At 67.8% G+C, this 115,343-nt stretch carries 95 protein-coding genes and 2 tRNA genes (1 of these 97 running past the window's edge); 29 read left to right on the forward strand and 68 right to left on the reverse strand.

Annotated features, from left to right (window positions below; genetic code table 11):
• The 6 genes from ABIC21_RS13630 to ABIC21_RS13655 form a co-directional block, all read right to left on the reverse strand.
• Positions 1–3,456: LamG-like jellyroll fold domain-containing protein (locus tag ABIC21_RS13630; RefSeq protein WP_354350933.1), on the reverse strand; the 3,456-nt coding region annotated here is incomplete at its 3' end.
• Entirely contained in the window at positions 3,453–3,899 is a 447-nt protein-coding gene (locus ABIC21_RS13635; protein ID WP_354350934.1) for a hypothetical protein, read from the reverse strand. The genes ABIC21_RS13630 and ABIC21_RS13635, both read right to left, overlap by 4 nt.
• Positions 3,900–4,203: 304 nt before the next feature.
• The gene (locus ABIC21_RS13640) at positions 4,204–4,977 is read right to left on the reverse strand and encodes a CDP-alcohol phosphatidyltransferase family protein (protein WP_354350935.1); all 774 of its coding nucleotides are present in this window, start codon (positions 4,975–4,977) and stop codon (positions 4,204–4,206) included.
• Positions 4,974–6,185: a DUF1972 domain-containing protein gene (locus tag ABIC21_RS13645; protein ID WP_354350936.1), complete on the reverse strand. Its 1,212-nt coding sequence runs from the start codon at positions 6,183–6,185 to the stop codon at positions 4,974–4,976. Before ABIC21_RS13645 ends, ABIC21_RS13640 begins: the two co-directional genes overlap by 4 nt.
• Positions 6,186–6,259: 74 nt before the next feature.
• Positions 6,260–6,706, reverse strand: coding sequence for an FAD synthase family protein (locus tag ABIC21_RS13650; protein WP_354350937.1), 447 nt, complete (start codon positions 6,704–6,706; stop codon positions 6,260–6,262).
• Between the two features lie 71 nt (positions 6,707–6,777).
• Positions 6,778–8,316 carry a sugar transferase gene (locus ABIC21_RS13655; RefSeq protein ID WP_354350938.1) on the reverse strand — a complete coding sequence of 513 codons (1,539 nt, stop codon included), beginning with the start codon at positions 8,314–8,316 and terminating at the stop codon, positions 6,778–6,780.
• Positions 8,317–8,745: 429 nt separating this feature from the next.
• Between ABIC21_RS13655 and ABIC21_RS13660 the strand changes: the two genes are divergently transcribed.
• Positions 8,746–10,119: an IS1380 family transposase gene (locus ABIC21_RS13660; RefSeq protein WP_354350939.1), complete on the forward strand. Its 1,374-nt coding sequence runs from the start codon at positions 8,746–8,748 to the stop codon at positions 10,117–10,119.
• A gap of 427 nt (positions 10,120–10,546) precedes the next feature.
• On the opposite strand, the gene ABIC21_RS13665 is transcribed toward ABIC21_RS13660, so the two are convergent.
• The 7 genes from ABIC21_RS13665 to ABIC21_RS13695 all read right to left on the reverse strand — a co-directional run bounded on the left by ABIC21_RS13665 (position 10,547) and on the right by ABIC21_RS13695 (position 20,512).
• Entirely contained in the window at positions 10,547–13,255 is a 2,709-nt protein-coding gene (locus tag ABIC21_RS13665) for a helix-turn-helix transcriptional regulator (protein ID WP_354350940.1), read from the reverse strand.
• Positions 13,242–15,932: a helix-turn-helix transcriptional regulator gene (locus ABIC21_RS13670; RefSeq protein WP_354350941.1), complete on the reverse strand. Its 2,691-nt coding sequence runs from the start codon at positions 15,930–15,932 to the stop codon at positions 13,242–13,244. The genes ABIC21_RS13665 and ABIC21_RS13670 overlap by 14 nt, the downstream gene beginning before the upstream one ends.
• 240 nt (positions 15,933–16,172) lie before the next feature.
• Entirely contained in the window at positions 16,173–16,760 is a 588-nt protein-coding gene (gene pth / locus ABIC21_RS13675) for an aminoacyl-tRNA hydrolase (RefSeq protein WP_354350942.1), read from the reverse strand.
• Between the two features lie 108 nt (positions 16,761–16,868).
• Positions 16,869–17,471, reverse strand: a complete 603-nt coding sequence (locus tag ABIC21_RS13680) for a 50S ribosomal protein L25/general stress protein Ctc (protein ID WP_354350943.1) — start codon at positions 17,469–17,471, stop codon at positions 16,869–16,871.
• A 282-nt stretch (positions 17,472–17,753) separates the two neighbouring features.
• Positions 17,754–18,734 (reverse strand): ribose-phosphate diphosphokinase, encoded by a 981-nt coding sequence (locus ABIC21_RS13685; protein ID WP_354350944.1) that lies wholly within the window; start codon positions 18,732–18,734, stop codon positions 17,754–17,756.
• Between the two features lie 4 nt (positions 18,735–18,738).
• Positions 18,739–20,229 (reverse strand): bifunctional UDP-N-acetylglucosamine diphosphorylase/glucosamine-1-phosphate N-acetyltransferase GlmU, encoded by a 1,491-nt coding sequence (gene glmU / locus ABIC21_RS13690; protein ID WP_354350945.1) that lies wholly within the window; start codon positions 20,227–20,229, stop codon positions 18,739–18,741.
• Between the two features lie 211 nt (positions 20,230–20,440).
• Positions 20,441–20,512 (reverse strand) — tRNA-Gln (locus ABIC21_RS13695).
• 215 nt (positions 20,513–20,727) lie between these two features.
• On the opposite strand from ABIC21_RS13695, the gene ABIC21_RS13700 reads away from it, so the two are divergent.
• A complete protein-coding gene (locus ABIC21_RS13700) occupies positions 20,728–21,327 on the forward strand; it encodes a TetR/AcrR family transcriptional regulator (RefSeq protein WP_354351057.1) in 600 nt (199 codons plus the stop codon).
• A gap of 218 nt (positions 21,328–21,545) precedes the next feature.
• Here ABIC21_RS13700 and ABIC21_RS13705 read toward each other — a convergent pair whose 3' ends face one another.
• The 5 genes from ABIC21_RS13705 to ABIC21_RS13725 all read right to left on the reverse strand — a co-directional run bounded on the left by ABIC21_RS13705 (position 21,546) and on the right by ABIC21_RS13725 (position 27,926).
• Positions 21,546–23,372: an ABC-F family ATP-binding cassette domain-containing protein gene (locus ABIC21_RS13705; RefSeq protein WP_354350946.1), complete on the reverse strand. Its 1,827-nt coding sequence runs from the start codon at positions 23,370–23,372 to the stop codon at positions 21,546–21,548.
• Positions 23,373–23,468: 96 nt separating this feature from the next.
• Positions 23,469–24,431: a 4-(cytidine 5'-diphospho)-2-C-methyl-D-erythritol kinase gene (locus ABIC21_RS13710; protein ID WP_354350947.1), complete on the reverse strand. Its 963-nt coding sequence runs from the start codon at positions 24,429–24,431 to the stop codon at positions 23,469–23,471.
• Positions 24,432–24,512: 81 nt separating this feature from the next.
• Entirely contained in the window at positions 24,513–25,424 is a 912-nt protein-coding gene (gene rsmA, locus ABIC21_RS13715) for a 16S rRNA (adenine(1518)-N(6)/adenine(1519)-N(6))-dimethyltransferase RsmA (RefSeq protein ID WP_502936001.1), read from the reverse strand.
• Positions 25,425–25,588: 164 nt separating this feature from the next.
• On the reverse strand, positions 25,589–26,758 hold the full coding sequence (locus ABIC21_RS13720) for a resuscitation-promoting factor (protein ID WP_354350948.1): 1,170 nt from the start codon (positions 26,756–26,758) through the stop codon (positions 25,589–25,591).
• Between the two features lie 280 nt (positions 26,759–27,038).
• Entirely contained in the window at positions 27,039–27,926 is an 888-nt protein-coding gene (locus ABIC21_RS13725; RefSeq protein WP_354350949.1) for a TatD family hydrolase, read from the reverse strand.
• Positions 27,927–28,357: 431 nt separating this feature from the next.
• Here ABIC21_RS13725 and ABIC21_RS13730 point away from each other — a divergent pair, with 431 nt between their 5' ends.
• The 3 genes from ABIC21_RS13730 to ABIC21_RS13740 are packed head-to-tail and all read left to right on the forward strand — an operon-like array spanning position 28,358 to position 33,368.
• Positions 28,358–29,341, forward strand: coding sequence for an AAA family ATPase (locus tag ABIC21_RS13730; protein WP_354351059.1), 984 nt, complete (start codon positions 28,358–28,360; stop codon positions 29,339–29,341).
• Between the two features lie 14 nt (positions 29,342–29,355).
• On the forward strand, positions 29,356–30,807 hold the full coding sequence (locus ABIC21_RS13735) for a DUF58 domain-containing protein (protein ID WP_354350950.1): 1,452 nt from the start codon (positions 29,356–29,358) through the stop codon (positions 30,805–30,807).
• A gap of 2 nt (positions 30,808–30,809) precedes the next feature.
• Positions 30,810–33,368, forward strand: coding sequence for a transglutaminase TgpA family protein (locus ABIC21_RS13740; RefSeq protein ID WP_354350951.1), 2,559 nt, complete (start codon positions 30,810–30,812; stop codon positions 33,366–33,368).
• 40 nt (positions 33,369–33,408) lie between these two features.
• Here the strand turns inward: ABIC21_RS13740 and ABIC21_RS13745 are convergent, their stop codons facing one another.
• Complete coding sequence (locus tag ABIC21_RS13745; protein WP_354350952.1) at positions 33,409–34,908, reverse strand: NAD-dependent succinate-semialdehyde dehydrogenase; 1,500 nt, start codon at positions 34,906–34,908, stop codon at positions 33,409–33,411.
• A gap of 206 nt (positions 34,909–35,114) precedes the next feature.
• Positions 35,115–35,963 carry a 16S rRNA (cytidine(1402)-2'-O)-methyltransferase gene (rsmI, locus tag ABIC21_RS13750; protein WP_354351060.1) on the reverse strand — a complete coding sequence of 283 codons (849 nt, stop codon included), beginning with the start codon at positions 35,961–35,963 and terminating at the stop codon, positions 35,115–35,117.
• Positions 35,964–36,213: 250 nt separating this feature from the next.
• Between rsmI and ABIC21_RS13755 the strand changes: the two genes are divergently transcribed.
• Together ABIC21_RS13755 and ABIC21_RS13760 are read left to right on the forward strand one after the other, a co-directional pair.
• Positions 36,214–37,926 (forward strand): dolichyl-phosphate-mannose--protein mannosyltransferase, encoded by a 1,713-nt coding sequence (locus ABIC21_RS13755; RefSeq protein WP_354350953.1) that lies wholly within the window; start codon positions 36,214–36,216, stop codon positions 37,924–37,926.
• A 58-nt stretch (positions 37,927–37,984) separates the two neighbouring features.
• On the forward strand, positions 37,985–39,814 hold the full coding sequence (locus tag ABIC21_RS13760; RefSeq protein ID WP_354350954.1) for an AMP-dependent synthetase/ligase: 1,830 nt from the start codon (positions 37,985–37,987) through the stop codon (positions 39,812–39,814).
• Positions 39,815–39,905: 91 nt separating this feature from the next.
• Here ABIC21_RS13760 and ABIC21_RS13765 read toward each other — a convergent pair whose 3' ends face one another.
• The 5 genes from ABIC21_RS13765 to ABIC21_RS13785 form a co-directional block, all read right to left on the reverse strand.
• Positions 39,906–41,165: a TIGR01906 family membrane protein gene (locus tag ABIC21_RS13765; RefSeq protein WP_354350955.1), complete on the reverse strand. Its 1,260-nt coding sequence runs from the start codon at positions 41,163–41,165 to the stop codon at positions 39,906–39,908.
• Between the two features lie 189 nt (positions 41,166–41,354).
• Positions 41,355–42,617, reverse strand: a complete 1,263-nt coding sequence (locus ABIC21_RS13770) for a L,D-transpeptidase (RefSeq protein WP_354350956.1) — start codon at positions 42,615–42,617, stop codon at positions 41,355–41,357.
• 214 nt (positions 42,618–42,831) lie between these two features.
• On the reverse strand, positions 42,832–44,319 hold the full coding sequence (gene ahcY / locus ABIC21_RS13775) for an adenosylhomocysteinase (RefSeq protein ID WP_354350957.1): 1,488 nt from the start codon (positions 44,317–44,319) through the stop codon (positions 42,832–42,834).
• 131 nt (positions 44,320–44,450) lie between these two features.
• The gene (locus ABIC21_RS13780; RefSeq protein WP_354350958.1) at positions 44,451–44,714 is read right to left on the reverse strand and encodes a Trm112 family protein; all 264 of its coding nucleotides are present in this window, start codon (positions 44,712–44,714) and stop codon (positions 44,451–44,453) included.
• A gap of 82 nt (positions 44,715–44,796) precedes the next feature.
• The gene (locus ABIC21_RS13785) at positions 44,797–45,186 is read right to left on the reverse strand and encodes a DUF3499 domain-containing protein (RefSeq protein WP_354351061.1); all 390 of its coding nucleotides are present in this window, start codon (positions 45,184–45,186) and stop codon (positions 44,797–44,799) included.
• A gap of 106 nt (positions 45,187–45,292) precedes the next feature.
• Between ABIC21_RS13785 and ABIC21_RS13790 the strand changes: the two genes are divergently transcribed.
• The gene (locus ABIC21_RS13790; RefSeq protein WP_354350959.1) at positions 45,293–45,829 is read left to right on the forward strand and encodes a metallopeptidase family protein; all 537 of its coding nucleotides are present in this window, start codon (positions 45,293–45,295) and stop codon (positions 45,827–45,829) included.
• A gap of 22 nt (positions 45,830–45,851) precedes the next feature.
• Here the strand turns inward: ABIC21_RS13790 and ABIC21_RS13795 are convergent, their stop codons facing one another.
• From ABIC21_RS13795 to ABIC21_RS13805, 3 genes are read right to left on the reverse strand one after another with little or no spacing between them, the layout of a single operon-like run.
• Positions 45,852–47,606: a DUF5719 family protein gene (locus ABIC21_RS13795; protein ID WP_354350960.1), complete on the reverse strand. Its 1,755-nt coding sequence runs from the start codon at positions 47,604–47,606 to the stop codon at positions 45,852–45,854.
• Positions 47,599–50,979 carry a glycosyltransferase gene (locus ABIC21_RS13800; RefSeq protein WP_354351062.1) on the reverse strand — a complete coding sequence of 1,127 codons (3,381 nt, stop codon included), beginning with the start codon at positions 50,977–50,979 and terminating at the stop codon, positions 47,599–47,601. Before ABIC21_RS13800 ends, ABIC21_RS13795 begins: the two co-directional genes overlap by 8 nt.
• Positions 50,979–51,521, reverse strand: coding sequence for a WhiB family transcriptional regulator (locus ABIC21_RS13805; protein ID WP_354350961.1), 543 nt, complete (start codon positions 51,519–51,521; stop codon positions 50,979–50,981). Before ABIC21_RS13805 ends, ABIC21_RS13800 begins: the two co-directional genes overlap by 1 nt.
• 351 nt (positions 51,522–51,872) lie before the next feature.
• Between ABIC21_RS13805 and ABIC21_RS13810 the strand changes: the two genes are divergently transcribed.
• Positions 51,873–52,577, forward strand: coding sequence for a TIGR03089 family protein (locus ABIC21_RS13810; protein ID WP_354350962.1), 705 nt, complete (start codon positions 51,873–51,875; stop codon positions 52,575–52,577).
• Between the two features lie 27 nt (positions 52,578–52,604).
• Here the strand turns inward: ABIC21_RS13810 and ABIC21_RS13815 are convergent, their stop codons facing one another.
• Positions 52,605–53,189: a GtrA family protein gene (locus tag ABIC21_RS13815; RefSeq protein ID WP_354350963.1), complete on the reverse strand. Its 585-nt coding sequence runs from the start codon at positions 53,187–53,189 to the stop codon at positions 52,605–52,607.
• A gap of 298 nt (positions 53,190–53,487) precedes the next feature.
• On the opposite strand from ABIC21_RS13815, the gene ABIC21_RS13820 reads away from it, so the two are divergent.
• The 5 genes from ABIC21_RS13820 to ABIC21_RS13840 all read left to right on the forward strand — a co-directional run bounded on the left by ABIC21_RS13820 (position 53,488) and on the right by ABIC21_RS13840 (position 59,234).
• Positions 53,488–54,636, forward strand: coding sequence for a 5-(carboxyamino)imidazole ribonucleotide synthase (locus ABIC21_RS13820; RefSeq protein ID WP_354351063.1), 1,149 nt, complete (start codon positions 53,488–53,490; stop codon positions 54,634–54,636).
• An 86-nt stretch (positions 54,637–54,722) separates the two neighbouring features.
• On the forward strand, positions 54,723–55,247 hold the full coding sequence (purE, locus tag ABIC21_RS13825; RefSeq protein WP_354351064.1) for a 5-(carboxyamino)imidazole ribonucleotide mutase: 525 nt from the start codon (positions 54,723–54,725) through the stop codon (positions 55,245–55,247).
• Positions 55,248–55,257: 10 nt separating this feature from the next.
• Positions 55,258–56,889 carry an LCP family protein gene (locus ABIC21_RS13830; RefSeq protein ID WP_354350964.1) on the forward strand — a complete coding sequence of 544 codons (1,632 nt, stop codon included), beginning with the start codon at positions 55,258–55,260 and terminating at the stop codon, positions 56,887–56,889.
• A 55-nt stretch (positions 56,890–56,944) separates the two neighbouring features.
• Positions 56,945–58,237, forward strand: coding sequence for a mannose-6-phosphate isomerase, class I (gene manA, locus ABIC21_RS13835; protein ID WP_354350965.1), 1,293 nt, complete (start codon positions 56,945–56,947; stop codon positions 58,235–58,237).
• Between the two features lie 4 nt (positions 58,238–58,241).
• Positions 58,242–59,234 carry a lipid II:glycine glycyltransferase FemX gene (locus ABIC21_RS13840; RefSeq protein ID WP_354350966.1) on the forward strand — a complete coding sequence of 331 codons (993 nt, stop codon included), beginning with the start codon at positions 58,242–58,244 and terminating at the stop codon, positions 59,232–59,234.
• Between the two features lie 300 nt (positions 59,235–59,534).
• Here the strand turns inward: ABIC21_RS13840 and galE are convergent, their stop codons facing one another.
• Together galE and glpX are read right to left on the reverse strand one after the other, a co-directional pair.
• On the reverse strand, positions 59,535–60,509 hold the full coding sequence (gene galE, locus ABIC21_RS13845; protein WP_354350967.1) for a UDP-glucose 4-epimerase GalE: 975 nt from the start codon (positions 60,507–60,509) through the stop codon (positions 59,535–59,537).
• Between the two features lie 103 nt (positions 60,510–60,612).
• Positions 60,613–61,635 (reverse strand): class II fructose-bisphosphatase, encoded by a 1,023-nt coding sequence (gene glpX, locus ABIC21_RS13850; protein ID WP_354351065.1) that lies wholly within the window; start codon positions 61,633–61,635, stop codon positions 60,613–60,615.
• 224 nt (positions 61,636–61,859) lie between these two features.
• On the opposite strand from glpX, the gene ABIC21_RS13855 reads away from it, so the two are divergent.
• The 3 genes from ABIC21_RS13855 to ABIC21_RS13865 all read left to right on the forward strand — a co-directional run bounded on the left by ABIC21_RS13855 (position 61,860) and on the right by ABIC21_RS13865 (position 64,722).
• Entirely contained in the window at positions 61,860–62,588 is a 729-nt protein-coding gene (locus ABIC21_RS13855; protein WP_502936002.1) for a DUF4245 domain-containing protein, read from the forward strand.
• Between the two features lie 9 nt (positions 62,589–62,597).
• Entirely contained in the window at positions 62,598–63,212 is a 615-nt protein-coding gene (locus tag ABIC21_RS13860) for a carbonic anhydrase (RefSeq protein WP_354350969.1), read from the forward strand.
• 73 nt (positions 63,213–63,285) lie between these two features.
• Positions 63,286–64,722 carry a class II fumarate hydratase gene (locus tag ABIC21_RS13865; RefSeq protein WP_307459110.1) on the forward strand — a complete coding sequence of 479 codons (1,437 nt, stop codon included), beginning with the start codon at positions 63,286–63,288 and terminating at the stop codon, positions 64,720–64,722.
• Between the two features lie 107 nt (positions 64,723–64,829).
• Here the strand turns inward: ABIC21_RS13865 and ABIC21_RS13870 are convergent, their stop codons facing one another.
• The 3 genes from ABIC21_RS13870 to ABIC21_RS13880 form a co-directional block, all read right to left on the reverse strand.
• The gene (locus tag ABIC21_RS13870; RefSeq protein ID WP_354350970.1) at positions 64,830–65,180 is read right to left on the reverse strand and encodes a hypothetical protein; all 351 of its coding nucleotides are present in this window, start codon (positions 65,178–65,180) and stop codon (positions 64,830–64,832) included.
• 12 nt (positions 65,181–65,192) lie between these two features.
• Complete coding sequence (locus ABIC21_RS13875) at positions 65,193–65,498, reverse strand: hypothetical protein (RefSeq protein WP_354350971.1); 306 nt, start codon at positions 65,496–65,498, stop codon at positions 65,193–65,195.
• 150 nt (positions 65,499–65,648) lie between these two features.
• The gene (locus ABIC21_RS13880; RefSeq protein ID WP_354350972.1) at positions 65,649–66,209 is read right to left on the reverse strand and encodes a prepilin peptidase; all 561 of its coding nucleotides are present in this window, start codon (positions 66,207–66,209) and stop codon (positions 65,649–65,651) included.
• A 59-nt stretch (positions 66,210–66,268) separates the two neighbouring features.
• Here ABIC21_RS13880 and ABIC21_RS13885 point away from each other — a divergent pair, with 59 nt between their 5' ends.
• Together ABIC21_RS13885 and ABIC21_RS13890 are read left to right on the forward strand one after the other, a co-directional pair.
• The gene (locus ABIC21_RS13885; protein WP_354350973.1) at positions 66,269–67,096 is read left to right on the forward strand and encodes a hypothetical protein; all 828 of its coding nucleotides are present in this window, start codon (positions 66,269–66,271) and stop codon (positions 67,094–67,096) included.
• Positions 67,097–67,144: 48 nt separating this feature from the next.
• Positions 67,145–67,789 (forward strand): GNAT family N-acetyltransferase, encoded by a 645-nt coding sequence (locus ABIC21_RS13890; RefSeq protein ID WP_354350974.1) that lies wholly within the window; start codon positions 67,145–67,147, stop codon positions 67,787–67,789.
• A 357-nt stretch (positions 67,790–68,146) separates the two neighbouring features.
• Here ABIC21_RS13890 and phoH2 read toward each other — a convergent pair whose 3' ends face one another.
• Complete coding sequence (phoH2, locus tag ABIC21_RS13895) at positions 68,147–69,586, reverse strand: RNA 5'-3' helicase PhoH2 (RefSeq protein WP_354350975.1); 1,440 nt, start codon at positions 69,584–69,586, stop codon at positions 68,147–68,149.
• Between the two features lie 233 nt (positions 69,587–69,819).
• Entirely contained in the window at positions 69,820–70,581 is a 762-nt protein-coding gene (locus ABIC21_RS13900; protein ID WP_354351066.1) for an isoprenyl transferase, read from the reverse strand.
• Positions 70,582–70,792: 211 nt separating this feature from the next.
• Here ABIC21_RS13900 and trhA point away from each other — a divergent pair, with 211 nt between their 5' ends.
• Positions 70,793–71,455, forward strand: coding sequence for a PAQR family membrane homeostasis protein TrhA (gene trhA, locus ABIC21_RS13905; RefSeq protein ID WP_354351067.1), 663 nt, complete (start codon positions 70,793–70,795; stop codon positions 71,453–71,455).
• Between the two features lie 166 nt (positions 71,456–71,621).
• Positions 71,622–72,275 carry a M15 family metallopeptidase gene (locus ABIC21_RS13910; RefSeq protein WP_354350976.1) on the forward strand — a complete coding sequence of 218 codons (654 nt, stop codon included), beginning with the start codon at positions 71,622–71,624 and terminating at the stop codon, positions 72,273–72,275.
• Positions 72,276–72,317: 42 nt separating this feature from the next.
• Here ABIC21_RS13910 and ABIC21_RS13915 read toward each other — a convergent pair whose 3' ends face one another.
• The 3 genes from ABIC21_RS13915 to mca form a co-directional block, all read right to left on the reverse strand.
• Positions 72,318–74,630, reverse strand: a complete 2,313-nt coding sequence (locus ABIC21_RS13915; RefSeq protein WP_354350977.1) for a thioredoxin domain-containing protein — start codon at positions 74,628–74,630, stop codon at positions 72,318–72,320.
• On the reverse strand, positions 74,608–74,961 hold the full coding sequence (locus tag ABIC21_RS13920; RefSeq protein ID WP_354350978.1) for a hypothetical protein: 354 nt from the start codon (positions 74,959–74,961) through the stop codon (positions 74,608–74,610). Before ABIC21_RS13920 ends, ABIC21_RS13915 begins: the two co-directional genes overlap by 23 nt.
• Positions 74,962–75,072: 111 nt before the next feature.
• A complete protein-coding gene (mca, locus tag ABIC21_RS13925) occupies positions 75,073–75,978 on the reverse strand; it encodes a mycothiol conjugate amidase Mca (protein ID WP_354350979.1) in 906 nt (301 codons plus the stop codon).
• Positions 75,979–76,099: 121 nt separating this feature from the next.
• Between mca and ABIC21_RS13930 the strand changes: the two genes are divergently transcribed.
• Together ABIC21_RS13930 and greA are read left to right on the forward strand one after the other, a co-directional pair.
• The gene (locus ABIC21_RS13930; RefSeq protein WP_354350980.1) at positions 76,100–76,558 is read left to right on the forward strand and encodes a DUF4307 domain-containing protein; all 459 of its coding nucleotides are present in this window, start codon (positions 76,100–76,102) and stop codon (positions 76,556–76,558) included.
• 183 nt (positions 76,559–76,741) lie between these two features.
• Positions 76,742–77,236 (forward strand): transcription elongation factor GreA, encoded by a 495-nt coding sequence (greA, locus tag ABIC21_RS13935; protein WP_354350981.1) that lies wholly within the window; start codon positions 76,742–76,744, stop codon positions 77,234–77,236.
• Positions 77,237–77,356: 120 nt separating this feature from the next.
• Here the strand turns inward: greA and ABIC21_RS13940 are convergent, their stop codons facing one another.
• Genes ABIC21_RS13940 through ABIC21_RS13955 form a run of 4 tightly spaced genes read right to left on the reverse strand, consistent with a single transcriptional unit; the run spans position 77,357 to position 81,533 of the window.
• On the reverse strand, positions 77,357–77,980 hold the full coding sequence (locus ABIC21_RS13940; protein WP_354350982.1) for a rhomboid family intramembrane serine protease: 624 nt from the start codon (positions 77,978–77,980) through the stop codon (positions 77,357–77,359).
• A gap of 9 nt (positions 77,981–77,989) precedes the next feature.
• Positions 77,990–79,228, reverse strand: coding sequence for a threonine ammonia-lyase (ilvA, locus tag ABIC21_RS13945; RefSeq protein ID WP_354350983.1), 1,239 nt, complete (start codon positions 79,226–79,228; stop codon positions 77,990–77,992).
• The gene (locus ABIC21_RS13950; protein ID WP_354350984.1) at positions 79,225–80,499 is read right to left on the reverse strand and encodes an AI-2E family transporter; all 1,275 of its coding nucleotides are present in this window, start codon (positions 80,497–80,499) and stop codon (positions 79,225–79,227) included. Before ABIC21_RS13950 ends, ilvA begins: the two co-directional genes overlap by 4 nt.
• A 44-nt stretch (positions 80,500–80,543) precedes the next feature.
• Entirely contained in the window at positions 80,544–81,533 is a 990-nt protein-coding gene (locus ABIC21_RS13955) for an aldose 1-epimerase family protein (protein ID WP_354350985.1), read from the reverse strand.
• An 88-nt stretch (positions 81,534–81,621) separates the two neighbouring features.
• Between ABIC21_RS13955 and galK the strand changes: the two genes are divergently transcribed.
• Positions 81,622–82,782, forward strand: a complete 1,161-nt coding sequence (galK, locus tag ABIC21_RS13960; RefSeq protein WP_354350986.1) for a galactokinase — start codon at positions 81,622–81,624, stop codon at positions 82,780–82,782.
• A 20-nt stretch (positions 82,783–82,802) separates the two neighbouring features.
• Positions 82,803–84,041 (forward strand): acetyl-CoA C-acetyltransferase, encoded by a 1,239-nt coding sequence (locus ABIC21_RS13965; RefSeq protein WP_354350987.1) that lies wholly within the window; start codon positions 82,803–82,805, stop codon positions 84,039–84,041.
• Between the two features lie 115 nt (positions 84,042–84,156).
• Here the strand turns inward: ABIC21_RS13965 and ABIC21_RS13970 are convergent, their stop codons facing one another.
• Entirely contained in the window at positions 84,157–85,080 is a 924-nt protein-coding gene (locus ABIC21_RS13970) for a Bax inhibitor-1/YccA family protein (RefSeq protein ID WP_354350988.1), read from the reverse strand.
• A 517-nt stretch (positions 85,081–85,597) separates the two neighbouring features.
• Between ABIC21_RS13970 and ABIC21_RS13975 the strand changes: the two genes are divergently transcribed.
• Genes ABIC21_RS13975 through ABIC21_RS13990 form a run of 4 tightly spaced genes read left to right on the forward strand, consistent with a single transcriptional unit; the run spans position 85,598 to position 89,699 of the window.
• Entirely contained in the window at positions 85,598–86,881 is a 1,284-nt protein-coding gene (locus ABIC21_RS13975) for a branched-chain amino acid ABC transporter permease (RefSeq protein ID WP_354350989.1), read from the forward strand.
• A gap of 9 nt (positions 86,882–86,890) precedes the next feature.
• Positions 86,891–87,859, forward strand: coding sequence for a branched-chain amino acid ABC transporter permease (locus tag ABIC21_RS13980; RefSeq protein WP_354350990.1), 969 nt, complete (start codon positions 86,891–86,893; stop codon positions 87,857–87,859).
• A complete protein-coding gene (locus tag ABIC21_RS13985; RefSeq protein ID WP_354350991.1) occupies positions 87,856–88,929 on the forward strand; it encodes an ABC transporter ATP-binding protein in 1,074 nt (357 codons plus the stop codon). Before ABIC21_RS13980 ends, ABIC21_RS13985 begins: the two co-directional genes overlap by 4 nt.
• The gene (locus ABIC21_RS13990; RefSeq protein WP_307459174.1) at positions 88,926–89,699 is read left to right on the forward strand and encodes an ABC transporter ATP-binding protein; all 774 of its coding nucleotides are present in this window, start codon (positions 88,926–88,928) and stop codon (positions 89,697–89,699) included. The genes ABIC21_RS13985 and ABIC21_RS13990 overlap by 4 nt, the downstream gene beginning before the upstream one ends.
• A 329-nt stretch (positions 89,700–90,028) precedes the next feature.
• Here ABIC21_RS13990 and ABIC21_RS13995 read toward each other — a convergent pair whose 3' ends face one another.
• From ABIC21_RS13995 to ABIC21_RS14110, 24 genes are all read right to left on the reverse strand, one after another.
• Complete coding sequence (locus ABIC21_RS13995) at positions 90,029–91,387, reverse strand: ABC transporter substrate-binding protein (RefSeq protein WP_354350992.1); 1,359 nt, start codon at positions 91,385–91,387, stop codon at positions 90,029–90,031.
• 177 nt (positions 91,388–91,564) lie between these two features.
• A tRNA-Leu gene (locus tag ABIC21_RS14000) sits at positions 91,565–91,638 on the reverse strand.
• A 32-nt stretch (positions 91,639–91,670) separates the two neighbouring features.
• Positions 91,671–92,618: an N-acetyltransferase gene (locus tag ABIC21_RS14005; protein WP_354350993.1), complete on the reverse strand. Its 948-nt coding sequence runs from the start codon at positions 92,616–92,618 to the stop codon at positions 91,671–91,673.
• 123 nt (positions 92,619–92,741) lie between these two features.
• Positions 92,742–94,211: an NAD(P)/FAD-dependent oxidoreductase gene (locus ABIC21_RS14010; protein WP_354350994.1), complete on the reverse strand. Its 1,470-nt coding sequence runs from the start codon at positions 94,209–94,211 to the stop codon at positions 92,742–92,744.
• 38 nt (positions 94,212–94,249) lie between these two features.
• The gene (locus ABIC21_RS14015) at positions 94,250–95,638 is read right to left on the reverse strand and encodes a S8 family serine peptidase (protein WP_354350995.1); all 1,389 of its coding nucleotides are present in this window, start codon (positions 95,636–95,638) and stop codon (positions 94,250–94,252) included.
• 163 nt (positions 95,639–95,801) lie between these two features.
• Complete coding sequence (locus ABIC21_RS14020; protein ID WP_354350996.1) at positions 95,802–96,749, reverse strand: Ppx/GppA phosphatase family protein; 948 nt, start codon at positions 96,747–96,749, stop codon at positions 95,802–95,804.
• Positions 96,746–97,444, reverse strand: coding sequence for a DUF501 domain-containing protein (locus tag ABIC21_RS14025; protein ID WP_502936004.1), 699 nt, complete (start codon positions 97,442–97,444; stop codon positions 96,746–96,748). Before ABIC21_RS14025 ends, ABIC21_RS14020 begins: the two co-directional genes overlap by 4 nt.
• 99 nt (positions 97,445–97,543) lie before the next feature.
• Entirely contained in the window at positions 97,544–98,326 is a 783-nt protein-coding gene (locus tag ABIC21_RS14030; protein ID WP_354350997.1) for an FtsB family cell division protein, read from the reverse strand.
• Positions 98,327–98,522: 196 nt separating this feature from the next.
• A complete protein-coding gene (gene eno, locus ABIC21_RS14035) occupies positions 98,523–99,803 on the reverse strand; it encodes a phosphopyruvate hydratase (RefSeq protein WP_354350998.1) in 1,281 nt (426 codons plus the stop codon).
• Between the two features lie 158 nt (positions 99,804–99,961).
• The gene (locus ABIC21_RS14040; RefSeq protein WP_354351069.1) at positions 99,962–100,597 is read right to left on the reverse strand and encodes a MazG nucleotide pyrophosphohydrolase domain-containing protein; all 636 of its coding nucleotides are present in this window, start codon (positions 100,595–100,597) and stop codon (positions 99,962–99,964) included.
• 115 nt (positions 100,598–100,712) lie between these two features.
• Positions 100,713–101,870 carry an adenosine deaminase gene (locus ABIC21_RS14045; RefSeq protein WP_354350999.1) on the reverse strand — a complete coding sequence of 386 codons (1,158 nt, stop codon included), beginning with the start codon at positions 101,868–101,870 and terminating at the stop codon, positions 100,713–100,715.
• 70 nt (positions 101,871–101,940) lie between these two features.
• A complete protein-coding gene (locus tag ABIC21_RS14050) occupies positions 101,941–102,708 on the reverse strand; it encodes a DedA family protein (RefSeq protein WP_354351000.1) in 768 nt (255 codons plus the stop codon).
• Between the two features lie 110 nt (positions 102,709–102,818).
• On the reverse strand, positions 102,819–103,457 hold the full coding sequence (locus tag ABIC21_RS14055) for a DedA family protein (protein WP_354351001.1): 639 nt from the start codon (positions 103,455–103,457) through the stop codon (positions 102,819–102,821).
• 127 nt (positions 103,458–103,584) lie between these two features.
• Entirely contained in the window at positions 103,585–104,916 is a 1,332-nt protein-coding gene (locus ABIC21_RS14060; protein ID WP_354351002.1) for a thymidine phosphorylase, read from the reverse strand.
• Positions 104,913–105,317: a cytidine deaminase gene (locus ABIC21_RS14065; protein ID WP_354351003.1), complete on the reverse strand. Its 405-nt coding sequence runs from the start codon at positions 105,315–105,317 to the stop codon at positions 104,913–104,915. Before ABIC21_RS14065 ends, ABIC21_RS14060 begins: the two co-directional genes overlap by 4 nt.
• A gap of 2 nt (positions 105,318–105,319) precedes the next feature.
• A complete protein-coding gene (locus ABIC21_RS14070) occupies positions 105,320–106,657 on the reverse strand; it encodes an ABC transporter permease (RefSeq protein ID WP_354351004.1) in 1,338 nt (445 codons plus the stop codon).
• Positions 106,654–108,072 (reverse strand): ABC transporter permease, encoded by a 1,419-nt coding sequence (locus ABIC21_RS14075; protein ID WP_354351005.1) that lies wholly within the window; start codon positions 108,070–108,072, stop codon positions 106,654–106,656. The genes ABIC21_RS14070 and ABIC21_RS14075 overlap by 4 nt, the downstream gene beginning before the upstream one ends.
• The gene (locus ABIC21_RS14080) at positions 108,065–109,732 is read right to left on the reverse strand and encodes an ABC transporter ATP-binding protein (protein WP_354351006.1); all 1,668 of its coding nucleotides are present in this window, start codon (positions 109,730–109,732) and stop codon (positions 108,065–108,067) included. Before ABIC21_RS14080 ends, ABIC21_RS14075 begins: the two co-directional genes overlap by 8 nt.
• A gap of 167 nt (positions 109,733–109,899) precedes the next feature.
• The gene (locus ABIC21_RS14085; protein ID WP_502936003.1) at positions 109,900–111,009 is read right to left on the reverse strand and encodes a BMP family lipoprotein; all 1,110 of its coding nucleotides are present in this window, start codon (positions 111,007–111,009) and stop codon (positions 109,900–109,902) included.
• A 284-nt stretch (positions 111,010–111,293) separates the two neighbouring features.
• The gene (locus tag ABIC21_RS14090) at positions 111,294–112,319 is read right to left on the reverse strand and encodes an NADP-dependent oxidoreductase (RefSeq protein ID WP_354351007.1); all 1,026 of its coding nucleotides are present in this window, start codon (positions 112,317–112,319) and stop codon (positions 111,294–111,296) included.
• Positions 112,316–112,747, reverse strand: coding sequence for an organic hydroperoxide resistance protein (locus tag ABIC21_RS14095; protein ID WP_354351008.1), 432 nt, complete (start codon positions 112,745–112,747; stop codon positions 112,316–112,318). Before ABIC21_RS14095 ends, ABIC21_RS14090 begins: the two co-directional genes overlap by 4 nt.
• 123 nt (positions 112,748–112,870) lie before the next feature.
• On the reverse strand, positions 112,871–113,320 hold the full coding sequence (locus tag ABIC21_RS14100) for a MarR family winged helix-turn-helix transcriptional regulator (RefSeq protein WP_354351009.1): 450 nt from the start codon (positions 113,318–113,320) through the stop codon (positions 112,871–112,873).
• A gap of 197 nt (positions 113,321–113,517) precedes the next feature.
• Entirely contained in the window at positions 113,518–114,717 is a 1,200-nt protein-coding gene (locus tag ABIC21_RS14105) for an amidohydrolase (protein WP_354351010.1), read from the reverse strand.
• A 116-nt stretch (positions 114,718–114,833) separates the two neighbouring features.
• Positions 114,834–115,343: the end of a mannose-1-phosphate guanylyltransferase gene (locus tag ABIC21_RS14110; RefSeq protein WP_354351011.1), read on the reverse strand. 636 nt of this gene lie beyond the right edge of the window; the window shows 510 of its 1,146 coding nt (coding positions 637–1,146); its start codon lies off the right edge, out of view; the stop codon is at positions 114,834–114,836.

The following is a 115,343-nucleotide window of genomic DNA, read 5'->3' on the forward strand; positions in this document are numbered from 1 at the left end:
GCTCCCGTCAGCATCCGAAGAACCGGACCCGTCAAAGGCAACGACCAGATCAGACGCCGCCGCATCAAACGACGACACCGGAGCAACATTGGCCGGCGGCGCAGCCGCTACCGTGATGCTTTGCGTGCTCTCGCCCGTGGCACCGTTATTATCAGTAACCGTCAAACGCACCGTGTACGTGCCCGCCTGCCCGAAGGTATGCGACACGGTCTGCCCGGTTCCGGCAGCCGTCCCATCACCGAAGTCCCAGGCATAGGAAGCCACGCTCCCGTCAGCATCCGAAGAACCGGACCCGTCAAAGGCAACGACCAGATCAGACGCCGCCGCATCAAACGACGACACCGGAGCAACATTGGCCGCTGCCCCCGCCCCCAGTGAATAGTGCGTGGCGACGGCGTCGGCCGAGAGCGCCGTGGTGTAGACGGCCACTTCATCGATAACGCCGGCGAAGTAGGGCTGCGGACCCCAGGTCCGGTCACCGCCGACCTTCCAGTAACCGTCGTAGGCCTGCTGCGTGGACTCCGGGTTCGTACCCACCGACTGACCATCAACATAGAGGACCATCCCCGACGACGACTGGGTGGCCACCAGATGATGCCACTTGCCGTCATTGTAGGACCCGGGCGATGTAACCATGACCGGGCTGCCGGTGTAGACGCCAAAAGTCAGTTGCCCGGAGGTCTCCATGTAGACGTGCCGGTCATAGGCGGAGGACAGGCCCGACTTCTCATTGCCGAATCCGATCAGCTTCCCGCCGTTGGAAGTAGTGGTGTTGAACCACAGTTCCTCGGAGTACACCGTCGGGTTACTGATGAGGGTGTTGGTTGAAACCAGCCCGCTGGCACCATCAAAACCGGCCGCCGAGTCGGCAAGGCCCTGGATAGCGCCGGAGGCCCCGAGGGTGGTGCCGGGATAGAACGTGCCGGGATTTTCCAACTGCCCCGAGTCTGCTGCCTGCGTGCCGCTGGATTCTCCCAACCGCCAGAACAGCTGGGGCTCCGCGTCAAAAACTGCCTTGCCGTAGGCGTCAGCCGGGGCCTGCGGTAAATTTAGTGACCGGCCAGATTTCTGGTAATGGTTTTGCACCTGGGTCCGAGTGAGGGCAGTCGGATAGATGGCGACCTCATCGATGTCGCCGGCGAAGTACTTGCTCGACGGTTGCGCCGGCCAGCTGTTCAGGTTGTCTCCTCCGATGCGCCAGTACCCGCTGTAACCCTGGGCTGACGTCACGTCCAACCTCTGCGCCGCCAGCTTGCCGTCGACGTAGAGCTGCATTCCGGTCGAACCCAGGTTCGCTACGATGTGGTGCCATTGTCCGTCATTTAGACTCTGGACAGTGTTCACAGTCCTGACCCCACCGGGGTATACCCCGAACCAGATCTTCCCTGAGTTGTCCATGTACACGTGGCGGTCATAACTGCTCGAGTCACCGGTGGCAGCACTTCCATAGCCCAGGATCTTTCCCCCTCTTGTGGACGTCGTCCGAATCCATGTTTCTGCGCTGAAGATGGAGGGTCCGGAAGCTGCAGTTCGCGAAACAACAGTTCCGTTGACCGAGCCGTCAAACCTGGCCGCCGTGTTGATGTCCCCGTTAACAGCGCCGGCGATACCTCGCGTCACGCCTGTGCCTACCGTCGCATCCGTCCCGCCGGCCCAATCACTGGCGGTAGTTCCCGAGGGTTCACCCAGACGCCAGAAGTTTGACGCGCCATCCCCGATAATCGAGTCGGCGTAAGGGCTGGCTGTGTCCGCGGTTGCCACAGACACGTTTGCTGTGAGCGACTGGATCACGTTACCAAAGGGGTCCTTGACGTAAACCCGGTAACTGTGACTGGAACCGGGCTCTAAGCCGGAGTCCACGTATTTCATCACGGGCCGGTTCCAGAAGGTTGACTCAAGCGAGGCCTTGTAGATAGGCGTCGCGGTTCGGTTGTCCCGGACCAGTTCATAGGACAGATTCGTATTGTCCTGATCCCAGTTGGCGGGCCAGGAGACGCGCACCGTGCCGGGCTGGAAGGAGGAAGCCGATACCTGGAAAGCCGTGCCACCCGCCCTGGGGCCCCGCTTGTTGGGTGCGACGTCCTTTGTGGCGAACCGCACGAGCCCCTGCTGGGGTTGCCCGTTCACGGCGGTAAATTCCCCACCCATCACCACGTACTTCCCGCTGCCGGTTACACTCCAAGGGCCTTGGCCCTGGCCTGTGAAACTGCCGATGGTGAAGTCCGGGAACCAGTTCAACAGCGAGGGTCCCGGCGTTCCGCGGAAGTTGTAGTATCCGCCGTGGGGCGTGGCCGACAAAGTCTGTGTTGCCGCCTTGCTAAACGCCATCCCGTGATGCATGGTCCACGGGTTGGTTTGCGGGAATGCGTTCACCCCCTCGCAAGCGTGCGCGTGTGTGGCTACGTAAACCGCGGAGGACGAGGGATAGACGTCGTAGCTGTCGCCGTGGCAGTCCTCGACCCACTTGATGGCGCCATCGTTCCAGTTCGCAGAGAAGGCGCCTTCAAGGTTTCCACCGGACCCAAAGACGTAGCCCGTGCCGTAGACGTTAGTACCATCGCTCTTGAGCGACAGGATGGCGGCCTGCGTGCCGCCATTACGGATAAGACCGTTTGAGCTCCAAGGAAGCGTGGCACCGGCGCCTGTGTCGACCGCACCGAGACCATAGCCCGGGTTCGAAGAGCCATTGAGGCTGGTGAAGGCGCCGCCAACCAAAATCTTCGTTCCGTCTGGTGACAGCACCATCGCATTGACCCCTCCACCGACCGCAGTGGGGTTCCAGGGCAAGAGGGCACCGTTACTGGCCCGGAGAGCCGCCAACCGCGTGCGCGGCACCGAACCGACCGTAGTAAACCATCCGCCGGCGTAAACCGTCTCGTTCGTGGCGACAATGGAGTTGACCCGCGCGCCCATCAGCGGCCTGAAGCTAGTGATAAGCGCACCCGTGGTCGGGTTCAGGGCAGCGATGTTGTTGACAGCAGTGCCGTTGACGGAGTTGAAACTGCCGCCCACGTAGATCCTTGATCCGTCCGGGGACGCCGTGATCGTCCGTGCTTCGGCGTTCAAGGTAGGAGCAAAACCGGTGACCAGGGCGCCGGTGTCCAGATTGTAGGCAAGAATGTTGCTTCTGGCCACGGTGTTCGTGCCAGCAGGCGAACCAGCTGGCCTCGCTGTCTTAAAATTGCCCGCCGCATAAACAGTGTTTCCGACGATGACCTGCTGCCAGACCACACCATCGATCTGCACTGTGGGCAGTGCGTCCGCGGAAACGGTTTCGGGCGTCGCCGGATCCTGAGGGTTGAGGGGCATCGTGTCCGCGCCGGCGGGGGGCAAAATCGTCAGTGCGACGGCGCAGCTGATGACCGCGACGACTCCCAACAGGGCAGTAAACCGGGAACGCCGGGGCCGGTGGTCGCCGGGACCTTGTTCGGACGCGGATTCGTGGGATTTAATCATGGGTTCTTCACTCCTGGTGCGGTTCCTGCGAAGGCAGCAATAGGTGAACTGGCTTGGTAATTTACGAAAATTCGAATCTGGTTCCTGAGCTCCGGAGGAACGAGGAACACGTAGGTCCCTGACGCCTCCTGACCGGCCGGAATCATTGGAGGGAAGTTGCTGGCTCCGGGGCCACTGAGTTGAAGAGCGGGTGTCTCTTCCGGACCGGCGTTCGCGGTCACTACCGTGTTGCTCGTCGGTAGGTCGTGACCGCTCCTGTTGGCCAACGTCACGGTAAAGCGAACGGCCGGCCCCGCGACCTCCCCGATTCCGGCTGCCTCTCCGTCCACGGCTTCCAGCTGACTCAGATGCGCTTCAACGCCCGAATCGGCGGCGACCGGCGTATCCAGGCCTGCGGCGACCGTGACTGCCTGCTTTACTTCCGCGAGTGCCTCGTCGCTCATTCCTGCCGACGCTTGCGCGGTCTGGGCGGGGCCGGCAGCTGCAGATTGGGGTGTGCCTGCTGCACTATCCGCCGTGCTCCCGCCGGGTTCTGCCGGAGCCGGCGTTGAGGCCGACCCCGGGCTCTGGGCAGCTGCGGGGGCGCTCGGGACTGCCCCGGGTGTGGCCGAGGCCAGCGGTTGGTCAGTGGTGAATTTGCCATCCATATTGACCTGAAGGGCAACCGTCGTCATGCCGGCAGCTACCAGCACGGCTGTGGCCGAAAAGATGAGGGTTTGCCTCTTCCCTCGTTGTTTTGTTGCCATGTCAACGTTCCTGCTTTCCGGCATAGGTGAGATCGCGATACCACTTTGGTAGCGCTGCGATGAGGAAGACTGTCGTTCCAGCGAAGATCAGGGTGTAAACGGTTGTGAATACGGCCGTGGAGCCCAACAGCAGGAACGAAAGGCATAAAACGCCGTAATCCATGGGTAAGAACAGCAGCGATCGCCGCCAGGAGCCCGGGCTCTTTGCGGCAACAGCGGGCTTGACCCCGAGTTGTCGGCGCAACTGCTCCGTGAGGATCATGCCGAAGAAAAGAACGGCCGATACCACTGCAGATCCCAGCGGAACCAGCAGCCACGCAGTGTCGACGGCTTGAAAACGGTAGAGGCCGACGGCCAAGCTAAGCGGCAGCAACGACAGTTTGGTGGCGTCAACCACATGGTCCAGCCATTCACCGCTGAGGCTGCCTCCACCTCGCAGGCGGGCCACTTGGCCGTCAGCCGAGTCAAAGGCATAGCCGATGACCAGCAGCAATGCCACCGCGACGCCCAGCCAGCCGGATGGCGGAAAGAGCATCAGCAAGGCGATACCGCTAAATGTAAAAGCCGCACTGACAGCCGTGACCGCGTTTGGTGTCAGACCGGCGCGGTACGCCCACGCGGCGAGCAGCCGGCCAAGTTTGCGGTTGACGAAGACCGAGTAGGCCGGCGCGCTGCCGGCCGCGGTCTTCTGCTTCGCGGCCAACTGCGCGACGATCTCCCAATAGGCGGTGGTCCGGGCAGTGGCTGGCGTGGCTGGGATGCGAGTGTCAGTCATAACCGCGCTCCCGTCATCGCCACGGAAGGCTTCAGGGGATAAGCGCCGGTGCGGCGTCCACTGTTGGAGCCATCCAGCCCCGAACCGCCTTCCACCAGATTCCGGCACAACTCCTCATAGCCGTCCGCTACCCAGTCCCAGTTGTATCGAAGTGCTTCCGCCTGCGCCTTTTTCCCGCGCAGCATTGTGTCGCAGGTCGGGTCCTCGGCGCTCTTGATCAGGTCCGGGATGGCGGCAACGTCAGCGAAGTACTCGCCCGACTCGCCGAGCACTTCACGGTTGAACGCCACGTCGTAGGCGTTGGTAGCAACGCCCGCACCCATGGCCCGAAGCAGGGAGGGATTCGTGCCTCCGACAGAGTGCCCATGCCAGTAGATGAGGGCATTGGAGTAGAGCTGGTCCAGAAGCTCCTGGTCCCAAACGCCTCCAACAAAGCGCACCCGCTCATCCCCCAGTGATTTGATATGCCGGGTGTACACGTCCGAGTAAGGGGCAGAACCGACGACAATCAGCGGGTGGGTTGCCGAACTGCGAACATAACCCTCCACGATGAGGTGCACATGGTTCTCGGGCTCGAACCGGGCTACGACCAAATGGTATTTCTTGGCCTCAAGCTCCATCTCGGACAGCCTGTGGTTAACCCCTGCGTCGAGGATCGGTGCGCCATAGGCCAAGTAGGTCGTGCTCGCGTTGAATTCTTGGCGGTAGTAGTCCTGAATACCTCTGGCATCCGCAATGAGGGCGTCGGACCAACGTACAGCCAGTGATTCCGCCAGCCGGTAGTAACGCTTGCCGATCCCTCGCCACTTAGCCCGCAGCCATTCCAGACCGTCTACATGGGTCGCAACCGGAACCCCGGCGGCCCGCAATATCGGCAGGAAGGGGGCATTGGCAGCGTTGAAGACGACGGCCACGTCCACTCGGTGTGCCAGAAGGTGGCCCACGGAGAGGGCTGTGTGGCTCAGTGTCTCCAGGGGGCGATGCTTTAGGGCCGGCAGGTGCACCAGGTGCATGCCTTGGTAATCAGTGGCAGAGCAATCGCTGTCTTTGGAAGCTCGGCAGTAGACAACCACCCTGTGCCCGCGAGCGGCCAGCCGCTTGCCGACTTCTTCAATGCAGGTTTCAAAACCGCCGTATCGTGCCGGGACGCCGCGCGTTCCTACGAGGGCTATGCTCAGTGGTGCTGGGCTAGCCGCTGTGTTGTCCACGTCTACCTCCTGAAGTTGGATGTGCGCGTCCTGGCGATGAGACCGGACTGTCAGCACGGAACAAAAACTGTCGGTTAGTGGACCGCCTCGCGCTGGGCCGAGGCCGCGATGGCCTCCAGGGTCCGGCGCAATGCGGTGCTGGAGGTGTGAACTGTGTAAGGGAAGTAGACGACTTCCACACCGACTTCGGCGAAGGCACGTTCCAGGCGGATGCCTTTTGGGGTTCCACGCCAGTCCTCGCCCTTAAAAAAGACGTTGAAACCGGCCTCCTTCCAAGTGTCCAGCCGGTCTGTGTGGGTTTCGGCCACCGCTCTGTCTACGAAGCTGATGCTGGAGACGATTTCGAGCCGTTCAACGAGTGGCACCACCGGCCGCCTTCCCTTAGTGGCCAGGCACAGTTCGTCCGAGACGACGCCGGCTATGAGAAAGTCACACTGGCCTTTGGCCTGTCGAAGGATGTTCAAGTGACCGATATGGAAAAGATCGAAGGCTCCGGCGGCGTAGCCAACGCGTGTGCTCATGACATCTCCTGGGGCTACAGGGGCGGCAAAGGGGACGAGAGAGGTGCGGCCACCATAGGTGGCCATGTGCATCAGCATGCGCCGACGGGTTTGATCATCTGCAGCGCGGTGCGCCAGATGATGATCAGGTCCCCGGCCAGTGACCAGTTCTCCACGTAGTACAGGTCCAGCCGGATGCTGTCCTGCCAGTTCAATTCCGATCGGCCGTTTGTCTGCCACATCCCCGTGAGTCCGGGTTTGATGTAGAGGCGGCGGTGCACCCGGTTCTTGTAACCGTCGACCTCGCGCTGAAGCGGTGGCCGGGGTCCGACCAGGCTCATATCCCCCTTGAGGATGTTCCAAAATTGCGGTAGTTCGTCCAGGGAGTATTTGCGCATCCAGCGGCCAACCTCTGTCACCCGGGGGTCGTGCTGCATCTTGAAGAGCACTCCGGACCCCTCGTTCTGATCTAACAGCCCGGCGAGGTCGTCCTCGGCGGATTCCACCATGGAGCGGAACTTGACCATCAGGAACTTCTTGCCACCCTTGCCTACCCGCTCTTGGAGGAACAAGACCCTGCCGGGGCTGTCGCGCTTGATCAGGATGGCCAGCAGCAGGAAGACCGGAAGCAGCAAAAACAGGGCGGAGGCGGAAGCCAGGATGTCGAAGAGCCGTTTCACGGTGTGGCGGGCTCCGGTGTACTGCGGAAGCTCGACGTGCATGAGCGGCAAGCCCTCGACCGGTCGTGCATGGATCCGGGGACCGGCCACGTTCGTCAGCCCGGTGGTGAGGATAAGTTCGGTGGACGACTCCTCCAGCTGCCAGCCGAGTTCCTGGATGTACCTGCCTCCGCCTTTGCTTGGGCCGGCCACGATCACTGCATCGGCGCCGAGCTCACGGACTGCGTCCACAATGGACCAGGATTCCTGCACAACGGGAACTGCCCGCCGCCCGAGGTTCAGCCATTTCATTCCGGGGTTTCCGGTCAGGCAGACTCCGACGACGTGATACGCGGCTCCGGACTTCTTTTCAATCTGGTTGACGACGTAGCTCACGTCTTTGGGCTTCCCAAGCACCAAAACCTGCGAAAGGTAGTGCCCTTTGGTGCGCTGCCGGGTAAGCCAGCGACGGAGCGCCCAACGGGAGGCGATGAGGCCGGCCACTCCGAGAGGGAAGGCCAAAGCGAAGTAACTGCGGGCGATGTCCACCTGGAACAGGAGGCAAAGGATGGCGAGAATGCCCAGAAGAGCCACGGTGGCACTGACCACCCGCTTGTACTCGTCCACACCGATTCCGATGATTCGGGCATCCCGGGTCCGGTATGCGCCGAGCGCCACCGTCCAGGCCACCGCTATCAGGATGGATATCTGGAAGTAGCCGACGTTGAACCAACCCACCGCCACCTGTACTTCGTCGAGCCCGAACCGCGCCATCTGGGCGATCAGGGTGACCGAGATGATTACGCAGACATCGCTGACGGCCAGCACTCGGCGGTACTTGTTGCTCCAGCGCGTTCCTTCCCCGATGACGCGTGTCCGATGATGCAGCAGCTGTGCGGCTGCAACCCGCGGAAAGTCGATGGGGCCTTTTGTCAGGACGGAGCCGGCGGCGGAGTCTCGGACGGTGGTCACGGGCGCACTCCGGCACGGAAGGCAATGCAGTGAACGGCAGAAGGCAAAGGTGACGGCAGAGACGTGCGCATTTGGAGACCCATTTCGTGGCCGTAATGGTTACTGACGGATTGCTATCGCAAACCTATGAGCCGGGCGCGAGGGGCACACGAGTACGATCCACCTGTCTTCCCGGCCTCGTCCTGGCTGCTGGAGCGGTGGACTACGCGCTGGAGTTGCAGCTTGCGGGTAGTCGCTACGTGCCACTGCCGCCGGAGTACCCGGGAATGGCTCTCCGCAGTCCGGTTTGCGCAAGCTCGGTCTCTTAGCCTTGATCCACCGATGATGGTCGGGGCGCCGACGGCGGTTTAAACCGAGAATGCCCGTCTTTCCAAGGAAAATGGAGCTTGTCTAGAGCACATTAACCACCGAAAAGAGGGCATCTCGTAGATGCAAGTTTCCCATAAGCGCGCCTCCGTGTCAGTTTCCTTTGACGAACCGAATCTCGTGTCGGTGGCCGGGTTGCTGCCGGTGATGACCTTGGCCCGGGACGCCGGGCTGCAGGAACTGGCCGATGAGTGGCTGTCAGTGCCGACGGACAAGGGCGCCAACGCCGGGCTGAAAGTCGCCGCGCTGGTGGCCGGGATGGTCGCCGGCGCGGACAGCATCGATGACATGGCCCTGCTGCGCCACGGCGGGATGAAGCGGCTCTTCACCGCCGGTTATGCGCCCTCGACCCTGGGTTCGTTCCTGCGGTCCTTCACGTTTGGGCACGTGCGGCAGTTGGATGCTGTCGCCTCCCGTTTCCTGGCCAACCTGGGGACTCTGGCGCCGCTGCTCGGGAGCCCAGGGGCGGCGGACTTCGTCTTCGTCGATGTTGACGACTATGCCAAGCAGGGCTCCGGCTACGGGTATTCCGGGGTCCGCGGCCTGAACGCCCTGCTGGCCACGGTCTCCGCGAAGGACAATGCCCCGGTCATCCTGGCCCAGCGGCTGCGCAAAGGGGCGGCGAACTCGGCCCGCGGAGCCAACCGCCTGATCACCGACGCCCTGTCCACGCTCAGGCGTGTCCAGACCGGCAGGCGGGTGCTCTGCCGGTGCGATTCGGCCTACTACGGCCATGCCGCGGTTTCCGCGGCCCTGGCCGGCGGGGCGGAAGTCTCCGTGACGGTGCGTATGGACCCGGCCGTCAAACGCGCCATCACCGGGATCCCTGAAGCGGCGTGGAAAACCATCGAATACACCGACGCGGTCTTCGATGAGACCACCAACATCTGGGTCTCGAAGGCCGAGGTCGCCGAAACCGTGTTCACCGCGTTCAGCTCCCGCAAAAAGGACCAGCAGATCACCGGCCGCCTCGTCGTGGGCCGCATCCCGGAACTGAACCCGAAAACCGCCGACGGACAGGAAACCCTCTTCGAGACCCACCGGCACCACGCGTTCTTCACCACCGTGGACACAGCGGTCCTGGACACCGTCGGGGCGGACAAAACCCACCGGAAACACGCCATTATTGAGCAGGTCAATGCCGATCTGAAGGACAGCGCCCTGGCCCACATGCCCTCGGGTGTTTTCGCGGCGAACTCTGCCTGGCTGGTCGCCGCGGTCATGGCCTACAACCTCACCCGCGCCGCCGGGCTCCTCGCCGCAGGGCATTTCGGGAAGGCACGGACCGGAACGATCCGCCGCAAACTCATCCACGTCCCGGCCAGGATCGCCACCAGCGCCCGGCGCATCCGTCTTCACCTGCCCGAATCCTGGCCCTGGCAAACACCATGGCAGGCCCTATTCGACCACCTCTACCCGCCACAGCAACCCGCCTGAACCACCGTCAACCCAGCCACACGGCGCAACCGGAAACCACCAGTGGAACACCCAAGGGCAGCGAGGCCCGGCACCCCAGCATGCCCGCTGCCCACACAACGAGCCGAAACCGGATTCAGCTCATCAGCCCGGACGGATCGGTGGATCAAGGCTTAGCCGCCCCGGGTCCATCCGAGAACGCGCCTGACATCAGGAGCAGCATGCGCGAGGATCTCGACGGTGTCCGTCAGGGGTTTCAGGAGCTACCGGCCTTCATGGGAAACGGCGGTCTTCCCCGCATGCAGCAGCTGGACCGCACCGTGTCTGCGCCCATCAGCAGGTCCCGGGATCCGTGTTTCCGTAGCTACTTGTCTTCCCGGCGTCCGGGTTTCCGCGGCTACTCTTTTCCCGGGATACGGGTTTCCGCGGCTACTCGGTTCCGCGAAAATCAGCTTCCGGCGGTACCCGGCAGCTGGTCCCGGCCTTTGACGTTGAGCTTGGCGTAGCTTCGGTAAAGGTGGCCTTCCACCGTTCGGATGGATACCTGCAGCTCGGCGGCAATCTGGCGGTCACTCAGGCCTCGCACCGCCAGCGCCACGATGTCCCGCTCACGGCGCGTCAGCAGGCCCAGTGCGTCGGCTTCGACTTCCTGTTCCTGGCCGGAGACGCTGTCTGCCCTGTCCAGGCACCGCTTCCGCTGGGACGCCGCCATCCGCTCCCGCAGGGTGTCACCGGCCGCCCGGTACCCCGTCGCGGCGGCATCATAGGCGAGCGCCGCGAAGCCCCACAGCTCGGCGTCTTCGCAGCTCTTGCCTGCGTCCAGGTAGCCCGCGGCGACGTCCGTGCTGACCGCCGCAGCATACTGGCAGATCGCGGCGGCCCGGGTGCCTTCCAGGTCGGGTTGCAGTTCCAGCAGCCGGGTGGCCGCGTCCCGGTCGCCCAGGGCCAGGCAGAAGGCCAGCGAGTCGAACTCCAGACCTGCTGTGGAGTCGTCGCCGTCGGGCCGGCCCAGCGCCCGTAACTCGGCGACCGCGCCCGGATGGTTGCCGAGGCGGGCCTTTCCGTAAGTGACTGCCATCTGCGAGAGGATGCGCAGGTAGCGTGACACCGCCGGCGGGGCGGCATCGTAGTCGGCGAGGAATGCTGCAGCCTTGTCCTGTGCGCCGACGTCGGCGGCGGCGGCGAAGGCCATCGCGGAGGTCAGGGCGAAGAGTTGCTGGGGATCCGCGATCCGCAGAGATTCCAGGGCGGCGCTCAGGGTGTTCAGGGCCTGGGCGGCCTTGCCCTGATACATCAGGATGATCCCGTGTGCGGCGTGGACTCCGCCGCCGAACGAGATGAGGTTGGGCCCCGTTCCCGCGGTTACCCCGGACAGGAGATTTTCGGCGGCCCCCCAGTCGCCGCCGTGGATCACGGCCGCGGCGGCCCGCGCCACGAGGAACTCGGCGAGGAAATACAGTTCGTCGTGTCCGGAGCCCGCGGTTTCCAGGGCCTCGGACACCGCCGCGAACGATTGGACCGCTTTGCCCTGTACCAGGAGCCGCTCGGATGTCAGCGCCAGCCTGAACGCAGCCTCGAGGGCGTTGGCTGGCGGAGGCCGCGTACCCGCCTCCGCCTCTGCGCCGGCACTGTCCGTGTACTCCCCCGCCAGCGCGCACACCATGGCGTGAATGGTCGCGTAGCGTTCCCGGGTTGCCGCGAGGATTCCCTCTGCATCGTCGGGGTTGTTCCTGGCGAGCTGCTTCCCTGCCTCGAGGAGGGCGCCGGCGCGGTCCATGATTTCGGCCGGCGTGTGGCCGAGGGCTGCTTGCACCGCAGCCCACATGAGCGTTCCCGTGAGGAGCACAGCCACGCTGAGTCCCTTGGCGAAGTCGGCCTCCAGGATGTCCCGGGCGGCCGCATAGTCCGAGGTGTTGAAGTAGGTCCGCGCCATGACGGCCCGGGCAGCCACCTGCAATTCAGGATCCCTGACCAGTGCGGCGGCCTTGCGCGCCAGCTCGTCCTCGTGGAGCCGGCTGGCCAGGACGGCGGCACGCAGCAGCTGCCGGTCCTCGACCTCCGCTCCGCATTCAATCGACCAGCTCACCTGCCGCAGCAGGCCCTCTGCCGACGTCGGTTCGTTGTCCATCAGCCGCAGGAGGCTCTGCCGGAGCTGAAGGCTGCGGGCCGGCGAAATCAGGTTGCGCAGCGTGTCGCCGTAGATGGAGTGCCAAAGCCTCAACTGCGGGTGCGGCGCCGGCGTAACCCGGATCATCTCGTGTTCGATGAGGGCGGCCACCGGGTCTTCGCCCACCGTGGCCTCGATCAAGTCGCGGGACACCGGCTCGGCCAGCGCAATCAGGTTCAGGGCCTGGCGTTCCTGCGGGGACCGCCGGAGCAACTGCCTGCGCACCACGTCGGTCAAGTGGTCCCCGTGGCTGTTGAGCGGCCGCGAGAGCAGCCACACCCCATTGCGTTGCAGCAGCGTGCCGTCGGTCTTTGCGTCGTCAATGAGGCCGCTGAGCAACAGCGGGTTTCCCTCGGAAGCTTCCCACAGGATTTCGGCTACGCTCGGCAGGATCTGGGGACCCAGCGCGCGGTCGAGGATGTCGTAGGTCTGCTGCTGGGTCAGGGGGCGCAGGTCGAGGCGTTCCGCTATGCCCTCAAACCACAGCTGCAGCAGCGGTTCCGGCAATCCGGGCCGGGTGGCCGAGGCGACAAGCAGTTTCGCCCAGCCGGCAGCGGCGAGTTCCACCAGGATGCCGGCCGTCGACTCGTCGAGGTCATGGGCATCGTCCACCACCAGCAGCAAGGGCCTCTGGGCCGAGCGGCGCTCTTCCTCCAGCCGCGACCAGAAGGTCCTGAGCACCGCCAGTTGCGAGGTGGCCTCCTGCACGGGCAGTCCGACAATAAAGGGGCCCAGCACGCCGTACGGCACGTTCGCCAGCGAAGGGCTGCCGTGGATGCGGACGGGCGTCACGGCTGTCTGCAGTTCGGCCACCACGGCGTCCAGAAGGGTGGATTTGCCGATCCCGCTGTCGCCAAGCAGCAGGACCGCAACGTATGTGCCCCCCTGGAGGGCCTCCACCGCCGAACGCAGGTCCTCCGTCCGCCCGGTCAGGGATTCGGGTGCTTCCGCCGCGGCGGGGGCACCTGCGCGGTTCCTAGATGAGTCCAAGCAGATCACTTCGCGAAGAAACCCCCAGCTTGGTAAACACCTGGTAGAGGTGCCCTTCCACGGTCCGCACAGAAATGCCGATGGCCAGGGCGATGTCCTTGTTGGATACCCCGTTGCCGGCGAGGGTGGCAATCTGCCGCTCCCTGTCGGTGAGCAGCGGCCCCTTGTTTCTGGGGATGATCGGCAACGCGGGCAGGGTGTCCGCGAGGCCCTCAAGGATGGCGTGGGCGGCACTGGCCCTTGCGCTCAGCCCCGCGGCCTTGGCGAAGTCGAAAGCGAGGGCCGCGCATCTGGCCTGGACTGCGTCGAGTTCCAGTGCCGCAGCCTGTCCGGCGGCTTCCAGCATGACGGCGGCGTCCTTCTTGCGGCTGCCTACGGCGATTGTCCGGGACAATTCCGCGAGAGGCCCCTGCCGTAGCGCCGCAATGTCCTCCATGAACTGGAAATCCTTGGCGGTGCCGTTGACGGTGGCGCCGAGCATGAAGATGCCAGCCAGAGTGTACCGGCCCGCCCGGTGATGTTCCTCGGCCGCGTGAACCAGCCGGTCCTTCGCCTCCGGATCACCCAGCCAGCGCGAGGCCATGTCCATGCAGAAGTCGGCGGAGCTGCGGACCGCGAAGCGGGCGGGGCCGTCCGCTGACCGTGCCCGGTCCAGGTAAACGGTGGCCTGCACGGAATTCCCGGTCTGGGCGTAAGCAAATGCAGTGGCTGCGTAGGCCTGTCGCAGCGAGTGCAGGCTTGCCCGGACTTCGAGCTGCGCGATCGCGGCCAGCAGCGGATCGAGGGCCATGTAGCCGCGGCCCGCGTAGACATAAGCGAGACCGACAGCCAGGTCAGTGGGTGCGCTGCCGGAATGCAGCCCGTGGCCGGCCCGGCCGCTGGCGTCCTTGAGCATGTCAATGCTCTGGCGCCAGTGTCCGGACAAGAGCAGAACATTGAAGGATCGCCAGGCAAAGTTCTCCCGGATCCTGGGAATGTTGGACCATTCCCCCAACTGGCCGCCGATCTCGCGCATCAGCTTGCGGGCCTGGATTTCCTTGCCCGTCATGCAAAGGGCCTCCATCAAAATGATGGCGGACCTGAGCCGGTGCACCGGATCGGCGCCGTCGACGTCCGACGTGGCCGCCGCGCTGAGCCGGTCCATCATCGGCGCGTAGTCACCGACGAAGGAGAGATAGTTGAACTCGCAGAGGTCCAGGCACAGTCCGGCACGGGTCAGCTCTTGCGGTGAGACCGGCGGCTGCGCCTCGGAGAGCTCGTGGAGCCGCAGTCGGGCTTGCCGGACCAGGGCAGGGACTGCTCCGGTCCGGTCCTGGAGCCAGGACATGCAGTCCGCCTTCGCGGCAATCAGTTCCGCGTACGCCTCCGCGCCGAGGGCGCCCAGCTGGGCTCCGGACACATCGTCCAGGGCCGCCATGGCCTGCAGGGGAAGCCCCAGTTGAAGATAGGCCGCGGATTTCTGCAGCTGGCCCTCGGTCCATTCCGGGTCCTTCGGGCTCAGGCTGCCGGCGCACTTGAGCGCGAACTTCGGGTCGAAGAGTCTGACAGCGGCGCCGGCAGCCGCCACCGCGTGCGCGGGTGCCAGGGGTGCGTCACAGTCGTGGGTCCAGGCCGCATATGCCAGCAGGTCCTCCACGGTCAGCTCGTTGAGCTCGTCCTGCTGGTGCCCCGGCACCTTATCCCGCAACTCCAGCCGGCGTTCCACGCTGAGCCAGTTACGGACGATGTCACCCAGGTAGCGGTCCCCCAGCGAAACGAGATGCCGGCCCGTACGGTCGACGACGATCTGCCCCGCATCCTCCATGTCCGCGATGACGTCGGGGCTGTACATCCGCGCGAGCCGGGCCAGAGGCAGGGTCCGTGCGCAGGACAGCACCTCGATGAGTTCCCGGGCCACCGGTGTTTCCCGGGCGTACCGGGCCCGGACAATATCTTCCAGCGCGGTGCGCCCGTCAAGGACCACCTCATCGACCAGGGTCCAGACAGCTCCTGACAGCACCAGGTTGCCGCGTTCGATCTGCTCCGAGACAACGGCCTGCAGCAGGGTGGGGCTCCCGCCGACAAGCTGGTGCAGCTGGCTGGCCAGGGCGCTGGACACCCTGTGCCCCAGCGCTCCTTGGAGCACCTCCAGGGTTTCGACCTCGGTGAGGTTGGCAAGCCGGACTTCGGCCAGCTGCCCGGAGGTTATAAGCCAGTAGAAGTCCGGAGGAAGGTCGGTGGTGCGCTGGGCAGTGGCGACAAGCCTCGCGGTCCGGGTCTGGACCAGATTGAGCAGCACTCCGGTGCTCAGTTCGTCCAAGACTCCGGCGTTGTCCAGCAGAATGACGCACTTGCGTCCGGCGGCGTCGTCGCGGATCAGGGAGGTAATGCCGTGCAGGATGGCTGTCGGCGAGCCGAGGGAGCTTTGCGGCAGTCGGGCGAGCGTGAATGCCAGGCAACCGTAAGGCGTCGCCGAGCCAGGTCCCGAGCTGCGGAGCTGGAGTGTGTGGACGTCGGGTCCGAAGCCCGCAACGGCGGCGCGCCCCACCTGGGTTTTACCCACCCCGCGGTCGCCGGTGATGACCACGCCCATCCGGTCCTCCCCAAGCAGGGCGCTGCGGACCCGGTCAGCGTCTGCAGTGCGCGCAAGACCTGACCATCTGTGCCGGTCCAGCGGACCGGCTGCATATTCTTCCATGGCGGGTGCCAATGTAGTGGAAACATTCCCCCAGCCCAGCGATTCCCTCGACATCTTGTTTCCTTCGTACCGCTTTGCGGACAGCAAACCTGAGACCGTCCGCTAGAAGTAGCGTATCCCTATCCCCCGATATGAGAGTAGAGCGATCATAACGGCATTTCAGGAAGCTTGGAAGCAATTCGGGTGCCAGCGACGGCGCGTGACACGGCACGCGGCCGCGGAAGTCCCTGGATGTTTCGGCTAGGGCGTCTTCGCAGCGTGGAACTCCTGCTGGGCTGCAAGCAGGCCGTTACGGACCAGGGAATCCACAGCGTCGGCCGCGGTATCAATCAGGAATGGCAGGTCCTTCTTCTCGGAGCCGGAGAAGTCCTTCAGGACAAAGTCTGCGGTGTCCATCCTGCCGGGCGGGCGGCCAACTCCGACACGGACCCGCAAGTAGTCCTTGGTCGCGAGGGCCTTGGAGATATCCCGCAGTCCGTTGTGTCCCCCCTCGCCGCCGCCGAGCTTCAACTTCACCGTATTAAACGGAATGTCGATCTCGTCGTGCACGGCGATGACGTGGCCGGGTTCGATGTCGTAGAACTTGCTCAGCGCCGAGACCGGTCCGCCGGACACGTTCATGTAGCTCAGCGGCTTGGCCAGCACCACGCGCGGGCCGCCGATGCCGAGGCGGCCTTCCAGCACCTGGGCCCGGGACTTGTGGGACTTGAAGCCGCTGCCGATCCGGGAAGCAAGCTCGTCGAGGACCATCTGTCCGACGTTGTGCCGGTTGTGGGCGTACTCGGCTCCGGGGTTCCCGAGGCCTACGATCAGCCAGGTGTCAGTCATGGATCAGTCCTTTTGTGGGGCAGTCCGGGTCGGGCGGCAGGTGGTCATGCTGTGCAGACGACGGTGGCCGGGCCCCAACAGGGACCCGGCCACCGAAAATCGCCGGAACTACTCGGCTGCTTCGGAGACCGAAGAACCTTCGGTGGTGTCAGCGGATGCTTCTTCCTCGGAGACCTCGGTGGCCTCGGAGATGTGCACGACGAGGGACTCGGCGTCAGCCAGCAGGACGGAGCCCTTCGGCAGGACCAGGTCGGAAGCGTGGATGTGCTCGCCGGCCGTGCGGCCCTCGATGCTGACCTCGATGGCGGTCGGCAGGTGGGTTGCCTCGGCCTCGAGGGAGACGGTGGTCATTTCCTGGTTGTACACGTTGCCCGGAGCCAGCTCGCCGGTGAGGTGCACGGGAACGTCAACGGTGACCTTTTCGCCGGTGCGGACGGTCAACAGGTCGAGGTGCTCGATGATCTGCTTGATCGGGTCGCGCTGGATGTCCTTGACCAGGGCCAGGTGCTGTTCACCGTTGATGTCCAGGGTCAACAGCGCGTTGGCACGGCGGACGGCCAGGGTGGTGGACTTCGCCGGAAGGGTGATGTGGATCGGATCGGCGCCGTGGCCGTAGATGACGGCCGGGATCAGGCCCTCCATGCGGGCGCGGCGGGCGAAGCCCTTGCCGAATTCGGTGCGTACTTCTGCGGCGAGCTTCTGCTCAGACATGGGTATCTCCTAATGGACTAGCGGTGGTCAGCAAGGGCGGAGGTCTGTTTGCGACCTTCAACGCCGGGTGGCCGGGGGCCGCCCTTCCGAAGGGAGATTCAGACCCAGTCGATAACGGAGACCAGCAGTCCGGTTACCGAATAATTTCCGCTTTTATACGGATAATTCGGAATACCGGCGCTCTCCCTCGCCAAGGTTTCGGTTCAAGGCTACCAGTGCGGGGCCGCAATTCTGAAAACGGCCCCGCACCGGCGGACGGCTGGGCATGCCCAGCCGGGGGTATCAGGCGTTGCCGTCAAACAGGCTGGTGACCGATCCGTCGTCGAACACTTCGCGGATGGCGCGGGCGATCAGCGGCGCGATGGACAGCACGGTGAGTTGCGGGAAGCGCTTGCTGGCGTCAATCGGCAGGGTGTTGGTGACGACGACCTCGCGGGCGCCGGACTCGGACAGCCGCTGCGCGGCCGGATCGGAGAAGACGGCGTGCGTGGCCGCGATGATGACGTCCTTGGCCCCGGCGTTCTTGAGCACCTGGACGGCGCCGGAGATGGTTCCCCCGGTGTCAATCATGTCGTCGATCAGCACGCAGGTGCGGCCTTCGATCTGGCCGACCACCGTCTTGGACACCGCCTGGTTCGGGACGGTCAGGTCGCGGCTCTTGTGGACGAAGGCCAGCGGCGCGCCGCCGAGGCGCTCGGCCCACTGCTCGGCAACACGGACGCGGCCGGTGTCCGGGGAGACCACCGTGATGTCGTCGGCGCCAACGCGGGTGCGGATGTAATCCGCCAGCAGCGGGATCGCCATGAGGTGGTCGACGGGACCGTCGAAGAATCCCTGGATCTGCGAGGTGTGCAGGTCCACGCTCATGATGCGGTCGGCGCCGGCGGTCTTGTACAGATCGGCGATCAGGCGCGCCGAGATGGGCTCGCGGCCGCGGCCCTTCTTGTCCTGCCGGGCGTACGGGTAGAACGGCGAGACCACGGTGATGCGCTTGGCGGAGGCCCGCTTGAGCGAATCGATCATGATGAGCTGTTCCATCAGCCAGTTGTTCAGCGGGGCGGGGTGCGCCTGGATGACGAAGGCGTCGGTGCCGCGGACGCTCTCCCCGGCCCGGACGTAGATCTCGCCGTTGGCGAAGTCGTAGGCATCCAGGGGCAGCAGCTCGGTGCCGAGCTCCTTGGCGATTTCCCTCGCCAGCTCAGGATGCGCGCGCCCCGCGGCAAGCACCAGCTTCTTCTCGCCGTGTGCCGTTATTTCGCTCATTTTGCTAGCCCTCTTCTGTAGATGCCGGAGTACTGGAGGAAGTCGTGGTGGCGCCGGCGGCCGCGGCCAGTGACGCGGAAATCGAGTCCGGGCGGTTCGCCAGGACCCAGCCCTCGGCATTCTGCTGCTGGGCCAGGGAAAGGACCAGGGCGCCGGGCGGCACGTCACGGCGGATCACGGCGCCGGCACCGCTGTAGGCGCCGTCACCGACCTGGACAGGTGCAACGAAGACGGTGTTGGAGCCGGTGCGGACACCGGAACCGATGACCGTGCGGTGCTTCTTCTCGCCGTCGTAGTTCGCGGTGATGTTTCCGCAGCCGATGTTGGTGTCTTCACCGATCTCGGCGTCGCCGGCGTAGCCGAGGTGGGACAGTTTGGAACCGCGGCCAATGGTGACGTTCTTGGTCTCGTAGAAGGCACCGATCTTGCCGGTTTCGCCGAGGACGGTGCCGGGGCGCAGGTACGTGAACGGGCCGACGCCCGCCCGGGCACCGATCGTGGAGCCGGATCCATGGGTGCGGATCACCGTAGCGCCCTCCCCCACCTGGACATCGGTCAGGGTCGTGTCGGGGCCGACGACGGCGTCGCGCGCCACCGTGGTGGTGCCGTGGAGCTGGGTGTTGGGAAGCAGCCGGACGTCCTCGTCGAGGGTGACGGTGGCGTCGATCCAGGTGGTGGCCGGGTCGACGACGGTGACACCGGCACGCATCCAGGCTTCGACGGTGCGCCGGTTTAGCTCGGCACCGAGGGCCGAGAGCTGGACCCGGTCATTGGCGCCCTCGACCTGCCAGCGGTCTTCGGTCACGACGGCGGCTACGCGGCCTCCGGCAGCACGGGCCAGGCCCAGCACGTCAGTGAGGTACTTCTCGCCCTGGGCGTTGTCGGTGGTGACGTGGGCCAGCGATTCGCGGAGCACGGCGGCGTCGAAAGCGTAGATGCCGGAGTTGACCTCCCGGATTTCCCGCTCTGCCTCGGTGGCGTCCTTGTGCTCCCGGATGCCGGTGACCGTTCCGTCCGCGGCCCGCAGGATGCGGCCGTAGCCGGTGGCGTCGGCCAGGACCGCGGTCAGGACGGTGACGGCGTTGCTCCCCGCCTCGTGGCTGGCGACGAGCTCGGCGAGCAGCTGGCCGGTGAGGAGCGGGACGTCGCCGTAGGTGACGACGACCGTTCCGGTGACCTGCCGCTGGGGGTGCAGTGCGTCGAGGGCCACGAGGGCGGCTTCGACGGCGCGGCCGGTGCCGGGCACCTCGTCCTGGTCGACTATCAGGGCGGCCGGGTCCACGGCGGCGATGTGGGCGGCCACGAGGTCCCGTTCATGCCGGACGACGAGGGCCAGCTCCTGCGGCCGGATGGTGCGGGCGGCCTGCAGCGCGTGGCCGACAAGGGACCGGCCGCCGATCTCGTGGAGGATTTTGGGGGTACGGGACTTCATCCGGGTACCGGCACCTGCAGCTAGGACGATGACGGCGGCTGGGCCGGTCTTCTCGGGGCTCACGTACGGGCTCTCCTTGCTCAGTGGCTTAGCTCATGCCGCTGTTTGGTGGATCTGGGTGGCCGGCGGCTGAGGGCAGCTGGTGCACCTCGGTTGCCGGATCCGCGCGGCTTGGGCGGGCCAGACTTCGGTCGCGGCACCGGTTTCATCCTACTTGACTCACACCGGGCAGCGCCCGGCGGGCGCTATTTCCCGGCCCCGCGACGCACAGCTGTTCCGCCCATAGGACTCGAACCTATACTCCACGGCTCCAAAGGCCGGGGTGCTGCCATTACACCAGGGCGGACCATGCCGAGGCACTCAGCCTGTGGCACGAGAGTCAATTCTGCCATACTGCGTTGCCCCCACGTGCTGCCGTCGCGGCCGGGGCCCGGCGGCACGCCTGCGGTGGGTGATCTGGGGCATGATGGAGCTGTGAGCAACAGCACAGGGGTGCCCGGAGGGGCCGGGAGCCGCAGCGGCAGGCCCACACGGTCTGCCGGCTACGTACCCCGGGTCCGGATGTCGGGGCCCCAGCGCCGCAGCCAGCTCATCGGCATCGGCCGGGGACTCTTCGCCCTCCGCGGACTGGACGGAACCACGATCGAGGAGATCGCCGCCGCCGCAGGCGTGTCCAAACCGGTGATTTACGAGCACTTCGGCTCCAAGGAAGGCCTGTACACGCAGGTCGTTGAGTGCGAGTTCCGGATCCTGCTGGGCTCCATCACCGACGCGCTGTCCGAGGAAGCGAAGCCTCGCGTCCTGGTTGAGCGGGCGGCTTTGGCACTGCTGAGCTATATCGAGGACCGCACCGAGGGCTTCCGCATCCTCATGCGCGACGCCCCGCCGACGCAGCCCGAAGGCGCCTTCTCCACCCTGCTATCCCAGGTCACCGCCCGCGTGGAGTACATTCTGGCCGACGAGTTCGCGCGCCGCGGCTTCACGTCGGCCGACGGCGCCATGTACGCGCAGATGCTGGTCGGAATGGTGGCGATGACGGGCCAGTGGTGGCAGGACAGCCGAACCCCGGACAAGCGCGAAGTCGCCGCCCACCTGGTCAACCTCGCCTGGAACGGCCTCACTGGCCTGCAGAAAGACCCCGAACTCCGCAGCGAAGACTAGTGCCCGTGGGCTGTCCGGCCCTCGTAACGCCGCAGGCTGGCCGGTCCCGTTGCTGCCTGCCCCGCGGGACATGCCCTCCCCTGGCCCCAAAGAATGGACATAACACCAACATGTCCATCCCTTGTCCGCTCCACGGGACATGTCCTCAGGGATTTAAGTGGACCGGGGAACATGTCCAGCGATGACGCAACACACGGACATATCCCCCGGGCAGGCGCCTACTCGCCGAGGACTTCGAGGGCTCCCAGCCATTCGAGTTCGAGGGCTTCGCGTTCGACCGCGAGGTCCTTGAGCTTCCTGTTGAGCCCGGCGAGATCGCCGGCGGAGGGGTCGGCGGCCGCGGCGGTCATTTGCGCGTGGATCTTGTCTTCCTGTTGCTTGAGCTTGCCCAACTGGCGGTCGATCCGGTTCTTGGCCTTGCGGGCGTCCCGTTTCTCGGCCTCCGAAACTCCGGCCGCGGCGGGGGCGGAACTGCCGCTGGCTGCAGTGACCGGGTTGCCGCCGCCGGTGATGGTGGAGCCGGCCAGCGCCGCTTCGCGCAGTTCCAGATACTGGTCCACGCCGCGCGGCAGCGCGCGGATCTTCCCGTCGCCCAGGAGCGCCATCTGGTGGTCCGTGACGCGTTCCAGCAGGTAGCGGTCGTGACTGACGACGACGAGTGTGCCCGGCCAGCCGTCCAGGACGTCTTCGACGGCGGCCAGGGTGTCGGTGTCGAGGTCGTTGGTGGGCTCGTCGAGCATCAGCACGTTGGGCTCCCCCACCAGCAGGCGCAGGAGCTGCAGCCGCCGGCGTTCGCCACCGGAGAGGTCCTTGACCGGGGTCCACTGCTTCTCGTTGGTGAAGCCAAGCTGCTCCACGAGCTGGCCCGCAGTGAATTCCTTGCCGCCGACGTTGAAGGAGCGTTTTTCGCGCTCGATCACTTCGATCACGCGCAGGTCCGAGACGTCGTCGAGCTCCTTGACCTCCTGGGTGAGGACTGCGGTGACAACCGTCTTGCCGCGCTTGACCTTTCCGGAGGAGGGCTGGATCTCGCCGTTGAGGAGCTTCAGCAGGGTGGTCTTGCCGGCGCCGTTGACGCCCACCAGGCCCAGCCGCTCGCCGGGCGCGAGCCGCAGGGTGATGTTGTCGAAGAGCTTCTGCCCGGGTTCGCCGCCGAGGAAGTCGAGGGAGACGTTCTCCAGGTCCAGGACGTCCTTGCCGAGCCGGGCGGTGGCCATTTTGCTCAGTGCCGTCGAGTCGCGCGGCTCGGGGACATCGGCGATCAGGGCGTTGGCCGCCTCGATCCGGAATTTGGGTTTGGCGGTGCGGGCCGGGGCACCGCGGCGGAGCCAGGCGAGCTCCTTCTTCACGAGCTGCTGGCGCTTGCTTTCCACCACGGAAGCGGAGCGGTCACGTTCGGCGCGGGCCAGCACATAGGCGGCGTAGCCGCCGTCGAACGGGTCCATGATGCCGTCATGGATTTCCCAGGTCTTGGTGCAGACTTCGTCCAGGAACCAGCGGTCGTGGGTGACGACGAGGAAGGCGCCCTGGTTGGCCCGCCAGCGGGTCTTCAGGTGCCGGGACAGCCACGCGACGCCTTCGACGTCGAGGTGGTTGGTGGGCTCGTCGAGCATGATGACGTCGTGGTCCTCGATCAGCAGCTTGGCCAGCGCCACGCGGCGCTTCTGCCCGCCGGAGAGGGCATGCACGTTGGCGTGCCAGTCGACGTCGGACACGAGTCCACCCATGACCTCGCGGATCTGGGGATTGCGGGCCCATTCATAGTCGGCCTGGTCGCCGACGATCGCGGCGCCGACGGTGAGGTCGCCGTCGAGCACGTCGCTCTGGTCCAGGTAGCCGATGTTGACCTCACTGCGCTTAGTCACCCGGCCGGAGTCCGGCGTGGAGCGCATTGCCAGCAGGCGCATCAGTGTCGACTTGCCGTCGCCGTTGCGGCCGACCATGCCGATCCTGTCGCCTTCTTCGAGGCCGACGGTAATGCCATCGAGGACGGTACGGGTTGCATACGAGACCGTGAGGTTCTCGCCGCCGAGCAGGTGTGCCACTGGGAACTGCTTTCCTAGAGAAAATTATGTCGTGCAAATTTAGTCAGGCTAGATCGAACCAAGCCCGCGTACGTCGTGCCGATCACGACAATCCTATTAAAGGAGCGTATCTGAGATGATGCGCGCCCCGTGAACCGGGCCGTGCACCGCCATGGCATCGAGGCCGTGGTGCCGGAGGTCGCCGGCCAGTCCTTCGGCGGCCGCCGGGCTGTGGGCCAGCAGCGCGACCGTGGGGCCGGATCCGGACACGATCCCGGCGATCGCCCCCAGGGACTCACCGAGTCCGAGGGTGTCCCGGAGGCTGGGCGCCAGCTCGATGGCGGCGCGCTGGAGATCGTTGACCAGCACCCGGCTCAAGGCGTCCGCGTCGCCGGCCCGCAGGGCCTGGAGGATCATCGGGTCCACCGCCGCAGGTTCCTCGACCACGGCCTCTTCGGCCGCCCGCAGCCGGTCCAGGGCCCGGTAGACCTCCGGGGTGGGCAGGCCGAAGTCCGCCGTCACCAGGACCCAGTCGGTCTGGGCCTTGACGAGCGCCGGCGAGAGTTCGTCGCCGAGACCGAGCCCCACAGCGGTGCCGCCGAGCAGGGAGAAGGGCACGTCGGCACCAAGTTCCCCGGCCAGGTGGGCGAGCTCCTCGCGCGACAGCCCGCTGTTCCACAGCGCGTCACAGGCCAGCAGGGTGGCTGCTGCGTCCGCCGAGCCGCCGCCCATGCCGCCCGCCACGGGCACCCGCTTCGTGATTTCGAGGTGGACTCCGGTGGAGTGTTCCGAGACGTCAGCCATGATCGCGGCGGCCTTGTAGGCCAGGTTGCGCTCATCCAGGGGGATGTCGACGCCGTCGAGGTCGAGGGTGCTGGCGGGGCTGAGGCTGACGGTTATGTCCCCGGTGTCGGTGCTGGTGGCGGCGACTTCTTCGTAGAGGGACACCGCGAGATAGACGCTGGCCACCGAGTGGTAGCCGTCGGCACGCAGGGGCCCGACGTCCAGTGAGACGTTCACCTTGCCGGGTGCCTTGACCCGGACAGTCCTCGCGGCAAAGCGCCCTCTCACTGCGTTCATGGCTCCACGCTATGGCATGGCGGGGTCAGGCTCCAAGCACGGCACCGGACGGGTTGCTCCGTTTCGGGGCTGCCGCAGGGGTTACGGCGCCGGCCGTGCGTGGGCTTCGGCGATACGGGAAAACGCCGCGATGTCGATGACCTCGCCGCGGGCGGTGGGGTCGACGCCGGCGGCCCGCAGGCACCGCTCGGCCTCGGCGGCGCTGCCGGCCCACCCGGCCAGAGCTGCGCGAAGGGTCTTGCGGCGCTGGGCGAAGGCAGCATCGATGACGGCGAAGACCTGCTCGCGGGTGGCCGTGGTGACGGGCGGTTCCCGGCGGGTGAACGCCACGAGGCCGGAGTGGATCTTGGGCGCAGGCCAGAAAACGTTCATTCCGATGACCCCGGCCTTGCGCATGCTGCTGTACCAGGCCGCCTTGACCGAGGGAACGCCGTAGGTTTTGGACCCCGGCCCGGCGGCCAGCCGGTCGGCCACCTCATCCTGGACCATGACCAGGCCGTGGCGGAGGCTCGGGAAGTGCTGCAGCAGGTGCAGGACCACGGGCACGGCGACGTTGTAGGGAAGATTCGCCACGAGCGCGGTCGGCTGCACAGGGAGCTCGGTGACCCGCATGGCGTCGGCGAGGACCAGGTGGAAGTTTCCGACGGCGTCCGGCCGCCACTCGGCGACGGTGGCGGGAAGTTTGCCGGCGAGGACCGGATCGATCTCGACGGCGACAACCGAGCGGGCGGCGTCCAGCAGGCCCAGCGTCAGGGACCCCAGTCCGGGCCCGACTTCCAGGACCGTCTCGTCCGGGCGGATGTCCGCGGCGGCGACAATCCTGCGGATGGTGTTGCCGTCGATGACGAAGTTCTGGCCGAGCGTCTTGGTGGGACGGACCCCAATCTCCTCGGCCAGCCTCCGGATGTCGGAGGCCCCCATCAGGGGTGCGGGCGCGCTTGCTGGCGTACTGATTGGGGCACTGCCTGGCACGGAGGGGGTCGGTTCAGTCACCTAGGTATCCTATCCCGCGGGCCGGCCCGGACATGGCGAAGGCCGGGTCCGGAAACCGGACCCGGCCTTGCACCGGGCATCCGCTGCCGTGGTCAGCCGCTGCGGAAACCCGCCGCACTCATGGCCTCAAGCACATGACCGTCAGCCGGAGCCGGGGCCCGGCGCTAGCTGGAGGCTGCCCAGCCGCAGCCCCATGGCTGCAGACCGCGCTGCGCGTAGACGCGGTTCGCGATGTCGATCTGCTGCGCCTTGGTGGCCAGGCTGGCGTTCGGGGCGTATGCGCCGCCGCCGGCTCCGAGCCAGGTCCGGATGTCGAACTGCAGGCCGCCATAGTATCCGTTGCCGTTGTTGATGGACCAGTTGCCGGTGGATTCGCACTGCGCGATCTTGTTCCACATGGCTTCGTTCATCATGGCGGGGGCTCCGGCGCCGGTGTTGCCTGCCGGCTTCGGCTTTGCCTTGGTCCCGACCGTGACCTTTTCGGTGACCGGCTGCGCACTGACGGACTGGGACACCAGGGTGCGGGAGGCTTCCCGTCCGTCGACGAGGACGAGCTTGAAGCTCTTGTTAATGGAGCCGGCCACGCCTGCCTGGGTTACCTTCTTTTCGCCCTTGATCATGCCGGCGTCCTCCGTGGTGAGGGTCTCATACGGCACGGCTTCGGTCGCTTCTGCCGTCTGGCTGAGGTCCACACGGGAAACCTTGATCACCATGTCGCTGACCACCGGGGCGTTGCCCGGCTGCGAGACGCGGTCGCTGGCACCGAGCGTGATGCCGGCGTCGGCGAGGAGCTGGGCGACATTTGCTGCCGTCGTCGTGGTCTTGCCGGCCTTGCCGTCAGCGACGATGCTCACGGACTTCGGCGTCGAGATGGACACGAACGAACCGGAGACGGCGAGCTGGGCGTCCTTCGGAACGGACAGCTCGGAGGCGCGGGCGACGCCGAGCTCCGCCACAAGACCTTCTACCGTGGGAGCAGTGGTGCTGATGGTCTTCTCCGCGCCGTCCAGGCTGACCTTGACGGCCTTGGCCAGGTTGACGTTGATGACGGACCCGTCCCGGACATGCGAGTCAGCGGCCGGGGTGATCCGGTCCGAGGACTGGAGCTCAAGGTTGGCGCCCTTCACGACCTGTCCCACAGTGCCGCCGAACGTCTGGACTGCACTCACTCTGCCGTCGACGTTGAGGGTGACTGTCTTGTTGTTGCCGACAAAGGCGACGAGACCGAGCACCAGGGCCACGAGGACCACCAGCTGGGTGCCGATCTTGACGAAGCTGAACTTGCCATCCGATGTAAAGAACTTGACCACGATTGCCCGTATCTTTTGGACCATCCGGGCACGGGGAAAGTGCACAGGTCCACCCGCCGCGGACAGCCCGGAGGCCGCACCGCCAGGGTGCGTTGTGTCAGCGGAAGCTGTGTGCACTGCCACACTCACAAACGAGAGCGCGCACATGGTTCGTTCGCCACGATGCGCGCCCTGCAGGAGTGAAATTTTCCGAAGGCCTTCCCCGACCCCGGCTAATAGTTGTCCACTGTAACCGGAGCGTTATAAAGCCGCCAACAAATTGTGCATACCGGGTATCTATGCTGGCGGCCGCATTTTCGTCCCGTCAGTCCCAGGATCCGTACGCCTGCACGGTATTTGCGGCGATCCTCGAACACATTTCCGAGAGCTCCCATCCAGTCAATTGGGCCATGGTCCGGACGGTGTAGGGGACCATGTAGCTCGCATTGGGGCGGCCCCGGTGCGGGTGCGGAGTGAGGAATGGGGCGTCGGTTTCGACCAGGATCCGCTCCGGTTCCGCGATGGCCACGGCGGCCCGCAGATTGTTGGCGTTCTTGAAGGTCAGCGTCCCGGCGAAGGACATGTACCAGCCCTCGCTGTTGCATGTCCGGGCCAGCTCCTCACCGCCGGAAAAGCAATGGAACACCACCCGCTCGGGGGCACCCTCCTCCCGCAGCACCTGGACGACGTCGTCATGGGCGTCACGGTCATGGATCTGCAGTGTCAACCCCAGGCGTTTGGCAATATCGATGTGGCGCCGAAAGGAATAGCGCTGATGTGCCAGCCCCTCGCCCTCGGTGCGGAAGAAATCCAGGCCGGTCTCGCCGATGGCCCGGATCCGCGGGTGCGCCGCGAGGGCTTCGATCTCGGCCAGCGCCTCCTCCAGTTCGCCGCGGGCGGCGTAGTCCGGCGCGTCATTGGGGTGGAGGGCGACGGCGCCCAGCAGCCGCGGATCCAGCTCGACCGCCCGCACGGTGAACCGGGACGATTCGAGGTCGCACCCCACCTGCACGGCCCCCTGCACCCCCACGCTCTCGGCGGCGTCCAGGGCCTCCGAGATGCTGACCGTCAGTTCGTTGTGGGGGAAATCCAGGTGGGTGTGGTTGTCCATGACCGGCACCGGAAGCGGTTCCGGAGCCGGCGGATAGCCCTGTCTGCCGGTGCCGTCGCTGCCCGGCGCACGGAACGGGAGGGGTGTCAGGGGGGTGATCATCTTCCCACCTTATCGGCGGTCCCCGGGTCGCATGAACCGGCCCGGCACGGGACTTATCGAGTCCGCACCAACTCCGCGCCGGAAGCCCCGCAGAGATTTCCCCGGAACTCTCTGTCAGGTCCGGCAGTTGTGTTAGTACTCTGTTGTAAAGACTGGCTTAGCGACAACGGAATCATGAACGGCAAGGAACGGACGGCCAGAACCAAACGGCTAGGAACAAACGGCCAGGAACACAGGCAAACACCCGATGAGTGGCCCGGCAGGCTCCATGCCGATCCGTCCGGGAAACCACCAGGGCTGAGAGGCTACCGATGGACTACCACCGCATCTCCCTAGACGAGGCTCTTCCCGAGGGGCGGGACCGGGGGGAAGATTCCGCCGTGGCTGGGCCCCCGGTGACCCTGCGCCCGGCGCAGCCGCCGCCCCCGGCGATGGACGCGGAAGCTTTCCGTTCTGCCAGCGAGCGCATCCTGACCGCAATCAACACCGTGATCGACGGCAAGGCGGAAGCGGCCAAGCTGGCCCTGACGGTGCTCCTGGCGCAGGGCCATCTGCTCCTCGAGGACGTTCCAGGGGTCGGGAAGACCCTGCTCGCGAAGACTCTGGCCCGCACCATCGACTGTTCGGTGAGCCGCATCCAGTTCACGCCTGATTTGCTCCCCTCGGACGTCACCGGCGTGTCCATTTACAACCAGGCATCGAGGTCCTTCGAGTTCCGGCCCGGGGCGGTGTTCGCCAACATCGTCATCGGAGACGAAATCAACCGCGCGTCGGCCAAAACCCAGTCGGCCCTGCTGGAGTGCATGGAGGAACACCAGGTCACCGTGGACGGCACGTCCTACCGGCTCGACGAGCCGTTCATGGTGGTGGCCACGCAGAATCCGATCGAAATGGAGGGGACCTATCCGCTGCCGGAGGCGCAGCGGGACCGTTTTATGGCGCGGATTTCCATGGGCTACCCGGACAAGGAGGCCGAGATGGAAATGCTGGAAACCCACCAGGCCACGTCCCCGCTTGCCAAGGTCACCCCCGTGGTCACCGCCGGCGAGGTCGCGGCCATGATCGCCACGGTGCGGCACGTGTATGTCTCCCAGTCGATCAAGGAATACACCGTCTCCTTGGGACGCGCCACACGGGAGAGCGGGATGCTGCGGCTCGGCGCGAGCCCGCGGTCCATGCTCCAGCTGCTGCGCGCGGCCAAAGCCACGGCGGCCCTGGACGGCCGCGACTTTGTGCTGCCGGACGACGTCGTCGTCGTGGCCGAATCCGTCCTGGCGCACCGGATCATCCTGGACCGCAAAGCCGCGAGCGCCGGCGAGACCGCCCAGAGTGTGCTCCGTGCCGTGCTGGCGAAAATCCCGGTCAGCCCGGACCTGGCGGCCGCCCCGGCTGCCACGCTGCCGAATCGCCGCTAGGGGGTGGCCCGGGCTTGGCGCTGACCGATCGGTTCCCGAGGCACATCTTCACGACCCGCGGCTGGGGCCTGCTGGGCGCGGGCGCGGTGTTCCTGCTGGCAGCGCAGGTGATGGGCCGCCGGGACCTGCTGGCGCTGGCCATCCTGCTGTTTGTCCTGCCGCTGCTCTCGCTGGCCGGGACCCGCGTGCTCAAGCCGAACTTCGGCGTGTTCCGGGAGTTCAGCCCTGCCAGCGTTGAAACGGGGGCGATGACGACGGTCCGGCTGGCTGTCGCCCGGACCGGGACCGGCTCCGGCCACGCGCTGATGGAGGAGCGCCTGCCCGCCCGGTTCGGGGAATCCCCCGTGTTCCGGTTCCCCTCGCGGTCGGCGGCGGGCGGGACCAGCCGCTATGAATACCATTTGCGCTCCGGGAAACGCGGCCAGTTCCTGATCGGGCCGGTCACGGCCGAGTTCAGCGACCCGTTCGGGCTGTCCCTGCACCGCCACGCCATCGACGGCGGCGACGTCCTCACGGTGACGCCCGCCGCCGTCGAACTTCCCGTCACCGGGCTGGCCGGCGCCAGGGGGCACGACGGCGTCACCGCCACGCGCATCCGCGCCAACCCGAGCGACGACGACGTCATGACCCGGGAATACCGCCATGGTGATCCGATGCGCCGCGTGCATTGGGCAGCGACGGCACGGCACGGGGAACTGATGGTCCGCCAGGAGGAATCCGTGACCACCCCGGAGGCGACCATCATCCTGGACCAGCGGCTCTCGGCCTTCACCCGCGGAACTGACCACCGCGGAACCGAACACCACGGCGCGCCCTTTGCGGATGGCCACGAGCTCCTGACCAGCGACACTTTTGAATGGGCGGTGACGGCCGCAGTGTCCATCGGCGCGCACCTCGCCGAGCGCAACTACGCGCTGCGTTTCCTCGACGCGGCCGGCGAACCCGCGTTCCGGCATTCGCCGTCCGCCCCCGAGCCGGAGGCCGAAGAGTACATCGGGGCTTCCGGACTGCAGTCCATCGCCGAGAGCCTGGCCGCGGTGCAGCTCACGGGTCCCCTCCACAACCGCAGGGACACGAATGATGCTGCCGCCCGGACGCCTGGCCGCCGCCACCCGTCCGGCGCGGAGGCCGGCCCGCAGCCGTTCGACGACCGGCTCATGGCCAAGCTGGCCGCCCACCGGATGCGGGGGCCCGTGCTGGCGATCCTCGGGAACCTCACGCGGGCGGAGGCCCGGGCGCTGGCCCCGGCCGCCGCCTTCGCGGCAAACGCGTTTGCCTTGGTTGTCACTGAGCGGACCGGGGACCCCGGGGAGGTGCTCGCTACGCTCCGGCTCGGCGGCTGGCAGGCTGTGGCCGTGACCCCCTCGACGCCGCTGCCCGCGGCGTGGACGGCCTTCGACGACGGCGTGACGGCACCGATGGCAGCCGCCGACGACGTGCGGCGCGGATCGGGACTCCGGCGATGACAATGACACCGCAACGGAGCACCGGCCCGCACCCCGGCCTGCCGAGGGCCGGGGAACGCGGCCCGGACTCCCCCGGCCCGGACTCACCGGCAACGCCCAGGGCCCGGAAGAAACAGGCGGGCTCCCAGCCATGGCTGATGGCCCTCGCGGTGTCCGTTGCCGTCGCCGGTGCTGCACTGGCCCTCAACGGCGTGCTGCGAGGATGGGCGTGGTACTCGCCCGTTCTCTCGACCGTCTTTACCGTGGCCTTCACCATGGCAGGGCTCCGCGCCCTCCGGTGGCGCAGTGCCTTCGTGACCGCCGGCACCCTGGGGGCGCTCGCGCTGATCCTGACGTTCACGTTCTTCCGCCCCCACAGCATCATGGGCTTCATTCCCTCCGGCGCCACGATGACGCAGCTGGGCCGGTACCTTCGCCGTGCCAGCGAGACAGTTCTTGGGGAAAGCGCCCCGGTGGCCCCCAATGCCGGCATCGTCCTGCTGGTCTGCGCTGCCCTGGGGCTGCTGGTGATCCTGGTCGATGCCCTCGCCTATCCCCTGGCGTTGCCGGCGACAAGCGGGCTCGGGATCCTGGCCGTCCTCATCGTGCCCGCCATGATCAAGCCGCAGAGCGTCGGCGTGCTGGGCTTCGCGGCGGCCACCGCAGGCTACCTCATGATCCTCGGCTGCAGCCACTGGTTCGCGCCCGACCCGCGGACCGGAGCGGACACCGCGCACAATCCGGGCCAGTTCCGGCGCGGCGCCCTGACCGGCGCCGTCGCGCTGACCGTTACCCTGATGCTCCAGCTCGTGATCCCGGGCTTCGATCAGGGAACGTTCCCGCAGGGCTCGCGGCTGAATCCCTTCGGTTCGGCTTCGGGGCTCAATCCGATGATCAGCCTCGGCAACAGCCTGCGCAGCCCCACCGGTGACGGCCGGATCACCTTTGCCACCAACGCGACCGGCACGCCGTACCTGCGCTCCGTCACCGTGGACAGCTTCAACGGCGACACCTGGGCTCCGGATGATCGCGATGACACCCGCCGGCTGGGCACAGGGAGGATGGAGTCGGGCCTCGAGTCCGTCGCCACCGAAGTCCGAGTCGTCACCGCGATCAACACCGGCCAGTTCACCAGCCCGTACCTGCCGGCGCCCTACGCCCCGGAGGCCGTCAACGGCCTTACCGGCCGGTGGAGTTGGGATCCGGCCACGCTGAGCATCAAGGGGGTGGACGCCAACTCCCGCAACCAGCAGTACGTGGTGCTCTCAGTTGCCCCCCAGCTCACCCCGGACCTGCTGGCACAGGCCACGGGACCGGTGCAGGGTGTCCCCGAACAGTTCATCCGGCCACCGGACAACGTCCCGGAGGTTGTTCGCAGCACAGCCGAGGCCGTGACCGCGGGAAGCACCACCGCCTATGCACGGGCCATGGCCATCCAGCGTTACCTTCGCTCGGCCGCATTCAGTTACTCCCTGCAGTCCCCGGTGCAGGGTGGCTACGACGGCAACGGCTTGTCCGTCCTGGCAGACTTCCTGAACGAGAAGAGCGGGTACTGCATCCATTTCGCGTCAGCCATGGCTGTGATGGCAAGGCTGGAGGGAATCCCCAGCCGCATTGCCGTCGGCTACGCCCCCGGCCGGCCCACCGGCGCGACGGTCTCGATCGGGGGCCAGGGCGCCCTGCCGGAGTACGAGGTCGACGCCCGGGACGCCCATGCGTGGCCGGAACTGTATTTCCAGGGCCTGGGCTGGGTCCCTTTCGAGCCGACGCCCTCACGGGGCTTGGTTCCGTCCTATGCCACGGAGGGCCAGGCCGCCAGCGGCGCCAGCACGAATGAAAACAACGACGGACTCATTCCGAGCAGCAGCCCCCTCCCCACACCGCTGCCCAGCGTTGCACCGCTGCCAGTCCCGGCCGCTGCCGCCAGGCCGGACGCGGCAAGCGTGGTACTGCCCGTGCTGTACAGCGCCGGCGCGGTGCTGCTCTTCGGGCTGCTGCTGGCCTCCCCACATCTGGCACGCAGTGCGCTGCGCCGCCGCCGGCTGAACGGTGCCGGCAATGCGGCAGCGTCGCAGGCCTGGGCGGAACTGCGCGACCTCGCCACGGATTACGGCGTAGCACCGCAGGCCAGTGAGACGCCTCGCCACTTCTCCGAAAGGCTGCGCCACGCCGGTGCCCTCGGGGAACCGGAGGGCGTGGACGGCGACGGCCACCGGGCCGTCAGGTCTTTGACCGCGGACTTCGAACGCCGGCAATACGGCCGCCCGCCGTCCGTCCCTGAGGTCGACGGCGTCCGGTCCGGCGCCGGCACGCCCGCTGGCGCTGCCGCCGGCAGCACCGGAGCATCAGCCGCGCCGCTGATCGCGGCGGTCCGCAGTTCGCTGCACGCCCATGCCGGTCCGCTCCTGCGGTTCCGTGCCGAGTGGTTGCCGCCCTCCACCCTGGCCGCCTGGCGGCGGGCGGCCACAGCGCCGTTCCGCGCCGCCCGCCGCGCAGCAGAGCGAACCCGGCGCAGCCTCGCCGGTGCCTGGTCAAGGGTGCGGAAGGCGCTGCGCCGGGAACGGTGGCCGCACCGGAACTGACGCCGGTCCGGCGCGGCTCCGGTTTCAGCCGGGGCTGGCCCTAGCCGGCGTACGGGTCGGCGATGCCGATGTACTGGGTGTAGAGGTATTCCTCGATGCCTTCGAGCCCGCCTTCACGGCCCAGGCCGGACTGCTTGACCCCGCCGAAGGGGGCCGCGGCGTTGGAGACCACGCCGGCGTTCAGGCCCAGCATGCCGGTCTCGAGGCGTTCGCCCATCCGGATGCCCCGGTTGAGGTCGCGGGTGAAGACGTAGGCGACCAGCCCGTACTCGGTGTTGTTCGCCAGCCGGACGGCCTCGTCCTCGGTGTCGAAGGTGATGATCGGGGCGACCGGCCCGAAGATTTCCTCGGACAGGATCCGGGTGCCCTCGGTGACGCCCTTGAGGATGGTGGGCTGGTAGAAGTAGCCCGGACCCTCGACGGCGGAGCCGCCGATCACCGCGACAGCACCGGCGGACACGGCATCGGAGACCAGCTCGTGGACCTTGTCGCGGCTCTTCGCATCGATCAGCGGTCCGACCTTAGAGTGGGCTTCGGTGCCGCGGGCCGTGGTCATGTCCGCCATCTTCGCGGCGAACTTCTCCGCGAACTCATCCGCGACGGACTCGTGCACAATGAACCGGTTCGCGGCTGTGCAGGCCTCGCCCATGTTCCGCAGCTTCGCCAGCATCGCCCCGGCGACGGCGGCGTCGACGTCCGCGTCCTCGAAGACCACGAACGGGGCGTTCCCGCCGAGCTCCATCGAGGTCCGCAGCACGTTCTCGGACGCGTCGGCGAGCAGCCGGCGGCCGACCTCGGTGGACCCGGTGAAGGAGAGCTTGCGCAGCCTCGAGTCCTTGATCAGCGGCCCCGTGGTGGCACCGGCCGTGGACGTCGGAATGACGTTCAGCACTCCGGCCGGCAGCCCGGCCTCCATCATCACGGCGGCGAACAGCTGGGAGGTCAGCGGCGTCAGGTTCGCGGACTTCAGCACCATGGTGCAGCCAGCGGCGACGGCCGGGGCGACCTTGCGGGTCGCCATGGCCAGCGGGAAGTTCCACGGCGTGATCAGCAGGCACGGGCCCACCGGCTTCTTCGTCACCAGCAGCCGGGACTTCCCGTCCGGGGAGACCGAGTAACGGCCGAAGGCCCGCACGGCCTCCTCGGAGAACCAGCGCAGGAACTCAGCGCCGTAGGTGACCTCGCCGCGGGCCTCGGCCAGCGGCTTGCCCATCTCCAGCGTCATCAGCAGCGAGAAGTCCTCCGCGCGGGCAGTGACCATTTCGAAGGCCCGGCGCAGGATCTCCCCGCGCTCACGGGCCGGAACCTTCGCCCAGGACTCCTGCGCGGCGGCCGCCGCGTCCAGGGCGGCAGCCCCGTCCTCGGGGCCGGCGTCGGCGATACTCAGCAGGACCTTGCCGGTCGATGGGTCCTCCACGTCGAAGGTCTTCCCGGACGCGGCCGGGCGCCACTGGCCGCCAATCAAAAGACCGGTGGGAACAGAGGCCAGCAGGGCGCTCTCGCGCTCCGCGGTAACAATGGGCTGGGCAGTTACAGTCACGGTTGACTCCCTCGTCAGCGATTCGGGGTGGATAGGATCGGGTTCAGCGCAGTTCCACGGACGTCGGAACCGAGCGTTGGAAACGCGCTGGATTTACTGCCACGGTACTGCCGCGCTCTCCGGACTGTCTACGCATGTCCGCACTACGTGAAGCCGGGTTCGCTGTGCACCTGCACAGCGACGGGCCGGCCCGGGGACCGCCCGTCCTACCGGGCGGCGAGCACCGCGGAATACAGTTCCCGCTTGCTCACCCTGGCGTCCTCCGCCACGGCCGCGACGGCTTCCTTGAGCCGGATTCCCTGCGCAATAAGCGCGTTGACGGCGGCCACATGGTCCTCCGGTGTCCCGGGTTCCCGCTCCGGGGCGCCGCCCACGACCACGGCGATCTCGCCGCGCACCTCGTTCGTCTCGGCCCATTCCAGCAGTTCGCGCAGGGTGCCCCGGATGACTTCCTCGTACGTCTTCGTCAGTTCCCGGCAGACGGCGGCGCGGCGGTCCGCGCCGAACCGCTCACGCAGCGCACGGAGCATCGGTTCCAGCCGGTGCGGGGCCTCGAAGAAGATCATCGTGCGCCGCTCGGCGTCGAGGTCCGCAAGGCGGGAGGCGCGCTCCCCGGCCTTGCGGGGCAGGAACCCCTCGAAGCAGAAACGGTCGGTGGGCAGGCCGGAGAGCGCGAGTGCGGTCAGCACCGCGGACGGTCCGGGGGCGGCAGTCACGGTCAGTCCGGCGGCCACGGCCCCTTCGACCAGGCGGAAGCCGGGGTCCGAGACGGACGGCATGCCGGCGTCGGTCACCATCACAAGGGTCTTCCCGGACCGGACCTGGTCCAGGAGTTCGCCGGTCTTGGCGGCCTCATTGTGCTCGTGGTAGCTGATGATCCGGCCGGCGACCGTGATGCCAAGGTTCTGGACCAGCCGGTGCAGCCGCCGGGTGTCCTCGGCGGCGACGATGTCCGCCGTCGTCAGCAGCTCGACGAGCCGGTAGGTGGCGTCTCCGGCGTTGCCGATCGGGGTTGCGGCGAGCACGATCCGGCCGGGACCGCCGCTTTGGAGCACCGGCTCCGTCTCCGGCTCCGTGCCGGGGGAACCGTCGGGTCCGGGACGGGCGCCATCCTCGAGGCCGTCCGCCGGGCCCGTCTCGTCGCCGGGAAGATTCGGGGAGGTGCTGAGTTTAGGGTCCACATGACCAGCCTACTGCTGGGGGCGGGGACCGACGGACCGGGCCGGGCCCTGCCGGGACCCTGGCCGGACCCTCCGGGGACGGGACCGGCGTGCAAGGGCGGGGACCACAGCCGCAAAAGGTAGCATGGGCATCGTGACGCAGACCCCCACGCGGCCCGCCGACACCGGTTCCACCGGATCGGCGCCCCCAGCCCCCCGCACCGGACGCAACCTGGAGGGGCACCGCTGGGTCAGCCGCCCGGCGGAGGCGTTCACCCCCGATGCGCTCAAAGACCGCCTGATCGGCAACATCCGGAGCTGGCGGGACTATCCGCCCTCGCTCCGGCTGTGGTTCTGGCTCATTCCGGTCATCACCGCGGCCCTTGGCGGCGTCCTGCGGTTCGTCCGGCTGGATTCGCCCCGCAGCCTGGTCTTCGACGAGACGTACTACGTCAAGGACGGCTACTCGTTCCTGGTCAGCGGCTACGAACGGGCGTGGCCGGACAAGGCCAATGACGCCTTCATCGCCGGCAATCCCGGAGTGTTGCTGGACAGCCCCGAGTACGTCGTCCACCCGCCGGTCGGGAAATGGATGATCGCCAGCGGGATGTGGCTCTTCGGGCCGGACAATGCCTTCGGCTGGCGCTTCGGAGCGGCACTGACCGGCACACTCTCCATTTTCCTGCTGGCCCTCATTGCACAGAAGCTCTTCCGCTCGCTGACCCTCGGGGCCGTGGCCGGTGTGCTGCTGGCGGTGGACGGACACCACCTGGTGATGTCCAGGACCTCCCTGCTGGATATCTTCCTGAGTTTCTGGATCCTCGCCGCATTCGGGGCGCTGCTGATGGACCGCGACGACGGCCGCCGCCGGCTCGCCCGGCGGCTCGGCCGGCAAGCCGCCGCCTCCCCCGACGGGCGTCCCAGCCTCTTCCAGCTGGCGTCCGGCCCCTGGCTGGGAATCCGCTGGTGGCGGCTCGCGGCCGGCGTGTGCCTGGGACTGGCGGTCGGCACGAAGTGGTCCGCCCTGTTCTTCCTGGCCGGCTTCGGGCTGCTGACGGTCTTCTGGGACCTGAGCGCGCGCCGGATCGCCGGAATCCACGGCTGGATCAGCGGCGGGATCCTCAAGGACGGGATACCCGCGTTCCTCAGCATCGTCCCGGTGGCCGCCCTCGTCTACGCCGCCTCCTGGACCGGCTGGTTCCGGTCCACGGACGCGTACTTCCGGAACTGGGCCGGGACGGTCCCCTCGGCGGAGTGGGGCTGGCTGCCGGACGCCGTCCGGTCCCTGGCGCATTACCATCTGGAGGCCTACAAGTTCCACCAGGGGCTGAGCGCGGAGCACCCGTATGAGGCCAGCGCCTGGAGCTGGCTGGTGCTGGGCCGGCCCACGTCCTTCTTCTATGAGTCCCCCAAGCAGGGCAGCCCGGGGTGCGACACCGCCAGCTGCACCACGGCGATCCTCTCCGTGGGCAACCCGCTGATCTGGTGGGGCGCCGCCGTGTGCCTGGGCGTGCTGCTCTTCTGGTGGGCCGGGCGGCGCGACTGGCGCGCCGGGGCCATCCTCGCGGCCGTGGCGGCCGGGTACCTCCCCTGGTTCCTGTACCCCGAACGCACCATGTTCTTCTTCTACGCGGTCTCGTTCGAACCCTTCCTGGTGCTGGCCCTCGTGTACTGCCTGGGGCTTGTCCTGGGCCAGCGCACGGATCCGCCGTGGCGGCGCCGGTCCGGGCTCTACCTCGTGGCCCTCTTTGTGGTCACCGCCGTCGTCGTCTCGGCCTTCTTCTATCCGGTCTGGACCGCCGAGACCATCACCTACCAGGATTGGCGGTTCCGGATGTGGATGCCGTCCTGGATCTAGGGCAGGATTGCAGGGGACGTCCACCGGCCACAGGTGGACCCGGAACGGAGAATCGGCTGTGAGAGAAGCAAGCACCGGACTGCTCGTCGAGCTCGATCCGGCCAGCAATGTGACGGACCTGCTGCTGGAGCAGCACGCCAAGGATCCCGTGCATGCGCTGTACTCCCGCAAAGGACCGGCCGGCTGGGCCGACGTCTCCGCCCAGCAGTTCCTGGACCAGGTCCGGGCGCTGGCCAAGGGTCTGATCGCCGGCGGCATCACGCCCGGGGAAACCGTGGCGGTTATGTCCGGCACCCGCTATGAGTGGACCGTCGTCGACTTTGCCATCTGGTTCGCCGGCGGCGTCCCCGTTCCCGTCTATGAGACGTCCTCCGCCAGCCAGATCGAATGGATCCTGCATGACTCCGGGGCCCGGCGCATCTTCGCGGAGGACGAGGCCAAGGCGGGGCTGGTCCGCCAGGTCCTGGACAGCTCCGGCCTGCTCGGCGGCACCGTGCTCCCGGTGGTGCGGATGGACTACGACGGCGCCGCCCCCAACCTCGCCAGCCTGGCCGCAGCGGGCACCGGAGTCGGCGACGCCGAACTGGAACGGCACCGGTCCACGGCCGGGCTCGCGGACGTTGCCTCCCTCGTCTACACCTCCGGCACCACCGGCCGGCCCAAGGGCTGCGAAATCACGCACGGGAACTTCGCCCTGGTCGCCAGGAACATCGTGCTGTTCCTGCCTGAGATCCTCCGGCAGCCCCGGACCCGGACGCTGATGTTCCTCCCGCTGGCCCACGTCCTCGCCCGTGCCGTCCAGGTGATCTGCCTCAGCGCCGGAACCACAGTGGGCCACACCGCCGGCGCCAAGGAGCTGCTGGAGGATCTGGCCAGCTTCAAACCCACCTTCCTGCTGGTGGTGCCCCGGATCTTCGAGAAGGTCTACGCCGGTGCCGCCCACAAGGCTGCCCTCGCCGGGAAGGAACGCCTGTTCGAGTCGGCCGCTGCCGTCGCCATCGACTACTCCAGGGCCCTCGACGCCGCAGCCCGGGGTACAGGTCCCGGTCCCGGATGGGTCACCCGCGCCCAACACGCCCTCTTCGACCGGCTGCTGTACCCCAAACTCCGGCAGGCCTTCGGCGGCCAGCTGGGCTACACCGTCTCGGGGGCCAGCCCGCTGAGCTCCCACGACGCGCACTTTTTCCGCGGCGCGGGCATCCCCGTCCTCGAGGGCTACGGCCTCACCGAAACCACGGCCCCGTGCACGGCCAACACTCCGACGCGGACCAGAGTGGGGACGGTCGGCATCCCGGTGCCCGGCACCACCATCCGCGTCGCCGAGGACGGCGAGATCCTGGTCAAGGGCATGGGCGTCTTCAAGGGATACCACAACAACGCGGCGGCCAACGCGGAGGCGTTCGTGGACGGGTTCTTCCGCACCGGCGACCTCGGGTCCCTCGACGCGGAGGGATTCCTGACGATCACCGGCCGGAAGAAGGACCTGCTGGTCACCGCCGGCGGCAAGAACGTCGCCCCCGGACCGCTGGAGGAGAAGATCCGTGAGCACGAACTGGTCCTGCAGGCCGTAGTGGTCGGGGACGGCAAGCCGTTCGTATCCGCCCTGATCAACCTGGATCCGGAGGGCTTGGAAAACTGGTGCGCCGCTCACAAGGTTCCCGCCATGAGCCCGGCCGAGGCCCGCGGTAACGACCAGGTCCGTCTAGCCCTGCAGCGCGCCGTGGACGAGGCGAACGCCCTCGTGTCCCAGGCCGAGTCCATCCGCAGCTTTGTGGTGCTGGACGCCGACTTCACGGTCGAATCCGGGCACCTGACGCCCTCGCTCAAGCTCAAGCGTGCCGCCGTCGTGCGTGACTTCGAGGCACAGATCAACCGGATCTACGGCTGACGCAGCCGCATCACCGCGGATGCCGGGAAGCGGCCGGCACCGTGGTGCCGGCCGCTTCCCGTTGCCTGTCGCCCGACGGGGTTCAGCGCCGCTAGACGGTGCTGGAGTGCCCCCTGGCGGGGGCGTCGTTTGTCCCGGTGTCCCCTGCGCCTGCGTCGGCCGCACCTGCGGCTGCTGATGCACCGCCGGCGTTGCCGGACCGGTCCCGCCGGAACAGCGACCGCTTCGCGGGGGCTGCATCGGTGGGGGCCGCATCGGTGCCGGCGGATTCGTCGGCGGCCGGATCCGTGCCGATGGCCTCGGTGGTTTTTTCTCCGGCCTGGTCCTTGGCCGCCGCCCCCCGCTTCGGCAGCCCGCGGCGCTGGCGCGTCGGCCAGGTGAGGACCAGGGTGACGAGCGAGGCGAGCAGCACGAGGCCGGCGATCGCAATCCCGCCGTCGACCCAGAACTGGGCGGGGAAGAGCCGGATCAGGGTGTCCTGCAGGGAGAACGTCCACGTGCCGCTGGCGAAGAAGACACTGTGGAACTGGGCGAAGAACTGCTCCCAGCCCAGCACAGCCAGCGCCCCGAGGCCGGTGATGACGACGAGGGTAATTATTGACCCCGCGAACAAGCCCCGCCGCACTCCCCCGGGGCTGCGGCGCCGCAGGTAGATCACGGCGATCAGGCTCAGCAGGATGAGCAGGACACCGGCGCCGAAGGCGGACAGGATAACGAGTTTGACGTCGGCCATGTGGCTGACCTCGCCGTCCTCGAACAGCCTGTCGCCGCTGCGGTGGACCAGCTCGCCCAGGTACCGCGGTCCCGCCCAGTTGCTGAGATAGTCCACGACGTAGGAGCCGTAGGTCATGCGGTCGTCGGTGCTGAACCCGTAGCCGTCGCCCGGAAAGCCGGGCCGGTTGTACTCGACCCAGAGGAACAGGGGGCTGGCGACTGCCCGGACGGCCAGCACCAGCAGGATGACCGGGAAGCACACGGCCAACAGGACCTGCATCACGCGCGGGGCCACCGGCTTGGCGTTCAGGGCATGTTCACGTTCGGCGTTCCGGCGCTGCACTTCCTCCTCCGGAGGCCGGACCTGCAATGCGGAGGTGGGAAGCTGCTCGCTGAAGTGGGCGCCTTTGTCCTTGGGTGCCGGTTCGACGGCGGCTTCCGCCGCCTTGCGGTCGGCGCGCGACAGGGGCTCCGGAATGCTGCCGTCAGCCGGTGCGGCGGGGCGGTCGGAGGCGGCAGCAGAGCGCTGCCCGGCGGACTTCGGCGTCATCCAGTCGAATGCGGGCTCGTCAGCGTCACCGGCCGGATCCAGCTGCGGATCCTGCCGGTTCGGAGGGGTGGGACTTGAGTCAGTCACTGCAGCTTCGCTTCCGTAGGTGTCCGCGCCGCCGGCCGGGGCCCGGCAACGCTCCGTATCTGCCTCCGAGCCTACCGCCGGAGCCTCGGCGTGAGCGAGATGCCACACCCCGAGGGACGGGATATGAGGGACGGGATATGAGGGACGGGACAAGAGGGACGGGATAAGAGGGACGGGACTTTCAGGCAGTCAGCGCTTGGCGTACTGAGCCCAGGGGATGTTCCAGTCGCCGAAGCCTTCGAGTGGTTCCACGGCCGGGGCTCCGGTGTTGAGGGTCTGCACAACGTCACCGGTCTTCATGTTGTTGAAGAACCAGGCGGCGTCCGCCGGGAGCAGTCCGACGCACCCGTGCGAGACGTTGGACCTCCCCACCGCCCGCCACGCGGATTCGAGCGCCTGGTGGACGTACACACCGGACGTGGTGAGCCGGTTGGCGTATTCCACGGTGAGGGGCGGGTAATAGCCCTTGTCGCCGGGTTTCAGCCCGATGCTGCCGGCATTGAACTTGGAATTGCGTTCCTGCTCCATGATGACGGCGAAGCCGGTGGGCGAGAGCCAGTCGGCGTCACCCAGCGTGACCGGCGCCGTCCTGACCAGCTGGCCGTCGAAGTACACCTTCATGGTCTTGGTAATGTCATCAACGACGGCGAGGCGCTGCTGCCCGACCTTGAACGTGACCTTTGTGTCGGAGTTGCCGACCATTTTGTTGCCGAAATCGACGCCAAACAGCTTCAGGTCCACGGTGATCACACTGTTGGAAGCCCAGAACGTCTCGGGGCGGATCCGGACGCGGCGGTCTGAATACCAGCGCCACGCCACGGCCTGGCCGGAGGAAGCCGTGACCGTGACGGCCTGCTCCATGGCTTCCTTGTTCAGCACCGGCTCGCTGAAGACAATCTCGATGGGCTGGCCGGCGCCGACCGTGGTGCCGTTGAGCGGATACACCGCGGCGTCGGCCTCGTTGGCCTTGGCGACGGTGGCGAAGGACTGGGTTTTTTTGGTCTCTCGCCCTGCCTCGTCCACGATGGTGAAGCTGTAGTTGTACTTTGTGTCGAAGTCCAGCGGATCCTCGGCGGTCCAGGTCGAACCGTCCGGGCCGGTGGTCCCCGCGATGGGGTCGCCTCCGGCGGCCGGGACGAGTACAACGTCCTTCACGGTGCCGTTGACGGCCTTGACCGAGGGCGCGGCTGCCGGGTTGACGCCGCTGGCTTCGTCGGTCGGGGTCACCCCGAGCTCAACAAGCTTTACCACGGGGGCGGCTAAGCCGGACACGCTCCGCATCGGCGCCGAGGCTTCGGAGGGCATGTCGGCATGGGCCCAGCCCGTTGACGTGGCGACACCGATGCCGCCCGCGCCGACAACTGCACAGATGGCAAGGACCGCCAGCATTTTCCCGGTGTTGCGGGGACGGTGTCCCGGCTGCCGGCGTCGAAGCCCGCTGTCTTCAGTCATGGCCACTTCCTGTGTTCCCCCACTGCTTTGCCTGCAAGCCCACCTGTGAGCTCACGATCTCCTTATGCCAGCATAAGCGAAGCGGCACGTCGCGCCGGCCCCGGCGGTGCCACGATCCGGTCACAGACGGGCCCCGGACCACCGTGGTCCGGGGGCCCTTCACTGCGGAAACGGCGGGGCGTGCCGCGGCCCGGGCCGCTGCGCCCATCCGTTCCTAGTAGCGGTAGTGGTCCGGCTTGTACGGACCGGAGACCTCCAGGTCCAGGTACTCGGCCTGTTCCTTGGAGAGCTCGGTCAGTTCGACCCCGAGGGCGTCCAGGTGCAGCCGGGCCACCTTCTCGTCCAGGATCTTCGGCAGCACGTATACCTGCTTGTCATATTCCCGCTCCCCTTCCGGCTGGTCGCGCTTGGTGAAAAGTTCGATCTGAGCGATCGTCTGGTTGGCGAACGAGTTGCTCATCACGAAGGACGGGTGTCCGGTGGCGTTGCCGAGGTTCAGCAGGCGACCTTCGGACAGCACGATGATGGAGCGGCCGCCCTGTCCCGTCGCGGGGTCCTCCGCGAAGACCCATTCGTGGACCTGGGGCTTGATTTCAACCTTCTTGATGCCGGGGATCCGGGCCAGCCCGGCCATGTCGATCTCGTTGTCGAAGTGGCCGATGTTGCCCACGATCGCCTTGTCACGCATCCCGGCCATGTGCTCGGCCATGATGACGTCCTTGTTGCCCGTAGTGGTGATGAAGATATGGCCCTCGCTGAGGACGGATTCCAGCTTCGCGACCTGGTATCCGTCCATGGCTGCCTGCAGCGCGCAGATGGGATCAATTTCCGTCACGATAACGCGTGAGCCCTGGCCGCGGAAGGCCTCCGCCGCGCCCTTGCCGACGTCGCCGTAACCGCACACGACAGCGACCTTGCCGCCCATCAGGACGTCGGTGGCGCGGTTGATGCCATCCGGCAGGGAATGGCGGATGCCGTACTTGTTGTCGAACTTGCTCTTGGTGACGGAGTCGTTGACGTTGATCGCGGGGAACAGCAGCTTGCCCTGTTCCGCCAGCTGGTAGAGGCGGTGCACGCCGGTGGTGGTCTCCTCGGTGACGCCCAGCAGGCGGGAGCCGATCCGGGTCCACTTCTGCGGATCCGCCTGCAGCGAGGCGCGCAGAACATCAAGGAAGACCCGTCCTTCCTCGGACTCGTCGTCGGCGGTGGCCGGCACAGCACCGAGCGCCTCGAAGTCGACGCCCTTGTGGACCAGCATGGTGGCGTCGCCGCCGTCGTCGAGGATCATGTTCGGGCCGAGGTCCGGGTTGCTGTCGGCGCCGGGCCAGGTCAGGATCTGTTCCGCGGTCCACCAGTATTCCTCCAGCGTCTCGCCCTTCCAGGCGAACACGGGAACACCCCGGGGGTCTTGGACCGTTCCGTTGCCGACCACAACGGCTGCAGCGGCCTCGTCCTGGGTGGAGAAGATGTTGCAGGAGGCCCAGCGCACCTCGGCGCCGAGTGCCGTGAGCGTCTCGATCAGGACGGCGGTCTGCACGGTCATGTGCAGGGAGCCGGCGATCCGCGCGCCCTTGAGCGGCTGGCTGGCGCCGAATTCCTCGCGCAGGGACATCAGGCCGGGCATTTCGTGCTCGGCGAGGCGGATCTGGTGACGGCCTGCCTCGGCCAGGGAGATATCCGCAATCTTGTAATCGAGAGTCATATGAATCCTTTGCTGTGGCCGGCGGGCAGGTCCGTGACCTGCCTGCCTGGGACATCGGTTAGGGGCTGATCAGGGCTGGAAGTACTTCGGAGCCGAGCGGCGCTGCGATGGGCCGGCGGTGTGCCGGGGGCCTAACCGGCGGTGTGCCGGGACCCGGGGTCGGGCTGGCCCGAATCCGGCTGGCCGCCGTCGTGCTGGAAGGCGGGGGCCACTGTGGCGGCCGGAAGCAGTTCCGGAGGCAGCAGCAGGGGGATGCCGTCCTCGATCGCGTACCGCAGCTTTGCCCCGGCGGGTCCGGCCGCAGTGGTAACAAGATCCTCGCCGTCCTGCACCAACGGGGAACCCGTCACGGGGCATCTCAGGACAGACAACAGTTCGGGACTGATCTTCGACATGGTGAACGCTCCCTGGTGGACGCCGCAGCAGGCGCCGGTGGCTTACGGATTTTGCAGTTCCCAGCCTACCGCCAGTTGCGGCTTACGAAGGTTCGCGCAGGACCCGCAGGTGCCCCCGGCGGGTGCCCTCGGCGGCGGGCGGAGCTTCAAGGGCAGGATGGACGCTGCGCTGGCCTTGGCCGGGTTCCGGCGCGCCGGGGCGGAGGGCAGCCTCCCGGACAGCGTTGGCCAGGGCGAGGAGATCGTCAGGGCCCGGGCCTGCGGGCGTAGCCGGCATCGCCAGCCGCAGCACTTCCCAGCCGCGCGGGACGGTCAGGGACCCGGCATGCTGTTCACACAGGTCGTAGCAGTGCGGCTCGGCATAGGTTGCCAGCGGCCCGAGGACAGCGGTGGAGTCCGCGTAGACGTACGTCAAAGTGGCCACCGCTGAGTTGCGGCAGGCTGACCTTGAACAAAGACGAATTGCACCCACGACATCACAGACTACTCCCCCGGACCACCGGACACCGCGCGGCACGCTGACGGCGGGTCGGGCGGCCCGTGTCGCGTAAACCATTCGCCGGGTTTAGAGTCAAGATATGCAGTCATCGCACCAAGATCCGGGTTTTACGGTCCGCTTGGCTGAAACCGACGCCGGGCGCCACGATGCCGCGTCGGGCGCGGGCGGGACCGGACGCGCCGCGGCGCCGAGGGGCTTCCGCCAGCGTCGGCGGAACCGGCACGGCCGCGGCCTCCGCGGCGAGCTGATGCTCCCGACCCTGCCCGGTTACCGCACCCGCTCGGACCGTTTCGACGACTTCGTGCTGGACTCGGCTGAGCGGCTCCATGACATTTGGGGCAAGCCGCTGGACGGCGTCCGGTTCGCCGTCGATGAGATTCCGCCGGGGCTCGAGCAGCTAGTGGCAGACCGTACTCAGGCCCCCATGGGTTCCTATTCCCCTGCCACGGCGGAGGAGGGACCCGTGATCACCTTGTACCGTCGGGTCGTCGAGCAGGCCTGCGGCAGCCGCGAGGAACTTCAGGATCTGGTCCATGACGTCGTGGTGGAGTACACGGCCGAGATGCTCGACGTGCCGCCCGAGTCGCTGGATCCGGTCTACCGCCGCCGCTACTAGGGCCGCGCCGGTCCGGGCACGGTCAGTAGCCGAGTGTGACCGGGACCTGCTCCTGGCCCGCTGCCCCGGGGGCAAAGGCGATCGTTGAGGTGTCCTGCTTGCCATCCTGTTGGAGCAGCACCGCGCCGTAGGCGGGATCGCCCGCGGCGGACACCAGATAGCCAACGAGCTGCGAGCCCGCGACGTCCGCGGGGATGTTGATCGACGCTGTGGTTCCGCCGGCGATGTCGGCCGCCGCGGCCGCGTGGATCTTGCCGTCCGCCGTGACCGGCGCGTAGGAAATGGTTGCCCGGCCCTCAGGAGCGCCGAAAATGAGGAAACGATCCCCCTGGCCGGGGACCGGAACAACGTGTTGGCTTCCCAGCCTCGCCGAGGCCGCCGACCACGCGAAGTCTGCGGCGTCCTCGGCCTTGAGTCCCCTGGTGACGCGTGCCGCCGCGGTGAAGGAAACGTCCGAGCTGACGGCCACAGTGTAGGGCCCGGCGGGCACCCCGGCGAGGGCGACCTCGGTGACGGATCCGGACTTCGCCGTGACCACTCCGCCGCCGGGCAGGGCCTGCTGGCCGTCCCGTCCGAAGACTTTGATCTCGATGACGGCGTCGGCGGAGCCCGGCACCGTGAGCTGCAGGGCCGGTACCGCATCCGCGAAGCCGGACTTGCCGCCAAGCTCCGCCAGGCCGCCGGGGTCCTGGATGTCGACCCCGGAGATGACCTGCCGCAGGGCCGGAGCCGTGGCCGGGACAATGAACTCGACTCCGCCGGGCGTCAGTCCCCGCAACACGCTCTGCTGGATGTGCGCGGCCACCGGCGCGCCGGCGCTGCGCACCCGGACGCTGAGCCGCTCTTGCTCCGGGGCGAGCCCGGCCAAGATGACGGAGCGGGTGGCGCCCGGCGCGACGAGGAGTCCCCGGCTGCCCGGGGCCTGGATGGTCCCCCCGGCTCCAAAGAGCTCGAGGCTGACCGTCGCAGGGCTGCTGGAAGCGTTGCTGAGCTTCAGCACCGCCGTCCGGCCGAGTGCGGTATTGGCACCGACCAGCCAGAGGTCGTTTCCCGGCTGCTGGCAGGCTGCCGCGGCCGAACCGCGGAGGTCACCGTCCTCGGCCGTATAGCGCATGACGGCTCCCGCGGAGGACTGGCGGTCGGCCTGGGCATCGGCGCTCAGGACACTCACGTCGTCAACGCCCTGCTGGACCACGACACCGGCTTGCAGCGGTGCGGCCGCTGGCCTGGCCGGGGATGCGGAAGGGCTTTCGGACCCCGGCAGGGCCTTGGCAAGTTCCACCAGCGTGCTGCCAGTCAGCGAGGCGAGCCGGCTGCCGGGCAGGACACCTGCACCGGAGCCCAGCACCAGGGCATTGACATCGCTCCTGGCGGTGGCGGACTCCGGGCTGAACTGCGGATCTGTCCCCACAGGGGAGCCCTCGAGGAGCCGGGCCGGCCCCGGACAGACGCCGACGCTGCTGCCCGCGGGAACCGACGCCAGCGGTGCCGTGACCGGCCGGCTGTTGCCCGGGTCCTGCGGAGTCAGCGCCGTGGCGGAAACGAGTCCGCCTCCGGCAGCCACGAGGACGACGGCGGCCAGGACGCCGCCCAGCCGCCGCGCGCGCGGAGGCGCTGTTATCCCCGTGCTCGGGGGCCCAGCGGTTGCGTGCTCTCGCCGGCGGGCGCGCCGCGTCGGCGCAGCGGCGGTGCTGAGGTGGTTGCCGGCGTCGTCCGCGGTGTCCCCATTGTCTGGGGCCTCGGAGGCGTCCTTGGCGGGGTTGTCGTCCCTAGGCATGTTGGTGTTCCTTACGCAGGGAGCCTTCGTCCCTGGAGAGGCCGGTGTTCGGCCGACGGGCAGGCATGGGGATGGCAAGCAGGACGGTCAGGCCGATGATGACGGCCTGGGCGGCGCCCGTCCAGATGGTCCAGGGTGCTTCGTAGCGGAGGCTGAACTGCCCGCCCTGGGCGGGCAGGGTGAAGGCCTGCGCCCAGCCGGAGGTCGTGGCAGTGAGGCGGCGGCCGTCGAGCCAGGCGCTCCAGCCCGGATCGGCGCGTTCGGCAAGCACCACGAGCCGTCCGTCCGGCCCGGCGGGCACCACGGCGTCGGCGGACACAGCCCCCGACGGGACAAGCCCGACGGCTGCGCCCGCACCGTCGACGATCCGCACCCGGTGCGCGACGTCGGAGGCCTTGATGACGGGCTGGTTCAGGGGGCTGATGCGCCAGAGCCAGCCGACGTCGGTCTTGCCGACGGCGACGAGGCCGGGGACGGCGTCCATCCGGCTGGCGGTCAGCTCGGCCGCGGTATCGGCGGACCGCAGGACCACGAAGCCGGCGCCGAGACGCTCGAGCTCGATGCGCGGATCAACGCCCTGGCCGGCCACGATGGTGGCCACGACGTTGCGCAGCGACGCCGCGACGGCGTCGTCTTCGCGGATGGCCTCCTGGCCGGGCTCCCCCATGATGGCGCGGGCGGCGGCAATCGTGGACAGGGAATCGAGGGTGGTGCCGGCGCCGCGCATGAGCGCGGCGTCGAACGTTCCGTTTTCGCCGGTGGAAATGATGAGGGTGCGGGACTGTTCCGGCCCTTCGCCACGGTCGATGGCCGTCGCGGGAAGCGTCCGGGACTCGGCTGGCTGCACCAGCCTCCTGGCGCCCAGGGACTCCGTGCCGGTCGCTCCGGCGTCCGGCGTGGCCTGCGGCATGACGTTTTGCGCGGTCCACACCGTGAGGCCGGCTACCGGGCCGGCCAGCAGGAGGATCATGGCCGCGACCGCCGTGGCGCGGGCCAGGATCTTGCGGCCCGTCGGTGCGGCGGCGGCCCGATCGGCGGAACGCAGCAGGCCCGCCGCGCCGACCAGTGCTGCCCCCAGGAGCGCAAAGGCCGCGGCCGACACGGCCGGACCGGTAAAGGGGGTGACCAGGACGTCGGTACTGACACCGGTGGTTACCTGGCTGCTGAGCCAGCCCCCGGCCAGCAACAGGAGTGCTGCAGCCCAGAGGGCGCGGGCAATCCGCGGTGGACGGCCCGGCAGGAACAGGGCAGCCCCGGCAAGGAGCAGGACGGGCAGTCCGATCAGCAGGGCGAGCAGGAACGCCCACGGCACGGCGGAGCCTGCGCCGAACACCGGAAGCCCGGTGAGGCCGCCGTCGACCGCGAAGCGCAGCGGCTGGCCCAGGGCCTGCTGCCACAGGGGTGCGGCCTCGAAGCCCAGCGGCAGCCCGGGGTCCGCGAGCAGGGCGCGGGGCCGGTCGATGGTGGAGACCAGGAACGGCACGAACAGCGCAAGCGTGGGGAGCAGCGCCCACCAGACGGTGCGTCCGCGACGGCCCAGGAGCGTGCCGCACAGCGCCACCAGCACGATCCCGGGCAGCAGCAGCGACGGAGCTGCCGCGGTCACGACGGCCAGTGCCAGCCCGGCCGCGGCGGCCGCGGTCCACGACGGTGTGCCGTTGGTTCCGGGCTTGGCCGGAGGCGCTTCGGTGTAACGCCCCTCCCCGGAGGACATAGCGGCGTATCGCCCGCGGCCCGTGGCAGTGCCGGTGGCCCGCAGCAGGGCCAACACCAGCACCGGCATCATGATATGGACGATCAGCGCGCCAACGCGTCCCTGGTTAAGCGCCACCTGCAGTGCCGGTGCCCCGGCCCAGACGAGGGCGGCAGCCAGCCTGAGCCGGCGGCGCTGCGTCAGCGCACCGGCGGCGAACCAGGCGCCGAGGGCCGAGAGCGGCATGGCCAACATCAGCAGCCCGCCGAGTGCGCTGTTGGTGTTGCCGCCACCGAGCACGCCGAGGGCCCACAGCACGTAGCCGAACGGGTCGCCGTGGCCGGGAAGTCCTGCGCCGAGGTTGACCCACCAGCCGGAGGCGTGGTCCCAGATTGCGCCCAGCCGCTGCGAGAGCGGAATGATCGCGCCGCCGGCGACCGCTTCGGCCCGGAACAGGCTCAGCAGGCCGATCAGGGAGGCTGCGGTGGTGAGCAGGACGGCGAAGAGCGCGCCGTTGCCCACCCAGCCCCGTTCGGAGGTGGTCAGGGCGGCGAAGTCGTCCGCCGCGTCGCCGGTGGGCTGTTCGGCCAGCAGGTCATTTCCGGACAGGTGTTCCCCGGCCCCGTCCGCCCCCAGGGCTTCCATCAGTGAGCGGCGGTGCGCCCAGACCTCGCGCCGCGGGGTCTGCAGGCCCTTGATGACGGAACGCCGGATGCGGCGCGTCCGGGCCGCGTTGAGCCTTCCCCGGACGACTGCAGCGGGGCGTGAAAGTGCGCCAAATGTTGCCAGGAGCTGGGAGAAACCGTGTCCCGGATCCTTGACCGCGATGCTAAGGACGAGCTTAAAGATGCTGCCGAGCAGGGCTCCGGCCGCGTGCACCGGCACCTTCCAGGCAGGGGCGTGCTTGAGCCGCAAATGCACCTGGGCCTTGCGGGCCGCGGCCGCGTTGCCCAGCGCGTGCGGGCGGCGCGAGACGTGGAACATCCTGGCGCTGGGGACCACCACCACGCGGTGTCCGGCGAGCCGGTTCCGCCAGCAGAAGTCGACGTCGTCGCCGCTGCCTGGCAGTGCCGGGTCAAAGCCGCGCAGGTCCTCCCAGACATCGCGGCGGACCAGCATGCCCGCGGAGTTGACGGCGAAAGTGTCGCTGCGTCCGTCGTACTGCCCCTGGTCGAGCTCGTCGGCTTCGATGAGGGTCAGCCGCTCGGCCCAGCGGCTGGTGGAGAGCCCGACGTCGATCAGCCGGCGCTCGAAGTGCCAGTCCAGCTGTTTGCAGCCCGCCACCGTGACCGACGGCGCACGTTCGACGGCACGGAGCAATTCGGCGAGGGCTTCGGGTGCGGGGGCAGCGTCGTCGTGCAGCAGCCAGATCCACTCGACCGCAGGGCGGCCGGCTGTACCCTTGCCGGACGTCCCGGCGCCGCCCCAGGGGGCGAGGGCGCTGAGGCCTGCCTGCACCGCCGCGCCCATGCCGCTGCGGGGCTGCTCGAAAACGGTGACGTTGGATGCGCCGAGGGCCTGTTCGAGGAGGGCCACCGAATGGTCGTGGGAGCCGGTGTCAACCCCGATGCAGGTGTCGGCGGGCCGGCTTTGGGCCGCCAGCGCCGCGAGGGTCCTGGGGAGAAAGTCACCGCCGTCGTGGGAAACCACGACGGCGGTGACTCGTACTTCCTGAAGAATTAGATCGCTCGCTTCCTAAGCCGGCGCCGCTCGCGCTCGGAGAGGCCACCCCAGATGCCGAAACGCTCGTCGTTGGACAGGGCGTATTCCAGGCACTGCGAGCGGACGTTGCACGCCCCGCAGACCTTCTTGGCGTCGCGGGTTGAGCCACCCTTCTCGGGGAAGAATGCCTCCGGATCGGTCTGCGCGCAAAGCGCATCCGTCTGCCAGCCCAGTTCGCCTTCATCGTCGAAGTCCTGCTGGGAGGGCAGTCCAATCCATACCGGCTGCGTAGTGGTGCCGGCAGCGAGGGTCAGGAGTTCCATCGGGGGATCGTGCAGATCGTTGTCCTGGTCCGGACCAGACAGAAGTTCGTCGTGAGCGGCGAGGAAGGCTGTCGCCTGGTCCTGCAGGGTGTCTTTGGTGTGTTCGTTGTAGCGGTCCGCCGCGTCCGGATCGGCCGGATCGACATACCAGTCGCTCGGCACTCCGCGTGAACGATACTTGGCCGTGGCCTGCCCAGCAACGACGGCCTCTTCATGGATACGCTCTGCTAGCCCCATTGGCGTTCCCTCTCTGATTTTGCAGCCTTTGCCTGACCCTTGGACACTCGGTTGAGTGCCGGTTTCCGCACATCGGCCTCCTAACACCTAATTACACGTGTGTAAGTATCCGGGAGTCAAGCCACGGCGGAGATAATAATCAACGTGGGGCCCGAAGCGGGGGCACGCCACGCCCGGGATTTCTGGGCCACACCCCGGAGAATGCGCGGAATAATCAGGGTACTGAGCACTTCGGAGAAGTTTTGCTGAATTTACGGGGAACTTCTCGGCCCGCCGCCGCACGCCGGGCCGACCGGCACCGGGATCCTATGACGGAGATCACACGCACGGCTGCCGTGGCAAGATGAATCCATGAGTATCCCGGCAATCGACCTGATGGCAGCCCTGCGTTCCGGCCAGTCCACGTCCCCAAGGCTTACCTGGTACGGGCCCGACTCCGAGCGGGTCGAGCTCTCCGGACGGGTGCTGGACAACTGGGTTGCCAAGACCAGCAACCTCCTGCAGGACGAGCTCGACGCCGAACCCGGGACGCGGTTGCGGCTGGATCTGCCCGCCCACTGGAAGTCGGTGATCCTCGCCCTCGCCGCCTGGCAGCTCGGCATGGAAGTCGTGTTCAACGATGCCGAGGCGGAGCTGCTGGCCACGGGCGACCCGGGCCCCGGTGCGGCGCAAGGGGCTTTCGACGCAGTCCTGGCGGTGGCGCTGCCCGCGCTGGCGATGCGGTGGCAGGGCGAGCTGCCCACCGGCGTCGTGGACTACGCCGCCGAGGTGCGCTCCCATGGGGACGTCTTTATGCCGCACGTGGATCCGGAAGCGTCGCGGCGGGCCGTGCTGGCCGCCGCGGGGACGGCACACACCCACGGTGATCTGCTGGACGGCTTCGCAGCCGCGCAGGGCGACGGCGTTCGGCTGCTGGTGACCGCCGGCGAAGGCCTGGAGCCCGCCCTGGCCCAGTGCCTGGGTGCCTGGAAAATGGACGGCTCGGTGGTACTGGTGCACCCCGACGTCACGGTAACGGAGAAGCTGCTCGCGGACGAGCGCGTCAACGGCAGCTGAGCCGGCCCGGGAGCCTGCCCGGTCCTGCTAAGCCGGCGGGCCCGGCAACTCCGGGTCCCTGACTGCGCGGTCGTTGACGGCGCCGTTCTTGACGGCGGCACTGTGCTTGACGGCGGCGCCGGGGTGCCGCTCGATGATTTCGTGGTCATGCGAGAACTCCGGCTCCTCGTCGAGTTCCTTGTTGAAGACCAGGAAACGGTAGGCGAAGAAGCGCACCACTGTGGCGACCAGGATCCCCACGACCCCGGCGGCGAAGAGCATGTTCTTGTCCGTGACTCCGAAGCCGTACTTGGCGAGGGCGGTGAATCCTGTGGAGATGCCGATGCCGATGCCGTTGATCAGGATGAACATCGCGAACTCGCGGAGCACGTTGTCCTGGCGGCGGTGGCGGAAGGTCCAGAAGCGGTTCGCAATCCAGGAGAAGACCGTGGCGATGCTGGCGCCGACAAAACGGGCCTTGGCCTCGCTGTCGGTCATCGGTCCGTGCATCAGGTAGTACGTGAGTCCGTTGTCAATGATGAACGCGACACCGCCCACCGCACCGAACTTGGCCACTTCGCGCCAGAAGAGCGAGGCGAGCCCGCGCAAGCGCTCGCTAAGTGTAGTAATCATGACCCTCCGTGGCCTTCTTGAACTTTCGGCCATTGGGCCAAGGGCCCATTTTAGCGCCCCTTGCCGGGGCCGGGCCCCGGCGAGCGGTCCGCAGGTCGCACCGGCGCAGGTCAAAGCCTCCCGGCAGCCGGTCAAATTGTCAGTGGCAGCCGTCGTCAACGCTGCCACAAAGGGGCCCGTGGCCGCCGGAATCCCGCACCGGAACGTGCAAAAGCCGGGATATGGCGAGGTTTTCGGTAGGCTGGGACTTGTGACTTTTCCTGTGATCGGTGTGGTTGGCGGCGGCCAGCTCGCCCGAATGATGGCCCCCGCGGCCACCGCCCTGGGCTTCGAGCTCCGCGTCCTGGCCGAAGGTGAGGACGTCTCCGCCGTCTCAGCCGTGGCCAATGCCCCGGTCGGTGACTACACCGACCTGGACCATCTCCTCGAGTTCTCCCGCGGCCTGGACGTGCTGACCTTCGACCACGAGCACGTCCCCACCGGACACCTCCGCTCCCTGCAGCGGGCCGGAGTGAATGTCCATCCCGGACCGGATGCGCTGGTCAACGCCCAGGACAAGCTCGTCATGCGGGCGGCGATCGACCGGCTGGAGCTGCCCAATCCGCGCTGGGCCGCCGTCGACGACGTCGCCGGCCTGGTCGCGTTCGGCGAGGACACCGGCTGGCCGGTCGTCCTGAAGACCCCGCGCGGCGGCTACGACGGCAAGGGTGTCCGGATCGTGGACTCCGCGGCGGACGCGGCGGACACCGCGGACTGGTTCGCAGCGATGTCGCCGCTGCTCGCGGAAGCCAAGGTCGAATTCAGCCGCGAACTTTCCGCCCTGGTGGCCCGGACCCCCGACGGCGAGGCGCGGGCCTGGCCCGTGGTGCACACGATCCAGGTCGACGGCGTCTGCGACGAGGTCATCGCCCCGGCGCTGGACATCCCGCTCGAGGTGGCCGCCGCGGCCGAGAACGCCGCGCTCCGGATCGCCACCGAGCTCGGCGTCACGGGAGTGATGGCCGTGGAACTCTTCGAGACCCCCGGCGTGGGAGCAGGGTTCCTGATCAACGAACTCGCCATGCGTCCGCACAACACGGGCCACTGGACCCAGGACGGCTCCGTGACGAGCCAGTTCGAACAGCATCTCCGCGCCATCCTCAACTTGCCGCTCGGCGCCACGGACCTGCTCGGTCCCGTCGTCGTCATGAAGAACTTCCTCGGCGGCGAGAACCAGAATCTGTTCTCCGCCTATCCCGCGGCCCTCGCCAGCGAACCCGCCGCGAAGGTCCACTGCTACGGCAAGGCGGTCCGGCCGGGCCGGAAGATCGGCCACGTCAACCTTGTCGGCGGCTCCGTGGCCGACGTCGACTCGGTGCGCGAACGCGCCTCCACGGTCGCCAACATCATCCGGAACGGAAGGGCCCAGTCGCGCACCGCAACGGGAGCACACGAGGAGAACGCATGAGCAGCAGCAGCACGGACCCGTCCACGGCCGCCCCATTCCCGACAGCGGCGGATGCCGGGGCCGATGCCCCGATCGTCGGCCTCGTTATGGGATCGGACTCGGACTGGCCCGTGATGGAGGCCGCAGCCGAGGCCCTCGCCGAATTCGGAATCCCCTTTGAGGCCGACGTCGTCTCCGCACACCGCATGCCGCTGGAAATGATCCGTTACGGCCAGACAGCCCATGAGCGCGGGCTGCGTGTCCTCATTGCCGGCGCCGGCGGCGCTGCCCATCTGCCGGGCATGCTCGCTTCCGTGACGCCGCTGCCGGTCATCGGCGTCCCGGTGCCGCTCAAGACCCTCGACGGCATGGACTCCCTGCTCTCCATCGTCCAGATGCCCGCGGGGGTTCCGGTCGCGACCGTCTCCATCGGCGGGGCCCGGAACGCCGGCCTGCTCGCGGTGCGCATGCTCGCCTCCGGCACCGATCCGTACGCCGCCCAGCTCCGCGACGAACTGCTCAGCTTCGCCCAGGAGCTCAATGATGTCGCCACCCGCAAGGGCGCGAACCTTCGGCACAAGGTGAGTGAAGTCTTCGCGGACTCAAACGTCGTCACCCGGGGCAGCCGCTAGGGATCGCCAGATGACCAACAGTTATGCCCCGTCCCGCCAGCCGGCGCCGTCGAACGACGCGGACGCAGCGCCGCGCACGGACCCCGTCCGGTATCCCTCGGGAGCGGCCCCGTCCGTCCTGACCAAGCGCGCCTTCCTGCTGGTCCTGATGACACTGCTGGTGCCCGGCAGCGCCCAGATTGTCGCCGGCAACCGGCAGCTGGGCCGGAGGGCCCTGCGTGTCACGCTCGCCGTCTGGGTGCTGGCCATCCTCGCGGCGGCGCTCCTCATGGCATCCCGGTCGACGCTGATCAACCTGGTCACCAACCCTGTCACCTCATTGCTGCTGGTCATCGGCCTGGCGGCGCTGGCCATCGGCTGGGCAGCGCTGTTCCTCGACACCCTGCGGCTGATCCGTCCCGCGCTGCTGGCGCCCGGCGTGCGCACCGGCGTCGTCGTCGCCTTGGTGCTGGCGATGATCCTCAGCAGCGGCTCTCTGGGCTACGCCGCCTACCTGCTCAACGTCAGCCGCGCCGCCATCGGCAGCATCTTCTCCAACGGACCGACCATGGAGCCCTCGGAAGGCCGGTACAACTTCCTCATGATGGGCGGCGACGCCGGGGAGGACCGGACCGGCCGCCGGCCGGACAGCCTCTCGGTCATCAGCGTAGATGCCAAGACCGGCAAGACTGCCATCATTTCGGTCCCGCGCAACCTGCAGAACGCGCAATTCAGCGAAGACTCCCCGATGCGCGCGATCTACCCTGATGGCTACGACTGCGGCGATGAATGCCTCATCAACGCCATCAACACCGAGGTCACCAACGAACACCAGGACCTGTACCCCGGCGTCGCCGACCCAGGCGCGCAGGCCACGATGGAAGCCGTGTCCGGGACCTTGGGCATCAAGGTCCAGGCATATGTGCTGGTGGACATGGAAGGCTTTGCCAAACTCATTGATGCCATGGGCGGCATCCGGATCAAGGCCGGCGGCTGGGTCCCGCTCAGCGGCGACATGGTGGATGAGGCCAACGGCATCCACGGCATGCCGCTGGGTTGGATCGCCGCGGGAGATCAGCACCTCAACGGCTATCTCGCGCTCTGGTACGGCCGCTCGCGCGAGTTCGTCGACGACTACGCCCGCATCCAGCGTCAGCAGTGCGTCCAGCAGGCCATGCTGAAGCAGCTGGATCCGGCCACGCTTCTGGCCAAGTTCGAGGACATCGCCAGCGCCGGCACCAAGGTGGTGGACTCCAACGTCTCCGCCAGCCAGCTTGGCAGCTTCGTGGACTTGGCGATGAAGGCCAAGGGCCAGGAAATGAGCAGGCTCACCATCGGACCGCCCGACTTCGCCGCGTCCTTCTCGACGGTCCCGGACTTCGACCAGATCCACCAGAAGGTCGACGCCCTCCTTGGCCCCGCCCCCGAGGCGGGCCCGGCCGGCGACGGCATCCGTCAGCACGACCCGGCACCCGGACCGCTGTCTGCTGCCGGTGCGCTGCCCGGCACCCAGCCTGCGCCGTCGTCGGACTTCACTCCGGTGACGACCACGCCGGACGGTGAGCCGATCACCGTCGAGATGCTCAACCAGTTCAAGCTCAACGGCGACGAACAATCGATCCGCGACCTGGTGGCCACGAACGGCCAGTGCGCGCCGCTGTAATTCCAGCGACCCGACTTTCCCAGCAGCCTTCCGTAACAGATAGGGACACCCGGCAGTGTACGAACTCGAGAATGTCCTCCGGCCGTATGCCTGGGGTTCCAGAACAGCCATCGCCGGGCTCCTCGGCCGGGCCGCTTCCGGCGGCCCGGAGGCGGAGCTGTGGATCGGCGCGCACCCGGATTCCCCGTCGGTGGCACTCAGTCCGGCCGGTGCCGGATCGGCCGGCGCCCATGCCGCGGCCGCGGACGACGGCGGACGGCGGGCCCTGGATGCGCTGATCGCGGAAGATCCGGAGCACCATCTGGGCAGCGACAGTGTGGCCGAATTCGGCCCCCGGCTTCCGTTCCTGCTCAAGGTTCTGGCCGCCGACAGCCCCCTCTCCCTCCAGGTCCACCCCACCCTTGAGCAGGCCCGGGAGGGGTTCGCCCGCGAGCAGGCCGCCGGTATCGACCGCGCGGCCGCGGGCCGCAATTACAGGGACGACAACCACAAGCCGGAGATGATCCTCGCCCTGACACCGTTCGAGGCGCTGTGCGGCTTCCGGCCCGCGGCGGAGGCCCGTGCCGTTTTCCAGCTGCTGGTGGCGGATTTTGAGCTGGCCGGCCTGGAACTTCCGCCGCTCGTTCCGCTGCTGCTGGAGGATCTGGCGCAGCCCGGAGAACCCGCGGCCCTCCGCTCGGCCTTTGAGCGGCTGATCTCCGGCGGCAAGGACGTCGCGGAGGCGACGGCGGCGATTGTGACAGCCCTGATCTCCGGCGCCCCGACTGCGCCGTACCAGGCGGAGCTGTCCACTGTCGTCACGCTCAATGCGCAGTACCCGGGAGATCCGGGGGTGCTGATTTCGCTGCTGCTCAACCGGATCTCGCTGGCGCCCGGCGAGGCTGTCTACCTGCCGGCCGGCAATGTCCACGCCTACCTGCACGGTCTTGGCGTCGAGGTCATGGCTTCCTCGGACAATGTGCTCCGCGGCGGGCTGACCCCGAAGTTCGTGGATGTGCCGGAACTGCTCCGCACCGTCTCGTTTGAGGCCGTCGGTGTGCCGATGCTCAGCCCCGAAACGACGATGCTCGGACAGGAGGTCTTCCGGCCGCCGTTCCGGGAGTTCCAGCTGCAGCGCGTCGAGCTCCAGCCCGGCGCGGAGCCGGTGCCGCTGGCGCAGTCAGGAGCCGCCGTCATCATCGTCGTCTCCGGATCCATGCTCCTGGACTCCCCCAAGGGTGAATTGCGGCTGGAGCGCGGCGCGAGCGCCTTCCTGCCCGCGGCCGAGGCGCCGGTGAATGCACACGCCGCAGCCGGTGCCACCGGCACCGCCCTGGCCTTTGCCGTCACCACCGCCCTGAAAGCCTGAGCCCGTGGACCACTTCCTGCAGAGCCCCGCGTGGGCCCGCTTCCAACGCGCCCTGGGGCGGACCGTGCATGAGCGCTCGGGCCCCGGCTGGAGCTTCCTGGCCATCGAGGAAAGCAACCCGGCGGGGAAACTGCTCTACGCACCGTACGGACCGGTGGCCGGTTCCCTGGCCGCGTTCGACGCCGCCCTGGCGGCCCTGACGGAGCTGGCCCGCAGCTGCGGTGCCGTGTTTGTCCGCATTGAACCGGTCGACGCTGGCTTCACGGCCGCCGACGCCGGTGCTGTCCTGCCTACGCGCGGCCTCCGCCCCGCCCCGGCGAACCAGCAGCCGGATCTCACCTGGATCGTGGATGTGGACCGGGACTTCAAGGACGTCCTGGCGGACATGAAGCCGGTGAACCGCAACCTGTACCGCAATATCCACAAGAAGGGCGTCACGTTCCGCTCCAGCCAGAACCCGGAGGAGATTTCGGTCCTCCTGGACTTCCTGCACCTGACGGCGGCGCGCAATGGTTTCAAGCCGCAGAGCGATGACTATCTCACCCAGGTCGCCCGCTCACTGATGCCGGCCGGCGCCGCGACACTCTTCATCGCCGAACTTGAGGGCGAGCCGATCGCTGCCGCCCTTGCGTACGACTCCGCGGACACCCGCACCTATGCGCACGCCGCGCTGGATGACGCGCACCGGAAGCTCAGCGCCGGGATTCCGCTGCTGGTCACCTTGATGGCGGACGCCAAGGACCAGGGCCTGAAACAGGTGGACCTCTGGGGTGTGGCGCCCGCGGACCAGCCCGACCATAAGTGGGCTGGGTTCACTTCGTTCAAGAAATCCTTCGGCGGGCGAGAGGTCGCATACCCCGGAACCTGGGACCTGCCGGTGCGGACGGTGCGCTACAACGGATACCAGCTGGCGCGGAAGGGTGCGCAGGCCGCCCGCAGCGGCATCGCAGCGGCCCGGACGCTGTCCGTCCGGCTGCGCGGCGCACTCCGCCGCTAGCTCCCCCACAGGACATGCCCCGCGTGAGCCTCTGCGGGTGGACATATGCCCACTATGTCCACTCCTCGGCATCAGCATTAGGCATGTCCCGCGGCGGCAGCGCAATTCCTGGGCCTCAGCACTGGACATGTCCCGCGGTGGCAGCACGTCCCTGAGCACGCTCACTGGACATGTCCCGCGGTGGTACTGCAACTCGGGGTCGGACCACTGGACATGCCCCGCGTCAGCATCCGCGGGTGGACATAGTGCCACTATGTCCACTCCTGGGCATCAGCACTGGGCATGTCCCCCTGGGGATGCCTAGTGTCCGGCGGAGGCAGCTTTCTTCTGCGCCTCGAACGCACTGGCGACCATGTCCTCGACGGAGTGCCGCATCTTCCAGTCCAGGTCACGGGCGGCGAGGGAGCCGTCAGCCACGATCCTGTCCGGGTCCCCCGCACGGCGGGGCCCGATCTCCGGCTCGAAGTCGATTCCGGTGACCGTGGCCATCGCCGTCATGATCTGGCGGACGGAGAGCCCGTCGCCGGACCCGAGGTTGTAGACGCGTTCCAGCGGCTTGCCGGCCGCGAGGGCCTGGGCTGCCGCGACGTGGGAGGTCGCGAGGTCGGCCACATGCACGTAGTCCCGCACGCAGGTGCCGTCGGCGGTGTTGTAGTCAGTGCCGTTAATGCGCGGCGTCTTCCCCGCAGTCAGCGCGCGGAGCACGATCGGGAAGAGGTTGTGCGGGCTCGTGTCGTAGAGCTCGGGTGACCCGGAGCCGACGACGTTGAAGTAGCGCAGCGAGGTGTGCTTCAGTCCCCGCGCCCTGCCCTGGTCCCGGATCAGCCATTCGCCGATCAGTTTGCTCTCGCCGTAGGGGGATTCCGGCTGGGTCGGGGTGTCTTCCGTGACGATGTCGCCGGTGGGGGTGCCGTAGGTGGCGGCGGAGGAGGAGAAGACCAGCTTGTCCACCTCGGCGAGTTCCATGGCCTTCAGCAGTTCCGCCGTGCCGGTGACGTTCTGCTCGTAGGTGAGCAGCGGCTCCTGGACGGACACGCCGGCGTATTTGAAGCCGGCGAGGTGGATCACTCCGGTCACGCGGTGGTCCAGCATGGTGCGGGCCACGAGTTCCGAGTCGAGGATGGTGCCGTGCACGAACGGAACGTCGTCCGGGACGAACTCGCGGTGCCCGCTGGAGAGCGAATCAACCACCACCGCCTGCATCCCGGCCCCGCGCAAAGCGGAAACCACGTGAGAACCGATATATCCTGCGCCACCTGTTACGAGCCATGTCATGGTTCCACCCTACCCAATGGCGTGCCTCCGGGCCGCCTGGAAACGGCGGATCCCGGGGCGCGAAACGCGCCCCGGGATCCGGGTGTCCTGGTTTGGGCAGCTGCTAACCCTTGCGGGCGTAGCCTTCCCACTTGCTGGCCTGGTGCTCGCCATCGACAAAGCGGATGGTCCCGGACTTGGAGCGCATCACGATGGACTGGGTGAGGACCTTGTCCTTGGAGTAGCGCACGCCCTTGAGCAGGTCGCCGTCGGTGATGCCCGTGGCGGCGAAGTAGCAGTTGTCGCTGGAGACGAGGTCGTTGGTCGACAGCACCCGGTCCAGATCGTGGCCGGCGTCGATGGCCTTCTGCTTTTCGTCGTCGCTGGTGGGCCACAGGCGGCCCTGGATCACTCCGCCGAGGGACTTGATGGCGCAGGCCGTGACGATGCCTTCCGGCGTTCCGCCGATGCCCATCAGGGCGTCGACGCCGGTGCCCGAGCGGGCTGCGGCGATGGCGCCGGCGACGTCGCCGTCCATGATGAACTTGGTCCGTGCACCGGCCTCGCGGATCTCTTCAACGAGCGGGCGGTGCCGGTCGCGGTCAAGGATCATCACGTTGAGCTGGTTGACCTTGACGCCCTTGGCTTTGGCGATCAGGTGGAGGTTCTGCTTGACCGGCAGGCGAAGGTCAACCATGTCGGCGGCTTCCGGACCGGTGACGAGCTTTTCCATGTAGAACACCGCGGAGGGGTCGAACATGGAGCCGCGCTCGGCAACAGCGAGGACGGCCAGGGCGTTGTTGATGCCCAGGGCGGTCAGCCGGGTTCCGTCGATCGGGTCGACGGCGACGTCGCACTCGGGGCCGGTGCCGTCACCGACACGCTCTCCGTTGAAGAGCATCGGGGCTTCGTCTTTTTCACCTTCGCCGATCACAACAACACCGTTGAAGTGGACGGTCTGCAGGAACGAGCGCATGGCGTCGACGGCGGCGCCGTCGGCCTTGTTCTTGTCCCCGAAACCAACCCAGTGGCCACCGGCGATGGCGGCGGCTTCGGTGACGCGGACCAGTTCCAGAGCAAGGTTGCGGTCCGGCTCGTCGATGCCGACGGCGAGGGACGGGGAAAGCGTGGAGTACTTCTGGGTCATTGGCGGTGGTGTCACGTGAACCTCTTCTTCGAGTGGCGATCATTGAAGCCGTGCGGACAGGATCGATCCGTCACGGTGATTCTTTGTTTGTGATCTCGTCTGATACTGATCATAGTCGCGGTGGAAAGCTGCGTCTTGGATTGACCGTTCCGTGAACAGCCCGCCCCGGGCCCGCCGGGGACTGCCGAATGTGAGATCGGCCCCGAATGGGCGACTATAGAGGGGTGAGTGAATTGCAGGAAACGCCCCCCGCAGCCCCCGATTCCCCCGCCGGCACCGCCGGCCGGGAAGCACCCGGCGCGGCCGGCCAGCCGCCCGTCAAACCCGTACTGACCGCCGGAGCGGCGAAGCGCGCCAACGCGTCAGTGATCGGCATGATCATTGCGCTGGCCCTGAGCATCGCCACTTTCCTGCCGATCGTCCTGATGAACCCGTCGCCCAAGACCGACGGCTACCGGCCGGACATCAATGTCAGCGCCGTGGCGCAGAACGCTGCCGATGTGGCGGGATTCACACCGGCCGCCCCCGAAACCGGCGACACATTCCGCGCAAATTACGCCCGCTGGGAATCCGGGACGGGCAGCGGCGTCCCGACGTGGGAGGTCGGCTACCTCACCCCCAAGGAGTCCTTCATCGGCATGGTGCAGACGCGGCAGTCCAATCCCACTTGGCTGCTGCAGCAGGTAAAAAGCGCGCCCGTGACCGGCTCCCGCAACGCCGGCGGACGCGACTGGGAGCTCCGCGACACCGGCAAGGGCGAGAAGAGCATGGTCCTGGCCGACGCCGCCGGCACCACGGTGATCCTGACCGGGTCCGCCCAGCTGGACGAATTCACAGTCCTGGCAGAGGCCGTGGTCAAGGACCTGGAGGACAAGTCCGGCACGGCCGGGACCGCGTCATCCGGGAGCACCGCGGATGCAACAGTTTCGCCCTCCCCCGTCCCTTCGCCGTAAGGTACTTCCGTGGCCACCTATCTCACCCCCGCCCTCGCCTGGCGCCGTCTCCGCGAAGGCAACGAGCGTTTTGTTTCCGGCAAATCGTCCCACCCCAACCAGGACGCGTCCCGCCGCTCCTCCCTCGTGGAGAACCAGCACCCGTTCGCGGTGATCTTCGGCTGCTCGGACTCCCGTCTGGCCGCTGAGATCATCTTCGACCTGGGCCTCGGGGACGCCTTCGTGGTCCGCACCGCCGGCCAGGTGATCGACGACGCCGTCCTGGGCTCGCTCGAATACAGCGTCAGCGTCCTCGGCGTGCCGCTGATCGTGGTCCTTGGGCATGACAGCTGCGGGGCGGTCACGGCCACCAAGAATGCCGTGGAGACCGGGCAGATGCCGGTGGGCTTTATGCGCAGCCTCGTCGAGCGCATCACCCCATCGGTCTTGACCTCGTTGCGCAACAACCAGGACGACGTCAACGACATGGTGGTGGAGAACGTCAAACAGACGTCGCAGCGGCTCGTGGACAGCTCGCGGGTGATTTCCGATGCAGTCGGGGGCGGCCGGGCAGCGGTGATCGGCCTCGCCTACAGCCTCGCCGACGGCAGGGCGGACCTCGTTTCCGGAATCGGCGAGCTCTAGGTTCCCGGCGGCCGCCAGGTAGCAAGCACTTCACGGTTTTCGATGGGACGCCTCCGCCCAATAAGCTAGCCCCATGACTTCCACAGAAGAGTTGAACACCGAAGAGTTCCGCATTGAACACGACACGATGGGCGAGGTCCGGGTCCCCGTGAACGCCCTGTACCGCGCCCAGACGCAGCGTGCCGTCGAAAACTTCCCCATCTCCGGCAAGACCCTGGAACGCGCCCACATCGAAGCCCTCGCCCGGGTGAAGAAGGCCGCAGCGCAGGCCAACGCAGAACTGGGAGTGCTCGACGGCGAGCTCGCCCAGGCGATCGCGGACGCTGCCGATGAGGTCGCCACCGGAAAGTACGACGGCGACTTCCCGATCGACGTCTTCCAGACCGGCTCGGGCACCTCGTCCAATATGAACACCAACGAGGTCCTTGCCGAACTGGCCACCCGTGCACTGAAGGCCGCCGGCAGCGACAAGGTGGTCCACCCCAATGACCACGTCAACGCCTCGCAGTCCTCCAACGACGTTTTCCCCACCTCGGTCCACGTGGCCGCCACGTCGGCGCTGATCAACGACCTGATCCCCGCGCTCGGCTACCTCGCGGAGTCCCTCGAGCGCAAGGCCGTCGAATTCAAGGACGTTGTGAAGTCCGGCCGCACCCACCTGATGGATGCCACCCCGGTGACCCTGGGCCAGGAGTTCGGCGGCTACGCCGCGCAGGTCCGCTACGGCGTCGAGCGCATCAATGCCTCCCTTCCCCGTGTCGCTGAAGTCCCGCTCGGCGGCACCGCCGTCGGCACCGGCATCAACACCCCTGCCGGCTTCCCGGAGCGCGTCATCGAACTGCTCGCCGCCGACACCGGGCTGCCGCTGACCGAGGCCCGCGACCACTTCGAGGCCCAGGCCAACCGTGACGGCCTGATCGAGGCCTCGAGCCAGCTCCGCAACATCGCGATCTCGTTCATGAAGATCAACAACGACCTGCGGTGGATGGGCTCCGGCCCCAACACCGGCCTCGGCGAAATCGCGATCCCGGACCTGCAGCCGGGCTCCTCGATCATGCCAGGCAAGGTCAACCCGGTCATCTGTGAGGCCTCCATCATGGTCTGCGCCCAGGTCATCGGCAACGACACCGCCATCGCCTGGTCCGGCACCAACGGCGCCTTCGAGCTCAACGTCGGCATCCCCGTGATGGCCGCCAACCTGCTCGAATCCGTGCGCCTGCTGGCCAACACCAGCCGCGTCATGGCCGACAAGATGATCGACGGCATCACCGCGAACGTCGAGCGCGCCCGCTACCTGGCCGAGGCTTCCCCGTCGATCGTCACCCCGCTGAACAAGTTCATCGGCTACGAGAACGCCGCGAAGATCGCCAAGAAGGCCGTGGCCGAGGGCCTCACCATCCGTGAAACCGTGGTGGCGATGGGCTTCCTGGAACGCGGCGAACTGACCGAGGAGCAGCTGGACACGGCCCTGGACGTTATGTCCATGACCCGTCCGCCGCACAAGGCCTGACACCCGGGCCCCGCGGCCGGCACCCTGGCCGCGGCAGCCCCCGACGGCGGCCGGCACCTTTTTCACGAAAGGCGCCGGCCGCCGTTGTGTCCGCTGCTTCGACCTGCCTAGCGCGGGAAAACTCCTCCCCCGGCGGCCCGCCGCTCCTCGGCGGTGTAGGCCGCGGCGGCTGCGGCGTCAGCCATGCTGGCACCGGCCAGCCGGGCCTCCCGCAGCCTGCGGGTCTTGGCCGACTGCCCGGAAAAGGCCGCGTCCACATTGCCGGCCGCGTACGTCAGCGCGTCTTCGGCCCGGATGCCGAGCCCCTCCGCCGTCAGCACGGCGTCCTGGTTGGCGCCCAGGTACGTGAACTGCCAGCCCCACTGGCTCTGCTGCCGCTCCACGAGGGCTTTCACCATGGGCCCGGTCGCCTCCCTCGAGGCGTTCTCGTGGCCGTCGGTCAGGACCGCCACCAGCACAGTGCCCGGGCGCTACTCTTCGGGGAGGGCGGCCAGATCCTCGCCGGCCTCTCCGATCAGCCGGACCATGGCGTCGTGCAGGGCGGTGCTGCCGCGCGGCTGCAGGTCCAGCGGCGGGACATCCCGGATGTCCACTGCGGCGTAGACCCGGTCGTAGACGTCGTCGAACTGCGCCAGGGACAGCCGGCAGCGGCCCGGAACCGACTGCTGCTCCCGGACGAACGCGGCAAATCCGCCCACGGTGTCGTCGGCAATGGCACTCATGGATCCGGAGCGGTCCAGAAGGACGTACACGTGCGTCAGCGCTGAATCTGTCATGCTTCCCCATTTCCGGTCCGGGCGGGCCCGGACCAACCTTCCCAGCGTTTGGCTGGACAGAAGCAGGCTATGGCGGGGCACCGACAAAAAGCGCGAAAGCGACGTCGGCGCACGGGATTTGGACTCCTACAACGGCGCCCCGAGGACCCGTCAGGCCGGCAGGAGGACCATGGCCGCGGCCGTGCCGGCCAGCATGAACGGCCCGAACGGGATGCTCGATTTCAGCGTGCCCTGCCGCGAAACCAGCAGGGCCAGGCTCCACAATCCGCCAAAAAGGAAGGCCGCGAAAGTCGCGGCAAACACATGCGGCCAGCCGAGGAACCCCAGGTACATGCCGAGCACTCCGGCGAGCTTGACGTCGCCGAAGCCCATGCCCGGCGGATAGACCGCCCGGAGCAGGAAGTAGAAGAGCCACAGCGCCGCTCCCCCGGCCACCACCCGCAGTCCGGGCACCCCGAAGAGCCCGGCCCCGCCGTCGGGCACGGCCACGGTGGCGGGGGCTCCCGACACTGCGTGGACCGCCACCGCGCCGAGCAACAGCACCCCGGCGACGGCGTAGGCCGGAAAGACGATCCGGTCTGGCAGCAGATGGTGCCGGACGTCGATGACCGTGAGCCGGACGGCCACGACCGCCAGGTACACGCACGCCAGCAGCACCAGCCAGTACGCCAGCGGGGTTGCTTCGCCCAGTCCGTCGAGTCGTTGGATCACCCTCGGATGCTACTGGAAATTCCGGCGGCCTGGGCCGGGCCCACGCGTAAACTGTGGATATGGCGGCATGGGACAACTCGAACGCGCGAAGTCCGGGCGTGCCCGGCGGCACCACGGGACAGGCGGCCGCCTTCCGGCACCTGTGCCGTTCCTCGCCGTGGAAGTGGCAGTCGCTGCGGTTTGAATACCTGGACCGGCCCCTCGCCGTCGATCCCGGCGCCGCTGAAACAGCGCCGCCTGCGGATCTGGTCCGCGCGTGGCTGCGCCGCCCGGGAGCCCTGCGGCTGGAGACAGTGGACGGGCTGGTGCTGCAAAGCACCACCGGCATCAATGATTCCCGCGACGTGTTCTACGTCCGCTCCACCAGGAAAACCTGGCTGCTGCCGCCCCACCTCGTTACCCCGGTCTACGACGATCGCGGCCTGGTCCGGCGCCGCCCCGAGGCAGCCTACGGCGAGCCCGGCTTCGGCAACGGCCGCTTCGCCGCCGCACTGGACCCGGTGGAACTGGCCGGCAACGCCCCCGTGCCGCTCGAATTCCCCAACGCCAATGCCGTGGAGCTGGGCAGCATCACCGAAGTCTTGCACGAGGGCCGCCCCGCCCTGGAGGCCACCGTCACCCCGAACCCCGGCTACCGTCCCAGCCACCCCGGCGCGCCGCTGTGCCGCCCGGGCCGCACTCTCGTGAGGGTCGACGCCGGCACGGGCGTTTGCGTCGCCAGCCGCTGGCTGGAGGGCGGCCAGGAGGGGTCCGGGCCGGAAGCGTACGGGCACTGGATCCGGATCCTGGGGGTGGACGAGTACATGCTGGATGACCTGTTCCTCGCCGAGTCCATGAACCTCACGGACGTCCGCCGGCACATCAGCTGGGAACTCCCGGCGGGCTGACGGCGCGTGTGGCTGGCTGACCGCGCACCCCGCCGCTAGGCTTCCCGGATGACTGAGCTCGCCCGCTACTGGCCGCCCTTTGGCCTCACCCTGACCACGCCCCGCCTGGTGCTGCGCCCCATCCGCGACGAGGAGATCCCTGCGGCGGCGCAGGCGGCCCTGAGCGGGATCCACGAACCCGGCCGCAGCCCCTTCAGCAGGCCGTGGGCGGAGGCCCCCGCCGAGGAACTCGGACCGAACATGGCGCAGTGGTACTGGCGGTGCCGCGCCACCATGTCGCCACAGGAATGGACCCTCCTGCTGGGCATCTGGCACGAGGGCGAGTTCATCGGCTGCCAGGACATCGAGGCCAAGGACTTCGCCGCGCTCAGGACGGTCAGCACGGGCTCCTGGCTCAGGCAGAGCGTGCACGGCCGGGGACTCGGCAAGGAGATGCGTGCTGCCGTCGCCCTCTACGCCTTCGACTGGCTCGGCGCGGAGGTCGCGGAATCCGAAGCCGCCGCCTGGAACCGGCAGTCCCTCGGCGTCTCCCGTTCCCTCGGCTATGAACTCAACGGCGTCACGCGCGTCAACTGGGGCGGCAAACTCCACGAAGCCCAGAAGGTCCGGCTCACCCCCGCAACCTTCAACCGCCCCGACTGGCAACTGCAGGTGGCGGGCCACGACGCCACTGCGAAATTCCTCGGGATCTAGCAGCCCCTACTCAACCGAGAAGGGCAACCCGCGCACCGGGCCGCAGTCCCCTGTCGGAAAGGTGACAGGCGCACACGCCGGAACGCGGTCCTTAGCAAAGGAGCGCATCGCGGCGTTTGAGGCCCCGAAGGTCGCCCAGCGACCGAAGCGGGCCGCAAGGGCCGTGTCTAAGCGACGGCGAAGGGCCGTGGCCCGGCGAACCCGACCACGACACGACGGCGAGGGGCCGTGGCCCGGCGAACCCGACCACGACACGACGGCGAGGGGCCGTGGCCCGGCGAACTCGACCACGACACGACGGCGAAGGGCCGTGGCCCGGCGAATCCGGCCACGGCCCCTCGAAAAGGCGACCGAGACTTAGATCTCCGCCCCCTCGAGCAGATCCGTCACCAGGGCCGCGATCGGCGAGCGCTCCGAGCGGGTGAGCGTGACGTGGCCGAAGAGCGGATGGCCCTTGAGGGTTTCGACGACGGCGGCGACGCCGTCGTGCCGGCCGACGCGGAGGTTGTCGCGCTGGGCGACGTCGTGGGTCAGGACAATCTTGGAGTTCTGCCCGATCCGGCTCATGACGGTGAGCAGCACGTTCTTCTCGAGCGACTGGGCCTCGTCCACGATCACGAAGGCGTCATGCAGCGAGCGCCCCCGGATGTGCGTCAGCGGCATCACCTCGAGCATGCCGCGGTCCATGACTTCCTCCACGACCTCCTGGCTGACCAGGGCCCCGAGCGTGTCGAAGACGGCCTGCGCCCACGGGTTCATTTTCTCCGCCTCGGAGCCGGGCAGGTAGCCGAGCTCCTGCCCGCCCACCGCGTAGAGCGGCCGGAAGACGATCACCTTGCGGTGCTCCCTGCGCTCCAGTACGGCCTCCAGGCCGGCGCACAGGGCCAGCGCGGACTTTCCCGTGCCGGCCCGCCCGCCGAGGGAGACGATTCCGACGGAGGGGTCCATCAGCAGGTCGATCGCCAGCCGCTGTTCGGCCGAGCGCCCGTGCAGCCCGAACACGTCGCGGTCACCCTTCACGAGCCGGACCTGCTTGTCGGCGCCCACCCGGCCCAGGGCGGATCCCCGCTGGGACAGGAGCACCAGGCCGGTGTTCGTCGGCATCTCAGCCGCCTCCGGAATGAAGACCGGTTCGTGGCCGTAGAGGGTTGAGACGTCCTGCTCGCTCGCGTCGATTTCCGCGACGCCGGTCCAGCCCGAGTCCTTGACGAGTTCGTTGCGGTACTCGTCGGCCTGCAGCCCCATGGCCGAGGCCTTGACGCGCATCGGCAGGTCCTTGGAGACCACCGTGACGTCCCGTCCCTCGTTGGCGAGGTTCTTGGCGACGGCGAGGATGCGGCTGTCGTTGTCCCCGCCGCGGAAGCCGGCGGGGAGCACGTCGGCGGAGATGTGGTTCAGCTCCACCATGAGGGTGCCGCCGTCGCGGCCGAGCGGGATCGGGCGGTCCAGTCCGCTGTGCTCAACCCTCAGGTCGTCGAGGAGCCTGAGCGCCTTGCGGGCGAAATAGCCGAGTTCGGGGTCGTGCCGCTTGCCTTCGAGCTCGGTGATGACGACGATCGGCAGGATCACTTCGTGCTCCGCGAAGCGCAGCAGGGCCCGCGGGTCCGAGAGCAGCACCGAAGTGTCGATCACGAAGCTCCGGGCCGGTTCCTTGCTTGCTGTCCCTTCCCCGGAAACAGCAAGACCGGCTGCAGCGTCAATCCCTGCACCGGTCCTTGAGGTGGCTCGCTTGGCGCGAGAGGTAGCTTTCTGTCCCTGGTCGGTCACGACGGCGGGCAGTTGTTCAGAAGTAGCCACATCGACTCCAGCCCCGGGGCGCATGCCCGGAATTGTTATTGGTGAGGCGGCTCGGCCGAGAGGCCTGACGCGGCCTCCCCTACACCCGGTGCGAACTTCCGCTCCATGTACTGGCCTCCCCGATCAGCCGGCGGTTTGCCTGCTGATGGCATTAACGTACGTCCCGGGTGCGACGTTTCAGCGCCAATCTTTCGGCGATTCTTGTTGCCATCGTGTGAACACCGGATGACGTCTCAGGAACCGTAGCGGCGCTGCCTGCCGGCGTAGTCGCGGAGGGCCCGGAGGAAGTCCACTTTCCGGAAGGCGGGCCACAGGGCTTCGCAGAAATAGAACTCGCTGTAGGCGCTTTGCCACATCAGGAAACCGGAGAGCCGCTGTTCCCCCGAAGTGCGGATCACGAGGTCCGGATCGGGCTGGCCGCGGGTGTAGAGGAAGCGCGAGATGTCATCGACGCTCAGCTCGTCTGCCAGTTTCCCGACGTCCGTGCCGCGCGCGACGGCGTCGTGCAACAGTTCGCGGACGGCGTCGACGATTTCGCGGCGCCCGCCGTATCCGACAGCGACGTTGACGTGCAGTTTCTCGCGCGCCGGCGTGCGGGCCGTGAGCCGGTTGAGCCGTGCGGCGAGGTAATCAGGGAGCAGTTCCGGGGCGCCCATGGCGTGCACGGAAATTTCGGCGTCCTCGTCCAGCCTGTCCAGCGTGTTGGCGATGATCCCCATGAGCAGGTCCAACTCTTCGCCCGAGCGGTTCATGTTGTCCGTGGAGAGCATATAGAGGGTAACCACTTTGACGCCGAGTTCCTGGCACCAGCCGAGGAACTCGTGGATCTTGTCGGCCCCGGCCTGGTGCCCCTGGCTGGTCGGGGCGTTGAACTGCCGGGCCCAGCGGCGGTTGCCGTCCACCATGACGCCGATGTGCCGGGGGATGCGTTCCGGGTCCAGGGACCGCTGGAGTTTGCGCTCGTAGAAGCCATAGAGGAACCCGGGCATTTCCATCCGGAGATTCACCTGGCTTCCTTGTACGACTGCAGTGCACATCCTAGGCTACCCGCCGGAGCACGGGCCGGGGTGCAGTGGCGTGACGATTCTGCCCCGCAGAAACTGTTACTCGCGGGTAACTTACTGGACCGTAGGTTATTATTGCGGCATGGAAAGCAACACCCCCGAGCCCCGGCCGGAGCAGCCTGCGGACCGTAAGACCGGTCCGATGGACGACGCAGCGATCCGGCTGGCGGAACTCCTGATGATCAAGCCGAAATGGCGCGGGTGGATCCACACCGTGACAGCCCCGCTGGCACTGGCCGCCGGGCTGGTGCTGGTGATCCTCGCCCCGACACCGGACCTGAAGATCGCCTGCGCCATCTACGCCTTCACCGGGGTCCTGCTCTTCGGCATCAGCGCCATCTACCACCGGGGCAACTGGTCGCCGGGCGTCAAGATCGTGCTCAAGCGGCTGGACCACACCAACATCATGCTGGTGATCGCCGGAAGCTACACGCCGCTGGCCTGGGCCCTCCTGGACCGGCCCAAAGCCGAGCTGCTGTTGTGGGTGATCTGGTCCGGGGCCATCCTCGGGGTGCTGTTCCGGCTGCTGTGGACCGACGCCCCGCGCTGGCTGTACGTGCCGATCTACATCGCCCTGGGCTGCGGCGCGCTATTCTATTTGCCGGATTTCTTTGCCGCCAATGTCGCCTCCGCCGTCCTGATCTGCGTCGGGGGTGCCCTCTACATCACCGGCGCCGTCTTCTACGCGCTGAAGAAGCCGAACATCAGTTACTCACACTTCGGATTCCATGAGTTGTTCCACGCCCTCACGGTCTTCGCCTTCGCCGCGCACTACATCGCGATTGCCATCGCCGTCCTGAGCTGAGGTCCCGGATGACCGGGGCGCGCTCCGGGTCTTCGCTGTGGATACGCCTGACCTCGACACGCAGGGTGTGCCGGTGACCCCTCGACTATGCCCCTGCCTGCCGTTAGAGTTCCCGCATCTGTCCGGACACTTCTTGGAGGCGATCGTGCTTAACAGAATCAGCAGAATGACAGCCGCTGTGGCGGGGCTGGTGCTTTCGCTCGGCATGATCGCACCATCGGCGATGGCAGTTGACCCGGGGGCCTACGACATCGATTCCGCCTCCAGCCTGCAGGTGGTGGTCAACAAACACCGGCCGCTGAACCCGGCCACCTATGTGCCGGGGCAGCTGGTCAGGGTCCAGGGGGAACGGTTGCGGGCCGAGGCCGCGGACGCGTACAAGCAACTGGCCAAAGCCGCCAAGGCGGCCGGCGTGAACATCATGCCGATCAGCGGCTACCGTTCATACAGCCAGCAGGCCAGCCTCTATGACAGCTACGTGCGCCAGTACGGACAGGCGACGGCGGACGCCATCGCCGCCAGGCCCGGCTACAGCGAACACCAGACCGGCCTGGCGATGGACATCGGAAATGCCAGCGGAACCTGCGCCCTGCAGGCCTGCTTCGCAACGACGCCGGCGGGAAAGTGGGCGGCTGACCACGCCGCGGAGCATGGATTCATCATCCGGTATCCGGCCGGGGCCGAGGCCACTACCGGCTACACCTACGAGCCATGGCATCTGCGCTACGTGGGGGGACGGGACATCGCCGACGCTGTGACAAGCGAAGGCACGCTTGAGGCTTTCTTCGATCTGGAAGCGGCCCCGGACTATCTCCCATAGTGGATTCTCTTCCCCGTGGCGGGCTTCCGAAACAGTGAAAAGTCATTCCGCCATGGTTGTCAGGCGCTCCCGCAACTGGCCGGGAGAACGCACCGGAAGCCCGCACACCATCCCGCGGCACAGGTAGACCTGCGGCGCCCCGTCGGGGGCCGCCCCGCGCCCGCGCAGCAGGGGCACCTCGGCGTCGTCGCCCTCGTCGTTGTCCGGCAGGGCGTTGTCCCCTGCAGGGGTTGCCTGTAGTGCGATCGCCAGCCCGGGGCTCGGCGAGAGCAGCAGCTCGCGGTGCAGCGCCGCCCGCTCCGGCGTGTCCGGCCCGACGACGGCGGCCTCCACCGGGCCGGCGAACGCCGCCTGCGCCGTGGCGAGCAGCCAGCCGGCCACCCTTGGCGCGCGGGCCGCCAGCGGCGGCAGCAGCGAAAGGATGTTGCCGGCGAGCGCGCGGTGTTCCCGGGAGCCGGAGAGCGCCGAGCAGGATAGCAGCGCGCCCGCGAAGGCGGCCGCGCCGCTCGGCGTGGCACCGTCGAACAGGTCCAGCGGCGCGCGCCCGCCCTGGGCGTGGGCGACCTGGTCCGACTCCCCCGCGGTATCCCTGAGCGTGCCGTCCGTGGTGAACCGCGCACAGGCTGCGGCCAGGATGCCGTCCGCCAGCCGGTACCAGCGCGTCCGGCCGGTGACCGCGTAGAGCGCGATCAGGCCCTCGACGCAAAAGGCGTAATCCTCCAGCAGCCCGCCGATCCCCCGCGCGACGCCGTTATGGGAAACCCTCCGGAGGGTGCCCGGCTCACCCTCGGCCCCCGGCCGCCAGTGCACCCGCTCGAGGTACGCCGCGATCCGCCCGGCTGCGTCCACCAGCCGGGGCTGTTCCAGCACCGCGCCGGCGTCGGCCAGGGCCGCGACGGCCAGCCCGTTCCAGCCAGCCACCACCTTGTCGTCCCGGGCCGGCTGGGGCCGGCGGGAACGCTCGGTGAGCAGCACCGGCCTCACCCGCTCCCACAATGCCGTCTCCCCGGCACTGAGCCCCCGGCCGGGGTGCAGCGGGGAGCCGTCCGCGGAGACGGTGCCGCGGGCGTGGACGTTCATGAGCCGGGCGACGGCGGCGCCGTCGCCCGGGCCCAGGACGGCTTCCAGCGCTGCCTGCGTCCACAGATAGCTGCCGCCCTCGGCGTGGACGCCGTCCACGACGGTGTCCGCGTCCAGGGACGAGGCCAGGGCTTCGGGAAGCTGCCCGTGCACGGCTCCGGGAGGGGGCGTGTGGCCGGTGTCGTCCGTGCCGAGCCCCAGCGAGGCCAGCAGCCAGCCGGCCGTGCGTCCGGCGACGCCGGCTGCCTCCGCGGCGGGGTACTCGGGCGTTCCGCCGAGCCGGACCCAGTGGACGTAGACGCGCAGCAGCTGGGCGTTGTCGTAGAGCATTTTTTCAAAGTGCGGCACGGACCAGTCGCGGGTCACGGAGTAGCGGGCAAAGCCGCCGTCGAGCTGGTCAAACAGGGCCGAGCGGGACATCGCGGCGAGCGTCCGGCCCGCCAGGCCGCGGGCCAGCGCCGCGGTGTCGGCCCCGGCTCCCCGCGGCGCGGTGTCCACCGTGGCGATGTTCTCCGGGGCGGTGTCCTCCGGGGCGGTGTTACGCGGGGGAAACGCGGCGTGGCGGATCAGGAACTCCAGGACCGCCGAGGGCGGGAATTTCGGCGCCGTGCCGAAACCGCCGCCGGACGGGTCCTCGTCGGCGGCCAGCGCCCGCACGGCCTGCGCGGGCAGGGTCGGATCGAGCGGCTCCGGCACACCGCCGAGCCGCACGGCGGCGCCGGGCTGCGAGGCGGCGAGGCCGCGGGCCAGGGTGTCGGCGTTGTGTTCCACGGCGGCGCGGCGCTCCCGCCAGGCATCGGCCACGGCCTCCAGCACCTGGCGGAAGGAGGCCCTGCCGGGCAGCGGCCGGGGCGGATAGTAAGTCCCGGCATAAAAGGCCCGGCCGTCGGGCAGCAGGAACACGGACATGGGCCAGCCGCCCTCGCCGCTGATCGCCTGGGTCGCGGCCATATAGACGGAGTCGACGTCGGGGCGCTCCTCCCGGTCCACCTTCACGGCCACGAAGTTGGCGTTCAGGAAGGCCGCGGTGCCCGGGTCTTCAAAAGATTCCCGGGCCATGACGTGGCACCAGTGGCAGGCCGCATAGCCGATCGAGAGGAAGACCGGCACGTCGCGGGCTGCAGCGAAGGCAAAGGCCTCGTCGCCGAACGGCCGCCAGTGCACGGGGTTGCCGGCATGCTGCCGGAGGTAGGCAGAGGGTTCTCCGCCCAGGGCGTTGGCGGCCCCTGGGAAGGTCGGACGGGTGCCGCGGTCAGCGGCTTCCGGGTCCTGCATCACCGTTGGCTTCCGGACGGGTGCCGGGCTGTGCGGCAGGATCCTGGGTCCCGGGGTCCCCTGGCCCCGCCCCGGGCGTCTTGTCATCCCCCTCGACGGAGGCCGCCTCGGCGGCAGCCGCGCGCTCCTCCTCCACCTGGGCGCGGTAGCGGACGCGGCGGATGCGCCGGACCATGTCCACAATCAGCAGCGCGGTCAGCACCACGATGAAGGCGGTCAGGAGGAAACCCAGCAGCCCGGGCGTCACCTGGTCCTGGGACAGTCCGGGGCGCAGCGACGGCGTGGGGGTGGGCGCCGGGGTGGTTGCCAGGGCGAGGAGCAAGGAATGCATGGTGGGGACCTTCTATGGGGCTGGATGGCGGCCGGGCGGGGGCTGGCCGCGGAGCTGCGGTGAACTGTTTCCACAACGTCTTCTACACGTCGTAGAAATGGCCTGTTGGGTCTATCTTAGCCCGGCGAAGAAGTCCTTTTCAGGCAGTTCAGCCGGGACCCTGGACTGGATCAGGGAGTAGTCCTCCCACGGCCAGACGCGGCGCTGCATCGCCGGCGAGACGGCGAAGAAGAAGCCCTCCGGGTCCACCTGGGTGCGGTGTGCCCGCAGTGCGTCATCGCGGGCCTCGAAGAAGTCCCCGCATTCGATCTGGGTGGTGGTCGGGTGGGTCGGCGCCGGAGGGGTGTGGCCCTCGGCGTCGGCTTCCAGCCAGGCAGCGAGCCGCTCGGCATAGGGCGAGCGGAGGCCCGATTCCTCCAGCGCAAAGTGCAGGGCACGGAACCGTTCGGGGCTGAACGCACGGTCGTAGTAGAGCTTGCCCGGTGCCCAGGCCTCGCCGGTTCCGGGGTACCGGGCCGGGTCCCCGGCGGCCTCGAAGGCCTCGACGGCGACGCGGTGCGCCATGATGTGGTCCGGGTGCGGATACCCGCCGTTCTCGTCGTAGCTCAGGATCACCTGCGGCTTGAACTCGCGGACCAGCCGGACCAGCGGGGCTGCCGCGCGCTCCAGCGGCAGCGTGGCGAAGGAACCTGCCGGCAGGGGCGGCAGCGGATCGCCTTCGGGCAGCCCCGAATCCACGAAGCCCAGCCAGCGCTGGCGGACGCCCAGGACCTTGGCGGCGTGCTCCATCTCCAGCCTGCGCGCGCCGGCCATGTCGCGTTTGGGGTGCGGTTCGCCCTCCACTGCCGGGTTCTGGATGTCCCCGCGGGAACCGTCCGTGCAGGTGGCCACCAGGACGTCGACGCCGGCCGCGGCGTACATGGCCATCGTGGCGGCGCCCTTGCTGGATTCGTCGTCGGGATGAGCATGGACAGCCAACAGCCGGAGCGGCGCTGACGGGCTGGTGGACGCTGTCATCGTGGGACGGCTCCTCTTTCATCTACAGGTTTCATCTACAGGTACAGAACTTTTGGCAGGCGTGGCGGTCGGGATCGGCGGCGCGGCAACGACCCGTCCCGATCCACACTAAACTGGACTGGTGACTTCCAAGGATCAGCCTGCCGCGCCCGCGCCGGCATCTCCCAGCCTAGCCAATCGTTACGGCGGTCAAAAGCGGACGCTGAGCGGCAAAGCCAAACGCACCATCCTCATCCTTGCCCTGGTGGCCGGGATGGCCTTTATGGCGTGGATCTCAACCTCGAACGCGACGGAGAGCGTCACGTTCAAGGACATCGGCTACAGCACCCCGGACGCCACCCTGGCGGAGATCGATTTCCAGGTCACCAAAGACCCTGCCACCGCCGCGAAATGTTCGGTCAAGGCGCTGGATTCCAAGTTCGCCGTCGTCGGCTGGAAAGTCCTGGACATCGCGCCCAACGCCGCCGACGCCGGTTCGGACGGCGGGCGCACCACGGCCCACCGTGCGACGGTGCGCACCGAGTCCCAGGCCGTGTCCGGAGTCGTGGACAGCTGCTGGATCCCCGACGCCGCCAGATAGCGCCGCGGCAGGGAGTTGCAGGGACGCGGCACCGTGGTGTGATCCAGACCGCAGCCTTCTTTGGTTTATCCACAGGATTGACTACAATGGATCAATACCTTTCCCCCGCTGAGCTGGTTGCTGAGTCCCAAAAGTGGCCACCGTGGCGGGGTCTTTGCTTGTTTGACCATAAAGGAGAAGTCCGTGTCTACCACCAACAGCGCAACTGCAGCTTGGCTCACCCAGGAAGCTTTTGACCGCCTGAAGGCAGAGCTGGACCACCTCTCCGGCCCCGGCCGGGCGGAAATCGTCCAGAAGATCGAGGCGGCGCGCCAGGAAGGCGACCTCAAGGAGAACGGCGGCTACCACGCGGCCAAAGAGGAGCAGGGCAAGATCGAGGCCCGCATCCGCCAGCTGACCGCGTTGCTCCGGGACGCCCATGTGGGCGAGTCCCCGGCCGACGACGGAATTGTCGAACCGGGCATGATCGTCGTCGCCAAGATCGCCGGCGATGAGGAAACCTTCCTGCTCGGCTCCCGGGAAATTGCCGGCGACTCGGATCTGGACGTCTTCAGCGAGAAGTCACCGCTGGGTGCTGCCATCGTCGGCCACAAGGAGGGCGACAAGCTCAGCTACACCGCCCCGAACGGCAAGGACATCCCGGTGGAGATCATGTCCGCCAAGCCGTACGCCGGCTGACACCCGGCCCACCTTAACGCAACGCACGACGCCGGCCCTCCCCAAACGGGAGGGCCGGCGTCGTGCGTTGTGCGGGCGGGCGTTGTGCCTGCGTGCCCTGCCTGCCGGCGTCGTTTGGGGCTATTGCCTGCTGCGCAGCGCTCCGGCCCGCGGCGCGCTCAGCAGCAGGGCTGCGAGCACTCCGCCGATGGCCCCGCCGAGGTGCGCCTGCCAGGACACATAGCCCGCCACCGTGGGCAGGATGCCGAACAGGATCCCGCCGTAGGTCAGGAACAGCACCACAGAGAGCAGGATCTGCCACCAGTTGCGGTTGAAGAAGCCGCGCACCAGGAGGACCGCGAAGAGGCCGAAGACCAGGCCGGATGCCCCCACCGTGACGTTGAAGCCGCCGATCAGCCACACCACCACGCCCGAGACGAGCCAGCTCAGGGCCAGGGTGGTGAAGAACACCCGGCGACCGGACAGCAGCACCAGGAAGCCGAAGATGATCAGCGGAAGCGTGTTGGAGAACAGGTGCGCCAGGTTGGCGTGCAGCAGCGGGAACGTCAGGATGTCCAGGATCCCGTCGAGGCTGCGCGGGCGCAGGCCGAACGTGCCGTTGAGCGAACGCAGCATGAGGGTGTTGATGACCTCGATGACGTACAGCACCAGGACGAACAACCCCACCACCAGCAGTCCCTTGCGGGCGCGTGCCGCCGTGGTGTCGCCGGCACGCTGGCTGCCATTCCGGGTGGAATCAAGCATCACGGTCCCCTAGTGCACCACAATCGGCTGGAAGCCCTCGGCCCGGAGTGCCGCGAGGACCTGCTCGCAGTGCTCGTGGCCCTTGGTCTCCAGGTTCACGGTGATGGACACATCGCCCATGCTGATCGAGCCGCCCACCCGGGTGTGGTCCAGGCCCGTCACGTTGGCGTCGTTCTCGGCGATGATCCGCGCGATCGTGGCCAGCGAGCCGGGACGGTCGTCCAGCATCATCCGCACGGTCATGTACCGGCCCGCGGCGGAGAGGCCGCGCTGGATGACCTTGAGCATCAGCATCGGGTCGATGTTGCCGCCGGAGAGCACCACCGCGACGGTGCCGGGGTTTTCGATCTTGCCTTCCATCAGGGCCGCGACGCCGACCGCGCCGGCGGGCTCGACGACCATCTTGGCGCGCTCGAGCAGGAAGATGAGTGCCCGGGCCAGGGCGTCCTCGCTGACGGTGACGACGTCGTCGACGAGTTCCCGGATGATGCTGAAGGGCAGCTGGCCGGGCCGGCCCACGGCGATGCCGTCGGCCATGGTGGAGACGCGTTTGAGCGGCACGAGGGCATCCGCTGCGAGCGAGGGCGGGTAGGCGGCCGCGTTTTCGGCCTGGACACCGATGATGCGGATCTCCCGGCCCAGTTCCTTCGCCCGGGCCTTCACGGCCACGGCGACGCCGGCTAGCAGTCCGCCGCCGCCGACGCCCATCAGGATGGTGTCGACGTCGGGGACCTGTTCCAGGATTTCCAGTCCCACGGTGCCCTGGCCGGCGACGACGTCGACGTCGTCGAAGGGGTGGACAAAGACTGCTCCGGACTCGTCGGCGTAGCGCTTGGCCTCGGCGAGGGCCTCGTCAACGTTGTGCCCGTGCAGGACCACTTCGGCGCCGTGGCTGCGGGTGGCGGCGAGTTTGGGCAGGGCGACGCCCAGCGGCATGTAGATCCGGGCCTTGATGCCCAGGCTCTTGGCGGCGACGGCCACACCCTGGGCGTGGTTGCCGGCCGAGGCCGCCACGACGCCGCGCTTCTTTTCCGCGGGGGAAAGCTTGGCCATCCGGACATAGGCGCCGCGGACCTTGAAGGAACCGGCCCGCTGCAGGTTCTCGCATTTGAGGAAGACCTCGCCGCCGATCATGCTGCCCAGGGCACGGGACGATTCAACCGGCGTCCGCGTAATAATCCCGTCGAGCAGCTTCTGCGCCTCCAGGACATTGTCCAGCGTGACGGGCAGGCTCTCAAGGGTGTTCACGAACTAGTCTCCTTCTTCGGATCCGTCTCCGGCTCATGGGGTGGCACAGGGGCCAGGAGGTCCGGGCCCGCGGCCGCCAGCGCACTTTCATGTTCCCACGTTCTGCCGGCAATGTAGCGAATCGACGAGTTTGCTACGGCCAGGATGGGCACGGAGAACAGCGCTCCCGGGATTCCGGCGAGGTAGGAACCGGCGGCGACGGCCAGGATGACGGCGACCGGGTGCAGTGAGACGGCCTTGCCCATGATCAGCGGCTGGAGGATGTGGCTCTCGAGTTGCTGGACCAGCAGGACGATCCCCAGCATGATTAGGGCATTCACCCAGCCGTTGGCGACGAGGGCCAGGAGCACCGCGACGGCGCCGGTCACCAGGGCGCCGACAATCGGGATGAACGAGCCCAGGAACACCAGCACGCCCAGCGGAAGCGCCAGGGGCACGCCGATAATCGCGGCGCCCACCCCGATGCCAACGGCGTCCACGAAGGCGACGAACATCTGGACCCGGGCGTAGCTGACCATAGAGGACCAGCCCACCCGGCCGGCTCCGTCCGTCGCGGCGCGCGCCTTCCGGGGCAACAGCCGCACGAGGAAGGCCCAGATGCGCTCTCCTTCCAGCAGGAAGAAGATGAGGATGAACAGTGCCAGGATCATGCCGGCGGCGAAGTGCCCCGCGGTGCTGCCGAAGGAAAGTGCACCGCTGAGAATGCTGCTGCTGTTGTTCTGCAGCGCTGCGGTGCCCTCTTTCAGGTACTGGTCGATCTGGGATGCGGTGAGGTGCAGGGGCCCGTCGGCGAGCCAGACCTGGATTTTCTGGATGCCGGTCAGCGCTTCGCTCCACAACTCGGCGAAGCCGGACACCAACTGCCGGCCCACGAGGGCCAGGGCGCCGCCAATCACGCCGATGAAGCCCAGGACGGTGATGGCGACGGCGAGCCCGTTCGGGACGCGGCGTCTCCTGAGCCAGTTCTTCGCCGGTGACAGCAGCCCGGCCAGCAGCGCCGCGACCATCACGGGAATCAGCAGGAAGCTGACTCTGCTGAGCAGCCACACGAGCGCGCCCCCCACGAGAATAATGAGTCCGACACGCCAGGACCAGGACGCGGCGATCCGCACACCGTACGGGATGTCCTGATCGATTTCCCGGTCCGTGACAGTCCGCACTTGTGCGGAACCTCCGGCGGAGACTCTGCCGGGAACTCCGGCGGAGGCGCCGGCAGCGGGGCGTGCTGCGGCGGTGTGGTCTCGCGGGGCGGCATCGTCAACTGGCGTCATAGCCCCATGATTCACCAGCGCCGCCCGGATAGGAAACCGCCGCCTCAGCGCCCCAGGGACGCGCTGATGCCCCACGTCATGGCGAACCGGTCCCCCGGATCCAGCCAGCGGAGGCCGTCGCCGCTGTTGAAGGCGTTGGCCGGACCGGTCATCGGCTCGATCGCCACCGCCTTGGTGCGGCCCGGGAATTCAGTGGTGACAAAAACGTGGACGTAGCCGCAGTTTTCGTCCTGCCAGAGGCTCACGCTCCGGCCGTCCGGGGCGCTCAGTGTGTGCCGGGCGATGCCGGCGTCGAACTCCAGGTCCGTGTAGGCAGAATCCAGGTCCAGCGCGCCCACCGACCGGCCGGCACGGAGGTCGAAGTCGCCGCGCACCGGTTCCGTGCTGCGCGGAATGAGGCGCTCGTCGGTCACGAGCCTCGTGCCGGCGTGGACGGTGACCGTGAGCTCCTCGCTGGGCACCTCCCCCAGCCGGAGGTAGGGGTGCGCGCCGAGGACGAACGGTGCTGGCTCCTGGGAGTCGTTAATCAGCGTCTGCCGGACCACCAGGCCCAGGTCCCCGGCGAGTTCGTAGCGCACGCTGTGGCGCAGCAGGAAGGGATAGCCGTGCTGCGGGAACACCGCGGCTTCCAGTGTGACCGAGAACTCGGATTCGTCGACGAGTTCATAGGAGGCGTTGCGCAGCAGCCCGTGGCTGGCGTTGTTGCGGGACACCTCCGTGATGTCCAGCTGCTGCTTCTTGCCGTTCAGGTACCAGACGCCGTCCTTCACCCGGTTCGCCCACGGGGCCAGCGTGATGCCGGCGGCGCCCGGGGAAATCTCCCCGTCACCGTAGCTTTCCGTCAGCTGCGTGCCGCCGCGGCTGTAGAGCCGCAGCCCGGCGGCCAGTTCGGTGACGACGGCGAGCGCGTCGCCGCGCCGCAGCTCGTACTGCCGTCCGGTGGCATAGCGCCGGGCGGAAGCGTCCGGGCCGGGGCCGTCGCTGGGGCTGGCGCTGGCAGGGGAATCCGGGGAGGCGTGTCGCGGCAGGTTCATGGTCACCACCGTACCTAGCCGCAGGCCAGGGCGTATACCGTGGATCCATGACCCGCATTTCCAGGCCGGCCCCCGCCGGCAGCACGGCATGACGCTCCCCCTTGGTGCCCGGCAACTGGCCGCCCGCTTCGCTTCCGTCTTCGGCACGGCGCCCGACGGCGTGTGGCAGGCGCCCGGCCGCGTCAATCTGATCGGCGAGCACACCGACTACAACGAAGGCTTCGTGCTGCCGTTCGCGATCGACAGGACGGCCAGGGCCGCGGTCCGGCTGCGTCCGGACTCCGCCATCCGGCTGCTGTCCACCTTCGGCAACCAGGGACTGACGACGGCGGATGCCGGGTTCCTGGAACGCGGCACGGCAAAGGGGTGGACCAAGTACCCGCTGGGTGTCGTGTGGGCGCTCCAGCAGCGCGGGCTTCCCGTGCGCGGCCTGGAGCTGCTGCTGGACTCCGATGTTCCCCGCGGCGCCGGCCTGTCCTCGTCCCACGCGATCGAGTGCGCCGTCATCTCCGCGCTCAACGAGCTCACCGCAGCGGGCCTGGACGACCGGGACATGGTCCTGGCCACCCAGCGCGCCGAGAACGACTTTGTCGGCGCACCCACCGGCATCATGGACCAGTCCGCGTCCCTGCGCGGGGCGGCCGGGCACGCCCTGTTCCTCGACTGCCGCGACCAGAGCTCCCGGCTGGTCCCGTTCGACGCCGAAGCCGCCGGACTGGTGCTGCTCGTGATCGACACCAAGGTGTCGCACTCCCATGCCGGCGGCGGCTACGCCTCCCGGCGGGCCGCCTGCGAGCTGGGGGCCGAGGTGCTCGGGGTGAAGGCCCTGCGCGACGTCGGGCTCGACGACCTGGAGGAGGCCAGCGGCCTGCTGGATCCGGAGACGTTCCGCCGGGTGCGGCATGTGGTCACCGAGAACGACCGGGTCCTGCAGGTGGTCGAGCTTCTCGGCGGCGCCGGGCCGGCGGCGATCGGACCGCTGCTGGACGCGTCCCATGCCTCCATGCGGGACGACTTCGAGATCTCCTGCCCCGAACTGGACCTCGCCGTCGGGGCCGCCCGTGCTGCCGGCGCGGTCGGTGCCCGGATGACCGGGGGCGGCTTCGGCGGCTCCGCGATCGCGCTCACGCCGGTGGCGGCCGAGGAGCAGGTGCGCGCCGCCGTCGAACAGGCCTTCGCCAGGGCCGGGTTCGCAGCGCCGGAGATCTTCAGCGTGCGGCCCGCGGCAGGGGCGATGCGCCTGGCATAGCCGGAGCGTAGGCTGGGCGCATGCCAGATGCCGTCATAGTTTCCACTGCCAGGAGCCCGATCGGACGCGCCTTCAAAGGCTCGCTGAAGGACGAACGGCCTGACGACCTCGCGGCCGCCATGGTGGCCGCCGCGCTGGGCCAAATTCCGTCCTTCGACGCGGCGGACACCGCAGGCCGCGGACTGGACGACCTGTACCTGGGCTGCGCCGAACCCAGCGGCGAGGCCGGCTCGAACATGGCCAGGGTGGTCACCGTCCTGGCCGGGCTGGACAACGTGCCGGGCGCCACCATCAACCGTTTCTGCGCCTCCAGCCTGCAGACGCTCCGGATGGCCTTCCACGCCATCAAGGCCGGCGAAGGACACGCGTTTGTCTCGGCCGGGGTGGAAGCCGTGTCCCGGTACCGCGACTGGGCCGGTGCGGGAGAGACGGACGCCAGCACGCACAACCCGCTTTTTGACGCCGCCCGGCAGCGCACCGCCGCCAGGGCCGCGTCCAATAATCCATGGACGGACCCGCGGCTGGGTGGCCGGATGCCCGACATCTACATCGCGATGGGGCAGACCGCGGAAAACGTCGCGACCAGCTTCGGCATCAGCCGTGCCGACCAGGACGCCTGGGCAGTGCTCAGCCAGAACCGCGCCGAAGCAGCCATCACTTCCGGCTTCTACGCCCGCGAGATCACGCCCTACACCTGCCGGGACGGCGCCGTGATCGACCGGGACGACTCCCCGCGGGCCGGCGTCACCCTCGAGTCGGTCGGCGCCCTGCAGCCGGTTTTCCGCGCCGAGGGCACCGTCACGGCCGGCAACGCCTGCCCGCTGAACGACGGAGCGGCTGCCGTCGTCGTGATGAGCGGTACGCGGGCACGCGAACTCAGGCTGGAGCCGCTGGCGCGGATCGTCTCCACCGGAGTCAGCGCCCTCTCCCCCGAGCTCATGGGCATGGGTCCGGTCGAGGCGAGCCGGCGGGCACTGGCCCTTGCCGGGCTGGGGATGGCGGACATCGACCTTGTGGAACTCAACGAGGCCTTCGCGGTCCAGGTCGTCGCCAGCGCCAGGGAACTCGGCATCGACCAGGACAAGCTCAACGTCCACGGTGGCGCCATCGCGCTGGGGCATCCCTTCGGGATGACCGGCGCCCGGATGACCACCACCCTGCTCAACGGCCTCCGGGAGCGCGATGCGACGCTGGGGCTGGCGACGCTCTGCGTCGGCGGCGGCCAGGGCATGGCCGTGGTGCTGGAGCGGCTCAGCTGAGGTCCCACCGTCGCTGCCGGGCAGTCGAAGCCGGCGGTCACACAAAAAGGGGAGTCCCGCCATCCGGCGGGACTCCCCTTTTTAGTCTTGCGTTACCGGCATGACGCCGGCGCTGTTACTCGTCGCCGCGCAGGATCGCGAGGAGGCGGATGATCTCCACATAGAGCCACACCAGCGTCACCGTGAGGCCGAAGGCCGCGGTCCAGGAGAAGCGCTGCGGGGCGCCGCTGCGGACGCCGGCTTCGATGCTGGTGAAGTCCATGATCAGGGCGAAGGCCGCGAGGCCGATCGCCAGGACACCGATGAAGACGCCGAGCGGGATGCCGGCGATCTCCATTGACGTGCGCAGGCCGAACGGGGAATCGACGGCGCCGGTCCACATCATGACCATGTTGATGAGTGCGAAGACGGCGTAGCCGATTGTGGCGATCATAAAGAAGCGCATGGCCTTCGGGGTGGCCCGGACCTTGCCGTTCTTGAAGAGCACCAGCGTCACGGCGAACACGGAGAGCGTGCCGATCACGGCCTGCAGGCCGACACCCGGGAACATCCCGTCGAGGATCCGGGTAAGGCCGCCGAGGAAGAGACCCTCAAGGGCCGCGTAGGCCAGGATCAGGGCCGGCGAGGGCTGCTTCTTGAACGTGTTGACGAGGGCCAGGACGAAACCGCCCAGGGCACCGACGATCATCAGCAGGTAGGCCAGGCCTTCTGCCACCACGAGGGTGACGGCGGCACCGGCGACGACGGCGCCGAGGCAGGCCGCGGTCTTCATGATGACGTCGTCATAGGTCATGCGTCCCGTGTCGGCGGGGCCGGCTGCGGGCCGGTTGTACATGTCCTGGAGCTGGTCCTGGGTCATGCCCTGCTGGGCAGGGTTCCAGCCGGTCTGGGTCTGGCCGTACTGGGCCTGGCCGTAGCCGCCCTGGCCGTAGCCGTTCTGGCCGTAGGGGCCCTGTCCGTAAGCCTGCGGGGCAGGCGGTGCCTGGGTTGCTCCACGGAAGTTCTTTCCGTTGAAGACTGGGTTTCCGCCAAGTGCCATTGCGGGTGTCCTCCAAATAAGGGGGTGAATGATGATCCGGTAGTGAACTTCTAGTGCCTGGTTACAACACGCTACCAATTCCAACAGCCGACGGGCACTGTTAGTTCCCGGCAGGCCCTTGCCGCAACCCAACCGTGACCTGTGCGCCCCGATCCGGCGCCCCGTTTTCCGGCCGGGGAGATCAACTGTTTAGGCATACTCAGGATCAACAAAAGTTTACTTTAGGACAGGTAAACCCCACCACTCCCCCGGCTTCACGGTTGTTACCCGATCGCGACGTTAAGCCTGCTCGCGACGGCATTCATTGCCCCGCGCGGGCTGTAACATGGGCCAAACAGGGTGACGGATATCACAAGCCCTACCGCTCCACCGCATCGCACCAGGCACCACCCCGTCACCCTGACTGTTCGCAGCGGTTGCAAAGGCGCAACCCACACCACCCCCATGTGGAGGTTTCATTTTGAGAAGCACACCGAGAGGCCTGTCGCAGAGACGGCGCGGCAGACTGCTGAAAGTTGTGGGGGCTGTTTTTGCCGCCGTGGCCGCGCTACTGCTTATCGTCGCGCCAGCATCCCAGGCCACGAGCCCCTCGCCGACACCATCCCCGTCGGCAACCACGTTCCAGAACAGCATCAGCGGCTTCCTGCGCGGCGACGACCGCGCGCCGATCGCTGACGTCACCATCACAGCCAAGCAGGACGACTTCACCGGAACGGCCAAATCGGGCGCCAACGGCTCATGGACCATCGGGGTGCCCGCCCAGGGGACCTACGTCGTCGAGCTGGATGAATCCACGCTTCCGGAGGGCATCAAGCTCGCCGAGGGCCAGGAAAACCCCCGTGAGGTCACCTTCAGCCAGACCTCCAACCTTTCGGTGATCTTCGCCTTCGGTGAAGGCATTGTCGTCCAGCAGCAGGATTTCGGCCAGAACCTGATCAACCGCCTTGTGGCGGGCCTCAGCTTCGGCCTTCTGCTGGCCCTCGCGTCCGTGGGCCTCTCGCTGATCTTCGGCACCACCGGGCTGACCAACTTCGCGCACGGTGAGATGGTCACCCTCGGCGCCGTCCTGGTCTTCGCCTTCAACGCCATGAACCTCCCGTTCTGGCTGGCGATCGTGCTCGCCCTTCTCGGCGGCGGTCTCTTCGGCTACGTCCAGGATGCCGGGCTGTGGAAGCCGCTCCGGCGCCGCGGCACCGGCCTGGTGCCGATGATGATTGTCAGCATCGGTCTCGCCCTGGCCGTCCGCTACGTCATCCAGTTCTTCTTCGGCGGTGCCACCCAGCAGCTGCCGTACGCCCAGAGCGCGGAAATCCGGCTCGGCCCGATCTCCATATCCCCCAACAACCTCTGGTCCCTCGTGATCAGCGCGGTTGTCATTGCCATCCTCGGGATCGTCCTGCTCAAGACCCGCCTCGGCAAGGCCACCCGCGCCGTCGCCGACAACCCGGCGCTGGCCGCAGCCTCCGGCATCGACGTCGACTCCGTCATCCGGATTGTCTGGGTCACCGGCGGCATGCTTGCCTCCCTCGGCGGCATCCTGTGGGCGTACTACCGGCCCGGCGTCACCTTCGACATGGGTTCGCAGATCCTGCTGCTGATCTTCGCCGGCGTGACCCTGGGCGGCCTCGGCACCGTATGGGGTGCCCTGATCGGATCCATCATCGTCGGTATCTTCGTGGAGCTGACCACCGTGTTCGGCCTCGCTGCAGACCTCAAATACGTGGGAGCACTGTTCATCATGATTATTGTCCTTCTGATCCGGCCCCAAGGTATCTTGGGCCGGCGCGAGCGCGTGGGTTAGGAGACAGCCATGGACTTCGGATTCATATTTTCCAGCGCCGCCGGTGAGCTGTTCAGCCCCACGACGGCTGCCTACGCCCTGGCCACCCTCGGCCTCGCGGTTCACTTCGGCTACGCCGGCCTGCTGAACTTCGGCCAGGCCGGCTTCATGGCGGTGGGGGCCTACGGCTTCGCCATCTCCACCCTGACGTTCGGTGTTCCGTTCTTCGTCGGTCTGCTGATCGCCGTGGTCTGCTCGGCCATCTTCGCTTTGCTGCTGGGTATCCCCACCCTCCGGCTGCGGGCCGACTATCTGGCTATCGTCACGATCGCCGCGGCGGAAATCGTGCGCTACATCGTGACCACCAACCAGCTGACCTCGGTCACCGGTTCGGCCAACGGCCTGGCCGCCTTCGAAGGCTCGTTCTACGCGATGAACCCGTTCCCTCCCGGGTCCTACATGGGCATGAACAACCGCGACTTCTTCATCCGCGTGGTCGCCTGGGCAGTGGTGGCCTTGTTCTGCACCCTGGTCTGGCTGCTGATGCGCAGCCCCTGGGGCCGTGTCCTCAAGGGCATCCGCGAGGACGAAAACGCCGTCCGCTCGCTCGGCAAGAACGTGTACGCCTACAAGATGCAGGCCCTGATCATCGGTGGTGTGCTCGGCGCCCTGGCGGGCATGATCTTCACACTCCCCCGCGGCGCGGTCCAGCCGGCGAACTACGGCACCGAGCTGACGTTCTTCCTCTACACCTGCCTGCTGCTCGGCGGTCTGGGCACGGTGCTGGGGCCGGTCGTCGGCGCCATGATCTTCTGGGTCGTGCTGTCCCTCACACAAGGCATCCTCTACGGCCTCATCGAATCCGGCACCATCACCTGGCTGAACACTGTCCAGGCCGGCCAGTTGCGCTACATCCTGGTGGGTGTCGCGCTGATGCTGCTGATGATCTTCAGGCCCCAGGGTGTCCTCGGCAATAAGAAGGAGCTGGCGTTCGCATGAGCACGCAGAGCGAAGAACCCCGCACGGAAGATATTGACTACATGACGGACACGCGTCCGATTGCCGCCGGGGAGACTGCCCCCGGCTGCAAGAAGCGCGATCCGATCGTGGTGGCGGAAAACGTCACCCGCAGCTTCGGCGGCATCAACGCCGTCGACGTCGAGTACCTTGAGATCCCGCGGCACAAGATCACTGCGCTGATCGGCCCCAACGGCGCCGGCAAGACCACCCTGTTCAACCTGCTTACGGGCTTTGACACACCCAACACGGGCAAGTGGCAGTTCGAAGGCAACAGCCTGGCCGGGGTGTCCTCGTACAAGGTGGCCCGGATGGGCATGGTCCGCACTTTCCAGCTGACCAAGGTCATGGGCAAGCTCACCGTAATGGAGAACATGCGCCTCGGCGCCTCCCACCAGTCCGGCGAGCGGCTCTCCAAGGCCCTCTTTAAGGGCATCTGGGGCGGCCAGGAAAAGAAGATCACCGAGGAAGCCAACGTCCTGCTGGCGAAGTTCAAGCTGGACGCCAAGAAGGACGACTACGCGGCGTCCCTCTCGGGCGGCCAGCGGAAGCTGCTCGAAATGGCCCGCTCGCTCATGGTCCGGCCCAAACTCGTCATGCTCGACGAGCCGATGGCAGGCGTCAACCCGGCCCTGACGCAGTCGCTGCTGGACCACATCAAGAACCTCAAGGCCGAGGGCATGACCGTCTTGTTCGTCGAACACGACATGCACATGGTCCGGCACATCGCCGACTGGGTGGTGGTCATGGCCGAGGGCAAGATCGTCGCCGAGGGCCCGCCCGCCGAGGTCATGAAGAACCCTGCCGTGATCGACGCCTACCTGGGCGCCCACCACGACGTGGACCTCGGTGACTCGGAAGGCATCAAGGAGCTGGCCGCCGAACTGGTCGCCGACGAGGAATCGATTGTCGGCACCGAAAACGCCGGCATCATCTCGCTCGACGTCGTCGCCTCGGAGACCGATAAGCCGACGGGCCCGGACAGCGACGGTCCGGTGCGCGGCCGGCGCAGCGCCGAGGAGCCGAACCGTACAGAGAAGGACACAGAATGAGCGCCACCAGCGCGGCTCCCGCCGCAAAACCCGTGCACGACGAGGATTCGGTCGTCAAGGTCACCGATCTGGTGGCCGGCTACATCCCCGGCGTCAACATCCTCAACGGCTGCAGCATCGAGGCCCGCAAGGGCGAACTGATCGGCATCATCGGCCCCAACGGCGCCGGTAAGTCCACGCTGCTGAAGGCGATGTTCGGCCTGGTCAAGGTCCACTCGGGTTCCGTCGTGGTCCGCGGCCAGGACATCACCGGGCTCAAGGCGAACAAGCTGGTCAGCAAAGGCATCGGCTTTGTACCGCAGAACAACAACGTGTTCGCGGCGCTGACCATCGAGGAGAACCTCCAGATGGGCATGTTCCAGCGGCCCAAGGACTTCGCCGAGCGCTTCGACTTCGTCACGGGCCTGTTCCCGGAACTCGGCAAGCGGCGTGCCCAGCGCGCAGGCTCGCTCTCCGGAGGTGAACGCCAGATGGTGGCGATGGGACGGGCCCTCATGATGGACCCGGCCGTGCTGCTGCTCGACGAGCCTTCGGCGGGCCTCTCCCCTGTCAAGCAGGACGAGACCTTCCTCCGGGTCCACGAGATCAACCGCGCCGGCGTCTCGGTCATCATGGTGGAGCAGAACGCCCGACGCTGCCTGCAGATTTGTGACCGCGGCTATGTCCTGGACCAGGGCAAGGACGCGTACACCGGCACCGGCCGGGAGCTCATGAAGGATCCCAAGGTCATCCAGCTGTACCTAGGCACTCTCGCCGACACCGTCGAGTAGTCTCCCGGTAACACCGCACCATCAGCAGGGCCGTCACCAGCCGGTGGCGGCCCTTCTGCGCGCCCGGCGTACTTCGTTCCGGGCTCAGCCCCCTGTGGAGGCTCCGGGCGCCGGCAGCAGCCACTTGCTCGGCGCCTGCGCTCGTTCCTCCCCGGCGACCCCTCCCCTCGCACGCTCGGGCAGGGAACCCTGCCCCGTGGGCCCACCCGGCGACCCCTCCCCTCGCACGCTCCGGCAGGGAACCCTGCCCCGTGGGCCCACCCCCACACACACAAGAGACCCCCGTCCGGAGTGGACGGGGGCCTCCTGGTGGCTGGGGAAGGGCGGGCTTACAGCTTGCCGAACTCTTCCTTGGATGCCTTGTAGGTGTTGTCATCCTGGAACTCGTAGATGCCGACGTAGGCTTCCGTCGGGTCACCGGCTTCGGAGAACGTTACGGGGCCGGACTGGCCGTCGTAGTCGATGTCCTTGCCGTTGCGGAGCAGGGTGACGCAGGACGGGAAGTCGCTGCACTTTTCGCCGGTCTCAGAGACTGCCTTGAGCTGCGTGGCGATGTCGACGCCCTTGGTGCTCTTGGCGGCCTCGGAGGCCAGTGCGATGAGGTTCACGGCGTCGTAGGACTCGCCTGCGTAGCTGTAGTCCTTCAGCGCGGGATCGATGGCCAGGAGCTTCTTCTTGAAGTCTTCCTTGGCGAAGGTGCCCGGGATGGTGCCCTGGGCGCCCTTCAGGGTGCCGGCCTGGAAGTCCTTGCTGTAGTCGGACATGTTGCCGTCCACGAGGAACATCTGGGTGGGCTTGACGCCCTTGCCCGTCATCAGCGGAACGATGCTCTTGGCCTGGTCGAAAGTGATCAGGGCAATGGCATCCGGCTTCGCGGCGATGACCTTGTCAACCTGGCTGCTGAACTGGGAATCCCCTTCATTGAAGAGTTCCTCTGCAACAACCTTGCCGCCTGCTGCCTCAAACGCGGCCTTCACGTTCTTCGCAAGGCCGGTTCCGTAAGCGTCGTTCAGTACGATCATGCCAACGGTCTGGGCGCCACAGGTGGCCATGTAGTTGCCGAGGACCTTGCCCTGGAGCACGTCCGAGGGGGCGGTGCGCCAGTAGAGGCCCTTGTCGTCCCAGTCGGTGAAGTCCGGCGAGGTGTTGGCCGGGGAGAACTGGATGACGCCCGCGCCGGTGATCTGGTTGATGACGGTCTTGGACACGCCGGAGGATGCGGCACCGATGATGGCACCGACGCCCTGGCCCAGCAGCGCCGTTGTGGACTGCGTGGCAATGTCGGTCTTGGTGTCACCGGAGTCGCGGTGGATGACCTCTACAGGCTTGCCCAGCACGCCGCCGGCATCGTTGATCTCCTTGATGCCAAGGTTGACACCCGCGATTTCGGGCGGGCCGAGGAAGGCCAGCGACCCGGTGGTCGGCAGGAGCGAGCCGATCTTCAGGGCGGTGTCAGTGGTGCCGGTGGAGGCGGGAACCGTGCCGCCGTTGGTCGCGGCTGAGGTGCCGGCTCCAGCTCCAGCGCTGGGGGCCGGGCATGCGATGCCTGCGGCGTTAGCGGAAGCGGATCCGGTTCCGGTCGACGTCGGGGTGGACGTGCCACCACAAGCCGTAGCCAGAAGGGCGACGCCGATGCTAAGCGCTGTGAGCTTAGCGATGCGGGGCGCCACCTGGGGGAGTGAAGTCATTTACAATCTCCTCGATCTAAAGGTGCGAACGGCCTTTGATGCGAATGATCAGGTGTTCCTGATTTAACTTCAAGCTAGTGCAATTCCGGCCCGATCCAAAGTGACTACGGTCACATCCTTATAACACTCGTTGCATAGAGGAAATCTGCCGGCCCGAACGGCGGGCGCCACGACGTGTGCCCCAGGTGGGACTCGAACCCACAACACGCGGATTTTAAGTCCGCTGCCTCTGCCAATTGGGCTACTGGGGCGCCCGGTCCATGGTATCCCGTCCGGCAGCCGGCTAGTCGATGCCGAACGGCTTGGCGTAGCGGAATGTCCCGCTGACGCCGCCGGGCCAGACGGCCAGCGGAAGGAGCTGGAAGTGCCCGCCCCAGGCCGGGTCGGGGGCTTCGACGCCCAGGGAGGTCGAGGCCACGAAGCCGAAGCGCGAGTAGTACTCCGGGTCGCCCAGGAGCGCGATGCCGCGCTCCCCCGCGGCGTTGGCCCGGAGAATCGTTTCCTTCATGAGCGCGGTGCCGATGCCGTGGCGCTGCAGCCGCGGGACCACGCCGATGGGACCCAGGCCCAGGAGCTCCAGCTCCCCCACCCGGCCACGGGTGCTGATCGCGTGGCCGACGATCCCGCCGTCGAGCTCCGCGACGATACTGAACTCCGGCAGGTATTCCTCGCAGTCGAAGAGCGCCGCCAGGAGCTGCACCTCTTCGGGCTCGCCCTCGACGGGCAGCCCGGTGACCGGTGAGACGGCAAAGGCCGCGGCCGTGAGGGCAAGGATGGCAGGCCGGTCTGCGGGCTGCTCGCTGCGCAGCACCAGCTCCGGAGCGGGCCTGTGCTCCCCGCTGGCGTCGACCAGTTCGTGCAGCACCTCGAGCGCCCGGTCAGCGTCCGCGACCGGGACCAGGAGGTGGTCATGGTGGAAGCCGGCCAGGACATTACAGCTGATCCTGGCTTCGGTCAGGGCGGCGCTCACGGCGGCCGTCAGGCCGATGGCCTCCAGCGAGGAGTGCACCTGGAGCGTGATCCAGGCGCCGACGAAGTCGTAGGACAGGCCGAGGCTGTCCGCTTCGGCCCGCGGCAGGACCACCGTCAGGCCTTCCGCTTCACGGACGGCTGCGGCGATTGCCCCGGCGAGGGGACGGCCGTGCGGCCACAGGACGTAGACGAACTCGCCCTCCCGGAGTTCCGGGTGCATGGTGGCCAGCAGGGTGTGGAGGTCCTTTTCAGCGGTCATGAAGCCAGTCTAGGACGCCGCCCCGGCCGTCCCCCGGCAGGCTGCCGGGAACTGCGTCCGCGTTAACGACGACGGCGGCCGCTCCCCCGCAAGGGAACGGCCGCCGTCGAAGGCTGCTGCAGGCTACTTGGAGTCGGCCGAAACGGCTTCCTTGTTCGCAGTCTTGCCGGCTTCTGCCGCCGGCTTCTCCGCGGCGGGGGCGGCGGGTGCCGCGGCCGGCTTGGGAGCCGGTGCCGCCGCGGCAACGAAGGCGCCGCGCGGGTTGTCCAGGTCGATCAGCTGGGTGGTGTCGCGGCCCATGAAGAAGGCCAGGATCCAGCCGAAGATGACCCGGATCTTGCGTTCCACGGTCGGCATGGCCAGGCCGTGGTAGCCGCGGTGTGCCAGCCAGGCCAGCGGGCCCTTGAGGCCGATGCGGCCCAGCAGGTTGATGTTGGCCACACCCTTCCACTCGCCGAAACCGGCCACGGCGCCCAGGTTTTTGTGCTTGTAGTCCTTGAGCGGCTTGTCCCAGCGGGAGGCCCACAGGTTCTTGGCGAGGAGCTTGGCCTGGCGCAGCGCGTGCTGGGCGTTCGGGACGCAGGTGCCGTCCGGCAGGCCGTTGCCCGTGAGGTCCGGGACCGCCGCGACGTCGCCGGCAGACCAGGCGTTGTCGATGATGCCTTCGTCGCCGGAGATGCGCAGGTCCGCGAGGACACGGACGCGGCCGCGCGGCTCGAGCGGGAAATCGGTGGAACGGACCATCGGGTTCGCCTGCACGCCGGCAGTCCAGACCAGGGTGTCGGCCTGGAATTCCTGGGCCGCGCTCTTGTCCGGGAGGTTGATGAGCTTCAGGGAGCCTTCGGCGCTGTCCAGCGAGGTGTTGAGCAGGACCTCGATGCCGCGGCTGCGCAGGTGCTCGACGACCCACTCAGCCTGGCTGGCGGTCACCTCGGGCATGATGCGTCCCATGGCCTCTACCAGGACGAAGCGGACTTCCTCCTGCTTGACGCGGGGGTTGTTCTTGACCGCGGCGCGGGCGAGATCTTCCATTTCGGTGATGCACTCGATGCCGGCGAAGCCGCCGCCGACCACAACGAAGGTCAGGGCGCGGGCGCGTTCGGCCGGATCCGTCATGAGCGAGCCGGCTTCGATCCGGTCGAGGACCTTGTTGCGCAGGGCCACGGCTTCCTCGATGGTCTTGAGGCCGATGCCCTTGTCCGCGAGGCCCTTGATCGGGAAGGTGCGGGTGATAGCGCCTGCGGCCACGACGACGTCGAAGTACGGGACCTCGAAGTTCTCGCCGCCGTCGGCCGGGGCCACCACAGCGGTGCGGTTGGCGTGGTCGATCGACGTGACGCGGCCCTGGATGAGCTCGGTCTGCTTGAGGTGCTGGCGGTGCGAGACGACGGCGTGGCGTGCCTCGATGTTGCCGCCGGCAACCTCGGGGAGGAAGGGCTGGTAGGTCATGTAGGGCAGAGGATCAACGACGGTGACGATGCCACCGGCATTCGCGATCTTCTTCTGCAGTTTAAGGGCTACGTACAGGCCGACGTACCCGCCGCCGACGACGAGTACCCTGGGACGGTCCTGGAGCTGAGGGGAGGATGCCATTCCCCAAGAATACCGTAGTTTGTGAAAAACTTCACTAACTAGGGTTTCCCGCTGGAATCCGCCGAATCCAGGGCTCCGGTGTCCGTCGCTGCCGGGCCGCCGGGGCCTCCCGGCGGGGCCGGCCGTACGGCGCGCCGGAGCTGGAAGACGGCGGCCCCCACGATGCACAGGAACAGTCCGCCGAAACCCAGCACGACCAGGGCCGGCACGGCGGCGTCCAGCCCGGACGGGGGCTCTGCGACCGGAACGGTGGCCTCCGGCAGGGTGGGGGCCGCGCTGGAGGGGACCGCTGAGGGGGCGGCCGGCGACGTGGCCAGGTTGCCCCGCCGGTGGACCCTGATCCAGTCGGAGATCGAACCCAGCGGATTGGTCCGGGTTTCCGGAACGTCGGCCTTCAGGGCCGCCTCGGCGTCGAGGATCCCGAAACCGTACAGCGGGTCCTTCCCCGCGGCGCCGGCGTCCCTGGCGGTGCTGACGATTCTGTTGATGACCTGGCTGGCCGTCATTTCCGGCCATTTGGAGCGGATCAGGGCCGCGACGCCGGCCACGATGGGGGTGGCGCCCGAGGTGCCGGCCCACTCCGCGTAGCCGCCGCCGGGCAGGCCCCCGAGCAGGTTCTCCGCGGGGGCCGCGACACCGATGCTGATGCCCTGGGATGAGGAATCGATGCTGGCGGTTCCCCTGCGGTCGAGCCCGGCGACGGTCAGGACCCCGGGAATGGTGGCCGGGGCCCCGACCTGGACGTTCCCTCCCCCGCGGTTGCCCGCGGCGGCGACGATCACCACGTCCTTCTGTTCGGCGTACAGGAAGGCCGCATCCCAGCTTTGCGGCCATTCCGGCGAGGTGCTGCCCAGCGAAATGTTGATGACGCGGGCGCCGTTGTCGACAGCCCAGCGGACGGCCTGGGGTATCTGGTCCTGATCGCTTTTGCCGCCGGGGTTCACGGATCCGAGCCAGGTGGACACGGACAACAGCTGCGCCTCGGGGGCTACCCCGACAATTCCGTCCGGCGCCGCGGACGGGCCCGCGCTGGGGCTGGGCTTGGCCGTTGAATCGGCGGGCTGGTGGCCGCGGCCTGCCAGCATGGTGGCTACCAGGGTCCCGTGCTCGGGCTTCGCGCCGATGCTCTCTTGTCCGTCCGCGCTCCCGGCGCCGGAGACGTCGACGCCGCCAGCCAACACGCCGGCCAGGTCAGGGTGCTGGCCGTCCACGCCGCTGTCGATCACAGCAACCTTGACGTTGGCGCCCTTGGAGACCTCCCAGGCCTTGGTGATTCCGGATTCCTCGAGCCAGTATTCCCTGTCGCGCCAGGTGTCGGCGTGCGCGGCGGGGGCGGCGGTAAGGGGCGCCGCAAAAGTGATGCCCGCAAGGGCGAAGGCCACCAACGCGGAGGCGGTCCGGCGGCGCCGGGCTGTTGCTCTGGTCATTCGGGTCCTATCGGCGGGACAGCTGATGGCGCTGTGGCTCTGGTGGCGCTGGGGACGGCCGGGCGGGCTCTGTGCGGGGAAGTGCGGATCGGGCCGCGGCTGACGGAGCGTCCGGCAGGCACGCAGCCCGGCCGGCCTGCGTGCCCAGCTGATGTCCTGCGGCCTAACTGATGCTCAGGGCAATTCCGTCAAGAATATCGTGTTCGCTGGTGACCGCCGACGCGACCCTGCCGCCTGTCACCCCGGCCAGCCTTTCGAGGACGCGCCGCCAGACGAGGGCGCCTGCTCCGATCACGTCCACCCGGCCCGGGTGCATGTAGGGCAGGGCGGCACGTTCGGCGTGGGACATCTCCAGCAGTTCCGTGCAGGCGCGGCGCACGGCGTCGAGCGGCAGTTCAGTGCCGTGGATTGCCGCGGCGGAGTACTCCGGCAGCGCGAGCGCGTGGGCCGTGATGGTGGTGATGGAACCGGCGACCCCGACGACGGCGGCGCTGCGGTCCAGCGGAACCGTCCGGGCCGCCAGCTCGAGGGCGGCGTCGACGTCGGCCTCCGCGGCGGCGATCTGGTCTGGCGTGGGAGGGTCGCTGCGCAGGTGGCGTTCGGTCATCCGGACACAGCCAATGTCGACGGATTTGGCGGCGATGACGCCGTCGGCGTCGCCCAGCACGAACTCCGTGCTGCCGCCGCCGAGGTCCACCACGAGGACGGGGTCCGCGCCGCGGGAGGGCAGTACGCTGCTGGCGCCGGCGAAGGACAGGGCAGCTTCCTCGTCCCCGGTGATGACCTCGGGTTCGACGCCGAGGAGCTCGCGGATGCCGTCCACGAAGACCTGCCTGTTGCGGGCGTCGCGCGTGGCCGAGGTCGCGACGAAACGCACCTTGGTGGCCCCGTGTCCGTGAATTTGCCCGGCGTAGTCCGCCGCGGCGGCAAAGGTCCGGTCCAGGGCCTCCTGGGCGAGCTCGCCGGTGGCGTCCACGCCCTGGCCGAGCCGGACGACCCGCATTTCGCGCACCACGTCCTTCAGCCGGGGCGCCGCGCCGTCCGTAGCCGAGTCGGCGATGAGCAGGCGGATTGAGTTGGTGCCGCAGTCGACGGCGGCCACGCGGGTCACTGGCCGGCCCCGCTGGCGTCGGGATTCCCGGTGCGCGGTTTCCGGACCGGGGCCTGCCGTCCCACGATCGCCGGAAGTCCCTGTGGTCCGTGCCTGCTGAGGTCTTGAGAGGGCGCTTCGCCGCCGGTGTCCCAGGCGCCGTCGCAGTAGCAGCGGTCCGTGGTCCACCAGTCGCCGATGGCTGCGATGGCCTCGTCGCCGAGCGGGTTCACACCCGGTCCGGCCGCGAGTGAATGGCCCACCAGCACGTGCAGGCACTTGACGCGGGTGGGCATTCCGCCGGCGGAAATGCCGTCGATTTCGGGCACCGCGCCGATCCCGGACCTGGCGCCGATCTCCGCGCGCGACGCCAGATAGGCCTCGTGGGCGGCGCGGTAGTCCGCGGCCAGGGCCTCGTCCCCGCCGAGCCGCTCGTTCATCTCGTTCATCAGGCCGGCCGCCTCGAGCCGCGACACCGCGGACGTGATGACCGGGTGCGTGAGGTAGAAAGTCGTGGGGAAGGGCGTTCCATTGCTCAGCCGCGGGGAGGTGGCCGCCACCAGCGGGTTGCCGCAGACGCAGCGGGCGGGGATTTCAACGACGTCACGCACCGGCCGCCCCAGCTGCCGGCTCAGGACATCGAGGTCGCGCGGCGAGGGCCGGCGGGACTCCGCCACGGAGCGGGCCGGCTCCGGCGTCTCTGCGCTCGGCTTCACTGCCGCGGGGGTCTCGTCCACTCGGTTCTGGTCCACGGGGCGGCACCTTCCTGCCCTGTCTGGTTTGTCCGGCGGACAATCCTGCGGCGGGCGCCGCTTCTAGTCTGTTGCCGAGCGCCGGATGGAGTCCCAGAGGGAGTCAACCCAGGGCAGCTCGGCCGGGTCTTGCGCTGATCCTGCACCGGCCGCGCCACTGGCGGAACCGGCAGGAAGATCGCTGCCGAAGACCCAGTAGCCCGTCTCGCCGGGCATAACCATGTTAATGCGGTCCCGGGCCTGTTGTTTCACGTAGTTCGGATCCTGCCACCGGGAGACCTGCCGCCTGAGCTCGTCCTGCTGGGCCTGCTTGTCGGAAATATCCGCCTGGAGCGCGGCGATTTCGGCCCGCTTTTCGAAGAAAATCTTGACCGTGGGCGCCAGCATGATGGTGATGGCAATCATGACGACGAACAGCGCCAGCATGCGGCCGGAGAAGGCCTTGGCAGGGACCGGGTCGAGGTTCTCCGCCGCGGGCGCGGTGCCCTCCGTGGACTGTTTTGCTCTGCCCGGCCTGGCCTGTGTGGCGGCACCCTTTGCGGCGGTGCGTGACTTTCCGGGCTCCGGCGGGGCTGTGTACTTCGCGGTGCCGGACTTGACGGCCGCCGACGGGGCCGGGCTCTTCGGAGTTGCGGCCGGCGGGGATCCGGCCGGCCGTGCCGCGCCGGTGTTGCCGGCGTGCTGGCCGGTTGCCCTGCCGGGGGTCCGTGCGCCGCTGCCGGGCGTGTGCGTCTGGGACCCGCGGGAACCGAAATCAGCCTGGATGACGTCGCCGCCGTCGCCGGTCTCCGGAGACTTCGGGGCCGCAGGCGTGGCCCGGGGAACCTTGGGTCGGCGGGTAGCCATGTCACTCCTGTAATGCCCGGTTCCCACCGGGCTGGCTTGCGGCTTGCTGTTCAGTGCTGGTCCCCGTGGCCAGGACCGGCAACGACACGGAGCCGGCTGCGCGGCGCCACTGGCGAAGCCAAAAGAGACGTGCCAAAAAGGAACCGGTGGCCATGGTCTTTCCACCATAGCCACCGGTTCCCGGTTCGTGCGGTTACTAGCCCTTGAAACGCGGGAAGGCGCTCCTGCCGGCGTAGCGTGCGGCGTCGTCGAGTTCCTCTTCGATGCGCAGCAGCTGGTTGTACTTGGCAACGCGCTCGGAGCGGGCCGGGGCACCGGTCTTGATCTGGCCCGCGTTGGTGGCAACGGCGATGTCAGCGATCGTGGTGTCCTCGGTTTCGCCGGAGCGGTGCGAGGTGATGGTGGTGTACCCCGCGCGCTGGGCGAGGGAGACGGCGTCCAGGGTTTCGGTCAGGGAACCGATCTGGTTGACCTTCACCAGCAGCGAGTTGGCGGTCCGCGAATCGATGCCGGTCTGCAGGCGCTCCGGGTTCGTGACAAAGAGGTCGTCGCCGACGATCTGAACCTTGTCGCCGATGGCGTCGGTGAGGGTCTTCCAGCCCTCCCAGTCGTTTTCGTCCAGCGGGTCCTCGATGGAAACCAGCGGGTAGTCGGCGACGAGCTCGGCGTAGTAGGCGCTCATCTCGGTGGAGCTGAGGGACTTGCCTTCGAACTGGTAGGCGCCGTCCTTGAAGAACTCGGAGGAGGCCACGTCCAGGGCGAGGGCGATGTCCTGGCCCGGGGTGTAGCCGGCGTTCCGGATGGCTTCCTGGATGAGGTCCAGGGCTGCGCGGTTGGACGGCAGGTTCGGTGCGAAGCCGCCTTCGTCGCCCAGTCCGGTGGACAGGCCCTTGGCCTGCAGGACGGCCTTGAGCGCGTGGTAGACCTCGACGCCCCAGCGCAGGCCTTCGGAGAAGGTCTCGGCACCGAGCGGGACAACCATGAATTCCTGGATGTCGACGTCGGAGTCGGCGTGCGAGCCGCCATTGAGGATGTTCATGAGCGGCACGGGCAGCACGTGGGCGTTCGGTCCGCCGAGGTACTTGTACAGGGGCAGGTCGGCGGAGGCCGCGGCCGCGTTGGCGACGGCCAGGGACACACCCAGGATGGCGTTGGCGCCGAGCTTGCTCTTGTTGGCGGTGCCGTCCAGGTCGATCATCGACTGGTCGATGCTGCGCTGGTCGGTGGCGTCGAAGCCGATCAGGGCCGGGGCGATCTGGTCGATGACCGCGTCGACGGCCTTCTGGACGCCCTTGCCGAGGTAGCGGCCCTTGTCGCCGTCTCGGAGTTCAACGGCCTCGTGCTCGCCGGTGGAGGCTCCGGAGGGAACTGCTGCACGGCCGATCTGGCCGTCCGAGAGCAGGACTTCAACTTCTACGGTGGGGTTGCCACGGGAATCGAGGATCTCGCGGGCGTGGATGGCATCGATAAGCGCCATGGATAGGCTCCTTTGGGTGAAGCGATCTGCTGGGAATCTGATGGGAAATCAAGCTGGGAAGCAAGCTGAAAAACCGACGTCCTCGTCGCCCCCCAGCCTAGTCGAGAGTGGGATAAGTTACAGAAACCTATCCAGTCCCCGGACGTCATTTTGGCCGATCACGGCGACGGCGGCGCGGGCGGGCCGTCCTGGAAGCGGCGGTTCGCGCCGCGGAGGGCCCGTTCGGCGTCGAGCCCTCGGGCCCGGGCGGCGGCGGCGATGGCGAAGAGCAGCTCCCCGAGGTCCTCTTCCGAGGAGGGTACGCCAACCGGCTCAGTGAGTGCCGGCAGGCCGGCCCGTTCGGCGCGGTCGAGGAGCTTTTGAGCCCGGGCCAGCGCCGGAAGGGCGGCGGGGACGCCCCCGAGGGCCCCCAGCCGGGAAGGATCAGCGCGGGAGGGTTCGGAGCCGGAGTCGGCGGCCCCGGAGTGCAGGACCTGCTCCGAGCGTTTGACGGCGTCCCACGTCTGGACAATTTCCTCCACCGTGGCCGGGAAGGACTCCTGCAGTGAGCCGTCCGGACGGAACACGTGCGGGTTGCGCCGGACCATTTTGGCGGTCAGGCCGCGGGCGACGTCGTCGAGGTCGAAGGCGCCGCGCTCCTGGGCGAGCCGGGCATGCAGGACCACCTGGAGCAGGACGTCGCCGAGCTCGGCCTTCAGCTCGGCGTCGCCGCCGTCTGTCTCGATGGTTTCCGCCACCTCATAGGCCTCCTCGAGGAGGTATTCCACGAGGGACTCATGGGTGAGGGCACCCATCCAGGGGCAGTGGGCGCGCAGCTCGGCAATCGTCCGCACCAGCTCCCTGACCTCGCAAGCTCGGCCGGGGACCCCGGCTGCCGTGGGCCCCCCGCCCAGCGCATTGGAGTCCTTGTTAGCCAAGATCGGCGTAGGCCTCATTGATGTATTCGACGAGGGCTTCCTTCTCCTCAAGCGGGAGGAAGGCGGCCTCGGCTGCGTTCAGCGTGAGCTCCAGCAGGTCGTCGAGGTCGTAGTCGAACGTCTCGACCAGCAGTTCGAACTCATCCGTGAGGGTCACGCCGCTCATGAGCCGGTTGTCCGTGTTGATGGTGACGTTGAAGCCCAGCTGGTAGAGCATGTCCAGCGGGTGGCTTTCGATGCCCTCGCCGAAGCCGGAAACGGCGCCGGTCTGCAGGTTGGAGGAGGGGCAGATCTCCAGGGCGATGCCGCGGTCACGGACCCAGCTGGCGAGCTCGCCCAGGGTGACCATGCCGATGTTGTCGTCGGCCTCACCGCTGTCGCCGTCGGCATCTTCGTCCGCCTCGAATTCAACGGTGATGTCCTCGGCGATCCGGACGCCGTGGCCCAGGCGCAGGGCGCGGCCGTCGACCAGGGCGGACTGGATGCTTTCGAGTCCGGCAGCTTCCCCGGCGTGGACCGTGGCCGGGAAGTTGTGCTGGGCCAGGTAGGTGAAGGCGTCCTTGAACCGGGACGGCAGGAAGCCGTCTTCGGCACCGGCAATGTCGAAGCCGACAGCGCCGTTGTTGCGGTGGCGGACCGCCAGTTCGGCGATTTCCTGGCCGCGGTCTGCGTGCCGCATGGCCGTGATCAGCTGGCCGACCTGGATATCGCGGCCGGTCTCGGCCACCGCGTCGACGCCGGCCTCGAGGCCCGCCTGCACGGCCTCGACCGCGTCGTCCAGGCTCAGGCCCTGCTGGAGGTGCTGTTCGGGGGCCCAGCGCACTTCACCGTAGACGACGCCGTCGTCGGCAAGGTCTTCGACGAATTCCTTGGCGACGCGGAAGAGGCCTTCCTTGGTCTGCATCACGGCGATGGTGTGGTCGAAGGTCTCGAGGTAGCGGACCAGCGAGCCGGAGTCGGCGGATTCGCGGAACCACTCCCCCAGGGCGACGGGGTCGGTGGAGGGCAGCGTGTGCCCCGCGGCTTCGGCAAGTTCAATAATGGTGGCCGGACGGAGTCCGCCGTCCAGGTGGTCGTGAAGGGAAACCTTGGGGAGGCCCTTCAGGTCGAAGTCGAGGTCAGGGGTAGCGTCAAGAATTATCTCAGTCACCTTCCAACCTTAGGGTTGGCGGCCCGGCAATACCAGCCGGTCAGCCGCCGGGCGGCCCCGGACTGCGGAATCAGGCCTCGACGTCGGCCGGTGCCGACAACTGTGCCGGCAGCGGTGCTGTCCCGGCGGCCTGCCGGGGCGCGGACGCAGCAGGTGCGGCGTGCGTGGTCTGAGCGTGCGCTGTCTTCGCCTCGGCAGCCATGGTCGCGGCCCGGGTGGCCGCCGCGGCGGCGCCCCGGGTGTCGCGCCAGCGGTGCAGCCAGGTCAGCAGGTGGTCGATCACGATGCCGAGCACGATGGCGAACGCGATGGCGATGCCGACGCCGAGCAGCGGGTGCTCGTGGACCCAGTTGCCGGCGATGATGCCGACTCCGGCCGAGTAAGCGACCCAGGTGATGGAGGCGAAGATGTCGAGGATGACGAAGCGGCGCCGCGGGTACGCCGTAGTGCCGGCAATCCAGTTGACGGCCACGCGTCCCACCGGGATGTACCGGGCCGTGAAGATCAGCATGGCGCCGCGCTTGTCGAGTTCATAGCGCGCCCAGGTCAAGGCACGATGGACCTTGGGTTTGCGCATCCAGCGGAAGCGCTCGACGCCGACGTGGCGGCCCAGCAGGTAGGCCATGTTGTCACCGGCGATGGCCCCGATGGCGGCGGCGAGCATGACGAACCACATGTTCGGCTGGCCGGACGTGACGGACAGGGCACCCAACGCGACGATCAGCGTTTCACTCGGCAGAATCGGGACGAAACCGTCGATGAAACAGAAGATCGTGAGAATCGGGTAAATCCACCATTGTCCCGCGGCATGGAGTATAGCCTCATTGATGAATTCCACGCGGGCGTTGCTCCTAGGAAAGTGACGAAAAGCGCTCTTCAGTGTCCCATGACCGGCAAGGATGCGCTACGTTCCGACCCGATAAATCTGACGCAATGCAGGCTCCGGTTTCAGGAAGCCTCCGACGGCGGGACCGGCTGTTCGGCGTCCTCGGGAAGGGTGCCCCGCAGCTTGCTGATGGCGAGGTCCACGAGGATCCCCAGCCCGATCGCACAGATGATGGCGACGGTGACGCCCAGCAGGCGGTTCTCTTCGAACCACTGGCCGAAGAAGAGCCCGATCGCCACGGAATACGCCGCCCACAGCAGCGCCGAGAGCACCGTCATCCCCACGAAACGTGACCGCGGGAAGTGGGTGGCACCCGCCGTCAGGTTGACCGCCACCCGGCCGATCGGGACGAAACGCGCCACGAGAATCAGTGACGCCGGCCGTTTGCGCAGCTCAGTGCCGGCCCAGCGGAACGCCCGCTGCATGCGGTGGCCGCGCATCCAGGCCCAGCGATGGGTTCCGGTGCGGCGGCCGATCAGGTAGGCGATGTTGTCGCCCAGGAATGCGCCCGCGGCGGCGACCGCCGCCAGGGACACCGGGTTGGGAATGTCGGCGGTGGCGGCCACGGCGGCAAGTCCGACGACCACCGACTCGCTCGGAATGGGCGGGAAGAAGCCGTCAATCACGCAGCACACGAACACGAGGATGAGCACCCAGGGTTGCCCCGCGGCGGCCAGGATGAAGTCGTTGATTGCCTGCACGGTTTCCTAACAACAACGGGAGGACGGCTGTCGTGCCAGTGTACTGCGGCCCCCCTGCGGTTTGCCCTGTCACTTGTGGTCGCTAACCCGCGGGTTTAGCGACCACAAGTGACAGAGCAACGGGCAGTTAAGCGATGCGGTCGATGATGAGCCGCTGCGCCGGGCGGGAGCCTTCCGGGGCAATGACCACGGCGTGCTCCAGCGCTTCCCTGGCCCGGTCGAACTTCTCCGGGGTGTCCGTCAGGAGCGTCATCAGCGGCTCGCCGGCCTTGACCAAGGCGCCAGGCTTGGCGTGCATCCGCACCCCGGCGCCCGCCTGGACCTGGTCCTCCTTGCGGGCCCGCCCGGCGCCGAGGCGCCAGGCGGCGACGCCGACGGCCATCGCGTCGAGTTCCACCAACACACCGTCGGCCGGGGCGTAGATGACCTCGGACTCCCGCGCGACGGGGAGCTTGGCGCGCGGGTCCCCGCCCTGCGCCTCGATCATTCGGTTCCAAACGTCCATGGCCCGGCCGTCCCGGAGCGCGGCACGGGGGTCGGCGTCGTGGACGCCTGCGCAGGCGAGCATTTCCGCTGCGAGCCGGACGGTGAGTTCGACGACGTCTTCCGGGCCTCCCCCGGCCAGCACCTCCACCGATTCCTCGACCTCGATCGCGTTGCCCGCGGTGAGGCCCAGCGGCGTGTTCATGTTGGTCAGCAGTGCCACCGTGTTGACGCCGGCGTCCTTGCCCAGTGCCACCATGGTCTCGGCGAGTTCGCGGGCCCGGGCCTCGTCCTTCATGAAGGCGCCGCTGCCGACCTTGACGTCCAGCACCAGCGAACCGGTGCCTTCGGCGATCTTCTTGCTCATGATCGAGGAGGCGATCAGCGGGATGGCCTCGACCGTGCCGGTGACGTCCCGCAGGGCGTAGAGCTTCTTGTCGGCCGGGGCCAGTCCGGCGCCGGCGGCGCAGATGACCGCGCCGACGTCCTGCAGCTGGGCCAGCATTTCCTCGTTGCTCAGCGCGGCGCGCCAGCCCGGGATCGCTTCGAGCTTGTCCAGGGTGCCGCCGGTGTGGCCGAGGCCGCGGCCGGAGAGCTGCGGCACGGCAACGCCGAAGACCGCGACCAGCGGTGCCAGCGGCAGGGTGATCTTGTCCCCCACGCCGCCGGTCGAGTGCTTGTCGGATGTGGGCTTCACGCTGCCGTCGGCGCGGCGCAGGCTGGAGAAGTCCATCCGCTCACCGGAGGCGATCATGGCCGCCGTCCAGCGCGAGATTTCGGCCCGGTCCATGCCGTTGAGCAGGATGGCCATGTTCAGGGCGGCCATCTGCTCGTCGGCGATCGCGCCGCGGGTGTACGCGTCGATCGTCCAGTCGATCTGGGCGGGGCTGAGCACGCCCTTGTCCCGCTTGATGCGGATGATGTCGACGGCGTCAAACGCTTCGGTCAGCTTGGGGGTTTGAGTCGGTTGGGTCATTGGGCTTGCTCCAGGTGTTGGGGGCCAAAGGCATCGGGAAGGACCTGGTCCATGGTCTTGATTCCCTGCGTGGTCATAAGCTCCATGTCGGGAGCGCGGAATTCGTAGAGCAGCTGCCGGCAGCGTCCGCAGGGCATGAGGACGTTGCCGGCGGCATCGACGCAGTAGAAGGCCCGGAGCAGGCCGCCTCCGGTCATGTGCAGATTGCCGACGAGCGCGCACTCGGCGCACAGGGTCAGCCCGTAGCTGGCGTTTTCGACATTGCAGCCGCTCACAATCCGGCCGTCCGCGGTGAGGGCTGCTGCCCCCACCGCGAACTTCGAGTACGGCGCGTAGGCGTTTTTCATGGCGGCGACCGCCGCGGCTTCGAGTGCTGCCCAGTCGACGTTGATGCTGTCCATGGTCAACCCTTGACGTACGGTATGCCGTCGGCGGCCGGCGGCCGGGAGCGGCCAACGAGTCCGGCCACGGCAAATACGGTGACGACGTACGGCAGCATGGCCATGAACTGGCTGGGCACGGGGGTGCCGATGATCGTCACGATGCTTTGCAGGTTGTCGGCGAAGCCGAACAGCAGCGCGGCGAAGAACGCCCCGATCGGATTCCAGCGGCCCAGGATCATGGCGGCGAGGGCAATGAAGCCACGGCCGCCGGAGATTTCCTTGGTGAAGCTGTCGATCGCCACGAGGGTGAAGAACGATCCGCCGATTCCAGCGACGGCGCCGCCGAGGGTGACGTTCCAGAACCGGGTCGCGTTGACCTTGATGCCCAGGGTGTCGGCGGCCTGCGGGTGTTCGCCCACCGCACGGACACGCAGGCCCCACTTCGTCTTGAACAGCGCGATCCAGATCACAGCCACGGCCACATACATCAGGTAGCCCACCACGGACTGCTTGAACAGGATGGGCCCGATTACCGGGATGCTGGACAGGACCGGAATTTCGATGATGGGAAGCCGGCCCGGCGAGTTGAACATTTCCTTGTTCGCCTGCATCACGGTGCTGAAGAGGAAGCCGGTGAGGCCCGAGATCAGGACGTTGAGGACCACACCGACGATGATCTGGTTGACCACGTACTTGATGCTGAAGACTGCCAGCACCATCGAGACGAGGGCGCCGGCGACGGCCGCCGCGAGCAGGCCCAGGTAGGGGTTGTCGGTCATGCTGGCGACGATCGCGGCCGTGAAGGCACCGCCCAGGAGCTGGCCTTCGATGGCGATGTTCACGACGCCGGCGCGTTCGCACAGGACGCCGGACAGGGAGCCGAAGACGATCGGCACGGCGAGGGTCACGGACCCGGCGATGAGTCCGGCCAGAGAAATGCTCGGGGTCCGGGCTCCGCCGACGACCCAGATCAGGAAGGCCACCACGAAGAGGACCGTGAAGACGGCCGGCAGCCAGCGCGGGGGCCGGGTGTTCTTCGTCTTCAGGAACATGGCGTAGCCGGCGAGGCCCAGCAGGGCCACGGAGAGCACAATTCCGGTCAGGAAGGCGGGCACCTCGATCGCGGGGAGCTGGAAGAAGTCACCGCCGGAGGAAATCCCGAACTTGGCTGTCGCCTGCGGGCCCATCAGTCCAAAGAAGATGAACGCGACGACGGCCAGCGCCATCAGCGTAACCGGCAGCTTCCAGGTCACCGGCTTGGCGGACACCGTCTGTTTGCGGTTCTTGTCCGCGTGCGGGGTGCCCGGCTGCGGCTTGAAGGGTTTTCCCGGGACGGGCGAGGTTGCTGTTGTGCTCATGCTGCACCTCCGGTGGCTGCTGCCTGCTGGGACTTGCCGGCGGGTGCGGCTTTCTTCTTGCGCGGGTTGAGTCCGAAGATCGCCCGGACCAGCGGCGGGGCCGCGATGAACAGCACGATGAGGGACTGGACCACCAGCACAATGTCGATCGGGGTTCCGGTCTGGATCTGCATCTGGACCGCACCGGCGCGGAAGGCGCCGAACAGCACGCCGGCGGCGAAGGTGCCCCACGGCGTCGAACGTCCCAGCAGTGCGACGGTGATGGCGTCAAAGCCGTAGGTTGCCGCGACACCGTCGGTCAGGACCTTTTCGGTACCGGCCACCTGCGCGACGCCGGCCAGCCCGGCCAAGCCGCCGGCGATGGTCATCACCAGGATGGTGGCACGCGGAACGTTGATCCCGGCGGTGAGGGCCGCCTTGGGGTTGGCGCCCACGGCGCGGAACTCGAATCCGATGGTCGAGCGGTTCAGCAGCCACGAGACAAACACCGTCGCCGCGATGGCCAGCAGGAAGCCGATGTGCAGCCGGTACTGGCTTCCGAACATCTGCGGGTACACGGCGGACGCGTCCAGGATCGGGGAAATCGGGGTCGTCTCCCCCGGCCGCTGGAACGCCGGGGTGTCCAAGAGGTAGCGCACGAGGTAAAGGGCGATGTAGTTGAACATGATGGTCACGATGACCTCATGGGCGCCGGTTTTCGCCTTGAGCAAGCCCACCAGGCCGCCCCAGACGGCGCCGCCGATGATGCCGGCGAGCAGGACGAGCAACAGGTGGAGCCCCATCGGCAGGTCCAGCGCGAAGCCCACCCAGGCGGCCAGGATGCCGGCCATGATGATCTGGCCCTGCGCACCGATGTTGAACAGACCCGCACGGAAGGCCAGGGCGACGCCGAGGCCGGCGGTAATCAGCGGGGTGGCGATGGTGAGGGTCTCCATCAACGGCGCGAACTGGCCGCCCACTCCGCTGCCGCGCGGGTTGAAGACCGAGCCCTGGAAGAGCGCGACGTAGGAACCCGTGGCCGCTGACCAGACCGCGGCGAGGAAGTCGGTCGGCCGGGCGAAGAAGTAGCTCGAAGTGGCGGCGACCACCTTGTCCGTGCTGGCAATGAGCAGTCCGCCCAGGATCAGTGCGAGGAGCACGGCCAGGATGGTGACGATGCCGTTGCCGGTGAAGATCTTGCGCAGCACCGAGTCCGTGTCCTCGGCGCCGGGGAGGGTTCCGCTCTGCGCCGAGACGGGAACCGCCGACGGCCTCATCGCCCCGCCGGCGGTGTCCAGCGAGGTGACATAGGCGACGTCGTCCTCCTCGGGCGTCTCAATATCCGCGTCCACATCCCGGGATTTCGGGGACTGCGGGGCCGGTATGCGGTCCGGATCCGGTTCGGCCGAGCGTCGCGGCTCGTTATTTTCACTCATGGTCGTCTCCTACGGCGCCGGAGCGGGGCTCCTGCACGGGGTGGGCGGCGGGCGCCGGGTTCGTTGCGGGGGGTTCGGCGGGGTTGTTGGCGGGGCTGCCCGTGGAGCTGTCCGCAGGGTGCGGTGCCGGGATCTTGCCCGCGGTGTCGGCGTGCGCGTCCTGCGGGGACAGCCCCGCCATCATCAGGCCCAGGACGTCGCGCCCGGTGCCGGCCGGGACAATCCCGACCAGCTTGCCCTTGTAGAGCACAGCGATCCGGTCGGCGAGCTCGATCACCTCGTCCAGTTCGGTGGAGACGATCATCACGGGGGTGCCGTGGTCGCGCTCGGCCACGATGCGCTTGTGCAGGAACTCGATGGATCCGACGTCCACGCCGCGGGTGGGCTGGGAGGCGATGAAGAGCCGCAGCGGACGGGACAGCTCCCGGGCCATCACGACCTTCTGCTGGTTGCCGCCGGACAGGGTGCCGGCCGCGAGCGAACCCGACGGGGTGCGCACGTCGAACTCGTCGATCCGGGTCTGCGCGTTTTCCAGGACCTTGGCCGGGCTCATGCTGATGCCCTTGGCGAACGGAGCCTGGTCGTAGCGGTCCAGAACGAGGTTTTCGGCGATCGAGAACGTGCCGATCAGGCCGTCGACCGAGCGGTCCTCGGGTACGAAGCCGACGCCGGAGTTCAGGACCTCCTTGACGCTGCGGCCGACGAGTTCCTCGCCGTCGAGCAGGATGGAGCCGTGGACGCGGTCCTGGAGGCCCAGGATGGCCTCGGTCAGTTCCGTCTGGCCGTTGCCCTGGACCCCGGCGACGGCGAGGATCTCGCCGCGGGCGATGTCGAAGCTGATGCCGTCCACCACGTGCTGGCCGCTGGGCGCGATCACGGTGAGGTCCTTGACCTGGAAGGTTGTCTCCTGGGGCTTGGCCGGGGCCTTGTCCAGGGTCAGGTTCACGGCCCGGCCCACCATCATGGACGCCAGTTCCGTCGTTGAGGCACCCGGGTCGGCGGTGCCGACCACCTTGCCGCGCCGGATTACCGTGATGGTGTCCGAGACGGCCTTGACCTCGCGGAGCTTGTGCGAAATGAAGACGATCGAGGTGCCGTGGCTCTTGAGCTGGCGCATGATGTCCAGCAGCTCGTCGGTGTCCTGCGGGGTCAGCACGGCCGTGGGTTCATCGAGGATGAGCACCTTGGCGTCGCGGACGAGCGCCTTGATGATTTCCACCCGCTGCTGCACACCGACCGGAAGGTCCTCGATCATCGCGTCGGGATCGACGTCGAAGCCGTACCGGTCCGAAATTTCCTGGATCTTCCGCCGGGTGTCGTCCAGGTTCAGGAATCCCCCGGCCTTGGTGGTTTCCGCACCCAGGGCTACGTTTTCGGCGACCGTGAAGACCGGGACCAGCATGAAGTGCTGGTGCACCATGCCGATGCCGGCGGCCATGGCGTCCCCCGGGCCGCGGAAGGTGACGGGTTTGTCGTCGATGAGGATCTGGCCCTCGGTGGGCTCGTACAGTCCGTAGAGGACATTCATCAGCGTGGACTTACCCGCGCCGTTCTCGCCGAGCAGACAGTGAATCTGCCCGGGTTCAACAACCACATCGATGTGATCGTTGGCTACCAGGGAGCCGAAGCGTTTGGTGATCCCCTTGAGTTCAAGTTTCAAAACTCTGACCAATCTCGAAGTGTCCGGTAGCCGTGGCCCGGACGGATGATGGGGCTGCAGCATCAGCCTAGTGCCTGCAGCCGGAGGCGGAGCCGGTCCGCTCAACGAAAAGCGCCACAGCCCGTGCGGTGGATGACCGGACGGGCCGTGGCGCTTAGCGGAGGGAGTTAGACCTTCGGGCTGGCTGCGGATTCAACCTTCAGCTTGCCGTCGGCGATGTCCTTCTTGATCTGGTCCAGCTCGGACTTCAGCTCGGCAGAAACCGCGGAGTCCAGGTCGTGGAACGGAGCCAGCTGCACGCCGTCGTTCGCGAGGGTGCCAACGTACGGCGTGTTGCTGAACTGGCCCTCCGTGTCCTGCTTCACCACGGTTTCAACAGCCTCGCCCATCAGCTTCATGACGGAGGAGAGCATGATGTCCTTGTAGTCCGGTGCCGTGAGGAAGCCGTCGGAGTCAACCCAGATGAGCTTGACGTCCTTGCCTGCTGCCTTGGCTTCCTTCAGGGCCGCGCCCGCACCCTTGCCGACTGGACCGGCCACGGGCATCACGATGTCCGCGCCCTGGTCCAGGAAGTTCTGGGTGAACTGCTTGCCCTTGTCCTGCTTTTCGAAGTCACCGGTGAAGGAACCGTCCTGCTTGGCCTTGTCCCAGCCAAGGACCTTGACGTCCGTTCCCTTCTGCTCGTTGTAGTACTTGACGCCGTCGGCGTAGCCGTCCATGAAGATGGTGACCGTGGGGATCTTGATGCCGCCGAAGGTGGCAACCGTTCCGGTCTTGGTGGTGCCGGCGGCGAGGTAGCCGGCCAGGAAGGCGGCCTGGGCCGTGTCGTAGATGATCGGCTTGACGTTGCTGATCGGGGTCTCGTAGCCGAAGTCGATGATGGCGAAGTGGCTGTTCGGGTTGGCCTCGGCCTGGGCCTTGGTGGCGTCGCCGAGGAGGAATCCGACCGTGACGGTCAGGTCGCAGCCGGCGGTGACCATCGCGCGCAGGTTGGGCTCGAAGTCGTTGTTGGTCTTGGACTCGGCCTGGTTGACCTTGATGCCGAGATCCTGCTCAGCCTTCTTCAGCCCCTCGTAGGAGGACTGGTTGAATGACTGGTCGTCGAATCCACCCGAGTCGGACACGATGCAGCCGGTGTAGTCGCTGGCCGTGGCGGTGACCGTGCTGCTGGCCGTCGGGGCTGCCCCGCAACCGGTCAGCAGGAGGGCAGCCGCACCGGCGGTGGCGACTCCGGCCATTGAACCGCGCTTGAACGTTGCACGCAGAGAGTTCTTCAATTTTCCTCCAGGAAGAAAGAGATAGGCGCTACGACGGAGCTCAATGAGTGTCTGTTGGCGGGGTTGCCGCTGAAACGCTGTTTTCACTGATGGATTTCGCAGCACTGCGCCGAGGCGCACTGATGGAAGCCACTTTAGTGTCCTGTGACACGTCCAAGTAGCACAGTTCACAGCGATTCCACAGATTGTTGAGAACTTGTTACCAAGCGGTAGGCACGGAACGCCCCGCACCGGGCGGTTCCGGTGCGGGGCGTTCAGCGTGCGGGCGGGAGGCGCGGGCGGGCCTAGAGCCGGACCAGCATCTTGCCGGTGTTGGCGCCGTCCAGCAGGTCCATGAAGGCCTGCGGTGCGTTCTCCAGTCCGTCCACGATGGTCTCGTCGTAGCGCACGGTGCCGTCGGCGAGCCAGCCGGACATGGCCTCGACGAACTCGGGCATGTGCTGCCAGTAGCCGCTGACCAGGAAGCCCTGGAGGGTCAGTTGCTTGCCGATCGCCTGCATCAGGTTCCGCGGGGCCGGCGTCGGCTCGGTGGAGTTGTACTGCGAAATCGCGCCGCACATGGCTACCCGGCCGCCGACGGTGAGCGCCGACAGGGCCGCTTCCAGGTGCTCCCCGCCGACGTTGTCGAAGTACACGTCGATTCCGCGGTCGCCGGCGGCAGCGGCGAGCTGCTCGGCAACCGGGCCGTCGTGGTAATTGAACGCCGCGTCGAAGCCGAGCTCCAAGAGCCGTGCCACCTTTTCCGGGGATCCCGCACTGCCAATGACACGGGACGCGCCCACTGCCTTGGCGATCTGGCCCACCAGGGAGCCGACAGCCCCTGCGGCGCCGGAGACGAAGACAACTTCGCCGGCTTTGAATCCGGCGACCTTGAGCAGTCCTGCATAGGCCGTCAGTCCGGTCATGCCGAGCGCGCCGAGGAACGCCGGTGCGGGGGCCAGATCGGTGCGGGCGGGGGTGGTGGCGCCGGCGTCGAGCACCGCATATTCCCGCCAGCCCAGGGAATGGACGACGGCGTCGCCCACCTGGCGGTCGGCTGCCCGGGAGGCGATGACCTCGCCGACGGCGCCGCCGTCGAGCGCGGTGTCCAGCGCAAACGGCGCCGAGTAGGACTTGACGTCGTTCATCCGGCCGCGCATGTAGGGGTCCACCGAGATGAAGAGGTTGCGGACCAGGACCTGTCCGTCCTGGAGTTCAGGCAGGGCCGTTTCGGCCAGGCGGAAGTTCTCCGGCGCGGGACGGCCGTGCGGGCGGGATGCCAGCTGGATCTCGCGGGTGGCGGCGGGCAGGGTGGTGGTGTGGGTGCTCATGCGGCGACCTCCAGAATGGTGATGTCGACAGTGATGTTGCCACGGGTGGCATTGGAATAAGGGCAGACCTCATGCGCCTTGGCCACGAGGGCCTCGGCCGTTTCCCGGTCCACGGCGGGCAGGGCGATTTCGAGTTCCGCGGCGATGCCGTAGCCGGGTCCGTCCCCGAGGGCGCCCAGGTGGATCCTGGCCGCGACGGCGGAATCCGTCAGGTCGGCCTTCTGCTGGCGCCCGACAAGGCGCAGGGCGGAATGGAAGCAGGCCGCGTAGCCGGCGGCGAAGAGCTGTTCCGGGTTGGTGCCTTCGCCGCTGCCGCCGAGTTCCACCGGGCTGGCCAGGGCGACGCTGAGCTTGCCGTCCTTGGTGACGGCGGTGCCGTCGCGGCCTTCGCCGGAGGCCAGGGCCTCGGCCGTGTAGAGGGTCTTCATGGGGGTATCCAATCTGTTGCGAAAATCTGGTGGCCGGTGGCGAATTCGCCGGAAGCCTGCGCAGTCGCCGTAAGTTTCCGGCGAGCGGGCGCGCTTCCCGCGATTTCGACGTCGGAGGGCAAGTCAGCGGGAGCCGAGAAGTGCGGCGGTGAGCCGGGCCAAAGTCTCGCGGAGCTGGTCAAGTTCGGCGGACGAAAGCCCGGCGGCGTCCGCGAGGCGCTGCGGGATGCCGGTGGCCCGGGCGCTGAGCGCGGTGCCGGCGTCGGTCAGGAAGACCTCAACCCGGCGCTCGTCCGCGGCGGACCGGCGGCGTTCCACGAGGCCCAGGGTCTCGAGCCGCTTGAGCAGCGGGGAGAGTGTGCCGGAGTCGAGCCCGAGCTCCTCCCCCAGTTCGCGGACGCTGCGCGGTTCGTCCTCCCAAAGCACCAGCATCACGAGGTACTGCGGGTAGGTCAGGCCGAGCTCGTCGAGCATCGGCCGGTACGCCGCCGTGGCGGCCCGGGAGGCCGAGTACATGGCGAAGCACAGCTGCCGGTTGAGGCGGGGGGCGTTGTCGCGGGGCGCATCGGTCATATAAATACGATAGTGCACAATTAGATTGTGCACAACTCAAGTAGCCCCAGGACGCCCCGCGAGGTCAGAGTCCGTCAAGCGGCCAACGACGGGCGCGAAGTTTCACCTCGGCGGCGCCAGGGTGCGCAGGATGGCGCGGCCCGGCGTCCGGCTAGAGGTCGCGGAGGGTGCGCAGGATGGCGCGGCCCGGCGTCCGGCTAGAGGTCGCGGAGGGTGCGCAGGGCTGCGGCGGTGAGGACCTTGATGCCCAGGCCCAGGGCGCGTTCGTCCAGGATGTAGTCGCCGCGGTGCAGGTCGTATTCCTCGCCGCCGGGGGTCTTGGTGCCCAGGCGCATCATGGCGCCGGGGAGGTCCGCGAGGAACCAGGCGAAATCCTCGCCGCCCATGGACTGCGGGGTCAGGACGACGGCCCCCTCGCCGATCTCGGCGCGGGCCGCGGCTTCGATCAGGGCGGTCTCGTGTTCGGAGTTCACGACGGGAGGCACGCCGCGGGTGTGTTCCAAATGGACGTCGACGCCGTACGGTGCGGCGATCTGCTGGATGACCTCGTCGAGGATCTCGCCGGCGCTGTGCCAGGCGTCCCGGTCCAGGCAGCGCATGGTGCCCGCCATGTAGCCGCTGGCCGGGATCGCGTTGGGCGCGGATCCGGCGGAGATGTGGCCCCAGACGACGGACACGCCGCTGCGGACATCAACCCGGCGGGACAGTACGGCGGGGACGTTGACCGCGATCTGCGCCAGGGCGAAGACGAGTTCTTCGGTCAGGTGCGGGCGTGAGGTGTGGCCGCCGCGGCCGGTGAGTTCGATCTTGATCGTGTCCGAGGCGGAGGTGATGGCGCCGATCCGGGTGCCGATCTTGCCCACTTCGATCCGGGGGTCGCAGTGCAGGGCGAAGATCCGCGGAACGCCGTCGAGGACGCCCTGCTCGATGCAGCTCTGGGCGCCGCCGGGCATGGTTTCCTCGGCGGGCTGGAAGATGATCCGGACGGTACCGCGCAGCGGCGACTCCTCGTGCATGCGCTGCAGGACCAGTGCCGCGCCGAGCATGGTCGCGGTGTGGACGTCGTGCCCGCAGGCGTGGGTGACGCCGTGGTTCTTCGAGGCGAACGGCAGGCCTGTCTCCTCGATGATCGGGAGGGCATCGATGTCGCCGCGCAGGGCGGTGGCGATCGGACCGTCCCCGATGTCCACCGTCAGGCCGGTTCCCTCGAGGCGCCGGGGCTTCAGCCCGGCTTCCTGGAGGCGCTTTGCGAGCTTGTCCGTGGTGCGGAACTCCTTGAAGGAGAGCTCCGGGTGCGCGTGCAGGTCCCGGCGGAACGCGATCAGCTCCGGCAGCAGGGGCTCGAGCCACGGCCCGACCAAGGTGGTGGGCTCAGCTTCAGTAGAGTAGTTACGCACGGAATAACTCTAGCGAGCGCACAAAGAATAGCGGCATCGCGTACGGCGCGTTACGGTTCGGCGAACATTTCGCGGCCGGCCCGGCAGGGGCGGAAGACCCTGAAGAACGCCGCAAGCTACAGAACGTCGGTGTCGCCGCTGGCCTTGAGGGCGTCGACAGCCTGCTTCACGCGCTGCGAGTGCTCCTTGTGCATCACGAGCAACGCGTCAGGGGTGTCCACCACCACGACGTCCTTGATCCCGATCAGCGCGATGACGCGTTTGGTATCGGAGACCACCACGCCGCTCGCGTCCTCCGTGAAGACGCGGGCGCCCTCACCAATCACGGTGACGTCTTTGACTTCCTTGGCGCTGTTGAGCCGGCCCACCGAGGCGAAGTCCCCGACGTCGTCCCACCGGAACGTACCGGGAACGACGGCGACGTCGCCCGCGACGGCTGCCGGTTCCGCCACGGCGTAGTCAATGGCGATCTTGGGCAGGGTGGGCCAGATGCGGGCCTGGACTTCGTCGCGCTGCGGGGTGTCCCAGGCCTTGGCGATCTCCTGCACCCCAGCGAAGAGTTCGGGCTGGTTGGCTTCGAGGTGCTTGAGCATGAGCGACACGGGAGCCACGAACATCCCGGCGTT

This window comes from Pseudarthrobacter sp. PvP090 (assembly GCF_040547365.1).
Classification (GTDB): Bacteria; Actinomycetota; Actinomycetes; order Actinomycetales; family Micrococcaceae; genus Arthrobacter.

Bases quoted from the DNA above. Each gene is read 5' to 3' on its own strand.
- ABIC21_RS13635 (WP_354350934.1), bottom strand. From the start codon at position 3,899: ATGAGCGACGAGGCACTCGCGGAAGTAAAGCAGGCAGTCACGGTCGCC.
- ABIC21_RS13640 (WP_354350935.1), bottom strand. From the start codon at position 4,977: ATGACTGACACTCGCATCCCAGCCACGCCAGCCACTGCCCGGACCACC.
- ABIC21_RS13650 (WP_354350937.1), bottom strand. From the start codon at position 6,706: ATGAGCACACGCGTTGGCTACGCCGCCGGAGCCTTCGATCTTTTCCAT.
- ABIC21_RS13660 (WP_354350939.1), top strand. From the start codon at position 8,746: ATGCAAGTTTCCCATAAGCGCGCCTCCGTGTCAGTTTCCTTTGACGAA.
- ABIC21_RS13670 (WP_354350941.1), bottom strand. From the start codon at position 15,932: ATGGAAGAATATGCAGCCGGTCCGCTGGACCGGCACAGATGGTCAGGT.
- pth (WP_354350942.1), bottom strand. From the start codon at position 16,760: ATGACTGACACCTGGCTGATCGTAGGCCTCGGGAACCCCGGAGCCGAG.
- ABIC21_RS13680 (WP_354350943.1), bottom strand. From the start codon at position 17,471: ATGTCTGAGCAGAAGCTCGCCGCAGAAGTACGCACCGAATTCGGCAAG.
- ABIC21_RS13685 (WP_354350944.1), bottom strand. From the start codon at position 18,734: ATGAGCGAAATAACGGCACACGGCGAGAAGAAGCTGGTGCTTGCCGCG.
- ABIC21_RS13700 (WP_354351057.1), top strand. From the start codon at position 20,728: ATGTCGGGGCCCCAGCGCCGCAGCCAGCTCATCGGCATCGGCCGGGGA.
- ABIC21_RS13710 (WP_354350947.1), bottom strand. From the start codon at position 24,431: ATGAACGCAGTGAGAGGGCGCTTTGCCGCGAGGACTGTCCGGGTCAAG.
- ABIC21_RS13720 (WP_354350948.1), bottom strand. From the start codon at position 26,758: ATGGTCCAAAAGATACGGGCAATCGTGGTCAAGTTCTTTACATCGGAT.
- ABIC21_RS13725 (WP_354350949.1), bottom strand. From the start codon at position 27,926: ATGATCACCCCCCTGACACCCCTCCCGTTCCGTGCGCCGGGCAGCGAC.
- ABIC21_RS13730 (WP_354351059.1), top strand. From the start codon at position 28,358: ATGGACGCGGAAGCTTTCCGTTCTGCCAGCGAGCGCATCCTGACCGCA.
- ABIC21_RS13740 (WP_354350951.1), top strand. From the start codon at position 30,810: ATGACACCGCAACGGAGCACCGGCCCGCACCCCGGCCTGCCGAGGGCC.
- ABIC21_RS13755 (WP_354350953.1), top strand. From the start codon at position 36,214: ATGGGCATCGTGACGCAGACCCCCACGCGGCCCGCCGACACCGGTTCC.
- ABIC21_RS13770 (WP_354350956.1), bottom strand. From the start codon at position 42,617: ATGACTGAAGACAGCGGGCTTCGACGCCGGCAGCCGGGACACCGTCCC.
- ahcY (WP_354350957.1), bottom strand. From the start codon at position 44,319: ATGACTCTCGATTACAAGATTGCGGATATCTCCCTGGCCGAGGCAGGC.
- ABIC21_RS13780 (WP_354350958.1), bottom strand. From the start codon at position 44,714: ATGTCGAAGATCAGTCCCGAACTGTTGTCTGTCCTGAGATGCCCCGTG.
- ABIC21_RS13790 (WP_354350959.1), top strand. From the start codon at position 45,293: ATGCAGTCATCGCACCAAGATCCGGGTTTTACGGTCCGCTTGGCTGAA.
- ABIC21_RS13795 (WP_354350960.1), bottom strand. From the start codon at position 47,606: ATGCCTAGGGACGACAACCCCGCCAAGGACGCCTCCGAGGCCCCAGAC.
- ABIC21_RS13805 (WP_354350961.1), bottom strand. From the start codon at position 51,521: ATGGGGCTAGCAGAGCGTATCCATGAAGAGGCCGTCGTTGCTGGGCAG.
- ABIC21_RS13810 (WP_354350962.1), top strand. From the start codon at position 51,873: ATGAGTATCCCGGCAATCGACCTGATGGCAGCCCTGCGTTCCGGCCAG.
- ABIC21_RS13815 (WP_354350963.1), bottom strand. From the start codon at position 53,189: ATGATTACTACACTTAGCGAGCGCTTGCGCGGGCTCGCCTCGCTCTTC.
- ABIC21_RS13820 (WP_354351063.1), top strand. From the start codon at position 53,488: ATGATGGCCCCCGCGGCCACCGCCCTGGGCTTCGAGCTCCGCGTCCTG.
- purE (WP_354351064.1), top strand. From the start codon at position 54,723: ATGGGATCGGACTCGGACTGGCCCGTGATGGAGGCCGCAGCCGAGGCC.
- ABIC21_RS13830 (WP_354350964.1), top strand. From the start codon at position 55,258: ATGACCAACAGTTATGCCCCGTCCCGCCAGCCGGCGCCGTCGAACGAC.
- galE (WP_354350967.1), bottom strand. From the start codon at position 60,509: ATGACATGGCTCGTAACAGGTGGCGCAGGATATATCGGTTCTCACGTG.
- glpX (WP_354351065.1), bottom strand. From the start codon at position 61,635: ATGACCCAGAAGTACTCCACGCTTTCCCCGTCCCTCGCCGTCGGCATC.
- ABIC21_RS13865 (WP_307459110.1), top strand. From the start codon at position 63,286: ATGACTTCCACAGAAGAGTTGAACACCGAAGAGTTCCGCATTGAACAC.
- ABIC21_RS13875 (WP_354350971.1), bottom strand. From the start codon at position 65,498: ATGACAGATTCAGCGCTGACGCACGTGTACGTCCTTCTGGACCGCTCC.
- ABIC21_RS13885 (WP_354350973.1), top strand. From the start codon at position 66,269: ATGGCGGCATGGGACAACTCGAACGCGCGAAGTCCGGGCGTGCCCGGC.
- ABIC21_RS13890 (WP_354350974.1), top strand. From the start codon at position 67,145: ATGACTGAGCTCGCCCGCTACTGGCCGCCCTTTGGCCTCACCCTGACC.
- ABIC21_RS13900 (WP_354351066.1), bottom strand. From the start codon at position 70,581: ATGGAAATGCCCGGGTTCCTCTATGGCTTCTACGAGCGCAAACTCCAG.
- trhA (WP_354351067.1), top strand. From the start codon at position 70,793: ATGGACGACGCAGCGATCCGGCTGGCGGAACTCCTGATGATCAAGCCG.
- ABIC21_RS13910 (WP_354350976.1), top strand. From the start codon at position 71,622: ATGACAGCCGCTGTGGCGGGGCTGGTGCTTTCGCTCGGCATGATCGCA.
- ABIC21_RS13915 (WP_354350977.1), bottom strand. From the start codon at position 74,630: ATGCAGGACCCGGAAGCCGCTGACCGCGGCACCCGTCCGACCTTCCCA.
- ABIC21_RS13920 (WP_354350978.1), bottom strand. From the start codon at position 74,961: ATGCATTCCTTGCTCCTCGCCCTGGCAACCACCCCGGCGCCCACCCCC.
- mca (WP_354350979.1), bottom strand. From the start codon at position 75,978: ATGACAGCGTCCACCAGCCCGTCAGCGCCGCTCCGGCTGTTGGCTGTC.
- ABIC21_RS13940 (WP_354350982.1), bottom strand. From the start codon at position 77,980: ATGCTTGATTCCACCCGGAATGGCAGCCAGCGTGCCGGCGACACCACG.
- ABIC21_RS13950 (WP_354350984.1), bottom strand. From the start codon at position 80,499: ATGACGCCAGTTGACGATGCCGCCCCGCGAGACCACACCGCCGCAGCA.
- ABIC21_RS13955 (WP_354350985.1), bottom strand. From the start codon at position 81,533: ATGAACCTGCCGCGACACGCCTCCCCGGATTCCCCTGCCAGCGCCAGC.
- galK (WP_354350986.1), top strand. From the start codon at position 81,622: ATGACGCTCCCCCTTGGTGCCCGGCAACTGGCCGCCCGCTTCGCTTCC.
- ABIC21_RS13965 (WP_354350987.1), top strand. From the start codon at position 82,803: ATGCCAGATGCCGTCATAGTTTCCACTGCCAGGAGCCCGATCGGACGC.
- ABIC21_RS13970 (WP_354350988.1), bottom strand. From the start codon at position 85,080: ATGGCACTTGGCGGAAACCCAGTCTTCAACGGAAAGAACTTCCGTGGA.
- ABIC21_RS13980 (WP_354350990.1), top strand. From the start codon at position 86,891: ATGGACTTCGGATTCATATTTTCCAGCGCCGCCGGTGAGCTGTTCAGC.
- ABIC21_RS13985 (WP_354350991.1), top strand. From the start codon at position 87,856: ATGAGCACGCAGAGCGAAGAACCCCGCACGGAAGATATTGACTACATG.
- ABIC21_RS13990 (WP_307459174.1), top strand. From the start codon at position 88,926: ATGAGCGCCACCAGCGCGGCTCCCGCCGCAAAACCCGTGCACGACGAG.
- ABIC21_RS13995 (WP_354350992.1), bottom strand. From the start codon at position 91,387: ATGACTTCACTCCCCCAGGTGGCGCCCCGCATCGCTAAGCTCACAGCG.
- ABIC21_RS14005 (WP_354350993.1), bottom strand. From the start codon at position 92,618: ATGACCGCTGAAAAGGACCTCCACACCCTGCTGGCCACCATGCACCCG.
- ABIC21_RS14010 (WP_354350994.1), bottom strand. From the start codon at position 94,211: ATGGCATCCTCCCCTCAGCTCCAGGACCGTCCCAGGGTACTCGTCGTC.
- ABIC21_RS14015 (WP_354350995.1), bottom strand. From the start codon at position 95,638: ATGACCAGAGCAACAGCCCGGCGCCGCCGGACCGCCTCCGCGTTGGTG.
- ABIC21_RS14030 (WP_354350997.1), bottom strand. From the start codon at position 98,326: ATGGCTACCCGCCGACCCAAGGTTCCCCGGGCCACGCCTGCGGCCCCG.
- eno (WP_354350998.1), bottom strand. From the start codon at position 99,803: ATGGCGCTTATCGATGCCATCCACGCCCGCGAGATCCTCGATTCCCGT.
- ABIC21_RS14040 (WP_354351069.1), bottom strand. From the start codon at position 100,597: ATGGGTGCCCTCACCCATGAGTCCCTCGTGGAATACCTCCTCGAGGAG.
- ABIC21_RS14060 (WP_354351002.1), bottom strand. From the start codon at position 104,916: ATGACCCAACCGACTCAAACCCCCAAGCTGACCGAAGCGTTTGACGCC.
- ABIC21_RS14065 (WP_354351003.1), bottom strand. From the start codon at position 105,317: ATGGACAGCATCAACGTCGACTGGGCAGCACTCGAAGCCGCGGCGGTC.
- ABIC21_RS14070 (WP_354351004.1), bottom strand. From the start codon at position 106,657: ATGAGCACAACAGCAACCTCGCCCGTCCCGGGAAAACCCTTCAAGCCG.
- ABIC21_RS14075 (WP_354351005.1), bottom strand. From the start codon at position 108,072: ATGAGTGAAAATAACGAGCCGCGACGCTCGGCCGAACCGGATCCGGAC.
- ABIC21_RS14090 (WP_354351007.1), bottom strand. From the start codon at position 112,319: ATGAGCACCCACACCACCACCCTGCCCGCCGCCACCCGCGAGATCCAG.
- ABIC21_RS14095 (WP_354351008.1), bottom strand. From the start codon at position 112,747: ATGAAGACCCTCTACACGGCCGAGGCCCTGGCCTCCGGCGAAGGCCGC.
- ABIC21_RS14100 (WP_354351009.1), bottom strand. From the start codon at position 113,320: ATGACCGATGCGCCCCGCGACAACGCCCCCCGCCTCAACCGGCAGCTG.